Genomic DNA, 115,343 nt, shown 5'->3' with positions numbered 1-115,343 from the left:
CTAACAATTTCGCATAATGGATAACCTCTTCCTCACTCGGTAAGTCTGTTTGGATAATAAAGTTGGTCAGACGCTCATCAGCAGGTGTATACAATAAAGTGGCTACCGATTGACGACCATCTCTACCCGCCCTTCCCACTTCTTGTATGTAACCTGCAACTGTAGCTGGCAACTGATCATGAATGACTTGTCGTACATTTTCTTTATGTACACCCATACCAAAAGCATTTGTTGCACAAACCCAATCAATTTCACCGTTTAAAAACTGATCTTGGATGATTGACCTGTCATCTTGTTCCTTTCCGGCATGATAGGATTGGGCATGAACACCAATTGATTGTAGGGTGATCGCTAATTCATCCGCTCGTTTCCTTGAAGGAGCATATACGATCCCTGGACCTGTTGTGGAGAGGAGTCGCCGTTTAATCCATTCTGTTTTATCCGCGACCGATTCAAGCTGTACGACCGAATAGGCAATGTTCGGTCGATCCAAAGATTGACGTTCGATTATCGGATTTATCATTTGTAAATAAAAAGGAATATCTTCAAGCACTTTTTGATCCGCAGTTGCCGTCAATGCCAAAACGGCTGGCCTGTTAATGATGGAAAGAAATTCACGAATACGTAAATAGTCTGGCCTAAAATCAAATCCCCACTGTGAAATGCAATGCGCCTCATCAATCACAATTAATGCCAAGTTCATTTCTTTGAATACATCAACAATGAAAGATTGTGACAGCATTTCAGGAGAAGTGAAGATAAACTTATAGTCTGCGAGTCGCCGAAAGGCTTTTTGTCTTTGCTCATGCACCAAGGAAGAATTCAGTGCAATTACTCGTTTTTCTCCGTTTCTTTTCATTTGCATGACTTGGTCTTCCATTAATGAGACAAGAGGCGAAATGATCAGCACCGTTCCTTCCATCAAGTATCCAGGCAACTGATAGCAAAGAGATTTGCCCATTCCTGTTGGCAATAATCCAATTGTGTCCTGACCTCGCAAAACATTTTCGACAATCGCTTGTTGACCCGGTCTGAAGTGATCATAGCCAAAATGTTTTTTTAAAGCGTCATGCAAATTCATTCTTCATGCCTCTTTTCTGCACTGCTAATATAAGACGAAGTTGAAAATAGGACAACTCCTCAAACTCATCTTTTAATACTTTTAGCCTTTTCGTTCGCAATGCTTCTGATTTTTTTTGCACTGCCTCAATCGCTTCTTCGCCCACAAAGTGACGAATTGGGAATTTACTATCGTTCAGCGCCATTTCTACAAAGTGATCTTCAATGGTACTTTGCTTTAATTGACGCATTGTCGCAATATCCTTCATAGAATAACCGTTGTCGAACATTTTTTTCGTCCGATACGCAGAATCAGTCAAGTAGGTGTGCACTTTCACATCGGCTGTACACTGATGAAGTAATGGATAGTCTTCCTTGTTCTTTTCAACAAGAGGAAGCAACTTATGTAAACTTTCGATGAATAGTAAATATACTTCGTCAACACGCGACTCCATTGTTAAAGCTAGCTGCTCCCATGTTTTTGCAGACATCCCGCTCCCAGCTAGACGATAAGAAAACAGATATTTTTGTCTGTCCGTCATTCCACAATTATTAATGGCTAAAATCAGTTCTTCCCTTAGAGAAGCGCCTAATTGCTGTCTGGAGATCGATTGCTGAAGAATCAGCTTTTTAACGAACATTTGTATCTCCGTTTCACTTCGCATAGGCACAAACGTTCTAATTCCATCACGTAAATGCGACACCGTTTGCACTACTAACGCCACTCTACCAAAGAACACCATTTCTTTCCCTCGATAATCCCAACCTTTAAACTGATATGGGGCTACCGCTGAAATTGCCTGCCGACCCTTTTCTGTTACGTGTATAAATTCGTCTTGCGCGCAAATGAACCCCTCTTCAAATAGTTCTTCTATTGCATCGTTGAACAAATCTTGTCGAATTTTCGGCCAAATACCAAAGTAAGGCTTACTATTGAAATAGTCTACATCTTGGAGGGTTTGACCAGATTTCTTCCCACGAATAATGTGTAGGCTTGCATTCATTGAACGTTGCCCGGACATCTTTTCTATGATGAATAATAGGATTGTTGACAAGTTCAAGTCCAATTCCTCCTCATTGAGATGTTTTTAGGTTGAAAACTTACGAAAACAGCTTTAGAATAGTAAAGGAACTAAATAGATAGTGCGGAGAAAAGAGGAGAGAACGTCTATGTCTAAGAAATACACCATTGTTGACCAAGATACATGTATTGCATGCGGCGCTTGTGGAGCTGCTGCACCGGACATCTACGATTATGATGACGAAGGAATCGCTTACGTTATTTTAGATGATAACACGGGTAATACAGAAGTTCCAGAAGAACTGATGGAAGATATGGAAGATGCGTTTGATGGTTGCCCTACTGATTCAATTAAAGTCGCGGATGCTCCATTTGAAGGCGATCCGTTAAAATACGAAGATTAATTTTTTAGGGGCAATACGCCCCTTACATAACTGAGGTCGGCAGTCCAATTGTCACCACTACTTCAAATGAATAACCGCACATAGAAAAAAGCTGTCCAGATAGTGTTTTCACACTTTCTAGACAGCTTTTTTTATTGAAGCGTCAATTTCCGCTGTTGCTGATCAATCCATTTGCTCATACTTTTGTACAATAACAAAGAGATAACCATTAGCATGACGCCTTTAATTAGATTAAATGGTAGAATACCAAGCACAATTACGTTGAACAACGCTTCCCCTGTATAAGGTGGCATATTCAAGAAATAGACATACATCGGTAGGAATACTAAATAATTCAGTGCACTCATACCGACAGCCATCGACAGTGTTCCTACAATAAGGCCAACTGTCAAGCCTTTTGTCGATTGGACCTTTTTAAAGATCCAGTAAATTGGCATGATGAAAAGTACGCCCGTTACAAAGTTTGCAATTTCGCCAACCGGTACACCTGTCGGACTTCCCGATAAAAACCAATACAAGATATTTTTTAGCAGTTCAACTGCAATTCCTGCAACTGGTCCCATCGTTAAAATTGCAACCACGGCTGGCACTTCACTGAAATCGATTTTCAGGAATGGCGGCAATGCTGGCAATGGGAAGTTCAACTGCATAAGCACCGTTGAAATGCTCCCAAGCATAGCGATGAGAATCATCTTTCGTAGTTTCTTGTTATTCACTTGTTCCTCTCTCCTTTTGCGATTCACTTCAAAAGAGGAAAGGTTTGACCGTATAATGTGTGTCTATGAAAAAACCCTAAAGCAATTACATGCTTTAGGGAGAGTTTAAGGCGTCATTAAATAGAGGGTTGTAGATAGAGCCTGTGACTCTATTTTCACCCATACTTAAGAAAGCACCCTTTTTGTAGACAACACAAAAAGACGGCTGCACCTTCACCTTCTCCCATCCAGACTATACTGTCGGCTCTGGAATCTCACCAGAATCAGCTGTTAAGCTCGCGGGCTAAGAAAATTACTTTTCTATTTCCGCCGGTCGGGAATTACACCCTGCCCCGAAGATGAATCAATATTAACTTACTATTTCATTGTATAGAAAAAAGACTGATTTGTAAACGGTATTGTTTACAATTCAGTCTTCCTCTATTCACCAAACAATCGGATTGGCTGCAACGGGTTTCGGCAATGGTTTTGTAAGCGTATATCGCTCAAAATATTCTTGTTTTACGTTGTGCAATTGTATTTGTTTGTCAAAACTAGCTGCTGTTAACATGAACGCTTCCACCATTTCGAGTATTTCGTTAGGAGGGTAAGCATCTAAATCCAATAACTGTTTAAAAGAAACTGTTACAACATCATCTGTTTCTTGGATTGTATAGTCCACAGATGATGGGATAACGGAAGTCACAATATCATTTTCAGGATTTTTCATCGCCAATAATGCTTCCTGAATTTCATCGAGCTTCCTATTCTCATAAGGGATTAAGTACGATTGTTCCTCGTTGACAGTGTATTTGTAAAAAGCAGACGGCCTCTTAAGTGTTACCTCCATCGCTTCACCGATATAGTCAAAAACAACAGGCTCATTCTTGTCATCGACTACTTTCATCTCCTTAAAATCCGGAAACGATGCGATTGCAGAAAAAGTGTACGCACCAATTGTTGTCGGCGACATGTCATATTCATGCTCAGATGGCATTTGGTGAATAACCGTATTACCTTGGAAAGAAATCTTCCCCTTATAAGGATGGTAGTCTTCAAAACCAAGTCCTTCCTCATCAATCAACTTCGCATAATGATTGTAAAGCTCCACACTGTTGACGTTTTCGGAAGAGATATCTGATTGAATCAATTCGGTAGGAATTAAAAATGTTATCGGTACAACATCTACAACATGGACTAATCCTATTGTAAATAACTTCATTCCATCCGTATCGTTTTCAAGAACAACATGACTTTGCATTCCCTTTCCAGCCATAAAAGTAGTTGGTGAGTCCGCCTGAATCGCATTTCGCGTCGCAGGCTCCTCCATCGTTTCAGACTCTTCTGCGCTTTGTTTAAATTGAGCAGTATCGACTGATTCACCGTTTTGAGGTGCAGATTTTTCGCTCATTTCCATGCTGGTGTCCGATAATTCGAATCCACCCTTTAAAAACGATGGTACCAGTAATGTTAAGACAAGCATCGCAGCAACTGCAATGAAACCAGGCATCCATTTTTTCCGTCTCGGTTGACGAGCAGGGACAAGTCGCTCGTCTTTCTTCAAACGCGCTAATATGTCATCAGCAGATCGCTCATCTTTTGTTTTCGGCATTGAATGAAGAAGTTTTTCAAGTTTATCGTCATTCCATTCGTTCCCAGACATTTATCTTCCCCCTTCTTCCGAAAGAGCATTCAATTTCTTTTGAAGCACTTTTATCGCCCGGTGCTGAGTCGTTTTAACTTTTCCTTCCGACCAACCAAGCGTTTCCGCTGTTTCTGCAATTGATAGTTCTTGGAAATAGCGAAGAATTATTACCATCTTTTGATCGCCTGTGCAAGTATTTAACACACGCAATAATTGTTGCATATCTTCATTCAATGCAGCGACTTCATCAGGCAAACCAGTGGAGGAAACAAGTACACTTTCTTCCCAGTCAAACTGATCAAAATGGTGTTTTTGCCTTACCGCTTTCTTTCTGAAATGATCAATCGCTACGTTTTTAGCAATTGAAAAAAGCCATGTCTTTTCGGAACTCTTCCTTTCAAAACCGGCATACGCACGTAACACCCTAACATAAACTTCATGCATCAAATCTTCGGATTGGTGACGATCACCAGTCAAATAGATGAGGAAGTTAAATACGTCGTGATGATATTGCTCATATAACCGGTGGAACACGGAGTCATCCACGAAATCCCCCCGTTCATTACATTAGTCGTGTTTCAAGACATAAAGTTACACCATGTTTTAAGAAAATGGTGGCACTTAACGGTATTCTTCTTCACTACAATTATCTGTGAGCGGTAGTGTGCATGTGAAAACTGTTCCTACTGATTCACCCAGTCTGGCAGAGATGCGCCCTCCGTGTGAGTCAATAATATTTTTAGCGATTGCCAAACCTAATCCAGTGCCACCTTTACCTCTTGTTCTCGCTTTGTCAGCTTTGTAGAACCGCTCGAAAATAAACGGTAAATCGTCTTGAGGAATCCCACTTCCTGTATCGGCAACTGTAATTTCAATTGTCTCCCCTTTTCTTTCGACACCGACCGTCACTTTTCCTCCATCAGGGGTATGTCGAATAGCATTATCGATTAAATTCGTAAATACCTGTTCCAATCGATCTGCATCCGCACAAATGACGATTTCGGCATTTGACTCCATTTTCTCCACAGAAAGTATCACATTGGCATCAGTGCAATTTGCATGAATTTATTGAGTACCCTTTCAAGAAATGCATACAAATCCATTCGGTTTTTATACAAACGCATATGTCCCGATTCCATTCTCGCCAAATCTAACAGATCGGTAACAAGGCGACTCATTCTTTTGGATTCGTCATGGATAATTTGCGCCATTTCATTGCGCTCTTCAACTGAAGTAACGACATCATCAATCATCGCTTCACTATAACCTTGCAACAATGAAATCGGCGTTCGTAATTCATGCGAAACATTTGCAATAAAATCAGAACGCAGTTTTTCTAATTTATGTTGGTCCGTCATATCGCGCAATACTGCAACGGCTCCCCTAATACTATTTTCACTGTATAAAGGGCTTATAGATACATCGTAAAACTGACCACCCAACTCCAGTTCCTCTTCAATTTCTTCAGCAAATGAGATGACATGTTCTAACATATGAAAAATCTCTGGCGGCAAAACATTTTCGTCTGCCCCATTTGCAAAATACCATTTTTGCAGCAACCGTTCAGCTTGTGGGTTGCTTAACAAAATAGAGTAATCTCGATTGAACGTAATAACAGCATCGGTCATTGACGTTAATATGCTCGATAACTGCTCTTTCTCTTGTTTGATCAATTCCATTTGATGTTTTAATTGTCTACCCATCTGGTTAAAGGCTGTTGCCAACTGGCCGATCTCATCATTTTGTGTAGCTGGTAGTCGCATATCGAAATTTCCTTTTGATAAGTCAAACGCAGCTTGTTTCATACCCCGCAATGGAGAAGTGATTCTGGTCGATAAGAAAAAGGCAAATACAGTCGTCAGGATGAAAGCAATGAATGCAGAGAGAAAAACGATATGTGTTGTACTTTTAGTCGTCCTGTGTACAGCATCCAAGCTTTGGTACATGACAATTCCGTGCGTAATTCCATTATCAACATGATAGGGATACATTAAAACTAAATATTGTTCCATCACATCGTTATTTTTTAATGATGGAAGAATCATTTCTTTCACGACTTTTTCATTCATCTCAGGCGATAAGTTAAACTTTGGCTCAGCTAATATCTTTTCTTCAATTTTCTGTTTATTTAAACCGTCATGAAAAGAATAGTGGACCTGCTTAGTTGAATCAATAATCATCGCATTCGTTTCATCGTCTAAAATATCCTGGATGATTTGTCGCATGGAATCTTCATTTTTATGATCTACAACAATTTTCCCAATCGTCGTCGCTTCTCTTCGGAGGGAGTCCTCTGCTTGTTTTGTATGGAAGTTATCAAGGAACTCCAGTAATAATACCGTCACAATAAACAGAACAAATGAAACGAGAAGCAATATGGTTGCCCATAGCTTCCCGACGATTGAATGCCATATCTTATTCATGAGGAACCTCAAATTTGTAACCGACGCCCCAAACCGTAACAATCATTTTGGCTGCTCGCTCAGAGACCCGACTTAACTTCTCGCGAAGACGTTTGACATGTGTATCCACAGTCCGCAAATCTCCAAAAAATTCATAATGCCACACTTCTTTCAAAAGCTGCTCGCGGTCAAACACCTTGTCCGGTGCTTTAGCAAGAAAATAGAGTAATTCATACTCTTTTGGTGTCAAGTTGACTTCTTTCCCTTCAGCAGTAACACGATGTGCATCATGATCGATTGTCAATTGCGGAAAGACGACAAGATCTTTCGACGTATTACTTGATTGGGCATCCGGTAACGTGACTGATCTTCTTAATATCGCTTTGACGCGCAACACCACTTCACGCGGGCTGAAAGGTTTCACTATGTAATCATCTGCTCCAGTTTCAAAACCTACAACCCTGTCAGATTCTTCACCTTTTGCGGTCAATAAAATAACAGGTGTCATTTTCTTTTCATCGCGTAATTCCTTTAATGCTTCCAACCCGTCTTTCTCAGGCATCATCAAATCTAACAAAATGCAATCATAATGGTTCGTCATTGCTTTTTCAACCGCTTCCGCACCATTGACTGCTTCGTCAATCTCAAATCCTTCACGGGATAAATACATGTTCAACAAACGGCGAATACGATCTTCATCGTCAACGACTAATAACTTCACGCTTTCTTCCATCCGAAAAACCCCTTTCAAAATACGCTTGTCTTCATTGTACAAGTAGTTTCCTTAAAAAGAAAGACTGCACAATCCCTCAACGGTTGTGCAGTCTAATCGATTTACGCATAAGAGTGCAAACCTGCTATGATCAGGTTAACGGCAATCAAGTTAAACATAATGATAATGAATCCGATGACTGCAAGCCACGCTGATTTTTCGCCTTCCCATCCTTTTGACAGGCGCAAGTGTAAAAATGCAGCATAGAAGAGCCACGTAATGAGTGCCCATACTTCTTTTGGATCCCAGCCCCAGAACCTTGACCATGCTTCATGTGCCCAAATCATCGCAAAGATCAATGCACCTAGTGTAAACACTGGAAATCCAATTAAAACAGATCGATAACCGATTTCATCCATCAGCTGTGAATTTGCTTTCTTTGCAAATGGTTGCAGAAGGGTTGCTACCGGTCGTCGAATAATTAATCGCAAAAGTATGTAGAGGACAATACCAGTTGCGACGGACCATACAAACGTTGTTAACGTTTTTGCGTTTACAATTGCAGGCATTTCAAATACAGGTTCCATTACGCCTTCGGTTTGTGCTTCATAACCGTTCATACCAAATAGCGGAGGATAATTGTATTCAATCTTTGCAGGTTTTTCATTTTTATCAACATACGTAAAATGAGCTTCGTACCCCGTCAGTTTAAACGTTGTTGAAGACACAACAAATCCGACGACAAGAATAAGTGCTACCATGACCGCTTCAAGCCAAAAACGTTGTTTTGAAGGCTTTGTCAAGTCCACGTGTTTTAACAGATAGACAAGACCAGCAACCGCACTAATGACTAAAATTGCTTCTCCGATAACTGTCGTAATAACATGAATTGCTAGCCAATGACTTTTTAACGCAGGAATTAATGGTGTAATTTCTTTAGGGAACATACTTGCATATGAAATCATAATAATTGCGATTGGTAATGCAAATAATCCTAAAGACGGCGTCCGATACAGATAAAACAATAAAATGAAAGCCCCAACAAGCATCATCCCAAATGCAGCTGTGAACTCAAACATATTGCTCAACGGGATATGTCCTGATGCCATCCATCTTGTTATGAAATAACCAACATTCGTGAGGAATCCAATTACCGTAATGATAATTCCGATGAGTCCCCAATGACTTTTTTTATAAGTTGTTTCAGAGCTCGCCTTTTTGACTGCACCACCGAAAAACAATGTTGCAACCAAGTAGGCGATAAATGAAACTAATAGAAGATTGGCGCTTAACGACGCTAGTTCCATAGTTATTTTTCTCCTTCCTCTTGCTCACTCGTAGCATCCGTATCTTGACGATCTACATATGTCGGCAATCCGGAATAATCTTGTACTTTATCCAAGTCCTTCTTCAATGAGAACCAGTTTTTATTTGTATGGGCAGCCACAACCAACTGACCTTGCTCGTTCTTTTGGATCCAAATACGTCGATGGTTCCAATACGAGCCTTGAATGACACCAATCATAAAGATAATGCCACCGATTAATAAAATGTAGAGCGTTTTATCTTTACGGATAGTTAAACCGGAAATATCGCGAGTTTCGGCACTGACAAATTTCACTTGATAAGCATTTTCCTCAGTCTCAAGTGTCTGACGTATTGCGACAAAACTTTTTTCACCTTGTGGTTTTTCTGGTGTAATCATATCGAAGATGAACGCTGGGTTATTTGGAATTGGTGATTTAGAAACAGGTTCACCGTTTTCAACGCCATCGTAATCTGCATAATAACCAATTAAATTGACTCGAGCACCTTCATTTAAGTCATACACACCTTTTGGATCATCTAAGTCAATTGTAAATTCCCCGAACGACTTGCCTGATTCTTTTTCGATCAATTGCATCGTCATTGATTTCAATTCGTTCAGACGGTAATCCATTTGAAATACATTATAGCCATCAAATTTTAACGGTTTGTTTACAATAATCGAATAGTCTTTCACAAACTCCATATCGGTGGAACCCGGTAACACATCTTCTTTTTTCTTATACAAAGTAACATCGGTTTGGTAGTTTTTAACGATGGAACCAACTCGGTCGAGCGCCTCACCAAACACCTCATCCGCTTCTTCCTTTGTATACATTTCCATTATAAAATCATTGCTTTTCAAGTAATATTCAGGCGCACCGGGAATAGACCGTAATTCGCCTTCCCTAATCCACATCGTTTCATCAACGTAAAACCCTGGAATCCCTCTTAACAAGACACCGAATAAAAAAATGATGAGTCCAGTATGATTGACGTAAGGTCCCCATCTTGAGAACCGGTTTTTCTCCGCTAAAATCGCACCGTCTTCCTTCTTCACATTGTAGCGAAGTTTTCGAAGCTCTTCTTCCGCTTTAGCGAATGCTCCTTCAACATCTACATCTTGTTGGGGAACACCTTCTCCAAAAATCCGTTGTCGCTTCATGAAAGACATATGGCGCTTCGTCCGTTGCTTCTTTAAAGACTTGTACAAAGGAACGACACGGTCAATACTTGCAATAATAATCGATGTCCCGAGCATTCCAATTAATATCTTGAACCACCAACTATTATACATATCGTAGAAACCTAATTTGTAATACAACGTTCCAAAAATGCCGTATAACCGTTCATAATAAGCTAGGTATTCAGCTTCCGAATTAACTGGAACATAAAATTTTTGTGGAAACAATGTCCCGATTGCCGACGTTGCCAAAACAGCTACGATGATGGCAACACCTATTTTAACACTCGAAAAAAAGTTCCATATTTTATCGATCACCGAACGTTTATACGTTTGTGATCGTCGCGCGGAACCTTCATAACGCATATCGACGACTTCACTATTCTTTGCCTCTTCCGTCATCGGTCGGCCGCATGCTTCACACAGTACTGTTCCAAATGGATTTTCATGGCCGCATTGGCACTTAATTTTACTCATGTGAAAACTCCTTCTTACGGTTGAAGACTCTCCATGTAGGAGATGATTTCAGCCTCAGTCATTTCTGCCTTTAGTATTTTTCGAATGATCCCGTCTTTGTCAATAAGAAAAGTGGTCGGGAGGGGCTGGATGTTGTATAAATCCCTCACGTCCTTTGTCTTATCAATGACGATCGGGAATGTCAGACCATACTGTTGACGGAATGAATCCACTTTCAATTGAGACTCACCAATATTTACAGATAAGACATGGACACCTTTTTCTTCAAACTTCTTATACTGGTCTTCAATGTAAGGCATTTCCTTCTTACAAGGTGGACACCATGTTCCCCAGAAGTTCAGGAACACACCTTCCCCTTTAAAATCAGATAATCGATGCTTGTTTCCATCAAGGTCCACCAATTCAAAGTCCGGCGCTTTATCCCCTACTTCCAACACTTTCACTTTGTCTTTATTCGAAAAGACGGAAAAGATGATCGCGGCTGCCAGAAGGGCAAGAACAATCCCCCTAAAAATAAGGCGGGATCCCTTTTTTTTCGATTTGGACAAATAGATAGCCCCCTTACAGATATAAGATTCAACTTCCATTATAACAAAACAAAATTCGGATAATAGATGAAGTCGTGATAGGTTTGTGAACGTTTACTTACCCGAGCTTACCTGTTTCTGCAAGGACACGTAGCTGTTTCACTTCATGGGTTGTCAATTCACGAGCCTCACCAGCATTTAGTCCTGTTGTCGTCAACATCGCAAAGGATTCTCTTCTCAATTTCTGCACAGGCGTACCAATCGCGTCAAACATTCTACGGACTTGTCGGTTTCTACCTTCATGAATCGTAATTTCTACAAGCGCAGTTCCGGTCTTCTTATCAAAAGACTGCATTTTCACTTTCGCTGGAGCTGTCATACCATCTTCAAGTTCAATCCCTCGCTCAAGCTTTTTCAATGCTTCCCGTTGAGGGATCCCTTTTACTTTTGCGACATATTTTTTTTGGATACCGTATTTAGGATGTGTCATCAAATACGAAAAATCACCGTCATTTGTCAGAATGATGATACCGGATGTATCAAAATCTAAACGACCAACCGGAAAAATCCGCTCTTCCACCATTGGTAATAAGTCTAGGACCGTCTTTCTTCCTTTATCATCATGTACGGTTGAAATATAACCTCTAGGCTTGTACAACAAATAATAGACGAATTGCTCCTTTACGAGTTCAACCCCTTCAACTTCCACACGGTCTGCCCGTGTCACTTTTGTACCTAATTCAGTCACAATTTTTCCGTTCACTTTCACTTTTCCTTCAACAATGAGTGTTTCAGCTTTCCTTCGTGATGCAACACCTGCTTGAGCCAAAACTTTCTGTAATCTTTCCAACTCGTCACCCTCTTTCTACCTCAAAAAATTATGTCACATTTTCATGCAAATGAAAAGAAGACCGACCTCATACTCGTCAGTCTTCCCGAAATAGATTTGTCAAACACATCACATACAGAATGATGCGGTTATTTTTTTATTTGTATCGGAGCAGAAATGAGCATTTCATTGTTTAATGAAACAGTCCACGTCCCTTTACGCTTACCGTGCTGATCCCTTGGAATGTAGACAACATGTGACACTTGTTCAATTTCATCTTTTCGTAATAGCAAGCGAATAGGTTTATCGATCTCCCCAATAATGCCCGGCAGTATTTTGTATTTACCTTTTTTTGCAACAGTTACGAGTTTGTACTCCGCAAAAGTCTTGTTCGCGAGATGTTCATGCGTGTTCCAATCATTCCCATTATTCAGGGTGACAACGATGACTTTCTTACCATCTTTTTCAAAATAGGTTGCTAGCGTCCGGCCAGCCGCTTTCGTAAAGCCTGTCTTGCCCGCAATTACGTTTGGATTAGAATGAATGAGTCGGTGCTTATTTCTCCATCCTCTTACATCATCACCTTTGCGGTAAACAAAATTCTCAGCAGACGCAATCTTCTTGAATTCCTCATTTTGCATTGCGTAGTATAGCATGAGAGCTGTTTCATATGCCGTTGAAAGGTGTTCTTCATGGTGCAAACCAGAAGGATTTCTGAATGTCGTTTGCTCTAATCCATATAACTTCGCTTTCTCATTCATATGATCAATGAATCCTTCGGCAGAACCGCCAGCTGATTCAGCAAGCGCAAATGCTGCATCATTTCCAGACCGTAACATCAACCCGTACAGCAATGCTTCGCTGCTAATCGTACTGCCTTGTTCCAAATAGATCGATGATCCTTCAGCAGAAGCAGCCTCAGGTGAAATGGTGATTTCTTCTTCAACAGAACCACTTTCGATAAATGTTAACGCGGTCCAGATCTTTGTGAGACTCGCTATTGGTAATTGTAAATTTTCATTTGATCCGTCTAATAATCTACCCGTTTCAGCATCGATGACTGCCCATGCACTTCCACCTGCAAAAGCTTGTTTTGGTTGATGGATGAGCAGTATCGATAGGATGAGGACAAAACAGATTGTCCGTTTCACTCATTCGTTCCTCCTTCTCCTGTTAGTTCAAATGCTTCCTGGAATTTGGTCATAAATAAATCCGTATCACCGAACGACTCTTCATCGTCTTCAGCAAGTGGCGGTAACTTATCGATGGATTCTAATCCAAATCGATCTAAAAACAAATCGGTTGTTCCATACAAAATAGGACGACCACTACTTTCCAGTCTCCCTTTTTCCATTACAAAACCTTTAGCAACGAGCGTTTGAATGGGCCCATCTGACTTTACACCTCTTAAATCATCAATTTCCACTCGCGTTACTGGCTGTTTGTATGCAATAATGGCTAGCACTTCAAGAGAAGCTTGTGTAATGGAGTTGCGTGACGGATTTTCCAACATACGTACTATATCGTCTGCATATTCCGCTTTTGTGACAAGACGATACGAGCCACCATACATTCTGACGGTGATGCCAGCATCATATCTGTTTTCATAATTTTGACGTAATTGTTCTGCGGTTTGAGCTGCAATCTCTTTTTCTGTTTGTAAAAGGACTGCCAGTTGGTTTAACGTCAACCCCTCATCCCCAGCAATAAACAGAAAACTCTCAAGCATTCCTAACATGCGATCATTCAATGTTTCCATTGTCGTCCTCCGTTCCTACTTGAATCATCATTCTAGCAAAATTCCCTTCCTGCTTGACAACTATGTCCATTCGCTTCATCAGCTCCAAAAGTGACAGGAAAGTTACAACAAGATCTTCAATATCCCCATCGTCAAACAATGCTTCAAAATCACAACTTCCACCTAACCGTTCGAGTAAGGTCATGATTGAATCCATCTTTTCACTTACAGATCGTTCAGATTTCATAATACTTGCAGATAATGGTGCTCGAAGTTTTTTTCTTTCTAACATCTTTTGAAAAGCGCTAATCAAGTCAAAAACATTCAGTTTCTCATCAGATTCAACAACTGCCACTTCTCCATAACCAGACAAATCCTCAGGAAGTTTTGTGAAGTGGACCGCACGATCATCAGCAGATTCTTTTAAGGAATTCGCTGCTTCTTTATATTTCTTATACTCAATCAATCTTGCAACTAGTTCATCACGCGGGTCTTCTTCTAAATCGAATGTACCTGCTTCATCCAATGCTTCCTCCTCATGGATTGGCAATAACATCTTGCTCTTAATTTCGAGTAATGTAGCGGCCAACACTAAGTATTCACTAAGTTCGTCGAGCTCCAATACACGCATTGCATGTAGATGTTCTATGTATTGACTTGTCAATTCGGCCATTGGAATATCATAGATATCAATTTCAAGTCGGTTAATTAAATGTAATAATAGATCAAGAGGACCTTCAAAAGCCTCCAGCTTTACGCTATATGTCATAACAATTTCCTCCGCGCTTCAAAAATGAATTTAACATGGAAAGGAATGATTCGTTTGCATCCTTATCATCATCCACTATTTTGTAAGTTTATTGTTTATTTTAATTGCAATCAAGACTATTTTGAATGTCACGAAGTACTAGAAGAATATTGGAAGTCTATTACACCTTGTACAAAAGAGCATCCGCTTACAGGCTTCATTCAACTCTCTACGAGTCTGTATCATTGGAGGAGGGCGAATTTTTCAGGCGCCTATCGAACAATGGTGAAAGCAGAGCAAAAGTTAAGCCGTTTGTCGCAATATGATAACCGTTATACGGAAGAGATTGATGTCAATCATTTACTCGAGCATATACATTCAAGCCTAAAAAAAATCGAGAATGCCGGAACTTTCTCACCGTTCGTCATAAAGGTGACCTCGAGCAACTTGTCAACGTTACTTCAGACAACCGCAGATGGCATGCAGCTTCTTCCGATGAACAGTGATGCTGTCATTCATAAACATATGCTAAGAGACCGTTCAGATATTCTAGCAGAACGCGAAAAGAAAAAGGGCAGACCATGATGATCTGCTCCTTTTCCTATTCCGCATCATTTTCCTTGGGTAAACACTTGCTTAAAAAGGATTGTGTATATTCGTTGCTTTTGCACACCAAATCGGGAAAAAGTTCATTCAGTTTCAAAATCATTTCGCTCCCGACACCTTCTCCTCGAAACGAAGGGTTAACTGACAAGTGCATAACGGTATACGAGTCTTCGTCCAATGTGATCCCGACAAGACCGATAAAATCCTCACCTTTCTTCAGAAGATATAACTGCCAGTCTTCATCATTTTCGTATTGATGAACCATTTCCTGAAGTTTTTTTACAGCTTTTTCTCCCGGCATATAGGAAAGCAAGCCCATGGCAATTTTTTCATACGCCTTCTTGTATCGTAAAAGCATCATTGGAATCCCTTCTTTTCAAAAAATCCTACTATTCTTAGCTGATAACCACATCATGCTGTGAAGATTTGTAATTGCTGTCATTTCAAATCATCTACATATCGTAAAAATTATCGTACATGATTGCTGACGTTTTTTCAATGAGCGGGATAGGTTATTTATCTAACAAAGCAAAAGGGGCAATAAAGTACCAGTATACAGCTCCCCAAATTATGCCCGTTAGTACGATGAATGAAAACAACCAAATATTACGTTTTCTCATTTCACATTTTCCGATTCAATTTGTTGTAAAGGAATATCAAGCTTAACAAGGTCTTCATATGTTTCTCTCCGGACAACCAATTGGTGTTTACCATCTTCACAAAATACAATTGCCGGCTTGGCTAACCTGTTGTAATTGCTTGCCATTGCATATGTGTAGGCACCCGTACAGAAAATTGCTATTAAATCTCCTTCAACCGGTTCAGCAAGATACGTGTCTTCAATTAACTTGTCACCTGATTCACAACATTTCCCCGCAATTGTCACTTTATCCGAATGGGGGTCCATCATCCGATTAGCTGAGACAGCTGTGTATTTTGCACCATAGAGGGCTGGACGGATATTATCAGACATCCCTCCATCAACCGCCACATATGTCCTAAGTCCCGGAACCAGTTTTGTACTTCCGGTTGTATAAAGCGTCGTCCCCGCATCCCCCACTAATGATCGACCTGGCTCAATCCAAATCTCAGGTAATGGGTAGTTATGCTTCCGTGTCATTGACAGGACAACATTTTCCATTTCCTCCACGTAGGCAGCAGGTTGAAGAGGTTTATCTTCGGCAGTATAGCGTATGCCAAACCCCCCACCTAGGTTCAACACAGGACAGATAAATTTAAATTTCTCTCGCCATTCGACCATTTTTTCCATTAGTACTTCTGCAGCGAACCTGAATGCATCCGTTTCAAAAATTTGTGATCCAATATGACAATGCATACCGAGTACTGTCAAATAGGGGTGATTGTACAATTTTAAAAACGCATCATCTGCTTGGCCATTTTTCAAATCAAATCCAAACTTAGAATCTTCTTGTCCAGTCGTAATGTAATCGTGTGTGGATGCATGCACACCAGGAGTTACACGCAAGAGCACATTCATTTTTTCTTTACGTGATTCAGAAATTTGCTTCAACCATTCGATTTCCAAGAAATTATCAACAACGATACAACCGATTTTCTCGTCAAAAGCATACTGTAATTCGGAATAACTTTTGTTGTTTCCGTGAAAATGAATCCGTTCACGCGGAAAGTCTGCAGCAACTGCCGTATACAATTCTCCTCCAGAAACGACATCTAAAGAGAGGTCCAGTTGCTTTGCCACTTCATAAATCGCAATTGAAGAGAACGCCTTGCTTGCATAGGCAACTTGTGCCGTTATGCCCGCTTTTTTAAACGTCTCTTTAAAAGCTTTTGCTCGTTCTCTGAACAGTGCAATGTCGTACACAAGTAACGGGGTACCATATACATTTGCCAAATCGACAGTATCTACCCCACCAATCGTCAAATGTCCTAAATTATTTACAGATTGAGTACCGTAAAGATGCATATTCCATTCCTCCAAGTCATATAGATAAAACTTTATCATACCTGAAAGGTTGGAAGCAATCTTATGAAAGCCTATCCCGATTCGGCGACTTCGTGATGTAAGGTCGAGGTGCGTCATTCGTCATTGGGTAACGTATTAATACTCGCTTCATTGCCTCCGGGAAAAATGGTACAGCTGGCCATAAATAAGGTGTTCCTAACGGCTTTAATGACGCTAAATAATAAAACAGGACAACTATACTTAAGAAGAAGCCAGCCGCTCCAAAAAGGGCTGTACAAATCAAGATAAACAACCTAAAAATCTTTGTTGTAATACTTAATTCAAACGACGGGATTGCGAATGTGAAAATCGCGCTGACTGCCACGTACAAAATTACTTCTGCCGTAAACAATCCGACATCGATTGCAACTTGTCCAATTACGATCGCTGCAACAAGTCCCATTGCTGTCGACATAGGGGTTGGCGTATGGATAGCCGCCATTCTCAACACTTCAATCCCGACATCCGCTATGAATAATTGGAGAAAAAGAGGAACCGATCCTGGATCATTTGGACCAATGAAACTGATTGAAACTGGCAAATATTGTTGGTAGGTAGATAGTAAATACCATAATGGCAACAGAAATAAACTTAGCGATGCACCAAGTAGCCGAATCCACCTTACAAACGTTCCAATGAAAGGGGCTTGTCGGTATTCTTCAGCATGTTGCAGGTGGTGAAAGACTGTGGTAGGGACTAGAATGACCGACGGGGACGTATCAACGATAATTGCGATGTGACCTTCCAATAAATGCGCAGCACAAATATCGGGTCGCTCTGTAAACCGGACGAAGGGCATTGGATGAAACCTTTGTTTGAATAGGAATTCTTCTAACGATTTATCTGCCATCGTCAACCCATCCGTTTTAATTTCATCCAATCTCTCACGTATATAAGAAAGATGCTCTTCGTTAGCAGCACCTTTCATAAATGTGATCGCTACATCTGTCTTCCCGTTTAGCGAAGTCTGATGCATCTCAAATCGTAAATCCTCTGTCCTTAACCTTCTTCTAACAAGGGCAGTGTTTTGAATGATATTTTCTGTAAACCCATCTCGCGCACCGCGAATCACTTTTTCAGTATCCGGCTCTTCAGGGGATCTGCCCGGATAGCTTCGAACATCTGCTAAGAACGTATAGCCATCCGGTAAAATGAAACAAACTTGGCCGCTTAACAGATTGTTTAATAACTTTTCCTTGTCATCCACATCCGCTAATGCATGATAAGGGAAATAAGTGAGGAACGCCTCTGGATCATCACGATATTTCGTCTTATCGTTGTACGACTCTTGCATTTCTGTCAAAAGCGTCGTCAGTGTCAAACCGTCAATAAGACCATTGATATACAGTACGACGACCGGCATTCCCCATAAATGTACACTTTTCGCAGTAGCATCAAATGTTTCATTCGTACCGAACTTACTTTGAAACCATTCTTCGCCGTCTTTCATAGATGTAAATAACTTTGACATGTTTTAATCCGTCCTCACTTTACAGTCACTTTCTTCTGGTTGTGCACTCATCCATGTCTTTAACTGGGCTAAAATCTTCTTTTCTAATCGCGACACTTGCACTTGTGATATGCCAATCCGTTCCGCAATATCACTTTGTGTGTAATCTAAGTAATAACGCATATAAATAATCGTTTGATCCCTCTTACTCAGCTTAGATACAACATCGCGCAAAGGGATATGGTCAAAAAACCGCTCCGATCGATCATCTTTTAATTGATCCATCAATGTTAAGCTGTCCCCTTCACTCTCATACAATTGTTCATGAAGTGAAGCAGGATCTCGCAAAGCATCTGAAGCTAGAATGATTTCGTCGACTGTCACATCCAACACTTCTGCAATTTCTGTTACTGAAGGAGAACGGCCATGCTGTTTAATGTAATGATCTGTCGCATGACGGATTTTAAAACTCAACTCTCGAATCGAGCGACTCACTTTCACCATACCATCGTCTCTAAGGAAACGTTGGATTTCTCCGACAATCATCGGCACTGCGTAAGTTGAAAACTTGACATCGTAAGATAAATCAAACTTATCAATGGATTTCATGAGACCGATGCATCCGATTTGGAACAGATCTTCCAAGTCAGCGCCTCTAGATGCGAAACGTTGGACAATTGACCATACTAATCTTGTATTGCCTTCGACCATCATTCGTCTTGCTTCTTTGTCACCTTCCTGGGATTCTTTGATGAGTTCCCTCATCTTGTCTTGAGACAACAACGCATCTTGTCTTTCAACAGATGTATCCATCGGTCACCTCATTCTGCTTGCTTCCGTAACCGGAGAAAACGTTTTCTCAAAGCGCACAATTGTCCCACTGCCAACAGTAGATTCAACAGAAAGGTTTTCAGAGAAGCTTTCCATAATTGTAAAGCCCATTCCTGAACGTTCCATTAAAGGCTTTGTTGTAAACATTGGTTCCATTGCTTGTTCCACATCGAATATCCCTTCGCCTTTATCTTCAACTGTCATACGCACTTTTGAACCGTCTATTGTTGCGTGAATTGTGACAATACTTTCGCCGTCACAGTTATAGCCATGGATAATTGCATTTGTGACAGCTTCCGAAACAATCGTTTTGAATTCAGAAATCTCTTCAATTGTAGGATCGAGCGGTGTAATAAAACATGTCATCGCCATCCTAGCCAACGCTTCATTCTCTTCAATTGCGACAAATGATAATGTCATCTCATTTCTCATGTAAAACCCCTCCGATTTCACCAAGTACACTGTCCACCGAGCCATGTCGAATGCTTGAGCCTAAGCCGGAAAAATTAAAGATCTTCTCCATTGTGGAAGATGGATTCAAAATGATCGTCTCTCCTTTGTAGGGTGCTAAATCACGCATCCTTCCAAGAATGAGCCCAATTCCCGCGCTATCCATAAAACTGAGATTGCTCAAATCCCATACAATTCCTTTTATTGCTCCGGTAAAAATGGATGATGATATGGTCGATCGAATCCTATTTGCCTCTAAATTGTCCAGTTCTCCCATCAATGTTACGATTACAAACCCATCAATTTGAATAATATCAGCCATGCTGAATCCCTCCTTCTTGCGGAACATTCAACATGTAATCAGCAAAATCCTTCTAGTCGACATAACTAGTCATCCAATTCTTAAAACTACGCATTTTCGACATGATTTTTGTATCGCTATCAGCTTATCCATTTTAAGGACCGTTTACACATGAAAGGATAAAACATTCTCATTAGTTGGCAAAACTAGTGAGTACTTTTAGCAGGCGTCATGATCAACCAATTTGTAGGATATAATAATATACATTCTTTCTTGTAATCCTAGATAAACATCGGAATTCAGTTCCATGCGGACGCGTTATTTGTGGTATAGACAAAACAAAAGGCTGATGATTTCAACTAGCTGTTGCTTTCCGTTCCAGCGCTCGCTTTCCGCGGACATGGCTTGAGCCTCCTCGGTCGCGAAAAGCATGCGCCCTGTGGGGTTCAAGGCTCATGCTATTCCCGCAGGAGTCGAGCGCCTTCACTCCAAGCAACAGGTGACACCAGTTCAATTAAAGTATGTATGCCAAATAAACCTAACGAATAACTATTTTTTCCACAAGGTCATTTGTGCTATAGTAAAGTTGTCTTGTTACGAACCAACTTTTGCTAATTCGTAATCATAAAGGATGCCATGTTGAATATAGTGAAATGACACTTTCAGCGACTTATTCATGCATGCAACCACCGCAACCTTATGGGGCTTACCCAGGGGTTGCTTTTTTTATTGATCATAGTTTTTATGTTTTTATTTAACTGGAGTTCCGGTGAATGGAGTGGAGAGCGGCAACTCTATTGGGACTAGCGGGACAGGCGAGACCCCGCAGGAAAAGCCGTCACGTAGAACAACTTTTGCAAGCATAAGCGCAGCGTTGGGAGCAAGGATGCCTTAATTTCCGAAAAGTACGTAGAAACACGGCAACGTAAATCAACAGTTCTAGCATAAATCCCTTTAAGTGGACTTTTTCAGTGTCCCCATTTTTTTCAGATTATTTCTTTAAATAATAGCATCAAAAAAGCCTAGCTCCTATAAGTTTAGGAACTAGGCGTTTGCAAGATGAAGACTGGATGATTATCCAATTGTTTTTATGATTAATGCAGGTTTAGTTTGAACTTCCTCAGTAATATGAATATGATTTTGTAACATGCTAATCGTTTTCTCTACATTTTCATTGTTTGAATGGATGATTGCTAACGGTTCACCTTCAACAACAGCATCACCTATTTTCTTAGTCAGCACAATACCTACTGCCAAGTCAATTGTATCCTCTTTCGTCGCTCTTCCAGCACCAAGCATCATCGCAGCTACACCAATATCATCCGCATCCATTTGGGAAATCGTGCCTGACTTTGGTGCAGGTACTTCAATTTGAAAGTCCGCTTGGGCTAATAGCGAAGGATCATGGATGATTTTGCTGTCACCGCCTTGCTCCTCAATCATACGACCGAACAATTCGAGTGCAGACCCATCTTGTATGACCGCTTCAAGCATCTGACGTGCTTCTTCCTCAGACTCGGCTTTGCCACCAGCAACAATCATCTTACTCCCTAGCACATAGCAAAGTTCTGTTAAATCTTCAGGTCCTTCACCTTTTAATGTATCAATTGCCTCTTTTACTTCTAAGGCGTTACCGATCGCATAACCTAGGGGTTGACTCATATCCGAAATGACTGCCATTGTATGGCGGCCTACTTGTTCACCAATTGCTACCATGGAGTTTGCTAATGCTTCTGCGTCTTCAATCGTCTTCATGAATGCTCCATCCCCTGTCTTCACATCGAGGACAATTGCATTCGCGCCTGCAGCAATTTTCTTACTCATAATGGAGCTGGCAATTAACGGGATACTATTCACTGTCGCTGTTACATCGCGTAATGCGTACAATTTCTTATCCGCTGGTGTCAGATTGCCACTTTGCCCGATAACCGCAAGCTTTAACTCGTTTACTTGTTTAACGAACTGCTCTTCTGTCAACTCAATGTGGAAACCTTCAATTGCTTCTAGTTTGTCGAGCGTACCTCCAGTATGCCCTAGGCCCCTTCCGCTCATCTTTGCGACAGGTACACCACATGCAGCAACGAGTGGCGCTAAAATGAGTGTAGTTGTATCTCCTACACCACCCGTAGAGTGTTTGTCCACTTTAATCCCATTAATTGCAGAGAGATCTATTTGGTCACCGGATTGCACCATTGCTAATGTTAAATGACCTTGTTCTTCTGCTGTCATGCCATTGAAATAGATGGCCATTAGTAACGCACTTACTTGATAATCAGGGATTGTCTCGTTCGTGTATCCATCGATAAAGAATGCAATTTCTTCTTTGGACAGCTCTTCTCCATCCCGCTTTTTCTCGATAATATCTACCATTCTAAACAAAGCAATCACACCTTCTCTTGTAATAAATGTAAGAAGCTTTCGCCATATGCAGGTTTTTTCACATCAAAATTGTCAGCAATCGTTGCTCCAATATCAGCAAACGTTTTGCGCAATGGTAATTCCCCACCTTCTTTGAACAAAGGAGAATAAATGAGTAGCGGAACGAATTCTCTTGTATGATCCGTACCTTCGTGCGTCGGGTCATTTCCGTGATCTGCAGTAATAATGAGTAAGTCGTCCTCTTGCAACGCTTCCATTATTTCCGGTAATCTAGCGTCAAATTCTTGTAAGGCAACTCCATATCCGATTGGGTCTCGACGGTGTCCAAACAATGCATCGAAGTCCACGAGATTTGTAAAACTCATCCCGTTAAATTGTTGCTTCATCACATCAAGTAGTTTGTCGACCCCGTCCATATTACTCACTGTTCTCACTGCCGATGTCACACCTTCACCATTAAAAATATCTGCAATTTTACCAACGGCAATGACATCTTTACCGTCATCCTTCAATTCATTCATGACGGTTCTTTCAAAAGGTTTAAGGGCATAGTCATGTCGATTCGTCGTTCTTGTAAAGTTGCCAGGTTCACCAACGAATGGACGAGCTATGATTCGACCGACTAAGTATTCAGGTTGTAATGTGATTTCGCGAGCAATCTCACAAATCCGGTATTGTTCTTCTATCGGAATAATGTCTTCGTGTGCCGCAATTTGAAGAACAGGGTCAGCGGACGTATAGACAATAATTGCTCCCGTTTTCATATGTTCTTCACCGAGTTCGTCAATAATAGCAGTCCCACTCGCCGGTTTATTGCCAATAACTTTTCGTCCTGTTCGGTTTTCTAACTCCTCCACTAACGCCTGAGGAAATCCATCTGGGTAAACTTTAAACGGTTTGTCAATGTTAAGACCCATCATCTCCCAGTGGCCAGTCATCGTGTCTTTGCCGACAGAAGCTTCTTGCATTTTGCCATATAAGCCTATCGGATTCGTTTCAATGTTAATCCCTTTTACTTCTTTTATGTTTGATAGCCCTAAAAGACCTGCGTTCGGCATATGTAACCCATCCATTTTTTCAGCAATGTGGCCGAGCGTATCTGCACCTTTATCCCCAAACAAATGGGCATCAGGAGCTTCGCCGATACCTACAGAATCTAGTACAATTAAATGAACACGGTTGAATTGTTTTTTTTCCATTTTAAATACCTCCTGATTTTTTCAATGACCTCTACACAATCATGCGCGAGGATGAAATTTCACATACACATCTTTTAGTCTCGTCTTGCTTACGTGTGTATAAATTTGCGTTGTTGAGATATCTGCATGCCCAAGCATCTCTTGTACAGCTCGTATGTCTGCCCCATTTTCAATGAGGTGTGTCGCAAATGAATGACGCAATATATGCGGCGTCAGTTCTTGTTGTATACCCGCTTTTGCAGCATGTCCTTTAAGGATTTTCCAGCATCCTTGTCTTGTCAATCTCGTTCCTCGCATATTTACGAAATAAGCATCCGAATTTTTAGCTTTAGCGATCAATTGGGGTCGAACTTCATTTACATATATTGTACACGCTTTGATCGCACTCCCGCCAAGTGGGACAATCCGCTCTTTCCGTCCTTTACCGAACACACGTACAAACCCCATTGATAGATGAATATCTTCAAGGTTCAAATCAATTAATTCACTAACACGCATTCCTGTACCATATAACATCTCCAACAAAGCAAGGTCTCTTTTCCCTTGTGGCTTACTTGTGTCCGGCATGGAAATCAGCTTGTCTATTTCAGAGACAGACAGCATATTTGGTAGCTTTTGATCGAGTTTTGGCATCTCTAAATGTACTGTCGGATCTTCTGTTGCCACTTTTTCTCTCAATAGAAATTGATGAAAAGAACGGATGGAAGAAATATGACGAGCAATAGTTCTTGAAGATTTCCCTGCATCTTTTAAATGTTGTAAAAAGAGTATGATACTTGGGCGGTCAATACTATCGATTGAAGTGACACCGTTGCTTTCCAATGAATCCATATAGTCTGTTAAATCTCTCTTGTAAGAAGTGATTGTATTTTCAGTTAGTTGACGTTCTACTTTAAGAAAATGAATATAATCCTCTAAAGCGTATCTCCCATCCTTCATAGCAAGCAGGTATTGGTCAGCATACCTTTCCACCCTTTCATGTACAAATGACAAAAGGGACAGCAACAGGCCATCCCTCACTTCACTTTTGTGTCATTCCCACTGGTTTTGCAACTTTGACAAATCCCATGAAAAGTTAACCAGTGATCTTTAATATTGAAGCCATAGCGACTTTCGACAATTTTTTCGACATCACCAAGAAGGTCTTCTTGTATTTCCGCAACCTTCCCACACTCTATACAAATGAGGTGATGATGAAAACGCGATGCACCTTCCTGACGAAGATCGTAACGTGAAACGCCATCGCCAAAATTGATTTTATCTACAATTTTCAGCTCTGTTAATAATTCTAACGTACGATACACTGTCGCAAGTCCGATTTCAGGCGCTTTCTCTTTAACGAGTAAAAACACATCTTCAGCACTTAAATGATCTTCTTCGTTTTCAAGTAGAACCATGACCGTAGCTTCACGCTGAGGCGTCAACTTATAGCTGGCCCCGTGCAGTTGCTTCTTAATCCGTTCAATCCGGCTCTCCATATGACGCCCCCCTCAACACACTACAGACATTATAGCAAAAGGGTCATCAATGTGACAACAGAAAGGAAACATTTGACGTGTATGTCACTTAGCGTACAAAGAAATGATAGATTGTCATCTCTATAAGGATAATGACTAAATAGACACCGACAATGACCGGAATTGCTTGTACATTTCGCTGTTTCTTAGCAATCCGTTGAAAATAAGGCGGGCTTAATACAATACAATAGAGCAAAAACAGCATACAAATAAGCATCTGGAATGGAAACCACCAAATTGTATAAGTGACCAGTTTCATACCAGAGGCAAGTAAATAAGAGGAAGACAAACCGAACAACACACATTTCATCGCCCCGATCAATAAAACAACGTAGCGCGATTTTGCATTCATGGACAAAAGAAAGACGACTAGTAGAAATCCAACTAACGTAAATAGAGGTCTTGCCAAAGCTCCATCTGCTAACGCTACAACTCGAGGATCAAAAAATCCAATTAGTTTTTCTGATGCTGTTACCGGTACTTCACGAAACAATAATGCTCCACCGATATATCCAACTGCTAGTATGATAAATAGATGAATAAAAGATAAAGAACGGACCATAGGCTTCACCTCCGCATCGTTTATACAACGTATGCTTGTCCGTTCTAAAATAGTTCACTGTTTTAAAAGATTTTTTGCGAAAAGTACAGCAAATGCCGTTTTGGCGTCGTAGATACGCTCATCAACTAGCATTTGTTCTGCTTCTTCTATTGTACATTCGATCAAATGAATAAATTCATCCTCATCGCCCTCGGCAGGTTTTTCAACCTTCTCCAACCCTCGCGCAATATATAGATGAATGATTTCATTTGCAAAACCGGGAGATGTGGCAAATGACTGTAAATAGGTGAACTGGTCAGATCGATACCCTGTCTCTTCTTCCAACTCACGTATTGCCGTAATCTCCTTCGATTCCCCAGGCTCTATTTTGCCAGCAGGTATTTCAACGAGTGAACGATTTAGTGCTTTCCGATACTGCTCTACAAACACAATTTTACCGTCATTCGTTATCGGAAGAATGGCAACTGCCCCTGGATGATCGACAAGCTCTCTCTTCGCCCATTTCCCATCCGGCAACTCCACTTCTTCAACACGAAGAGAAATCACCTTTCCTTCATATAAAGTAGTTGACGTTAACGTCTTCTCCTCAAATCTATCCATTACAACCCCTCCAAAACAAGCAAGAATCTTTTACTTCTAACAAACACATTGTACCATGTAACAAAAGCGAAGGGCGCTTGTTCAGTGGAGGAACGCAGTCTTAGTTCGCCACCTCGTGTGGCAACGACTGCATGATCTGCATCCTGCAGACCTCAGGCATAAGACGGATTCGCGTATCGGCGTTCTTTGCCGTGCAGCGAAGCTAACTTATGACCCGAGGGGCTAGCGCCCGCAGCTGGATGAAACAAAAGCGGAGGTGTTCATATGAAGAAAAGAGAATTAGGAAAAAGCGGAATCTATGTGTCCGAGTTAAGCTTAGGGTGCATGTCGCTTCCTCATGATGAGCAAGAAGGAAAAAATATCATTGATGCTGCAATTCATGCCGGTATTAATTTTTTCGACACTGCCGATTTATATAGTAATGGTAGAAACGAGTCGGTTGTCGGCACAGCATTAAAAGGTCGAAGGGACGAGATTATTCTTTCGACAAAAGTAGGAAATCGAAGAATTCCCGGTGAGGAAGGTTGGCGGTGGGATCCTTCAAAGTCTTACATTATGGAAGCAGTAAAAGACAGCCTCTTGCGTTTAGGAACGGATTACATTGATTTGTATCAATTGCATGGTGGGAAAATGGAAGATGAGGTCGATGAAACAATTGACGCTTTTGAAACGTTGAAAAAGGAAGGGATCATCAGACAATACGGGATTTCTTCCATTCGTCCAACGGTCATTCAGCGTTTCTTATCCGATAGCTCTGCAGTCGCTGTCATGATGCAATACAGTATGCTTGATCGGCGTCCAGAAGAATACTTTTCACTTATAGCAAACTACGGTGCTTCCCTTCTTACACGTGGCACACTTGCAAAAGGATTATTGACTACCGAAGGACTGCAGCGCCTAAACGAAACAAAAGGTTTTGGAGCGTACGAGCTAGAAGCATTAAAAGAAACGGTTACCGCTATCCAATCCTTAACCGATGATATACACACAGCAGCCATCAAGTTTAACTTAGCACAACCGATTGTTGCTTCTACAGTAATTGGTGCAAGTACAACTGAACAATTGCTTGATTCCATAAACGCCTATGAGAAGGAAATTGACCCGTACACTTACAAATCCATTGAATCTTTACTAAAAGTTCATCAATATGATCATCATCGTTTAAACTGACATGCAATCTCTTCGTAACAAAATTGTAATGATTAGAGTATCGCTTAAAGGGTATCTAACTACTAAGCAAGAATAAAAATTACAAATTTCGGAGGAGATTTTAATGAAATTACTTACAGAGGATAAAAAATGGTTGAAACTTGGAGCAGCAGCATTTCTATCTGTCGGATTACTTGCAGCTTGTGGAGATGGCGAAGATGATACGGATGTAGATGTAAATACACCACCAGCAGATGGCGAAGTAGATGATGGTTCAGACACTGATGTTAATTTAGATATGGAAGATGGTACTGACTCAGAAACGGACACTGACACTGACACTGGAACGGATACTGAAACAGATACTGATTCAGAGACTGATGATAGTAAATAATGTACTAGCAGTTTATAAAAGAGAACTAATTAAGAAACCGAGTGATGCCATGGTACATGGCATCACTCGGTTTTATACGTTCTATAAAAAGTTGAACGAATGACTTACACTTCTTGCTCTGTTAATTGTACCGCTTCTTTCCGTTTCTTAGAAGGCAGCATATTAAAAATAATATTCAATGCGATTGCCGTTAAGCTTCCTGCAACAATTCCATTACTCGTTAGAATTTGAAAGTTTACAGGTAAATTTGCAAAAATATCTGGTACAACGGAAACACCTAATCCTAAACCGACAGAACAAGCAATAATCATTGCGTTTTCTTGAGATTCCACGACTACTTTACTCAACATTTTTATCCCTTGCGCTACAACCATTCCAAACATCGCTACCATCGCTCCACCGAGAACTGAAGTAGGAATGACTGTTGCTAATGCCGCAACTTTCGGCATGAATCCAAGTGCAATTAACATAATTGCAGTTACTAAAATAACTTTACGTGATTTCACACCAGACATTTGAGTAAGTCCAACGTTTTGAGAAAATGTCGTATAGGGAAATGCATTAAATAGCCCACCGATGAAAGATGCAAGCCCTTCAGAGCGGTAGCCTCTCTCCAAGTCCTTCTTTTTAATGTCTTTATCACAAATATCTCCTAAGGCAAAATACACACCTGTCGATTCAACGAGCGATACCATTGCCACCAGCGTCATCGTCAATATTGGATAAAAATGGAATGTCGGTGTACCTAGATAGAATGGTGTAACCATATGAAGCGTAGAAGCTTCATGCACAGCACTAAAATCGACGACGCCTAACACGATTGCAGTGATTGTTCCTGCTGCCATGCCTAGCAAGATTGAGATCGAGCGAATAAACCCTTCTGAAAACCTGTACAACAAGATAATACAGAGCAGCGTGCCGAATCCTAGCAAAATATTTGTGTTAGACCCAAAATCTGCTGCGCCTTGACCGCCACCCATATTTGTCAATGCGACCGGTATTAATGTAATCCCAATGATTGTCACGACAGAACCTGTAACGACAGGTGGAAAGAACTTAATGAGCTTTCCAAAAAATGTACTGATTATAACGATGATTATCCCTGATGCAATAACTGCACCATAAATGGCAGATATCCCAAACTTATCACCAATGGAAATCATTGGCCCTACCGCTGTAAACGTACAACCGAGAACTACCGGTAAACCAATACCGAAAAATCGATTACGCATGATTTGTAAAATTGTTGCAACCCCACACATTAAAATGTCAATTGATACGAGATATGTTAACTGCGTTGGAGTTAAACCAATTGCCTGCCCGACGATTAAAGGGACTAAAACAGCTCCAGCATACATTGCAAGTAAGTGTTGGAAACCTAAGACGACGGTTTTCATTCGTTAGACTCTCCGTTAGCAAATGTCACTTTCCCATCTTCTAGTGATTGGATAATTGCTAGAGACTCAACACGAATTCCTTTTTCACGAATCATTGCGCCACCTGGCTGGAACCCTTTTTCTATGACAATCCCTACACCGACTAACTCTGCTTCAGCTTGTTCTATTATATCTAGAAGACCTAACACTGCTTGTCCGTTCGCAAGAAAGTCATCCATTAACAATACTTTGTCACCTTTTTGAAGGAAATCCTTTGAAACTGATATTTCATTTGTCTCCTTTTTTGTAAAGGAATGAACACTGGATGTAAACAGATGATCACTCATTGTAAGGGACTTCTTTTTTCTAGCAAAAACAACCGGAGTTCCTATTATCAAACCCGTCATCATTGCAGGAGCAATTCCTGAAGATTCAATTGTAAGGATTTTTGTAATACCATCTTCTTTAAACCGTGCAGCAAATTCCTCTCCGATTGCCTGCATTAACGGGGGATCTATTTGATGATTTAAGAAAGCATCCACTTTTAACACATCATTTGATAAAACTTTTCCATCTTGTATAATTTTTTCATGTAATTCCTTCACTGTAACTCCTCCTCTGTTTTCATACATTAAAAACAAAAAATCCTCAACAACTTGCATCCAGTCAATTATGAGCGGAGCAATGTCATTCAGGATTAAAACAACGAATGATGAAGTGAAGAATCACTTGCTAGGGCAAGTATTCCACTTTCTTTGCTTCTCATAGTCAACCTGTTTACGGTAGGTCGGTAGATACTTGCAAGCCATATCCTTGCGATTATATGAGTATATTGAGTTGATTAGGTACTCATTATATCACGGTTTCGACAGGTTACAACATTTTTTTCAAAAGAAAAATAGTGACGGAATTTTCTTAGTCATCCACTTCTTTATCCTTTATATTTCAAACCGATGACATCTATTTCAAGGCAATTAATTTACGTAAATAACTGTTTATAAATGGATTCGAGTGGATATAGAAAGAATGAAACAATTTTATTTATATAGAAAGGAGATTACTTGTTATGGTTAATACATCAAACACGAACGAACGTAAAAAAATGTCTTTAGCTGAAGCAGGTCGCAAAGGAGGTCAAGCAACAGCCAAAAAGCATGATCGCACCTTTTATGAAAATATTGGTCGTAAAGGTGGCGAAGCGACTGCAAGAAAGCATGATAGTGGTTTTTACGAAAAAATTGGTCGCAAAGGCGGCGAAGCAACTGCCAAAAACCACGATAAAAACTTCTATGAAGAAATCGGTCGCAAAGGCGGAGAGGCTCGAGCCCAACAAAGAAACAACGACTGACGACCTCGTTGTAAGGATGATGAATACAAGTTAACAGTCGATATTTATAAAGCGGAGTGAATCTAACTTCACTCCGCTTTTATCTTTCATATTTAGTTCATAAACGCAACTGCAATTTGTGCGCCAATGACAGCATTATGTTTGACGAGCGCAATATTAGCATCTAAACTTTTGCCTTCTGTCATCTCTTTTACTTTTCCTAACATGAATGGCGTAACATCTTTTCCTGCGATTTTTAGTTCGTTTGCTTCTTTTAATGCATTTTGAATAATTGCATCAATAAATTCTTTTTGCAATGCATCCTTCTCAGGAATCGGGTTTGCAATAACAGCTCCACCACGAAGACCTAGATCCCACTTCACACGAAGCATCTCAGCAATCGTTTCAGGATTATCCGCTTTGAAATTGACGCCGAACTCACTCTCGCGCGTATAGAAAGCAGGTAGTACGTCCGTGCCATATCCAACGACTGGAACACCTTTTGTTTCTAAATATTCCAAAGTTAAGCCGATATCGAGAATAGATTTAGCACCTGCACAAATGACAGCGACATCCGTTTGTGCTAACTCTTCCAAATCCGCTGAAATATCCATTGTTGTTTCTGCCCCACGGTGGACACCACCGATTCCGCCCGTCACAAAAATACGGATACCAGCTAAGTCAGCACAAATCATTGTAGCCGCAACTGTTGTTGCTCCTAGTTGTTTCGTCGCGAGCAAATAACCTAAGTCTCTTCTCGAAGCTTTGGCAACCCCTTGACTATTCCCGAACATTTCTAATTCGTCATCTGACAAACCAATTTTAATCTCACCATCAATGAGGGCAATCGTTGCAGGTACTGCACCGTTGTCACGGATGATTTGCTCTACTTCCCTTGCAGTCTTTACATTTTGCGGGTAAGGCATACCGTGTGAAATAATCGTCGATTCCAATGCAACAATCGGCTTCCCTGTCGCCATAGCTTCTTGTACTTCTGCTGAATAAGATAGATAGTTTTTCATTTGTACTCCTCCAAGTCTGTTAGTAACTGCTGTTTAGTTAAGTCGGGTCTAACGGTAGTTGGGCATTCAAGTGTTTTTGATGCATTTATTAAACCCATTTGCACACTTTCTTCTAAAGTAGATTCAGTCAAATAGCCATGAATGAGACCAGATACAAATGCATCTCCTGCTCCAGTCACATCTTCTATCTGACTGCTTTCAAACGCTTTGTAATAAACCGGCTCGTCATTTATTGACCCTGCCATAACTCCTAATGAACCGCGTGTTACGACTACATTTTCTGCACCGTATTCAAGCAACTTAATGACAACGTTCCGCCAATCAGTATCACTTTGGATCGTTAAGCCTGTATACGCTTCAGCTTCATCTTTATTGCAAATGAACCAAGTTACACCTGTTAAATCTTCGGGCATACGATTCATCTTTGGCGAAGATACAGGTACGATTGTCAATGGAATCTGATTCATCTGTGCAATGTTTTTCACTGCTTTTACTGTGTCTTTTGGACAATTCAAATCAATGACGAGCATCGAAGCATTCGCAAATAACTTCATTTTGCTTTCTATATACTCGGGTGTTAGTTGGTCGTAAACGGCCATATTCGCCATCGCAATAACGAGTTCGCCTTCAGGATCGATGACAGCAGAATAGGAACCGGTAGAATGACCATAGAGTAGGCCAACATCTGTGACATCCATAAAGTTTCCACACTCTTGCATAATTTTTTCCCAATCATTATCATTACCTGCTACAGATAATAAACGAACTTGATGATCGAGACGACCTAGGTTTTCTGCAACATTCCGAGCAACCCCTCCGACTGACACGGTCATAGAAGCAGGGTTGGATGTCCCAAGTTGTGTCTGTCCGTCTAAATGGAATTTACGGTCAATATTCGCCCCCCCGATGCAAATCACTTCTTTTTCATCCGCAAGCACATAAGCCCTTCCGAAAATCTTACCTTTTCTTGTCAAAGAAGAAATGATATTGGCGATAGTCGGACGCGGAATTTGAAGGATATCAGCCATCTCTTGTTGTGATACATATGGATTTTTACGAATTAGATCGAGCACAGCAAGCTCTTTTTCATTCAATGCCATCACCCTTTAAACATTTGTTTGTAGTATAAACTTTTGTTACAAGAAAAGCAAGTATATTATTTACACGTCCACACCGAACGTCTCCTCTACACGATAATCCGCTAAATCGATAGCCAACTCTTCACCTAAGACGATTTGACTTAACTGTTTGCCGAGAAAAGGGCCAACCGTTAAACCTGAAGCACCTAACCCATTGGCAAATAAGATATTATCGTGCTTCGGTACATATCCGATAACGGGTAGGAAGCCTGGCGTGAAGGGTCTGTAGCCTACACGAACTTCTTCGAAAAACGCATCTCCAATTCCAGGTGCAATCGCCAGCGCTTTATCCATTATTTCATGCATCCCTGAAATTGTCGGACGAACTGAAAAATCGATTGCTTCTTCATGGGTCGAACCGACGACAATCTTACCTCCTTCAAAGGTGAGCATGTATTGATTGTTCGGTGGCATAACAACTGGCCAATTGTTCGTATCAGTTTGTTCTAGCCTCACATGAGCAATTTGTGCCTTTTGGCTTGTCACTTGGAGATTGAAGCCTAAAGGTGCTAAAAAAGTTGAAGCCCAAGCACCTGTCGCAACAATAATTGTTGAAGCTTCAAGACGTTCACCATTTACAAGTACTCCAACTGCCTTTCCGTCTTTCAGTATTACGTCTGCATGTCCTTTAACAAAGTGCGCGCCGTGTTTCTGCGCGCCTTTTAACAATGCAAGTCGCAGTGCTCGTCCATCCACACGCGCTGCACCTTCCACATGAACAGATGCAAATGTGTTTGCCAACGGTGGGAACAACTGATTTGTCTCCTCTTTTGTCAATTGGTGAATCGCTCCAATTTCGGGCGCTGCAACCTTGCGATCTCGTGCTCGTTTTTCCATTTTTTCCAGCTTATCCGTATCCGTATGTATACTCAATGCCCCAACTTTTCGGTAGCCCGTTTCAGTTTCACCATCTTCAGTCAATTGTGCAATCAACTCTCCATAATAAGCAGCTCCAGCTTTTGCAAGTGTATACCATGCTTTATTTCTTCGTTGGGATAACCAAGGACAAATGATTCCTGCCGCTGCATCAGTTGCTTGACCTTCATCCTCTCGATCAATTATACGTACGTCCACACCAGCTCTTGCTAAATGATAAGCAGCAGATGCGCCTAAAATACCGCCACCGATAACTAAAACTTCCTTCAATTTAAACACCTAATTCCTATTGTTTTCATCTATTGTACAAGGCATACGTTTCACAAACAAACGCTATCCGTGTAAGCGTTTTCAAAATGGTAATAATAATAAAATAATTTTATGTCTTTCTTTTTTCTAAAAAAGCAGTATAATTATTCTATTCGATAATATCGTTATACCGATTATTAACTAAGGAGATTTGATCAGTATGAAAAGCTTACCCATCCAGATTAAACTTACAGACAACCGAAAAGAAAAACCGAATCCTGAAACCCTCATCTTTGGTAGAAATTTCACTGATCATATGTTTGTCGCTGACTATGACGAAGGAAAAGGCTGGCATAGCCATCGCATCGTGCCGTATGCTCCCGTTTCCCTAGATCCAGCTTCAATCGTTTTCCACTATGGTCAAACAGTATTTGAAGGTTTAAAAGCGTACAAATCCCCAAATGGGACTGTCCGTCTATTCCGTCCGGAAGAGAACATGAAACGCATGAATCTGTCGTTGGATCGTTTATGTATGCCTCGAATTGATGAAGACTTGGCATTGAATGCATTAACACAACTTATCCAAATTGAGAAAGATTGGATTCCAACAGTAGAAGGAACCTCTTTGTATATCCGGCCATTCGTCATTGCAAACGAAGCTTTCCTTGGTGTTTCCCCCGCTAAGAAATACCAGTTCTACATTATCCTATCTCCAGTGGGCTCTTACTATAAAGAAGGGATACATCCTGTAAAAATCTTAGTTGAAAATGAATTTGTCAGAGCCGTTAAAGGGGGAACAGGCGGAGCAAAAACAGCTGGAAATTATGCAGCTGGTTTGAAAGCGCAAGAAGTTGCCGATCAAAAAGGCTACGCTCAAGTACTATGGTTAGATGGCGTTGAGAAGAAATATGTTGAAGAAGTCGGTAGCATGAACATTTTCTTTAAGATCAACGGTGAAGTCGTAACACCTGCGATTAACGGAAGTATTCTGGAAGGCATTACGCGAAAGTCGATTTTACACCTTCTCCGCCATTGGAACATCCCAGTTGCTGAAAGGCAAATTTCCATGGATGAAATACGAGATGCGTATGATAACGGCACATTGGAAGAAGTGTTTGGTACCGGTACGGCAGCTGTCATATCACCAGTCGGCGAGCTGAATTGGGATGGTTATAAAATGGTCGTCAATCACAATGAAACAGGTCCATTAGCTCGACAACTGTTTAATACGCTGACAAATATCCAGACAGGCAAAGAAGAAGATCCGTTTGGATGGATACTTCAACTGAATAACGAATTAGCCAAACTTGCTTAAAACAAACAACATCGAAAAGCATGAAAAAAGACATACCATAACAGGTATGTCTTTTTTCATGCTATATTTTGATATCGATTTAGTAAAGTGTCTAGTTGTTGGCTATATGCGATTGTCTCTGGATGTGTGAATCCTTGATCTTGTGCTTTTTTAATCATCTTGGACCGCTTAATATAAATTTGTAGGGACAACAACTGTTTGCTAACCAATTTCATCTTTACCTATTCCTCCATCAATTTTTTTATCACAAATCTTACGCTTTTTTTCACCTTTCCCTATCTTACTCGTTGTTTCGTGAAAAAAATGTCGTATTTTGGTTCATTTTCACTTTGTTAACTAAATGTCATAACTTTGTCACAAATAAAGAGAATGGGGATACATAATTTATATACCCCATTCCATCTATTTATAAACCACATCTTTTAAAAATAATGTGGGGAATACTATTTTGCATCTGGGAACATTCTTTCAATGCTGTCTGTAAATTCATCAAAGAACCCTTCAACAGGATCACCTGCTCGGACACGATCACCATAGTCGGTCAATTGTTTCGCATAATCTGGATTAAAAGAAATATAGACGTTTTTAAACTCTGCATTGGCACTGCGGGCGGCATCTGCAATTTTCCCCTCTAATGCCTCATTATCTGTTGTACCTTCTTTAAGAACGACACCAATATAAGCATTTTCATTCGTCACTAATACATTAGCCGTATCCACTTCGTCCAACTCTGAAATCTTATCCGCTGCATCATCAGCAACTTCAATTTTTTTGTCTGAAGCGACAGAGTCACCGTTTTCTACTGCAGACTCATCTGTACCGTTTTGGTCATCCATATTGCCGTCCATATTGTTTGTTGTATCTGTTGTGTTTCCGTCATTCGTATTGTCCGTTCCCCCACCACAAGCAGCTAAACTGAAAAGCATGAACAATGTAAGTGGCAACATCAGTAATTTTTTCATAAATCCTACACTCCTTATCATTTTTTTCATGAGTAGGATGTGCAGATCATCTTGGTCTATACACTAAAAAAAGTACCAATACAAGGAGGTTTTATAGTATATGCGGAAAAGGAAAATACGCGCAAAAAATCGGATAGGTTTCCCCATCCGATTGATGTAGCCATTTAATATTTAGATCCACTATCGCCATACTCATCCAATAATTCAGCAAAGCTTTTGTTCTTTTCCCGTTCCTTGCGTTCTCTCGTTCGCTGTGCTTGTAGCTCAAGTTCTTTCGCTTCTTGTTCAGCTACGAGTTCTTTTTTCGTAGCTTTTAACCGCTTTACCAATGTCTCATCAAGAGCATCCATCAGAGTTGCTTGGTCTGACTCTTGTGGTCGTGCTTTGACTTTTGGAGTTGTTTTTCGTTTCGCCATATCGTTATCCTCTTTCTTTAAGGTTGTCGGACGATTGTCGCAACACCTTGCCCTCCACCTATGCATAATGTTGCTAATCCAGTTTTTGCATTTCGGCGATGCATCTCATGAATCAATGTCACCAGAATTCTTGCTCCACTTGCACCTATTGGATGACCTAATGCAATTGCTCCGCCGTTTACGTTCAACTTAGATTGATCGAACTGTAATTCCTTATCGACAGCAAGTGACTGTGCAGCAAAAGCTTCATTTGCTTCAATTAAATCAATCTCTTGAAGCGACAAGTTCGCTTTTACTAAGACATTTTTGACAGCTTGTACCGGTCCAATGCCCATAACAGAGGGATCGACCCCTGCATTTGCATTTGCTGCAATGACAGCAAGTGGTTGTAGCCCTAATTCATCCGCTTTGCTTTTTGACATGATTACGAACGCAGCAGCACCGTCATTAATACCCGAAGCATTCCCGGCTGTTACACTGCCATCTTTTTTAAAGGCAGGACGTAGTTTACCTAATTTTTCGGTTGTCGTATTTCCTTTTACATATTCATCTGTATCAAAAATGATTGGTTCGCCTTTACGTTGGGGAATTTCAACAGGTACGATTTCCTCTTTAAAAATGCCATTTTCAATCGCCGCTGCAGCTTTCTGTTGTGATTGAGCAGCAAACGCATCCTGCTCTTCTCGTGTTAAAGAATATCGGTCACAAAGATTCTCAGCTGTAATCCCCATATGATAATCATTAAATGCACACCACAATCCATCGGAAATCATACTGTCAACAATCTTTTGGTCCCCCATCTTAAATCCTTCACGAGCATGTTGCATTAAAAAGGGTGCTTGGCTCATATTCTCCATACCGCCAGCAACGATAATATCCGCATCACCTGCTAGGATTGCTTGACGAGCTAAATGAACTGCTTTGAGGCCAGACCCACATACTTTATTAATGGTCATTGCCGGAACTGTTTCCGGTAATCCTGCTTGAATGGCTGATTGACGAGCTGGATTTTGTCCGAGCCCAGCTTGTAAAACATTCCCCATGATCACTTCATCAACATCTTCACCTTGCACACCGGCACGGTTCAGCGCTTCTTTAATCACTATACTCCCTAACTCGACTGCTGACACATTTTTTAATGAACCTAAAAACGAACCGATCGCTGTTCGGACAGCGCTTACAATTACGACATCGTTTGACATTAAACTCTCCCCCATATCATTTTTTCATTCTTACTCTACCAATACTTTCTACATTATTTCCCTTTATCTCTCCCCTTCAGTACAATAGTAGTAGGAGGGGATGACATGTTTATTTTACCAAAGTCCGTGACAATTATCGAGGTAGGACCTCGAGATGGATTGCAAAACAATCATAATCTTGTAGCTGAGAATGATAAAATTGAATTTATCCATTTACTGCAAGAGGCAGGCATTAAAGAAATGGAGATCACTTCCTTTGTATCCCCGAAATGGGTGCCACAAATGGCAGATGCCGCTCAAATTGTAGCGAAAACGAGGAAGATAGGTCGTCAATTTGTATTAGCACCGAACGAAAAAGGGGCAACGTTAGCAAGAGAGGCTCATGTAGACAGTATTGCAGTGTTTGTAGGTGTCAGTAATTCATTTAACAAAAAAAATATTAATCGCTCGACGAAAGAAAGTATGGATTCCTTAGAACCGGTCATTGCTAAATTAAAGCGTGAACAAATATTTGTAAGGGCTTGCATTTCAACTGCTTTCTATTGTCCATACGAAGGGAAAATGGATCAAGATGATGTGTTGGCAGTATGTGAGCAATTTGTCAAAATGGGTGTTGATGAGCTGAGCGTAGCAGATACAATCGGCATGGCCAATCCACTTGAGAGCTATACTTTGTTTACTACACTCAAAGAGCAATTCCCCACTACATTGCTGACCGCTCACTTCCATGACACACGAAAAATGGCTTTAGCGAATATTTTTGCTGCATTGCAAGCTGGAATTGACCGATTCGATACTTCAGCCGGCGGACTCGGTGGTTGTCCATTTGCGCCTGGAGCAACTGGAAATGTAGCAACTGAAGACGTTGTTAATATGTTGGACAGATTAGGCATCCAAACGGGTGTAGACATTGAGAAAATTTGTGAAGCAGTGGAATGTATTGAAAAACATGTTTCACAACCAATTGAAACAGGAATGTACAAATTGTACAAGAACAAGAAATGTCAAAGGAGTTGAAGTGGATTGAAACGCCGCTTCCTATATATTACTGGAATCATTGGAAGCATTTATACGGCACTATTGACAATCATTGCATTCATTGCAACGAGCCGCCTCATGTTTATGAAAATTAAAGATCCAGATGTTATTCTCAAAAGAGAAATTGGTGCAAAACGCTTTGATGAACATTGGTATGAAACTGTCCGTAAAGAAGATTTTTGGGTCGATTCGCCAAATGGTTATCCGTTACGTGCCGTCTTTTTACAGCCGCTTGAAACGACTAGAACTGTAATCATATGCCATGGTGTAACGGAAAATAAAATTAACTCCATTAAGTATGCACGGTTGTTTGAAAGACTTGGCTTTAACTCGGTTGTATATGACCATAGGCGACATGGGGACTCAGGAGGAAAGACGACAAGCTTCGGCTTCTATGAAAAAATCGATTTGCATGCTGTCGTCGCAGCAATTCGAGAAAGAATCGGTAAACGTGCATTGCTTGGTATCCACGGGGAATCCATGGGAGCTGCAACGACAATCCTTTATGGTGGAACGTATGGAGACGAAGCTGATTTTTACATTGTCGATTGCCCGTTCTCCGATTTTACTGAGCAGATTCTTCACATTTTACGAACAAGTACCCCACTACGTTCATCAATGACGTTACGAATAGCAAACTTATTTTTACGAATCAGGGATGGCTATACGACAAGTTTAGTATCCCCTCGAGAAGCGATCGGAAATATCTCAAAACCGATGTTATTCATCCATAGTTTGGAGGATGATTTCATATTACCTGAAATGACGAAGGAATTATACTCGTTGAAAAAGGATAACAAAATGATGAAACTATTTCCAAAAGGCGTTCATGCCAAATCTTTCAATGAGAATCCAGATGAATATGAACTAGAAATTTCACGATTTTTACACAAATTCGGATTTACTTCGACATAATACACGCAAAAAGACCTCTTTTTCAATGAACGGCAAGGAAAAAGGTCTTTTTTGCTTTATTGCTTAGTGTACATAAACGATTCCATTTGAAATCGTCATTCTGTTTACGATTCCATTGTCTTCTAACATCTTCAAATTCCAACAAAAAACCACCTCTCCGGTTTATCTTCACCAGGAAAAGTGGTTAGTTTGTATGCATAAAGAAAGATTAAGCACAAAATGTGATTTTCGGAAGAATGATTGACCTGTACACCATTGTGACAGGAAATAATGTATACGAACAATTAGTGAGCATTTTGTTGTAACGCTCACAAACTGCGTTAACTCAACCTTTGCTACTTGTCCAATTACTTCTTTTTATCCGGCTTATCTTGCATTTTGTTCATTTGTGCCATCATTTGGTTAATCTTCTTTTGTGAAGGTTTTTGTCCCATTTGCATCATCATCATACGTAACATTTGCTCATTAATTGGCGGGTTATCTTTCAAATATTTCATCATGTATTGACGTGCGATGAAAAATCCGAGGGCCACACCAGCTATTAATGCGACGACTGCAATAAGGATTACCCAAGTCGTGCTTAACATCCGCTATTACCTCCTTCACTTCCCTAAATCAGGTTTACTCTACCATGATGGATTATACAACAAAGGAGTGGTACATAGCAATGTCTGGCAACAATTTTCTTACTAAAGCTTGAATCTTTTAAAAAAGCAATGCCTTCTCGTTTCCGACATGCTGTTCGTATTTAATTGGCTTGAGCCATCCCCATTCCCCATGCTCGTCCATCACAGCAAAGAATCGATCATCCGTCCCTGATAATGCGACGAACAAATCCAAGTCCAACATTCTCGAACCGTTACAATACGCTTGTAGGGAGTAGGGTGTAAGAGAAATATGGATGGATCCTTTCATTGGATGCGATAGTCGATATTCCCCATCGTCACTTTCAACTGTCGTAAAGCTTTTACCAAGATTCCTGAGGATCGCTTGGTCAATCGCTGCTTCTTCGATTTCATCACACAAGTATTGCACTTCTTGTAGAGGTTCCTTTGGAGCATAATCTTTTAACAAGTCATAAAGAAGACCTTCTCTTCCTAAAATGAATGATTGGTATCTCTTCTTTACTTTATAGATATCATACGTTCTCATGACCGTCCCCTCCTTTTTTACTTAGTGTACCGCAGGATTTGTAAAAAGTTTGTCAGATTACGCTAAAGAATAGCACTATTATTGTCGGAACATTTATAACAATATTTACAATTGTAAAAAGCACGCTGGTTAACGTAAGTAACCAACGTGCTCTACATTTAGTTGAACAAAGCTTTTACTTTTGCGACAACATTTTCTTCTGTGAATCCGTACTCTGCAATGACTTTATTACCCGGTGCACTTGCACCAAATGTGTCGATTGCTAGGACATCGCCTTCATCACCCACGTATTTGTGCCATCCAAGAGAAGCTCCCATCTCAATGGACAACCGTTTTTTAACAGCTTTCGGAAGGACAGCTTCCTTATACGCACTGTCTTGTTGTTCAAACAAATCCCATGAAGGCATTGAGACGACTGCAACGTCAATTCCTTCAGAACGTAATTGTTGCTGTGCTGCAACCGCTAGATTCACTTCAGAACCAGTTGCAATTAAAATTGCATCCGCTACTGCTTTCTCTGCAGGTGAAACAGTATACGCTCCACGTTTGACGCCTTCCTTAGCTTGCTCCTTTGTCGCAGGGAGAATGTCCAAGTTTTGACGTGATAGCACGAGAACAGTCGGACGATTTTTTGACGTAACTGCGTGATGCCAAGCTGCTGACGTTTCATTTCCATCTGCTGGACGAATAACTGTCAACCCTGGCATAGATCGTAACGAAGAAAGGTGCTCAACCGGTTCATGTGTTGGCCCATCTTCTCCTACTGCAACACTATCATGTGTAAATACATACGTTACAGGCAAGCCCATCAATGCAGACAGTCTAATTGCTGGTCTCACGTAATCACTAAATACAAAGAACGTACCGCCGAATACATGTAAACCACCGTGTAACGCCATACCGTTTAGTGCAGTTCCCATTGCAAATTCGCGTACACCGAACCAAATATTACGCCCGCTGTAATCGTTTGCCAAGAAGTCGCCTGCGCCTTTAATCGTTGTCTTGTTAGAGCCAGCCAAGTCCGCACTTCCACCAAAGAATGAAGGAACGACTTTTGCAATTGCATTAATTGCATCTCCTGAAGCAGAACGTGTCGCATGGGATGTTCCTTCTTCATACACAGGCATTGCTTCTAAAAGCGAAGCAGGCATGTCACCGGAAATCGCTGTTTTTAATTGTTCTGCAAGATCCGCATGTTCGCTTTCATATTTCGCAAACAGCTCGTTCCATTGTTGTTCTTTTTTAACACCTAATTCATCTGTCGCTTGTTTAAATGTTTCATATACGCCTTCAGGAACTGAAAAATCTTCCTCATACGTCCACTTGTAATATTCTTTTGTAAGCTTCATTTCATCTTCACCAAGTGGCGCACCATGAACATCCGCTTTGCCTGACTTGTTCGGCGAACCATAGCCAATAACCGTTTTCACTTCAATTAACGTTGGGCCACCTGTATTTCCTTTGGCCGCTTCTATTGCTTTTGAGACGCTGTCGATAGCATTGCCATCTTCTACACGAATATAATTCCAGTCGTAAGATTCAAAGCGCTTTTTAATATTTTCAGTGAAGGACATTTCTAAGTCGCCGTCAAGCGAAATATCATTACTGTCATATAAGACAATTAGTTTATTCAGTTGGAGGTGACCAGCTAACGAAATTGCTTCAGCAGCTACACCTTCCATTAAATCACCATCGCCACATAGTGCATATGTGTAATGGTCAACAACGTTGAAGCCAGGTCGATTGTAGACAGCTGACAGATGCTTTTCTGCCATTGCCATTCCTACAGCCATTCCAATACCTTGCCCAAGTGGACCGGTCGTCGCTTCTACACCTACTGTATGGCCATATTCAGGGTGGCCAGGCGTTTTGGAATCCCATTGTCTGAAGTTCTTCAACTCCTCCATTGGCAATCCATATCCGCTTAAATGCAATAAGCTATAAAGCAACATGGAACCATGACCTGCAGATAAGACAAAGCGATCACGGTTGAACCAATCCGGATTTGAAGGGTTATGGTGCATATGTTTTGTCCATAGCGTGTAAGCCATCGGAGCAGCACCCATCGGTAATCCAGGGTGGCCAGAATTCGCTTTCTCGATTGCATCAATGGAGAGTGTTCGAATCGTGTTAATAGCAAGTTGATCGATAGTTTCGGTCATTCAAAAACATCCTTTCCCGTACTGTATCTTTTGTTAGAAGCCTGTTTCTATTTCCTACTATAGTGTAGTCAATTTAGAAGTGAATTACAATCCGTCATCGTCATCTGCTCACTGCAGATATTTAGGATTACGGGCTTCTTTCACTTTTTCAGGTGTAACATCATTACCTTCTGGATCAATAACTTTCACATTTTCGATTGTTTCTCGCATTGAAGTACGAAACGTTTCCAAGTATTCTTTCCGAAGTTGTGTTTGTTCTTTCGCTTCTTCCAATGTCAATCCAACTGTTTTTGACTTTTTGGACAACTCGTTAATTCGTTGAATCTTATCTGGTGATAACATTGAATTCCTCCTATCCTTTATCTTATGTGTACCTACAGCTAATTGCAGGTTAACAATGACCATGTTCTTTATTTTTCTCCACCGTTTCTTATTTTAGCACTACTATGCACACTTTTAGAAGCAGAACACTCTTCATTGTTTAGTAATCAAAATAAGCAGGAAGTGCATTTTATCAGCCTTCCTGCTCAACTTCATATTCTTTATATCGTCTATGTACAGTCGCTTTGCTCACGTTGTGGCCAAGTCCTCGTAATACACCAGCAATCTCTTCAAAAGTGAGTCCTTTCTTGCGTAAGGACACAATTTCTGTCAAAGGAACGTCAATTCGCTCTCGCCCTTCTACATTCCCTTTGTTTTTTAAATTATCTTCTGGCCGATAACCATCACGCACAGCACGTTTCATGCCTCTACGTATTTTAGCGTTATGAAGCTTTCGTTGGTATTCTTCAACAATCGCTAAAATCTCAAGTAGCATGTGATCCATCTCGTTTAATTTCATTGGACCACTATCATGGTTTGTAATGACAGTCGTATTCATTTTCATAAGAAGATGTAAAATTGCAACTCTTGCATTTCCCCTACCAAGCCTTGTTTCATCTTGTACTAAAAGCGTATCGATAGCCTCATTTCGGATACAGTCTAGTAAATCCAATAATCCTTCACGATCCATATCAAAACCACTATGCTTTTCTTTAAAAACATGGACTACTTGTAGGTTCATCTTCTTAGCAAGTTGTTGAAGTTCCTCTTCTTGTCTAGCCAATGAAGCTTCTTGTGAATCTTTTTCAGTACTTACTCTGCAATAAAGGACACAAGTCTTCAATTGAGATGTCAACATTATTCACCTGCCAACTCCGTTAGATTGTCGTCCGTAGACTGTATCGTTCCTGGTAATTTTAGCGTATCTCCGCTTTTTATCAAAGTAGAATGCATATTATTTAAATTCATCACTTCTTTAATCCACTTGTCTGGCTTTTCGTTCGGTCTATGTTTTTGTGCCAATCCCCATAGCGTGTCCCCTTGCACAACTTCTACTTCAACAATTGTACTCTCTTGTGTTTCTTTTAAAACAAAGAATAAAGTGAATGTCGAACTTAGTAAGATAATTGAAAGTATGTAGCCGTATTTTTTAACTAGCGTCACATTTAACCCCTCCAAGAATGTTTGTTCGGAATACTTGTTCCCATTATAGGACAGGTTTTTTCGCATGTCAACAAATCTTTCGAACCTTTGTTTGCTAAACATCCGAACACCTGTTATACTTATGATAAGAAATAACATTGGTTACGAATTTCTGTTCGTACAAGAGTACATTCTTTTTTACGTAAAAATGGAGGGGTGGAAAGATGAAAAAAATGTCGAAAAGGCAACAGGATATTTTGGATTTCATTAAAGATGAAGTGAAATCGAAAGGATATCCTCCTTCCGTGCGGGAGATCGGAGAGGCTGTCGGATTAGCTTCTAGTTCAACTGTCCATGGACATTTAGCAAGATTGGAAAGCAAAGGCTATATTCGTAGAGACCCTACAAAACCGCGAGCAATTGAAATATTGGATCCTGAGGGACTTGATTCGATGAAAGGCGGAGTCCTACATGTTCCACTTGTCGGAAAAGTTACTGCCGGTCTTCCCATCACTGCGATTGAAAATATTGAAGAATATTTCCCTTTACCTGATACATATGGTGCCTCTGATGATAATTTGTTCATGCTTGAAATTGTTGGAGACAGTATGATTGAAGCTGGGATCTTAAATGGAGACTACGTTGTTGTAAAACAGCAACATACTGCAACGAATGGTGAAATTGTCGTCGCTATGACAGAAGAAGATGAAGCGACAGTCAAACGGTTTTTTAAAGAAAAGGATTACTTCCGCTTACAGCCTGAAAATGAATCGATGGAACCAATCATCGTCAATCACGTTTCCATACTCGGAAAAGTTGTGGGCGTCTATCGTCAAATTCATTAATAAAAAGAGGATGTCCGAGTCGCTACCGACAGTGGACATCCTCTTTTCTATTATTTTGGTTGAATCATCTGATCGAGTAGTAATTTTTGCATGGAAGACATAACTGCCGCTTTTACATGTTCATATGTTAAACCACCTTGAATATAAGCTGTATAAGGCGGTCGAATCGGGCCATCAGCCGTCAGTTCGATGCTGGATCCTTGTATAAACGTCCCAGCAGCCATAATGACATCATCTCTATAGCCAGGCATGTATGAAGGTTCTGGCGAATAATGCGCATTGATCGGCGAGTTTTCTTGAATCGTTTTACAAAAAGCGATCATTTGTTCAGCGGTTGCGAAATTGACAGATTGAATGAGGTCTGTTCGCGGATTGGAGACATGTGGTGTCGTATCAAATCCATAACTTTCTAGAAAAGCTGCTGTAAATAACGCACCTTTCACCGACTGACTCACGACATGAGGTGCTAAGAAGAAACCTTGATACATTTCTAATAAAGTATCAAGTGACGCACCCGCTTCCGCACCAATTCCAGGAGAAGTCATCCGGTACGCACATTTCTTCACTAAGTCTGCCCGACCTGCAATATAACCACCAGTTCTCGCAAGCCCTCCGCCAGGGTTTTTTATCAGTGAACCAGCCATCAAATCGGCTCCTACTTCAACCGGTTCCTGCTTCTCCACAAATTCCCCATAACAATTATCAACGAAAACGATTAAATCTTCGCGAATTCCTTTTACAAAAGCAATCATTTCCTTAATTTCAGCAATGCTGAACGATGGACGGTCTGCATAGCCTTTTGATCGTTGAATGCCAATCATTTTTGTAGATGCATGAATCGCTTTTTTCACTTCTTCAAAATTAACGGAACCATTTTCAGTCAATGGTACATGTTGATAAGTAATGCCGTAATCGGAAAGAGAACCTGTATCTTCATCTCCCCCTGACACGATAGAGTCTAATGTGTCATAAGGCTTGCCTGTGATATAGAGTAATTCATCACCTGGGCGAAGTACTCCAAATAGGCTTAATGAAATTGCATGTGTACCAGAAATAATTTGATTTCGAACAAGGCATGCCGCTGCGCCAAAGACATCTGCATACACCTGTTCCAGCACATCCCGTCCATCGTCATCATACCCGTATCCGGTCGAACCCGTTAAATGAAAGTCACTGACGCGATTTTTTCTAAATGCCGCTAACACTTTACGTTGGTTATGGAAAGCCACTTTCTCGGCAGCTTTAAAATAGATTTGGATGTTCTCTTCAGTCTTCTCCGCTCGGTCTTCGATTTCTTCAGTAAATTGCTCAATTAACATAATTGATTTCCTCTTTCCTACGTGTAGTCCCCTCATTATCTTATCAGTCTGAGGAAATAGTTCAAGAATGAATCGCCATTAGAAAATTACGTAGGAATCGTATATACTATGAGAGGTTTTAGTTTAGGGAGGGAATTCATTGGCTTGGGAAGTATTTAGCTTTATTGGTACGGTTGCTTTTGCGATTTCAGGAGCATTCGTTGCGTTAGAAGAAGATTACGATATTTTTGGTGTTTACATATTAGGGATGGTCACCGCTTTTGGTGGTGGTGCATTACGGAATGTCGTAATAGGTGTTCCCGTATCTGTGTTATGGGATCAGAATTTCCTTTTCGGCGTCGCAACGTTGTCCATTTTGTTAATTTTTTATTTCTCCAAATCTGTCATTAGCCATTGGAATCGATGGGGCACTTATTTCGATGCAATTGGTTTAGCAGCCTTTGCGATTCAAGGAGCGATGCTCGCTGTAAAGATGGACCTTTCTATTGCGGCTGTAATGGTTGCAGCAGTTTTGACGGGAGCAGGAGGCGGTGTCATCCGAGATGTTCTTGCGGGGCGTAAACCATTAATCTTTAAAGATGATATTTACGCAGTGTGGGCTGCAGCTGCTGGTTTCATTGTTGCAATCGGGTTTTACCAAAATGATCTTGCCTTGTATGCTTTACTTGTAGCAACCGCCACGTTACGTATCCTCTCTTTTTTATTCCACTGGAAGCTTCCACATGGAAAGGTTACGAATGAACAATAGCAAACATCTTGAAGATCCACATAAGTGTATAGTTCTTCAAACTCAGTGGCGATCAAATACCAGCTCAATACAATATATAGTTGCTTACTGATTCTATAAAAAGAACGAAGAGGCTGGGACATAACATAAAAAAACTGCATTATGGCTAATTCGCCGTCATGCAGTTTTTTTATATTTTTCCAATTTTTCTTTCCAAATTCTTGAGTGAGTCGGAGCGGAAAAAGGCCGACTCCTGCGGGATTGTAGCGCGAATGTTGAGACCCCGCAGGAAGCGCAGCGGACGAGGAGGCTCAAGCGCGCCCCGCGGAAAGCGTGCCTTTTGGAGCGCAGAGGAACGGTCTATTTAGTTTTGTCCCAGCCTCTTTTCCTCGTGTCAGATGTTGATTATTCCTGGTCTTTTAGTTGAACAGGTTTAATTGGAACATATGTTGAGATCGCATGTTTGTAAATTAATTGCTGTTTTCCCTCAGATTCTAGCAGAACGGTATAATTATCATACGATTTGATGAGTCCTTTTAATTGAAAACCGTTCAAAAGAAAAACCGTTACAAACGTATTGTTTTTCCGTAAAGCATTCAAAAATGTTTCTTGCATGTTTCCTTGTGCCATACACCCCAGCCTCCAGTACATTCTATATTTCTAGTGCTTACTCTCACTATTCGATTTTGAGTGTTCAAAATCCTTCATAATCGCAAAAATTTCATCTATACATTTTTGCTGATCGGCTAATGCATCAAACCAATGAATGGTCATTTTGTTTCTAAAATAGGTCATTTGCCGTTTTGCATAGTTTCGTGTATGTTTTTTTATGGCATCGATCGATTCTTCAAGTGTCATCTTGCCTTCGAAGTAATCGTACAACTCCTTGTAACCAATTGCTTGGACAGACTGCACATTACGGACGTTCGTATTCCATAATCCCCTTGCTTCATCTACTAAACCTTGTCGAATCATTTCATCGACACGGTCATCGATTCGCTCGTACAACGTTTCCCGTTCAATGTCCAAACCGATGAGAAGATGATCGTAAACAACCGATTGTCCTTTACCTTGCTCTTGTGACTCTTTCGTTTTGCCGGTCACCTCGATTATCTCTAACGCTCGTATGATTCGACGGTGATTGTTCGGATGAATCTTTTTTGCACTTACTGGGTCTAGTTTGACGAGGTGTTCATAAAGTAGTGCTGCCCCACCATCCTTCTCCAATTCTTTTTCTAACTTCTCCCGTACAACAGGATCAGACCCTTCCTCCGTAAAACGAAAGTCGAAAAGCACAGATTGGATGTACAGGCCCGTACCTCCTACAATGATCGGTTGCTTCCCTCGACCTTGGATGTCATCAATACAATTGCGTACAACAGACTGATATTCAGCGACTGAAAATGATTGAGTCGGTTCTTTCAGATTAAATAAATGATGAGGGATTCCTTCCATCTCCTCTGGACGGATTTTCGCCGTACCAATGTCCAAACCTTTATAAACTTGCATCGCATCTCCGTTGATGATTTCCCCATCAAGCGACTTCGCCAGTTTTACACTTAAAGAAGTTTTGCCTGAAGCAGTGGGCCCAACGATTGCAATGACCAACGATGATTCATTCATGTTCTTGTAATCCATTCCTTTATGAAGTTAAATACATCCAAACGATTGTCTTCTTGCAAAATTTCATGTCTCTTTCCTTCGTATAGCATGACGGTTACATCGGTTACACCCTGTTGTACGAATTGCTGGCCAACTTGCAACACGGCTTTGCTGTTCGAACCTACAGGATCATCTGAACCGGATACTAATAAGATTGGTAAGTCAGAAGGAACCTGTTTTACAAATTCAGGTTGATGTATTTTCTTTAATCCATCAAATAGACAGTTGAAAAATCCAGTAGTCGGTACAAATCCACAATATGGATCATTAATGTACGATTCGACATTTTGTTCATTTGCTGAAAGCCAATCGAAGGAAGTTTTCGGATTTTTGATCAATTGATTGTATCGACCAAATACTAATCGATTAATGACGTAATCTGTTTGAGCGAATGATCTTAGGCGACCTCTCATTTTTGCAAGAGCAACGCCCGCAATACGACTTACACCAGGGTCTCCAGCCGTCCCAACGCAAATCAATTTGTCAAGATGACTTCCATGCAGTTGAGCATACCTTCTTGCAATAAAGGAACCCATGCTATGTCCGAGTAAACTGAAAGGCAGATCAGAAAATTTTAATCGATACAACTGAATGACTTCGAATGCATCTTTCACAATTCGATCAAAGTCCACTTGGTCCCCGAAGTGGCCAAGTTTACCGTTTAAGTCGGCTGTCTTACCATGTCCTCGATGATCGTGGCCCGTTACAACATAACCACTGGATACGAGATCAGCGATAAAGCCTTCATATCTACCTATATGCTCTGCCATACCATGCAAAATATGGATGTGCCCAATTGGTGTTTTGTTCGGACGGCTTTCAATTGTATGGAGCTTAACGTTATCAGACGTTGAGATTGTCATTTCATTCAACTATTTCTCCACCTTTGCCTACAGCTTCTATAATGCGTTCATCAAGTTCAGTGAGCAGTTTTTCATATACTGCTGCTTCATACGTTAACAATTCGGCCATATAAGAAGCGACCTCTTCACGATACTGTTTCACTTGCCTGATATTAAAATACAGATCACCTGTACGACGAACAAAAAAGTCAGCTGGGGTCATCGCCATTTCATAATGGATCGCGTAAAGGATTTCGGCTTTCCAACGTGCCGGTAATTGATGAGGATCATTTTTCGTTGCGGTGACGTAATTGAAAACGACATCGACATTCGTTCCATACAATGATGCGAGCTGCCTTCCTTCTTCTTTCGTTAATCCATACAATTGTGCTTCATTCGATTTACTTTCAATAAAAGATTGATAGTGCTCTTCGTTATCAAATTCACCTCCTGATAGAGGTAGATATTCTGTCACGCATGGACCGAAAGATGTGTTCGGAAATCGTTTGACGACTTGATCCACAACGGTTTCCGCCATTTTCCGGTAACCTGTCAGCTTGCCGCCTGCGATCGTCAATAAACCTGTAGAAGCCTCCCAAATTTCATCTTTTCGAGAAATTTCAGTTGCATCTTTGCCATCTTCATAAATAAGTGGTCGAACACCCGCCCACGTGGATTCCACATCTTCTCTCTTCACTCCTACAGATGGGAACATGTATAGCAGGGCTTCTAACAAATAATTAATTTCTTCTTCTGTCGCAGAAGGGTTTCCACGGTCACCATCAAAAAATGTGTCTGTCGTACCCACATATACTTTATTTCCACGAGGAATCGCAAAAATCATTCGTTCGTCAGGTGAATCAAAATAGACGGCTTGCCGTAACGGAAAGATGGATTGATCGAGCACGATATGAATTCCTTTAGACAATTTAAGCCGTTTGCGATTTGAAACTTCATCCTTCGCCCGCACTTCATCCACCCATGGACCCGTAGCATTGACGATAACAGATGCATGTACATCCATTGATTCGCCTGTTAACGTATCAACGATTTCAGCACCCATCACTTTGCCTTTATGATAGAGGAACCGTTGCACTTTCATATAATTCAGGCACAATGCACCTTTTTGAGACGCTTTTTTCAACACTTCGATTGTTAGTCTTGCATCATCCGTCCGATACTCCACATAATGCCCTCCACCTAGGAGGCCATCTTCCCTTATTAACGGTTCCATTTCAAGTGCCTGCTCTGCCGTTAACATTTCACGGCGTTCGTCTTTTTTTACACCCGCTAACTTGTCATATACGAGCAAACCTGCCGATGTCGTCAGTTTGCCGAATGTGCCTCCTTTATGAAAAGGAAGAAGCATGCGTTGAGGGGTAGTGACATGGAGTGCATTGCGGTACACCGTTTCACGTTCCCGCCCTGTTTCAGCAACGATTTTTAACTCCATTTGCTTTAAATACCGTAATCCACCATGCACTAGTTTTGTAGATCGACTGGACGTACCTGCAGCAAAATCCTGCATATCCACAAGAGCGACTGATAACCCTCTTGTCACAGCGTCTAGTGCGATTCCTGCACCGGTTATTCCTCCTCCGATGACGAGTAAATCAAATTGATAGTTGCCCATGAATTGTTTCACTTTAGGTCTTGTAATCGCTGATAACATTTTTGTTCTCCTCCTCTTCAAAGCTTGAACAAACGTGTCGCTTCTACTGCTTTCTTCCAACCTTCATAATACTCGTCACGTGTAGATGTATCCATTTTTGGTGAATAGGTCTTCTCTTTTTCCCACAATGCCTCAACCTTTTCACTCGATTCAAAAAATCCAGTCGCTAATCCGGCGAGATAGGCAGCGCCTAAAGCCGTAGTTTCCAAATATGCCGATCGCTCTACATCAATTTGTAATAGATCGCTTTGAAATTGCATGAGAAACTCGTTCGCCACAGCCCCTCCGTCTACACGCAAAATGTCAATGGATCGTTGTGCATCTTTTTCCATCGTCAGTAGCACATCTTTTGTTTGGTAAGCCAATGCTTCAACGGTTGCACGTATGAAATGCTCTTTTTCTGTCCCTCGTGTTAACCCAAATATTGCACCTCTCGCATCCGAATCCCAATACGGCGTACCGAGTCCAACAAAAGCAGGGACGACATATACACCATCTGTAGATGCCACTTTGTTTGCATACCGCTCTGAATCCTCTGCTTTTTGAATCATTCGCAAACCATCCCGTAGCCACTGGATGGCTGAACCTGCAACAAACACGCTCCCTTCAAGTGCATACGTCACGTTGCCATCGATTCCCCATGCGATCGTTGTCAGCAAGCCGTTATCCGATTGAACAGGTTCAGCACCAGTGTTCAGAAGCATGAAACAACCTGTTCCATATGTGTTTTTTGCCATCCCTTCATGAAAGCACGCTTGCCCAAACAGCGCACATTGTTGATCGCCTGCTGCACCTGCAATTGGCACTTCAGCACCGAAAAAAATGGATGCATCTGTGTGTGCATAAATTTCCGAAGACATCCGTACTTCAGGAAGCATAGCCATTGGTATATCCAGCATTTCACAAAGCTCCTGATCCCATTGTAGTTCGTGAATATTGAAGAGCATCGTTCGTGAAGCATTGGAGTAATCTGTTACATGAGCTTTGCCATTAGATAATTTCCAAATAAGAAATGAATCGATTGTTCCGAAAAGCAATTCGCCTTTATCAGCTTGCGCTCTCGCTCCGTCCACATGGTCGAGAATCCATTTTACTTTCGTTCCAGAAAAATAAGGATCGAGTTGCAAACCTGTCTTACGTCGAATTAGATCTTCACAGTCGTCATTGCGTAATTGATCTACAATCTGTTGGGTTTGCCTTGATTGCCAAACAATTGCATTGTAAATCGGCTGCCCGGTATGTTTGTTCCATATGACTGTCGTTTCGCGTTGGTTGGTGATACCGATCCCGTCAATTGATTCGGGTTGGTTACCACTCTCTGTTAAGACAGCTGCGATGACCGATAATACAGAGCCCCATATTTCGCTTGCATTATGTTCCACCCAGCCAGGCTGTGGAAAAATTTGCTTGAACTCTCGCTGTGCAGTATGAACAATTTTGCCTTGCCGATCAAATAATATCGCTCGTGTACTCGTTGTCCCTTGGTCAATCGATAAGATGAACTCTCCCATTTTACCTTCACTCCTCTTCAATCAATGATGGAACGTATACGCCTTACATTACCCGTTTAAACATCTTCTCAATTTCATAAGTTGTAAAGTGGATCAGTACAGGTCTTCCGTGCGGACATGTATAGGGATTTTCGGCTAATGAAAGATCATGTAATAGCCTCTCCATATCTGCAAACGTCAAATAATGATTTGCTTTAATTGATTTTTTGCAACTCATCATAATTGCTGTCTCTTCTCGCAACTTACCGATGTCTGTTCGTTGCGTTTCAAGTACTTGTTCAATCAACTCTTCGATAAGGGTCGTTGCTTCGTTCGCAGGGAACCAAGCAGGATATTCTTTTACGGTATAAGATGAAGGGCCAAACTCTTCAAGAAAGACGCCTACATCATGTAATGCTTGGATATTTTCTTCTATTTTCACACGCTCATCCCCAGAATAATGAAAAATGAGCGGCATTAATAACATTTGACGTTCGTCTTCTTGCGGTCTACTTAATTTATCCCTAAAAAACTCATATTTAATGCGCTCTTGGGCAGCATGTTGGTCAATTAAATAAAAACCATCTTCGTTTTGTGCGACGATATATGTTCCATGAACTTGCCCTACCGGAACAAGAGATGGAAATCGTTTGTCCATCTTTACATCCGTTTGTTGAGGTGGCTCGATTTGCTCTTCCAACTGTCTAGTATGAATCGTTTCTTCAACAGTAGACTCTTTCATCGGGAATGGTTGCTCAAATATTGTCTGAGCTTGCTGCACTGAATCAGCTTGTTCAACCTCTTTTATACTTTGTACGTCTTTTTCAAGAGGTAGCTCTGGAGAAACGGGAACTGTCGAACTCTCCTTCTTCTCTTCTCTGTCGACTTGATGATGCATTTCTTTCATAGTTGTTTGAGTAGGCTTCATGTCGTTCCACATCGTCACTTGTTCTGAAGAAGGTTGTTGAATGACCTGTCGTTTAATTGCTTCAGGGACGATGATTGCTTTTTTCACTGCTTCATGGACAGCAGTTTTAATGAGAGCAAACAAGTCTGCTTCTTTACTCAATCGAATATGTTGCTTGGATGGATGTACATTGACGTCGGTCAGAAAAGGATCCGTTTCAACATTTACAACACTGATTGGAAACCGTCCAATTGGTAAATACGTATGTAAACCGTCCAATACCGCTTGGTTTGCTGCGTAACTTTTGACCCATCGACCATTCACAATGAGCGTCATATAATTTTTCGAAGCCCTCGTCATTTCGGGAAGTGTGACGAATCCACTTACTTTAAAATCGGCATTTTCCCCGTGGAAAGGGACCATCTTTTTAGCTACCGCAGTTCCGTAAATATCATGGAGCACTCTTCTTTGATCGCCTTTGCCGGCTGTTTGTAGTAGAACTTGGCTATGATGCATTAACTTAAAAGATATATGCGGATGGCTAATGGCAAGTCGGTTCACAAGATCGATTGTATGACCAAGTTCTGTTTGTATTGTTTTCATATATTTAAGACGTGCAGGCGTATTATAAAACAGTTGGGCAACCGTCATATCGGTCCCTTTCCGGTAGGCGGCATTGGATTGTTTAACGACCGTCCCCGCTTCTATTTGCACTTCCGTCCCTTCCGTTTCGCCATCAGACGTCCATAAACTCACTTTTGAGACGGATGCGATACTGGCGAGTGCTTCTCCTCTAAAACCGAGTGTCCGAATTCTGAACAAATCATGCTCATTTGAAATTTTGCTCGTTGCATGGCGTTCAAAAGCGACCACAGCATCCCGTGCAGACATACCCTTACCATTGTCTGTTACACGGATTGATGTAAGTCCTGCTTCTTCTAAAGCAATTTCGATGACAGTACTCTCAGCGTCAATTGAATTCTCTGCAAGTTCTTTGACAATGGAGGCAGGACGTTCGACTACTTCACCTGCAGCAATTTTATTGGACAACGTATCGTCCATCACTGATATGACATCCACTTTATCCCTCCTTTTCAATTTGATCATTTACTCCTATGACTGAAGGAGGCTTGCACTTAGTAAATTTATTTATCAATCGACATTTATCACTGGCTGTTTTTTTCAGTCAATGATCAAACTTATCTTATTTCATTTTTAATTTCTGTTGCCAATCTAGAATCATTTGCATCGCTTGCATCGGCGTCAAGTTCATCAAATCAGCTTGTTTCACTTCTTCGAGGACTGAGTGCGTCTCTTTTGCCGACTCAGCCAAAGGGGACGTTTCTTCCTTTAAATCAAAAAATGAAAGTTGAGCTGAATCATCGTTTTCAACTTTTGGCTGCTCTGTACTCTCAAATACTGTTAACAGTTTTTTCGCACGGTCAATGATTGAATCCGGTAAACCTGCTAGTTGTGCAACATGAATTCCGTAACTTTTATCTGCCGCTCCTGCCATCACTTTATGCAAGAATACGACACGACCTTCTTGTTCCATTGCCGCCACATGTACATTTACTAGTCGATTTAATTCTACATCCAACTTCGTCAATTCATGATAGTGTGTCGAAAAGAGCGTATTTGCACCAATTTCATGGTGGATGTATTCCATCATCGCTTGCGCCAGCGACATGCCATCATATGTGGATGTACCCCTACCAATTTCGTCAAACAACAATAAACTCTGTTCTGTTGCATTTGCGATGGCATATCTCGATTCCATCATTTCCATCATAAACGTACTTTGACCTGAAGCAAGATCATCCGCTGCGCCAATTCTCGTAAAGATTTGATCGGTAATTGGCAGCTTGGCAGATTCGCACGGAACAAAGCAACCAATCTGTGCCATGATGACGGTCAATGCAACTTGTCGCATAAATGTACTTTTCCCCGACATGTTTGGTCCGGTAATGAGTAGCATGTTCTCCGTCTCCGTCAACATGCAGTTATTCGGCACGTATAATGACTGATCCATCATTTTTTCTACGACAGGATGACGACCATTTTTTATTTCCAATGCGCGACCGCTATGAAATTGTGGTTTAACAAATCGGTATTTTTCAGATACTGTCGCGAATGCTACTAACACATCCAATTCGGACAATACGCTTGCGAGCAATTGCACTCTTCGGATGTGTGTTTTCATTTCTTCTCGTACTTCACAAAATAATGTGTATTCCAACTCTTGGCCATCTGCTTCAGCATTCAGAATTAGCTCTTCTTTTTCTTTTAACTCTGCTGTAATATATCGTTCAGCGTTGGCAAGCGTTTGTTTACGCTCATAGCGACTCAAGTCTGCCAAATGAATATTAGACTTGGTAATTTCAATAAAATAGCCGAATATTCGATTGTACCCGATTTTCAAGTTTTTGATGCCTGTCCGATCTCTTTCCTCTCTTTCCAACCGAGCGAGCCATTCTTTACCATTTTTTGATGCATCTCGATATTTGTCTAACTGTGCATGAAAGCCATCTTTAATCATTCCGCCTTCCTTCACAGAGAGTGGAGGGTTTTCTGCAATTGAAGCTTCCAAGATCGTAAGAACTTCCTCGCATACATCAATTTGTTGTGCATATTGCTGAAGATTTGTTTCATTTGCATGAGCTAGTACTTGCTTGAGCAACGGAATTTTACGTAAAGAATTTCTCAATTGAGCAAGATCTCTTCCGCTAGCATTCCCCATAGCAATTCGTCCTGCCAATCGTTCGAGGTCATATACTTCTTTTAAGGCAGTCTTTAACTCATCTCTTAAAAAATAATCTTCTAGCAAGCTACTGACAAGGGACAACCTGTTTTCAATAAGTTCCTTGTCTGCTAGTGGCTGATGAATCCAACTTCGCAATTTCCTAGCACCCATTGCAGTGGATGTATCGTCCAACAACCAGAATAGCGTCCCCTCTTTTGTCCCGTTTCGAATCGATTGAACAAGTTCTAAGTTACGCATTGAGTTTGCATCGATGGATAGTTTTGCTGACTTTTGTATGTATGCAAAAGGTCGTAAATGTTCCAAAGCGGATTTTTGCGTACGCTGTAAATACGAAATGAGCGTTTCACACGCTTCCGTTAAATTACTTGGAATCGATTGAAACAAATGTTTTACATCCGTATCCGTTTCACCGTTATCCATGGAAAGGACAATATTCCGCTTGGAGATGTGTTCATTTAACGATAAATGAAGCCGTTCTCTCACGACAATCTCTTTCATTCCAAGTGCTTCAATTTCGCTAATCAATGTTCTTTCATCGCCTGTTATGAGTTCAACGTTCCCTTCTCCCGTTGCCAAATCCAAGTAGGCAAGAGAAAATTGGTTTTCGGCCAATTGATCGGCTGCTCCGATATAGTGATTTGAATTTGCATCGATTGACTTTCCTTCGATGATTGTTCCAGGTGTGATGACTTTCACGACTTCCCTTTTTACAATTCCTTTAACCGCTTTAGGATCTTCTGTCTGTTCACATATAGCGACCTTATGACCTTTCTGTACCAGTGTTTCAATGTATCCTTGGGCAGAGTGGAAAGGCACCCCGCACATCGGTATTTTATCTTTACTACCCCCGTCTCGGCTCGTTAACGTAATTTCGAGGATGGTAGATGCTTCAAGTGCATCATTAAAGAACATTTCATAAAAGTCGCCTAGACGAAAAAACAGAAATGCATCTTCGTATTCCGCTTTCACTTGTAAATATTGTTGGATCATTGGTGTATATGTTGTCATTCTGTAACCTCACTGCTCTTGTATTTCCTCTTATTATAACAAAACATGTTCCTACACAGAAACAAAGCGGATAATTTCATGCTGGCAATGCTTCCTAACAAAGAATTCTTCGGAAGCGTATCGTTGAACGAATAAATATCTTATATAATCCACTTCCCGCAAATTTCGTTTACGTGCTTTGCTCAATAAAAAAAAAGCCGGATTAATCCCCCGGCTTAAAATGGTGAGTCTTTGCCCTTTTTCTCTTGCTGAATGTTTTCTGGCTCATGCGAAGAGGATTCTTCTTTAAATGACCACTCTTCTTCAAACTGATGAGGATGTACCGTGATGCAAACTTTTGTTTCCCCGACAATTTCAGCAACCAATTCTCTTTCGACTTTAATAATGAACTTCTCGCCACATTCTGAGATGAGTGCTTCTGTACAATTCGGATGCTGCACAACACTTACGATAATCTCTTCTTGCCCTGACGTCGGCTCGTCACGATAGTGCAGTTTAATACGGTCCTTATACGGCACGGATTCCGAGTAGACGGAAGTCTTTGAGTGGTCATGATGTGAGTACCAGACGTTGACATCAAACTTACCGTTGATTTCAATGTAGCCGCCTACTTTTTTCGCTTGATGCGTGTGGTTGATGACCCAACACCCTAAAATACTGGAAGGGTTGTTAGGCGGCTTTAATGAAACATTCGATTCCGTCCGTTTCTTCCCTTTTGCGATAACTGCCTTCGTTACAATCTGTCGTAAATTCTTCAGTTCATTTCCTCCTTCATTGACTTCTATTTATCCTATGCAACAAGAGCCCAGAAAGTGAAAAAAATCGGCAAGGAATTTATCCTCACCGATTTTTCAGCTTTATGCTAATGGTTTATGTTGTTTACTTTTTACGTAAGAACCTGTTTCTCCTTTTAAAACATCTCCGCCTGTAGATTCAATAATTTCATTTGTGACATTGTTGGCAATCGTATTTGTCACCAACTGAAGAAGTCCGTTCACTTCCACTTGTGACTGTTTAAATTCCTGCACAATTGGTACACCATCAATTTCTTCTTGAATCTTTTCAATTTTACTCTCTATGATGCCGAGCGCTCTTTCTTTTTCATACATTTGGAAATTGACTGCTTGTGTTTGCAATGATTTTAAACTAGCAATTTTTTCACGGATCTTTTGGTTTTCATTAATTTGTTCTTCTGCTCTCTTGAAAAACTCAACTTCTTCCGTATTGGCAATCATATGTGCAATTTCTTTTGCCTTTTCAATAATCTCTTCTTTTGTATACATCTTTTCCATTATGACATCACCTTATCCTCTTCTACGACACCAATGAATTCGCCGTCTAGCGACCACGTTTTGGCTTCCGTAATTTTTACATTGACAATTTGTCCAATCACATCGCGGGGAGCTTTAAAATTAACGAGTTTATTTTTTTCAGTATAACCAGCCAAAACGTCCGGATTTTTTTTACTTTCCCCTTCGACGAGCACTTTGACGACTTTACCTGCATATGATTTCATCGCTTCTGCAGACATTTCATTCACGAGTTTATTTAATCGCTGTAAACGTTCCTTCTTCACTTCCATTGGAATGTTGTCAACCATCTTGGCTGCAGGTGTCCCTTCGCGAGGCGAGTAAATGTATGTGTACGCCATTTCAAAGCCCACTTCTTTATATAAAGAAAGCGTTTCTTCAAATTGTTCTTCTGTTTCGTTCGGGAAACCTACAATAATATCGGTTGTTAGAGTAACAGTTGGAATAGCAGCTTTGATTTTCTTAACGAGCTCTAAGAAATGTTCGCGCGAATATTTACGTGCCATAATTTTCAGGATATCACTCGAACCGGATTGTACCGGCAAATGGATATGATCTAGTAAGTTACCGCCTTTTGCGAGCACTTCAATGAGATGATCATCAAAATCTCTTGGGTGACTTGTTGTAAATCGAATCCGCGGAATATCAATGGTCCGTAAATCATCCATTAGATCACCAAGTCGATAGTCAATATCTTCGAAGTCTTTTCCATAAGCATTGACATTTTGGCCAAGGAGCATGATTTCTTTGTATCCTTGCGCAGCAAGGTGTCGTACTTCCTGGATAATGTCTTGAGGGCGTCTGCTTCGTTCTTTTCCACGTGTATAAGGGACGATGCAATACGTACAGAATTTATCACAGCCATACATAATATTGACCCACGCTTTAATATTTCCGTGACGGACTTTTGGAAGGTTTTCAATGATATCCCCTTCCTTCGACCATACTTCGATGACCATTTCTTTGGACATATACGCTTCGTGTAAAATATTTGGCAGTCGATGGATGTTATGCGTCCCAAAAATCATATCTACTTGGTCATAGGTTTTAAGAATTTTATTCACAACAGATTCTTCTTGGGACATACAACCACACACACCGATGAGTAAGTCAGGTCTTTCCAATTTCAAAGGCTTCAGATGCCCTAATTCACCGAACACTTTATTCTCGGCATTTTCACGGATTGCACAAGTATTCAATAAAATAACGTCTGCATCTTGTACGGTATTTGTCGGTTCGTATCCTAAACTTGTAAAAATACCTGCCATTACTTCCGTGTCGTGTTCATTCATCTGACAGCCGTATGTACGGATGTAAAATTTACGTCCTTTCCCCATACCAGCAAAGCGTTCATCAATTTTAAAATCGTCATGGTATTTGATTTCCTCTTTACCACGTTTCTTTGCTTCTTTTAAGGACGGTGGGGTATAAACCGTTTCAAAGTATTTACTATAATCTTTTTCTCCAGTCTCCTGTGTAGATCCTGTAAGTGGTTTTAGTTTGCCTGATTGTAGGCGTTGTTCTTCATTCATGACTTCCTTCCCCTTTCTTCAAACCTCGTGGGAATTGAACAGACTTGACTTCCATTATACATGAACTTCTGCACACTTTGTAGTGAAGGCGTCCATTCGTTTAAATTGATTACGACAACTATGTGACAGTTCAATCAATCTTTTACATCCAACTGTTTTCTCAATAAAAACCACGGACTTGTTGCGTCCGTGGTCAGTACAAATTGTATTCGCATTTCGGTCAATTGCTCGCTCAATCAAACTGTTTAACGGTTCTTTCGTTTTTCGACTAACAGTTTCAAAGCTGTCCGTCCCTCGCCATTAATTTCAATATCTGTGAATGCAGGAGCACATACAAGATCGCTTCCGCTTGGTGCAACAAACCCCCTTGCAATTGCTACTGCTTTAATCGCTTGGTTCAATGCACCAGCACCGACCGCTTGCATTTCTGCATACCCTTGATCTCGAATAACCGCTACAAGTGCTCCTGCGACGGAATTGGGATTAGAGCGGGATGATACTTTTAATGGACTCACCATGTTTCCTCCTTGTTTTCACGATGTCTATGGAATGTATTAATCCATACATCATCTTATGAACGCAAGGAGATAATTAGACGCAACTTCCTCATTCGAATGGATGGTCTTCGTTAAGCATAATTCGTTCGACCGATAACGCCTTACCGGATTGGTTGTCAATTTCAACATACAAGCCATTTAATTGGCCACGACCTTTTTTAGGCACTTCAAAACGAACTGGAAGATTCGTTTTAAAACGGTAAATGACATCCTCTTTTTTCATGCCAAGAATTTCATCGTAAGGTCCCGTCATGCCTGCATCTGTCAAATAAGCTGTTCCTCCGGGTAAAATGCGTTCATCTGCAGTTTGTACGTGTGTATGTGTCCCAACAACTACAGATGCCTTGCCGTCCAAGTGCCAACCCATTGCAATCTTTTCACTCGTCGCTTCTGCATGAAAATCGACAAATACTAAAGGAGAAATAGCATGTGCTTCTTCCAATAGCTTTTCGGCTTTCTCAAACGGATCAGCATGAGGCGGGAGGAAAGTACGTCCGTGTAGATTAATAACGGATAGCGTTACGCCATTTTTCGATATCGTAGTCATTCCTTTTCCTGGTGCTTCGTCAGAAAAATTCGCAGGACGTATTAAATAATCCGTGTCGTCAATAAAGTCATAAATCTCTTTCTGATCCCACGTATGATTGCCCATTGTCACAACATCTACACCCGCTCGGAGTAGATCATCAAAAATCGCTTTTGTGATGCCTCTTCCAGAAGCAGCATTTTCTCCATTCGCAATAACGACATCTGCATTGTATTTTCTGCGAAGACGTGCAATATGATCAAAAACCATGTCTCTTCCAATCGATCCTACTATATCACCAATAAACACTACTTTCATTTTACTACCTCTTCCTATTTGTCTTTAAATTGACAGATTCACACAAAAAGAAAAGACTCCTGCACCGTGCTGGACAGGAGTCATTGGATCATTTTGCATATTCGACTGCGCGAGTTTCCCGAATGACAGTCACTTTTATGTGTCCTGGATAATCGAGTTCTTCCTCAATCCGCTTTCGAATATCACGTGCCAAACGATGCGCTGTAATATCATCAATTTGGTCTGGGCGAACAATAATGCGAACTTCGCGCCCTGCTTGGATGGCAAATGATTTCTCTACGCCATCATAAGACTCGGAAATTTCTTCGAGTTTCTGCAATCGACGAATGTAGTTCTCAAGCGTTTCACTTCTCGCACCTGGTCTAGCTGCTGATAGGGCATCTGCAGCTGCTACCAATACTGCAATGACAGAAGTCGCTTCTTCATCTCCATGATGTGACGCGATGCTATTGATCACGACAGGGTGTTCTTTGTACTTCATGGCCAATTCGACACCAATTTGTACGTGACTCCCTTCCACTTCATGGTCAATCGCCTTACCAATGTCATGTAACAATCCTGCACGTCTTGCAAGGGTTACATCTTCTCCAAGCTCAGCTGCTAGGAGTCCTGACAAATAGGCGACTTCGACTGAATGTTTCAAGACGTTTTGACCGTAGCTTGTCCGGAAATGAAGTCTACCGAGTATCTTGATAAGGTCTGGATGGAGATTATGCACACCGACATCGAATGTCGTTTGCTCTCCTTTTTCACGTATCAATTCATCGACTTCCCGACGCGCTTTATCGACCATTTCCTCAATCCGAGCCGGATGGATTCTTCCGTCTTGAACAAGCTTCTCTAGTGCAAGTCTCGCTGTTTCCCGACGGACAGGGTCAAAGCCTGAAAGAATGACTGCTTCTGGCGTATCATCAATGATTAAGTCGATACCCGTTAAGGTTTCCAACGTTCTGATGTTCCGACCTTCTCTACCGATAATACGACCTTTCATTTCATCGTTCGGTAAATTCACCACAGACACGGTTGTCTCTGCAACATGATCCGCCGCAAAACGTTGTAATGCAAGGGAAAGGATTTCTCGAGCTTTCTTTTCGGATTCCTCTTTTGCACGTTGCTCTGATTCTTTCGTCATGACCGCAATGTCTGTAGAAAGTTCGTTTTCAACTTCATCCAAGATGACGCGCTTCGCCTCTTCTCTTGTCAAAGCTGAAATTCTTTCAAGTTCGGTCTGTTGTGTAGCAACAAGTTCTTCCGCCTTGCGTTCCATCTGTTCAATATGCTGTTGTCTACTGGTAAGCGCATCATCTTTGCGCTCCAGTCCCGCTTCTCGTTTATTGAGAGCATCATCCTTGCGGTCAAGATTTTCTTCCCGTTGCAAAAGACGGTTTTCCTGTTTTTGCAGTTCCGCCCTTCTTTCACGGATTTCCGATTCCGCTTCAATTCTCAGTTTGTGATTTTCATCTTTCGCTTCAAGCAATGCCTCTTTTTTCATCGCATCCGCTTCACGTTTCGCCTCTTCAACGATTTGTTCAGCTGAATTTTTGGCACCCGTCACTTTTGATTCATTCACCTTTTTGATAACTAAATAGATAACAACTGCACCGACGAACAGACCAAACAAGGCGGAGATGATGTTCATGATGAGATCTGGCATCAGCTCACCTCCTCCTGCTTTTCTTATTCGTTTTCAGTCGGCCCGTATATCAACAATCAACATACTGCCATAATGATTTCAATGATGTGAAATAGTACAATTCTAATTGTATCTATGAAAAATTGCCATGTCAAGGATTCGAAAGCGTATTCGGAGTTTTCCGCTCTTTTTGACGAACAAGTCCGATAAATCACATTAATCATGCTGGACGTTGTATTATCGTCTTGACGGAATCGCTTTTTGTTAGGATTAAAAAACAGGGACATAACATTAAACAGTCCGTTTCTCTGCGCTTCAAAAGACTCGCTTTCCGCAAGGCGCGTTTGAGCCAATCGAACAACGAATAGTTCGGTCCACTCATGAATATGAAAATATAAATTGTAAAAGCAAAAAAATGCATGACGTCAAATCCATCATGCATTTTTCTCTGGTTCTGTCCCAGTCACATTGATTAAATTATTTATCTTCAGCAAATAACTCTAATTCTTCTTCGTCGTCTTCATCATGACCAGCAATTACGTAATTTGCACTTGCTAAACCATAAGAACTTCTGATTTTATCGGCAATTTCTGCACGAATATCTTTATTTTCTTTTAAGAACTGTTTCGCATTTTCACGACCTTGGCCAAGTCGTTCACCTTCGTACGAATACCATGCTCCACTTTTTTGGACAATTTCTAACTCTGCACCGAGGTCGACGATTTCCCCTTCTTTAGAAATCCCTTCTCCATACATAATATCCACTTCAGCCGTACGGAACGGAGGAGCAACTTTGTTTTTCACTACACGAATCCGGGTCTTGTTCCCCATAATGTCGTTGCCTTGTTTAATCGCTTCGCCGCGACGTACTTCCAAACGGACAGAAGAGTAGAATTTAAGTGCTCGTCCACCAGGCGTGACTTCTGGGTTTCCGAACATGACGCCTACTTTTTCACGGATTTGGTTAATGAAAACAGCGATTGTTTTCGATTTGTTGATTGCACCGGAAAGTTTACGAAGTGCTTGGGACATTAGACGCGCTTGTAAACCTACGTGTGAATCTCCCATCTCCCCTTCAATTTCAGCTTTTGGAACAAGTGCAGCGACAGAGTCAATAATTACAATATCAATCGCTCCACTACGGACGAGCGCTTCTGCTATTTCCAATGCTTGCTCTCCTGTATCCGGTTGAGATAAGAGCAATTCATCAATATTAACGCCTAGTTTTTGTGCATATACGGGATCCAACGCGTGTTCAGCATCGATGAAAGCAGCTTGTCCTCCTGCTGCTTGTACTTCTGCGATCGCATGTAATGCCACCGTTGTTTTACCTGAACTTTCAGGACCATAAATTTCGATGACACGACCTCGTGGATAACCACCCACACCTAATGCCGCATCCAGTGCAAGTGAACCAGATGATGAAGTGGCGATTTCACGATCTGTCTGTTCCCCTAACTTCATGATGGAGCCTTTTCCAAATTGTTTTTCTATTTGTTTTAACGCTTGATCCAAAGCTGCTTTACGATCGCTCAACAACAATTCCTCCCTTAACAGGTGTTTTCTTTTTAATACATGTCTCTACTATACTCCTTTTCTGAGAAATACACAAACAAAAAACGAACGCTTATTCGATATTTTTTCGCAAAATCCAAATTTAATTGAGAAAACCCTCGTTATTTCACGTTTTAATTGAGAATATTGCCCAAAATTACATTTTGGCATTTTTACTTTGTAAGTACTTGATGAGGTAATAAAGCGCAAATCGTGCCGTTCGTAATCGATTTGTATTCCGGGACCCTGATAATTGTAATCGGTACGTTTCAACCTTTTCATCGGGCAACGCTAACCCTATCCAAACTGTCCCCGCTTCCTCCCCGCCGTGTGCACCTGGACCGGCAACTCCTGTTAATCCGACACCGATTGAAGACTGGAATTTTTGTTTCACATGTACTGCAAGCGCAGTCGCACATTCAGCACTCACGACACCGTATTGTCGTAACAATGAAGCAGGAATAGCAAGCTGTTCAATTTTCGCCTTCTCATCATAGACGATGACGCCCCCTTTTAGAGCTGTACTAATGCCCGGCTCACTTGCCAGTTCTGAAGTGAAAAGGCCAGCAGTAAGACTTTCTGCAGCAGCAATTGTGAGGTTCTGTTCGTGTAACAGCTTAGCTGTTTTTGAAGACAACGTATCGTCATTAATCCCAAAAAGGTATTCCCCTACGTGCGCTCGAATTTCTGCTTCCACTGGAACGATAAGTCGTTGTGCTTCTTCTCGCGTTTCTGCTTTTGCTGTCAAACGAAGAGTGACTGCATCAGCGGATGCTAATGGGGCAATCGTCGGGTTAGATTGTTTATCGACTATTGATTGGAGCCTAAACTCCAAGTCGGCTTCGCCAATTCCGTAAAAATTTAATATGCGAGAGACAATCACTTCCTTTTTACCTAACATGCGTAAAAGGTACGGAAGCGCCTCATGCTCAAACATTGGTTGCATTTCATGTGGAGGGCCTGGTAATAGGATATAGTGACGACCTGACTTCTCAATCGCCATTCCTGGTGCCATACCATGATGATTTTCTAAAACGGTTGAATTATGTAAGACGAGCGCTTGTTTTTTATTGTTTTCCGTCATTTTCCTACCTGTTCGAGTGAAATAGGCTTCTATGGAAACCAAAGCTGCATCATGGCTAACAAGCGGCGTATCTAGCAAATTAGCGATTGTCTCTTTCGTCAAATCATCTTTTGTTGGACCTAGACCACCTGTGAAGATGATCATATCTGCACGTTCGTTGGCAATTTCAATTGTTTGCTTTAACCGATGTGGATTATCTCCGACAACCGTTTGATAGTGTACATCAATGCCAATATCGGCAAGTCGTGCGGAGATGAATTTAGCATTTGTGTTTGTAATTTGACCTAATAATAATTCAGATCCTACAGCGATAATCTCTGCCTTCACGCCTACATCCCCTTACATTGAATCGAGTAGCACTCGTCGATTTTTATAGAAATAATCAGCACCAGACCAGATTGTAAAAATCAAAGCAATATAAAGTATGATTGTCGCAAACGGAAAATGGATAGCTTCGAAAAAGATATTATTTAATAAGAGGAATGAAATCGCAACGAGCTGAGTAGCTGTCTTGATTTTCCCTAGTTGGTTGGCCGCAACGACTTCTCCACCTCCTGCAAGCACAAGTCGTAAACCGGTAACCGCAAACTCACGGCTAATGATAATAATAACGATCCATGAAGCTGCAGATCCAAGTTCAACAAGAATGACCAATGCGGCGGAAACTAGTAGTTTGTCTGCTAACGGGTCAAGAAACTTCCCCATATTTGTCACTAAGTTATATTTTCTTGCTAAGTGCCCATCAAACCAATCGGTCGTAGCAGCAATAATAAATAGCAATGCCCCAATAATATGTTCAAATGAAAGCTCAGTCCCACCAATGTATATAGTACCCATCCCAAAATCAACAACCATGAACAAAATAAATATGGGGATAAGAACAATTCGAGCGACTGTAATTTTGTTTGGTAAATTCAACAAACTCACCTATCCTTTTTAATTTTTCAACTAACAATTATGTATGAGCAAGAAAATAGTCATCCTGTAGATGACTATTCTCCTTTTTTGTATTCAATAATGATATTTTGTGTTATTTTGTCAGAGCCATACGTCAACTTTTCATCATTTACATAGATCTCTGCATTTGATGTTCTGCCGACTCGAATTCTAATGTAGTCTTTATCGGACACGTCCAATTCCACCGTCTCACCAGCGTTCATGACTCTAGCCCTGTCTGTAAGCTCTTCTTTGTTTTTATCTCTTACACCAATCCATGTTTCACCAGTAACAACAATTTTCAGCTTGAATGTATCCGTATCCGTCAACGTATACGTAGAATCCTCACGGACTGTATTTTGATACGTAAGCACTTGCTCCTTCACTTCTTCAACAGGCTCAGGATTTTCTTTCGGTTTCTCTTTTTCAGGCTGCTCCGTTGCAGGATCTTTCGTGCCGACTGGTGGTGGATTTTTATCCAATGTTACCGGTTGCTCGGTTTCATGGTTCTCTTCAGGTTTATTGGATGAACCGCTTTGCCATAAAACCCAAACAACAACGATGATCACGATTATAAAGAGCGCAACAATAATTTTAGGTATCGTCTCATTTAGTTTACTGCTGCTACTTATGCCTCGTTTCCTCGACATCGGTTGTGCAATTTGTGGTGTTTCTTTTTCAATTACATCCTTTGGTGCTGAATCCTTGTATAAGGACAACATTTCATCTGCATCAAGTCCAACCGCTTCCGCATATTGCTTAATGAATGCTCGAACGTAAAAAGATCCAGGCATCATACTGTAATCTTCGTTCTCAATACCGGAAAGGTACCTTTTTTGTATTTTTGTTATGGATTGCAAGTCATCCAATGAATAGCCTTTACTTGTTCTCGCCTCTCGCAGACGATCACCTAATCCGGTCATATTTCAACACCTACCTCTTTCTATTTCGCCTCGACATTTTAGTTTGTATGCCCTTTACCGTAAACACTTACACTTCACAATAGCGTTACCTTACCAAAGGAAAGTAAGCGTATTCGTTAAAAAGAAAAGCCAAAACCACCCATTTGTCCAGTATCGGACATCATATGGTTTTTTTCCATCATTTCATATGTAATTTCTTGGTCTGGATCCGTCCGAAGCTCAATGATATAATCAAAATCCTCCATATCATATTCCGAATGTTGAACGAACATATCCGGATGCTCAACGACTTTAATGGTTGGCATACGCATCATTTCCCTTACTAACTGCATGTGACGTTCGTCTCCTGATTTCCTTGTGACAATGCCATCTAAGATGAAAATATTGTCGGAAGAAAACTCGTCACCGGCAAGATTACTTCTGACAGTCTGTTTAATCATTGTCGAGGAGAGAAATATCCATTTTTTGTTCGCACAGACACTTGCCGCTACAACCGATTCGGTTTTACCAACACGCGGCATCCCACGGATTCCAATCAACTTATGGCCATCTTGTTTGAATAACTCTGCCATGAAATCGACAAGAACACCTAAATCACTTCGAAGGAATCTAAATGTCTTCCGATCATCGACATCCCTTTGGATATATCGACCATGTCGAACAGCTAGAATATCGCGTAATTTCGGTTCTCTGATTTTTTTCACTTGAATCGTTTCCATCGTGGAAGCAATTAGTTCAAAGCGTTTAATTTGATCATCGTTTTCCGTTCGAACAAGCATGCCGCGATGGCCACCATCAACACCATTAATTGTTACAATGTTGACACGCAACATGCCTAAGAGAGAGGCGATATCCCCTAGCAATCCAGGTCGGTTGATTTGCACCTCATATTCGACATACCATTCACCCATTCGACACCCTCCGATCCATTATCCAAGCAATGTACAATAGAAAAAAGAATGTTCAGCGACAATGAGCAAGCATGTTGTCTACATTCTTTTTCTACTTTGGAAATGCTTATACGTATAGGACGTACAAAACGTAACTTAGTTCTATCATAGCGGATTCAACTGTCGATGAAAAGGAAAAAAGGTGAAGGGAGAAAATTGTCTCCCTTTTTGCATTTAGATATACCATCCGCCATTCAACTTGACAACTTCTCCTGTCATATAATCGGCTTTTCCACTCACTAGAAAACTTGTTAGTGCACCCACTTGACTTGGGTTCCCCGTAGATTGTAATGGAATTTCTTCCATGACAAGTTGTTTATCTTCTACTGTCAATTGTTCAGTCATTTCCGTATCAATCCAGCCTGGTGCAATTGCGTTTACACGAATCCCTGAGTACGCCGCCTCTTTCGCATAAGCTTTGACGAAAGCATGCTGAGCGCCTTTGACAGCGGAGTACATCACTTCTCCCGCTGCGCCAGTGTCCCCCCAAATCGACCCGATAAATACGACATACGAAACAGGAAAGCTGCGCAGTTGGGGAGAGATATCACGAATAAAGGCAGCAGGATTTCGCACATGAACATGCCACAATTCGTCCATCTGTTCGGCTGTCGTATCCGACACTAATTGGTAAAGGGATTGACCTAATGCAACGATGACTGCTTGAACATGACCGACGTTAGCAGTTACATGATCGGCAGCATTTCCTGTGGAAAAATCCGCATGAACGATGTTGAATTCCCCTGCTTCATATTGTTGCGCAAGTTCTTGTTGTAATTGAAGGATCTTTTGTTCATGACGGTTGTAGTGCATGTATAATGACCAACCATCCTTAGCAAGTTCTCGGCAAATGGCTTGCCCGATTCCTCCCGATGCTCCGAGAACAACTGCATATCGTCTCATTCGTTACTTCCCTTTCGATCCTGGCACGATCGTCATTACTGAATGACCTGCTTCATCGTTAATCGTGGCAAATGCATCTTGCAAATCTTGTAACGTCATCTTTTCTAAAGCTGGAACAACATCAAACAAATTCATCTGATTAAAGTTGTATTGCGTAAATTGATTAGCGATAAACTCGATTGAATTCAACGAGCGCATAAATTGGCCAATTCTCCGTTTACGAGAGCGATGTAAGTCTTCTTCAGTAATCGACCATTCATCTTTTTGCGCGCGTAATGTCGAGCGGATTAATGCTTCCAACGCTTCAGGATGTTCAGTATCAGAATCGACCATAGCAAACCCGAAACCTTTTTCAAACGTAAAATCATAACTATATGTTTCATCAATCAAGTTCTCTGCATACGCTTTAGTGTAAAAGTCAGATGTTCTTCCGAAAAGAATATCCAATACTACGTTAATTGCTAAATCTTGGCGCAACATTTCGTCGCCTTCAATGGCAGTGTTACTACATTTCATCCCGAAATTGAATTTTGGTCTTTGTACATCCATCTCAAGCACAGTTTTAGGCGCTTTTACATCCATCGGCTCTTCAGGGTACTTCCGTTCAATTTCTAAAGGCTCTGAAAAGCGCTTGCTCTTTTGGTCTTCTCGAATAAACGTCATCATCTCTTCTGGATCGACTGCCCCTATTACGAAAACTGCCATGTTGGAAGGGTGGTAAAAGGTTTCATAACACATATACAAATGTTCAGCCGTAATCTCTTGGATCGTATCAACCGTTCCAGCAATATCAATGTTGATAGGATAGTTTTGATACATACTTTGAATTGTTCCAAAATAGCTACGCCAATCTGGATTGTCATCATACATCGTAATTTCTTGTGCAATGATTCCCTTTTCCTTGTCTGTCTTTTCTTTTGTAAAATACGGTTCTTGCACAAAATCCAATAAAACTTTCGTGCTTTCATACAAATTCTCAGTCGTTGAGAACAAATAAGAAGTGCGGGTAAAAGAAGTAAATGCATTTGCCGAAGCACCTAATACACCAAACTTCTGAAAGACATCACCATCTTCTTTATCAAACATCTTATGCTCCAAAAAATGCGCGATCCCATCAGGAACCGTAACGAACTCATTTTTCCCTCGAGGAATAAATGTCCTGTCAATCGAACCGTATTTCGTTGTAAATGTAACATACGTCTTCGAGAAGCCACGTTTAGGTAATATATATACATGTAGGCCATTGTCTAGCTGTTCGTGATATAACGTTTCCTGCAAACGATCAAAATAGAGTTTTTCCATTCGTTACGCCTCTCTTCCTGATAGCAAGTAAATAAGTTCTAATTGAATGTCGGATGCCATATCCTGGATATCTTGTACGGTCACCGCTTGCCATTTTTGAATTAATTTATCCGCCGTGAAATGCTCATCGACTTGTTTGTATTGATCGTACACTTCAATTTGACCTCGGGCTGAATCGAACGCGCTCCGAATGCTATTTGACAGCAATGCGACCGTTTGTTCTAATTCAAGGGACGTCACATCACCTTTCTTTAAGGCTGCTAGCTGCTCTTCAATCATTGTAACCGCTTTTTCCTCCAAGTTCGCATCGATACCGGCCATTACGTACAAAATGCCATAGTATGCTCCGTATATACTATTGATCGTGTAAGCCATACTTTCCTTCTCACGAACATTCATAAATAATTTACTATGTGCAAAGCCCCCTAACACACCATTGGTTACTTGCATCTTCGGATAATCATCATGATGGAACAACACTGGAGTATGATATCCAACTTGGAGTTTACCTTGCTTCATGTCTTGTTTTTCAAATACTTTTTGAGGCTCTTTCTCTTCAAGGGTCACTTCGAACGGTTTGCGAACATCCTCTCTTGCGGTAAAGGAGAACATGTTTTTAATTTTTTCAACAAGTGCCTGCTCATCCACATCACCGACAACATAGATGTCTATAACATCTTCATTAATCATTTTGTCATAAGCCTCTACTAGGGAAGCACTTGTGATTTGCGAAACGTGTTGCTCAGTGCCGCTTGAAGAAATACTGGCAGGATGATTAGGTCGCATGATCTCTAACATTCTCTTTTGTGCATATCGAGTTTTATCATCATAAACGGATTTAATTCGTTCGATTACAGACCGTTTTTCACGATTTACAATGGACTCATCAAATTGCCCATTCGATAAATTCGGTTTAAAAATAACCGCATGTACCATTTCGAGTACGTCATCGAATAACCCAGTCGTCGATAGATATTCATCGTTTACGCACTCCATATTTAATGAGACGATATGTGCACTTCCTCGTTTACCCGCATCCATATAGAAGACTGATCCATACAATTCATCCATCGCTTTTCGTAAATCACTTTGCTTTGGATACATTGCATTTGAATCTTGCAAAACGTTCGATAATACAGCTCGATGAGCAGCCTTTTTTTCCTCTAATGTACTTGTCCATTTAAAGGACATTGTAATTGTTTTAAATTGGTTTGTCTTACGAATGTATAAGTGAACACCTTGTTGCAATTCAAATTTCGTAAACATATGAAAGCACCTCGTTTTTCCTTATTATACGAATACCTTACTTCACTATACATTTCGGAACAGATACATGGCAAAATAAACGCATTTTACCATCTGTCTAAACAATAAAAACCACTTAGACGCAACAATGACATCTAAGTGGTTTTTCAGAAACTTATCTGCTCCCTTTAATATAAGGTTGCCCATTCGCTTTTGGCGCGTTTGCTTTTCCGATAAATCCTGCAAGTGCAAGAATTGTCAATGCGTACGGTAAAATGTGGAAGTAAACGGTTGGTATCTTTTGAATGAAATCAATATCAATTGATCCGGCACTGATTGCCAGTGTCTGTGCAAATCCAAAAAATAATGCTGCACCCATCGCACCGATTGGATGCCACTTACCAAAAATCATAGCAGCTAGCGCCATGAAACCTTGTCCGTTTATCGTTGCATGACCGAAATCCCCCGTCATTGTTTGGGAATAGATCGCTCCACCGATTCCGGCTAAGCCACCGGAAATGATGACTGCCGTATAACGGACTTTCGTTACATTGATACCCATTGTATCGGCTGCCATCGGATGTTCCCCAACAGAACGAAGCCTCAATCCGAATGGCGTTTTATAAATGACGAACCAAGCAATTATTGCAACAGTAATGGCTAAAACAGACGTCCCATAAACCGACTTAAAGAACATTGGACCAATAATCGGAAGATCTTGTAAGATCGGGATGTTCACCCGCGGTATTTTATGTTGGATAAAATCTGTTTGACCTTTATCAAACATCATTTTCACAGAGAATAGTGCAATCGCAATTCCTAGCATATTGATCGCTACACCAGATACAACTTGGTCGGCCCTGAAAGAGACTGAAGCGACAGCATGCATCAAAGAGAAGATAGCAGATACAAACATTGCTACGAGTAATGCAATCCATGGCGTCCAACTACCGAAAACGTCAGCATACGCCAAATTGAATATGATACCGACAAACGCCCCCATAACCATCAAGCCTTCAAGTCCGATATTGACGACACCAGATCGTTCCGAGAAAACGCCGCCAATTGCAGTAAGGATTAGAGGGGCTGCATAAGCGATTGAAGTAGGGATGATAAAATAGAGAACTTCCAAAAAGCTCATGTCACTTCGCCTCCTTTTTCTTATTCAGCCGTTGCAAACCTACACGGATGATGTATCCTGAGGCAACAAAGAAAATAATAAGAGCAATTACGATGGAGACAATTTCTAAAGGTATATTTGCAGCATTTGGCATATTGTTCGCACCATATTTTAAAGAACCGAACAATGATGCACCGAAAATAACACCTAATGGAGAGTTCGCACCTAATAGGGCAACGGCAATTCCGTCAAAACCGATGCCTGTGAATCCACCACGAGAAGACATATTACCAAAAGTCCCTAAAGCTTCCATCGCTCCACCAAGTCCAGCAAATGCTCCTGAGATGAGCATTGCTAAAACGATATTTTTATTCACATTCATACCGGCATATTGCGAAGCGTTTTCGTTGAAACCGACAGATTTCAATTCAAAACCTGTTTTCGTTTTTTCTAATATGAACCACATGACGATTACCATCGCCAGCGCAACGAATATCCCATAATGCAACGTGGAATAATCCGTTAAATTAGATAGAAATTCCGAACGAAGCGAAGCGGTTGGTTGAATTTTTTCTGTTTTGAAGCCGCCGTCAGAAACCGTTTTGATGAGCGCATTTACAACATGTAGGGCAATGTAGTTCATCATAATGGTTACGATTACTTCATGCACTCTAAGTGTTGCTTTTAGCAAGCCTGGGATAAGCCCCCAAAACGCTCCTGCCAACGCTGCCGCCAATAGGGCAAACGGCAAATGAATGTACATAGGCAATTCAAATGCATAGCCTACATATGCTGCTGCAAACCAACCGACCATCAATTGCCCTTCCACACCGATGTTGAAAAGACCGGTCCTAAATGCAAAAGCTACTGCAAGACCTGCTAATATATATGGACTGATTTGACGAATTGTTTCACCAATAGCATACGAATCTCCAAAAATCCCGTTCCATAGTGCAATATACCCTTGAACAGGGTCATACCCACTGAATAACATGACAAGTGCTCCAACCAATAAACCAAGAATAATTGAAACAACAGGTACAAGTACATTAATGAGTCGATTAGACATCGTGACCACCACCTATTTCATTACCCTCAATGTGATTACTTGCTTGGTCACTTTTAGAATGACCAGCCATTAAAAGGCCGAGTTCCTGTTCAGACGTTTCAGCAGGAATGACCGTATCAACAATTTTACCATCATGGATAACGGCAATTCGATCTGAAACATTCATAATTTCATCCAGTTCGAAAGAAATTAGAAAAACCGCTTTTCCATTATCTCTTTGTTCAATTAGTCGCTTATGAATAAACTCAATCGCTCCTACATCCAATCCGCGGGTTGGAAGTGCAGCAATCAGTAAATCCGGATCACGTGAAACTTCGCGACCTATGATGAGCTTTTGTTGATTTCCTCCCGACAATGCACGTACAGGTTCGGATTCACCTTGCGTTCGCACATCATATTCCGCAATGATTTTTTTTGCATATTCGGAAATAGAACTATAGTTCATAACACCATTTTTAGAAAACGGTTCATGATAATATTCTTGCAAAGCCGCATTGTAACCAACAGAGAACTCCAATACAAGACCGTGCTTGTGACGATCTTGAGGGATATGGCCAAGACCTGCTTCGGTAATTTTTCGAGGTTTCATTCCCGTAATGTTTTGATCGTTAATCGAGATATGTCCGCTTTTTGTTTTACGCAATCCTGTAATCGCTTCTATCAATTCTGATTGGCCATTGCCATCAATTCCTGCTAATCCGACAATTTCACCTTTACGAACTGAAAGATTCAAACCTTTTACTCGCTCAATTCCACGATTATCTGTCACTACAAGATTTTCAACTTTTAAAACTTCTCCCTGAGGATTTGGAGGGATTTTCTCCGTTTTAAATGTCACTTGTCGACCGACCATTAACGTTGCCAGTTCTTCTGGATTTGTTTCAGCAGTAATGACGGTTCCGATGCCTTGGCCTTTTCGAATGACAGTCACACGATCCGTTACATCCATAATTTCTTGTAACTTATGTGTGATTAGAATAATGGATTTACCTTCTGTAATCAGTTTTTTCATAATCGCGATCAATTCATGGATTTCCTGAGGTGTCAATGATGCTGTCGGTTCATCAAAAATGAGGATGTCTGCCCCACGGTAAAGCGTTTTTAAAATCTCTACTCGTTGTTGCATACCAACAGAAATATCTTCGATTTTTGCATATGGATCGACATTTAACCCATATAGCTTTGAAATCTCTTCAATATCTTTAGCAGCTTTTTTAATGTTGACAACACCCATTTTTTTCGGTTCATTGCCTAAGATAATATTTTCAGTTACAGTCAAATTCTCGACAAGCATAAAATGCTGGTGCACCATACCGATTCCCAGGTCATTTGCAACATTTGGATTCGTCACGTTTACCTTTTTTCCATTGACACGTATTTCACCTTCTTCAGGCTGATATAGCCCAAACAGGACATTCATCAATGTTGACTTACCTGCGCCATTCTCACCTAATAACGCATGTATTTCCCCTTTTTCTAATTGAAGGGTAATATTGTCATTCGCACGAAAATTCCCGAATTTCTTCGTAATGTTCAACATCTCAATGACATATTCCAATGGATTCACTTCCTTGCCCAATAATATTATTTAGGTTGCATAGCATTAAAATTAACACAATAAAAGGTTTGTCTTTAATAAACCTTTTACTCTATTAATTTGTCGTGGATTTCAACTCGTAAACAACAAAAGCCGGCATCAACCGGCCTTCGTTGTTCAGTTCATTATTTCGTTGTTTCAGGGACTTCAATTTCCCCGTCAGCAATTTTCTTTTTATACTCTTCGATTTGATCCAATACATCTTGTGGGATCGCACCACGAGAGTCTGCTAGCGCAACACCATCATCATGTAGCCCATAAACTTTTGTCTCTCCACCTGGGAATTTTCCTTCTTGAGCAAGTTTAGAGATATCTTGTACAGCAACGTCTACACGCTTCAACATTGAAGTCAATGTAATATTTTCATCGCCCACTTGACCTTCATCGTATTGGTCGGAGTCAACACCGATTACCCAAACGTTTGCATTCTTATCAGCTTCTTTACGTTCTTTCGCCTCTGCGAATACACCATTACCTGTTCCACCAGCTGCATGGAAAATGATATCGATGCCTGAAGAGTACATACGACCAGCAGCCGCTTTACCTAATTCCGCTTTGTCGAATGAACCTGTATACTTCACGTCTACCTTAATATCAGGTTTAACTGCTGCTACACCAGCAACAAACCCTGCTTCGAAACGCTCAATTACCGGAATCTCCATTCCGCCGATAAAACCAATTTTGTCTTCTTTTGTCATAAGTGCTGCTGCTACTCCAGCAAGGAATGCTCCTTCTTGCTCTTTGAACAAAATGCTAGCAACGTTATCTTGTTCAACGACACCGTCAATGATTGCATAATGAGTGTCTGGTTGTTGACTTGCAATTGTCCCGATTGCATCTTCCATCAAGAAACCTACACCGAAAATCAGATTGAAGTCACGACGCGTAAGCGCATTCAAATTTGGTGTGTAATCAGAATCGTCTTTAGATTGAAGGTATGCGTAACCGCCATCTCCTTCAGCTAAACCGTTATCTTCACCAAACTTCTTAATACCTTCCCATGCTGATTGGTTGAACGATTTGTCGTCAATACCACCGACGTCCGTTACCATGGCGATTGAGAAATCAGATTCGTTACCGCCAGTTGAAGATGAAGTATTTTTGTCTTTGTCTTTGTCCGTACCGCATGCACCAAGTAACGTACCTGCCGCTAAAACCAATGATAATGCAAGACCGTATTTACGTTTGCTCACTGATTGGACCCTCCCTGTTTTTTATATTTTGGTATATAAATATGACGTTTGCACGTCGTTAAAGAACAGACTGGAAGCAGGAAATGCCTGGCTCCTTCTTGACGGAACTCACCACTTAGGAAGACTCCCATTAAGTTGGATGACGTTTCCTAGCATTCCATTCTGTTTCTTATACCCTTTTCCGGACTACATGGAAGCTGAATTTATCAGCTCTAAAGTAATTTTTTGAGTACAGGACCATTTCGCCTTCCTCACTGTAATGATACTGGATGAGCGCTAGAAGTGGAATATCTACACCACATCTTAAAATGTTCGATGCCTCCTCATCATACCCAATTGGTTCGATATTGGCGATGGCTTGGACAATTCGTATGCGTCCTGATTTTTCTATTGAATCGAATATGGATTCGTTCTGTAACACTTCTGTACCTAATTCAAGATTTTTTGACAGTACGTGATCCACACAATACACAACAGGCTCATTGTCAGCTGTTCGTACTCTTTTAATTGTAACAAGCTTATCCTCTTTTTCGCAATCAAATTTCCGTATCAATTCCTCTGACGGAATGCTTTCTTGCACATCCAACATTATCGTACCTGGACTCATTCCTGCGTCCCGAATCATAGAGGATATACTGGATAATTGTTCGATACCTGAAGAAAAAATTGGACGAGGGTTTACAAATGTACCGACCCCATGTTTACGAATAATAATTTTCTCTTCTTCCAAGACGCGCAATGCCTCTCGAAGCGTCGCCCTACTAACACCAAGATTACGTGCAAGTTCAAATTCGGAGGGGAATTTTTCATTTTCTCGAAAAACGCCAGAAGCAATGTCTTCTTTCAACCGTTCAATTACTTGTACATATAAATGTCTTTGATCTGTCTTCACCAGCATGTAAATCCCCCCTGAAGAGGTCAGACCTCTGATGTATAACGACTATACCAATCTTTCATACTATATCATTTCCATGCTACAAAATAAACAGCTGATTTCATATATTTTCATCTTCAGCTAAAATTTCTTGAAAAAGTACTTCTTTTGTCATGATTACCATACCTTCTTTTTACTGAAGAATGCAACGCAATAATCCTTCTATAGCCTGACGTATGCAAGACGTTCATAGAGGGGTCCCTACCTGAAGATCATAAATTCAATTTCGTGTATCAGACATGGGAATGTATGAAGATTTTATACATGACTGTCTGTTTCATTTCTTGTCGCAAGAACTTGTCTCGGTTTACTCCCCTCAGGTGGACCGACAATTCCTCTCATCTCCATTTGATCGACAATTCTTGCAGCGCGTGAATAACCGATTCTGAACCGTCTTTGCAACATGGAAACGGAAGCAGTTTGCATTTCGATAACAAGTTGCACAGCGTCATCGTACAATTCGTCAGTTTCCTCAAATGCTTGAACCTCTTCCACTTCACCTGGAATCATTTCTTCTTGATATTGTGCTTTTTGCTGTTCAATGACAAAGTCGACAACCGCTTCGACTTCCTGATCGGACACAAATGCACCTTGCACTCTGACAGGTTTCGAAGCACCAGCTGGTAAAAAGAGCATATCTCCTCTTCCTAGGAGTTTTTCTGCACCGGCTCCATCTAATATCGTTCTCGAATCGACTGCTGATGATACCGCAAAAGCGATTCGTGAAGGAATATTCGCTTTAATGATTCCCGTAATGACGTCCACACTAGGTCGCTGTGTCGCAATAATCAAATGGATTCCTGCGGCACGTGCCATTTGGGCCAATCTTGTAATGGAATCTTCCACATCACTCGATGCCACCATCATGAGATCCGCCAATTCATCGACGATCACAACAATATAGGGCATGCGTGGATGTTTTTCTTCGTTTTCAAGATTCCATTGTTCAATATGTTCATTATATCCCTCAATGTTCCGTGTTCCCGTATGTGAAAACAACTCGTACCTTCGTTCCATTTCGGATACGACTTTCTTTAACGCAACGGAAGCTTTTCGAGGGTCTGTCACAACCGGTGCTAACAAATGCGGAACACCGTTGTAGACATTCAATTCAACCATCTTCGGATCAATCATCATCAATTTTACTTCATGTGGTTTAGCCCTAAGCAAAATACTAATGATAATACCATTTATGCAAACACTTTTTCCGCTTCCCGTGGAGCCTGCTACGAGCACGTGAGGCATTTTATTCAACTCTGTCATCATTGCTTGACCAGTGACATCACGACCGAGAGCAATCATCAATTTAGCATTCGGTCGGTTGTTTTCTTTTGCTTCAATAACTTCACGTAAGCTGACGATGGCTACTGCATGATTGGGCACTTCAATTCCAACTGCAGACTTCCCAGGGATTGGCGCCTCAATACGAATGTCGCTTGCAGCTAATGCTAATGCAATATCATCAGCCAAACTTACAATTCTACTCACTTTTACACCTGTATCAGGCAGCACTTCATATTTTGTGACTGCTGGTCCTAAATGAACCTGTGTAACAGTAGCTTTAACACCAAAACTTAAAAACGTTCTTTCAAGTTTTTGTGCATTTGCATGAATGGAATCGTATTCAGCAGATTGATCATTCGATGGTGTTTGTCGCAACAATGAAGGTGGTGGTAAGATGTACGATTCATTTTCTTCCTCCCCTTCAACACCTGAATAAGTTGAAATGTCAGCAGGTTCTTTTTGTTCAACTTTCGTGTCTTTCGAATCGCTGCTGTTATGACGAGTAGTTTGAGCTTGCTCGACTGACGGCTCCGCGTGAACTCTCTCGTTAAATGCTGAAATAATGGGCTTTGAGACCACTTCTACCGCCTCAACGCTTGCAGAAACTTGTTCTACATGCTCGTCATCATCTTGTTGCTTCTTCTTTTTACGTTGAGTTCTACTCAATTGCTCTGCATTCGTTTTGTTTGCTGTTTTAGTCGGTGTAGACTTTCTCTTCATTTTCTTTTGAACGACTTCTTTTACCTTCGGATAGTTTTCAGCAATATAAGGAACCAATGCTTTACCTGTCAGTAAAATCAGGCCGATAATGAGTAAGAGCACACCTGCTACCGTCGCACCTGCGGAATCAAATAGCGCATGAAAAAGCGCAAACAACATCGCTCCGGCAAGTCCTCCACCTAATGCACCACTACGAGAACTGATTCCACCATTGGTAATGAGCACTTTCCATGTTTCTTTAATCGCAGAATTCGACATCAACACTTTGCTTTCATATAACTCTTTAAATAAATGGATGTGACTGAAAAGCAACAGACTAGCAAGCACAAAAAGACTGCCACCTACAATTCGATTCTTCCACCCAACTGACTTCCTTTTCACCATGAACAATAATGCTTGAACAACTAATAAGAATGGAACTGCGCTATGCCAATTCCCAAATAGGAGTCTAGAAAAAGAAGATAGACCCCTTCCTACAATTCCGAATTCAAATATGATAATAATAGCGAGTCCAATCATCGTCAGTCCCGCCACTTCAAATACTAATGGATGTGGTCCATCTTTTTTCTTTTTAGCAGCGGCGGCCTTTTTTTTCTTCTTCGATTTTTTAGACATGTTCCTCCTCCTTTCAGAAAAAGGATTTCCCGCCGTACGGTCGGCTTGGAAATCCTTTTGTTGTATATCATGTGGTTAGGTTATCATTTGCTCATGCAAGTTAATTAATTTTCTAGGTCTGTTGATTAACCACTTATTTACAAGTAGACTTCTTAGAACCCTTTGGCTTGCGTTACAGCGCACGATTTCCGCGGGGCATGGGTGAGCCAATCGAACAACGAAGAGATCGATTGACCGTATCTCAGAGTTCTTTCCAGAAATTAAGGATCCTTGCTCTCAACGCTTCGCTTTTGTTCGAAAAGCCGTTCTGCGTGACGGCTTTCCCCTCGGGGTCTCACCAATCGTGCTATACCCCGTCTGGACATTGAATAGGCTTCCTCGAAAAATCACAGCACGAAGGAAATGTGCATCATTTTCGAGGAGTCGACACCTGCACTCCAGCCATCTAGTATGTGTTGACAACTTATTTGCCTCTATACTTTAAAACGCTCTTCAGGATTGGAGCGGAAGGCGGCGAAATGCAAAGATGTGCTCTCAACGCTTCGCTTTTGTTCGCAAAAGTCGTTCTTCGTTACGACTTTTCCTGCGGGAACAGCGCGAGCTGAAGACCCTGGACTGAGCGAAGCGAGGGAAGCGGCTGAAGCCGTGCCCGCGGAAAGCGTCCGCCTGCAGCGGAAATCCGGTGTTTATCGATGATATTAAGGATTATTTTTTTGGTCTTACAACCTATAAATTGGTTAATCAACACACTGTTAATACTCCATAATAATTGGTATGATCATCGGTCTTCTCTTCGTCTGTTGGAACAAATAAGAACTTAATGTATCACGGATTTCTTGTTTTATGTTTGTCCATTCGAACGTATCTTTATTCACATATTTCTCAACTATTTTACGAACTAAGTTTCTAGACTCTTCAAGAAGCTCCTCAGATTCACGCACATAAACAAAACCTCTCGAAACAATTTCCGGTCCTGCAGCAATTTTTTTCTGTCTACGGCTTAACGTAACGACAACCGTGAAGATACCGTCTTGCGATAGAAGTTTGCGATCCCTTAATACGATATTGCCAACATCTCCGACTCCAATGCCATCAATAAGGATGTTTCCAGCTTGAACTCGACCGCTCATTCGCATCTTTTCATTTTTATACTCAACAATATCCCCTTTGTCAGCTATGAAGATTTGCGATTTTTGCAATCCAAGTTGTTGTGCCAGCTTTGAGTGGGCTATGAGCATTTTATATTCCCCTTGAATCGGGATGAAATATTTTGGCTTCATAAGGTTCAACATTAACTTTAAGTCTTCTTGACTACCGTGACCCGACACATGGACTTTTTTCGACGCTGTTAAGACGTTAGCGCCAGCCTTAGACAACTCGTTTGCCATTTGGTACATGGCAACTTCCATACCTGGAGATGGAGTGAACGTAATAAGGATTGTATCTGTATCTTTGATTTTTATATCTTTGTGATGTTTCCGAACAATCTTCTCCAACGCATCGAGTGGTTCACCTTTGTTCCCTGTTACAATGATGACGACTTCGTTATCTGGATATTTACCAATATCCTTAACTGAAATAACCATCTCTTCATCGATTTGTAAGTACCCAAGTCGCATACCCACTTCAAAATAACTTTCTAGACTTTTTCCGACAACAGCTACTTTTTTCCCTGTTTCCAAAGCTTTGTCAAACACTTGTTGAATGCGAATGAAATTGGATGCATACAAAGCAACAAGCAATCGTCCTTCTGCTCCATAAAATGTTGTCGATAATTGCTCTTCAATGACCGATTCTGAAGTCGTATAACCTGGTCTTTCAGCTTCATTTGAATCAGACATTAGGATGAATACACCTTCATCGCCTAGAGCAGCCATTTTTGAAATATCCGGTCTATATTTTCCTTTCGCAGACTGGTCAAATTTGAATTCACCAGTATGGACAATAGCTCCTTCACTCGTATGGAAGACAATTCCTAGGGAATCAGGAATGCTATGTGTCGTATGGAAAAATGTTACATGCGTCTTTTTGAAATTCATGCGGCTTTTATTGGAAACCTCAAAAAATTTCACGCCTGCTGGTGCTGGCATTGATTTTAAATGCTCTTTTGCCAGCGCTAGTGTTAGTTTTGATCCGTAAACAGGAGCTTGCACTTTTTGGAGAAGATAAGCGATGGATCCGATCGCATCCTCGTGTCCGTGTGTTAAAAAGATTCCTTTAACCCGCTCTTTATTCTCCTCAATATACGTTAAATCGGGAATGACGATATCGATGCCAAGCATTTCTCCCTCTGGGAACATGAGACCAGCATCTACAATGAAAAGCTCGTCATCAATTTCTACTACATACATCGCTTTGCCAATTTCCCCTACTCCTCCAAGGGGTATTACTTTAATAACTTCATTTTTCGTTTTTGTCACATTGTTTCCTCCTATACATTGTTTAAAAAGACTGGTGATGGATAATAAACCGTCTATGTATGCTATCAATTGAACAACTTGCATAATTGTACAAGCTGTCAACCTGCGAACATGTATCGCGTGTGCAAATATGTTGAATACCCGTCCAGAACGACTAATTTCCATTATACGTGACAATACCCTCAGTACACAAACAAAAAAAGCCGGACACTGCTTCCGGCTTCACTTTATGGTAATAACATTTCGTGTTTTTTAAATGCATTCCAAACCGCATCAAATGTTTCGGATTCCTTCCCGAAATCCGTTAAAGGCATGCGTACACCACCCGTTTCAATACCAAGTTTGTTCAAAGCATACTTGACTGGAACAGGATTTGGAGCCGAAAAAATTGCATTAAATACCGGTAAGAGAATTCTGTGCATTTTTGCTGCTTCCGTAATATCGCCGGCTTGGAACGCTTTGATCATTTGTTGCATTTCCAATCCGACCACATGGGAAGCAACAGAAATCACTCCATCTCCCCCTACGGCCATTAACGGCAATGTGAGCGCATCATCCCCACTGTAAACTTTAAATCCAGCATCTGTCCCGTTGATAATAGCAGCCATTTGATCCAGACTGCCACTCGCTTCTTTGACAGCACGGATGTTATGAATCTTTGAAAGTTCAATGACTGTTTCGGCCTGCATATTTACTGCTGATCTACCAGGTATATTGTAAAGAAGGATTGGTAGCTTTGTTTCACTCGCAATATGTGCAAAGTGAGCGACCATCCCTCTTTGGTCTGGCTTGTTATAGTATGGCGTGACGAGCATGACGCCGTCTGCCCCTAACTGTTCAGCTTGTTTCGTTAATTTCACTGACTCAGCTGTGTTGAACGTTCCTGTACCCGCTATAACTGGGATTCTCTTGCGGACAATTTCAACTGCATATTTTACAATCGCCGACTTTTCAACATGATTCAAAGTCGGCGATTCCCCCGTTGTCCCACAAACAATTAACGAGTCTGTACCGGTAGCAATTAAATGTTCAATGAGCTTTTCTGTCAAATCAAAATCAATGGCACCGTTCTTCGCAAATGGCGTTACCATTGCTGTGCCTATTTGTCCTAGTTCCATACTTACCCTTCCTTTACGTCGCTTTTTCTAGATGCATCCGCTAAGGAATCACTTGAAAGCACTAGTGTGAAATGTGGTCGAGTATAAAAGTATGGAGGTTGTGTCAAATTATGATTTTATTAATTCCTCGGCAATTTGGACTGAATTTAACGCAGCACCTTTTAACAGATTATCTGCTACAATCCATAAATGGAACCCTCTTGGGTGTGAAGGGTCTTTACGAATCCGGCCTACAAACACTGCATCTTTCCCTTCAGCATATAACGGCATCGGATATGTCTGTGAAGCCGGATCATCTTGTAATACAACACCAGGTGCCTCATTAATAGCTGATTGGAGCACATCAACCGTCACATCATCTTGATCAATTTCAATATATACCGATTCAGAATGGCCTGTAACAACAGGTAGTCTTACACATGTTGCAGAAACAGCAATTGTCGAATCGCCAAAGATTTTCTTCGTTTCGTTCATCATTTTCCATTCTTCAAGTGTGTATCCTGCATCACCAAACAAATCGATCTGCGGAATTGCGTTAAAAGCAATGGGATAATGTTTTTCTGCAGAAGCCGATGGGAGAAGTTGCGCTTCGATTTCCACACGGTCTTCAAATTGCTTGCTCTGCTCGTTTAACTCATCAATTGCTTCTGCACCAGCTCCTGAAACGGCTTGATACGTCGAAACGATAATTTTACTAATCCCGAATTTCTCTTTGACAGGTTGTAAAGCCGCTACCATTTGAATGGTGGAACAGTTCGGATTCGCAATTATTCCTGCATGTTGATTGAGTGCATGTGCATTTACTTCCGGAACGACTAAAGGTATCCCTTCATCCATTCTGAAAGCACTTGTATTATCAATCACAACCGCCCCACGCTTAACAGCTTCAGGGGCAAACTTTTGGGAAATCGATCCACCTGCACTAAAAAAGGCAATATCAATTCCATCAAAGGATTCAGGAACTGTTTCTTCCACGATATAAGAACGACCACCTGCGACGATTTCCTGACCTGCAGAGCGTTTGGAAGCTAGCATTTTTATTGAGGAGGCAGGGAAATCCCGCTCCAATAATTTTTCTAAAATTTTTGTTCCTACTGCACCTGTTGCTCCTACAACCGCTACATTCAACTTATCTTTTTTCATCATCGTCTTCCTTTCCCCATCTGTTAATACTGTGGATATACATGCAATAGAAAGAGTAATAATACATTCAAGTAATTTAATATAACGATCTCTTTCCTTATAACCACAAAGTTCATTGGAGGAATTATATCATACTCCTACTGAATGCGCTTCGTATTTTTTTAATATTGATGAATAATTAATAACGGTTGAAGTTGTCTATTTTCAAGGGCAGCAGCTGCAGCTGGTACCATTAACGTAAAATCAGCAATGAGTGAGTTCGGTTTCTTGTGCGGATCATCTTGACCAAACGGAATAAAATAGACATTTTTCATGTTCAGTAGTTTCATGATGTTTGGACCGTTTAGACCTAATGCATCGTTTGTTGAAATTCCGAGCAATACTGGACTTCCATTTCTTAACGTTGCTTTTGCAGCCATCAGAACAGGTGAGTCTGTCGCTGCATTCGCAAATTTACTAATGGAATTACCGGTCATTGGAGCAATAATCATACAATCCACAGGTGAACTCGGCCCAAACGGTTCAGCGCCTACAATGGTTGAAATTACTTTCTCTCCTGTTGCGGCTTCAATCTTTTGAATCCACTCTTCACCTGTTCCGAATCGTGTTGCGGCCGTTAAAACGGAATGTGTGATTACAGGCACAACAGTAGCACCATGATCTTGTAACTCTTGAATGACAGGCAAGATCTGATCATATGTGCAATGTGAGGCTGTAATACCCAGGCCGATTCTCTTTCCTTGTAGCATCTTTTTCCCCTTTCAGCGACTATTCATCCTTAGTAGCGCCGCTGCCAACGCTTTTGCAGCATCGACCGGAAAATGTTTCCCCGGCAAACCAAGGTGTATTGTATAGTATTCATCAGGGGAATTGGCCTTTAGGCAACCTGGTGCCGAAGCGAGATCGAATATACGAAACTGATCGTTTTCTTTCACACGCAACCATTTAGCCGGTATGGTGTTTATAAGGGTTCCGTCCATTGTAAGTGTGTCAGTTTCTAATCGTTCTGTTTGATAGCCTAATGCCGAAGCTTCACCGATTTGGTCAGCAGACCTCGCCAATATTGTGACAGATGCCCCAAGTTTCGATAGTACATCCGCCGTCGCCTTCGCTACTTTACCAAAACCGGCGATTGTAAACTCTTCACCAAAGACCAACCGTTTAGTCGATGCATAATATTCTAGTAAGAAGCCTTCAGCTGTCAGCCGTGCATTCTCCCACACATACTCCACTTCATGGAGGTATGAATGTACAGGATTGCCCGCAACTTCATACGGAAGCAACCAATCTTTTGAGGCAACGCCTGTAAATAACTTCATGTGAGGTTTTAATTTCTCAACAGGTATTGAATGAGACATTTGTAGAATTGGAAAAACAACATGCGTAGGTGAATAGTGATCGACAATTGACGCCAACTCTTCCGAATACTCATTTCCATCGTAATGGAAAGTGTTGTTGCCCCACTCCTCCATAAGACGACTACATGCTAGCATTCTTTGATCCGTTCCAATGAATAACCATTTTTCATCAGTCTTCTTCAATGTCAAAGTCCCCCATACTATGTGTTTTTCCAAAAAGAATCCGATGTTCCCCAACTAATACAATTTCACTCCATGGAATGAATTCCACCGTATCGTGCTCTTTATTACGGAAAGGAAAACGGCTAAATTTCTTTCGAATTTCAAATCCGATAATTGCACCTGTTTTCCGATTGAAAATTAAATCCGTATCAGCTAAAAAACCATACCGAACGCCATCCTCCACTTGTATCAACTCTTTTTGAGCCATTTCGGATAAAAGCATTCCTACTTCCCCCTTTCATATCCCCTTATCAGCATATGTCAAGGAAGCAGTAAAACTGACTATTTTTTATGGAACACTACCTATTAGGACTGATAACGGAAGTGGCACGGTCCTGTACGAAAATTTCGCGGGCTAGGCGGTTTACATGCGTCACTTGTACTTGTTCAATCAATGCAACGACCTCATCTATCGATCGATGCTCACCCAAAATGAGCTCGTTGTTAGCATTCCGGTGCATTCTTGCTTCCGCACTATCCAGTCCTATAAGAAAACTGCCTTTTAATTGTTCTTTAGCATTATGCAATTCTTCATCAGTTACGCCGTTTTGCGCAACGTCCAGAATGATTTCATCCATACATCTCACCATCGTGTCCATTTGTTCCGGAGCTGTTCCCCCATAAATGACAAAGGCACCCGTGGAGGTAAATGATGAATAGTAGGAAAAGACGGAATAGGCAATCCCCAGTTCTTCACGAATTTGCTGAAATAAACGTGAAGACATTGTTCCTCCGATAATACTATCTAGTAAAATTAGATCGTGTAATCGCTCATCTTTTAACGGTAAGCCTGGATATCCTAAACAGACATGAGTCTGTTCAATCGCTTTTTCCTTCATTGTTTGTCCACTTGAAAAGCGTGGTGGCTGTATGACTGGATTATCAATTGTATTTTTCTTTGTTTTGAATGCAGAAAAATGTTGTTCAATCGCATGAATCAGCGTTTCATCATAATTGCCAGCTACCGATATTACGGTATTTTCAGGTGTATAATACGTCGCCATATACTGTTCAATCATTTCTAGGTTAAAGGATTGAATCGTTTCCTTACTGCCGCCAATCGATCGGCCAATCGCATCATTCGGGTACATGACTCCCCAAAGCCTTTCATCCACATCATCATCTGGTGTGTCTTCGACAGAAGCGATTTCATCCAAAATGACGGCTTTCTCCTTCTCCATCTCTTTCGGATCGAACGTGGAGTTGAAAAACATGTCAGCAAGAATACTGATCGCTTGGTGTGCATAACGGTCTAAAACGATTGCCGAATAACAAGTCACTTCTTTTGATGTATACGCATTTACATCTCCACCAATTCGATCGAATTGTTCCGCAATCTGTTTCGCACTTCGAGTAGGTGTCCCTTTAAACAACATATGTTCTATGAAGTGTGACAGTCCCCATTGGGAAGCCATTTCATTCGCAGATCCCACTTTCACACAAATGCCAATAACAACTGAGCGAACATGTGGCATTTTTTCATGGACGATTGTTACACCATTAAGACATCTTCTTTTTTGCAGCATTGCGAATCCCCTCTTCCTGTTTGAAAGAATAAAAAGCCACCAACTTCACACGATGCAAAGTGGGGCTTTTTCTTTTATTTTATTCAGCTCATATTATGCGTTATTCTCTTTTTCAGCAGCTTCTTTTTGTTCTTTCAACACAATTTTACGAGACAAGTTCACGCGTCCTTGGTTGTCGATTTCAATGACTTTGACGAGCAGTTCATCACCCATCTTCAATACATCTTCCACTGCTTTTGTACGTTCTTCTTGAATTTCAGAAATGTGAAGGAGGCCGTCTTTGCCTGAGAAGATTTCAAGGAATGCACCGAATTTTTCAATTCGTTTCACTTTCCCTAAATAATATTCGCCTACTTTTGCTTCACGGACAATGTTTTCAATCATCGTCTTCGCTTTTTCGTTCATCTCTGAGTTCGGTGAAGAAATATAAATTGTTCCATCTTGTTCTGTGTCAATCTTCACGTTTGTCTCTTCAATAATTTTATTGATCACTTTTCCGCCAGGTCCAATGACATCACGGATTTTATCCGGATTGATTTTTATCATAATAATTTTTGGAGCGTAAGCAGACAGCTGCTCTCTCGGTGCGGAAATACTTGTTAACATATGGTCAAGGATTTTCATGCGACCGATTTTCGCTTGTGCTAATGACTCTTCAAGAATTTGACGCGACAATCCTTCAATTTTAATATCCATTTGTAATGCAGTTATGCCTTTAGCTGTCCCTGCCACTTTAAAGTCCATATCACCCAAGTGATCTTCCATCCCTTGGATATCGGAAAGTACGGAATAGTTGTCCCCTTTTTTCACGAGACCCATTGCAATACCAGCTACAGGTGCTTTAATTGGAATACCTGCATCCATCATCGCCATTGTGGACGCACAGATCGATGCTTGTGATGAAGAACCATTCGACTCTAGAACTTCAGCAACAAGACGGATTGTGTACGGGAAGTCTTTTTCATCAGGGATGATTGCTTCAAGTGCACGCTCACCTAACGCACCGTGTCCAATTTCACGACGGCCTGGTCCACGGATTGGACCTGTTTCCCCAACACTAAAATTCGGGAAGTTATAATGATGCATGAAACGCTTGGACTCTTCAAGTCCTAAGCCATCTATAATTTGTACTTCTCCAAGTGCCCCTAATGTACAAACACTCAATGCTTGTGTCTGTCCACGTGTGAACAAACCGGAACCATGCGTACGTTGTAAAATGCCCACTTCGGAAGATAATGGACGGATTTCATCTAATCCTCGACCATCCGGACGAACTTTTTCATCGGTAATTAATCGACGGACTTCTTCTTTCACGAGGTGGTCTAAAATGTTTTTCACTTGTTTTAATGTCTCTTCATCAGCTTCTGCTTCCGTATAACTTTCCATTACGGCATTTTTCACAGCAGAGATTGCTTCCTCACGTGCATGCTTCTCTTCTGTTTGAATGGCACTGATCAATTCAGCTTCACATTTTTCTTTCACGTCAGCCATCAATGTTTCGTCCAACTCGAATAGCGTAATTTCCATCTTTTCTTTTCCGACTTCAGCAACGATCATTTCTTGGAATTCAATCAGTTTAATGATTTGCTCATGGCCAAACATGATCGCTTCTAAAATGACATCTTCCGCCACTTCTTTCGCGCCAGCTTCAACCATGTTGATAGCATCTTTTGTTCCTGCTACCACTAAGTCCAGTTCACTTTTCTCCAATTGCTCTGGTGTAGGGTTAATGATGAATTCGCCATCGATACGGCCAATTTGCACACCAGCAATTGGTCCTTCAAACGGAATGTCGGAAATGGATAGAGCGAGTGAAGAACCAAGCATTGCAGCCATTTCAGACGTGCAATTTTGGTCGACTGACATGACAAGTGAAATTATTTGGACGTCATTACGAAATCCATCCGCAAATAACGGTCGAATCGGGCGGTCAATTAACCGGCTCGTCAATACGGCTTTTTCGGAAGGACGACCCTCACGTTTAATGAAGCCTCCTGGAATTTTCCCTGCAGCATAAAGCCGCTCTTCATAGTTCACAGTCAAAGGGAAGAAATCGAGAGCTTTCGGATTTTTTGAAGCAGTCGCTGTTGACAATACGGATGTATCGCCATAACGGACAAGTACTGCACCGTTTGCCTGTTTCGCGAGTTGACCTGTCTCAATCGTCAATGGTCTCCCGGCCCACTCATATGTGTACACTTTTTTCTGTTCTGTCATTATGGTACTCCTCTCTTTTTTCAAACGTAAGCAACCATACGTAGTATGTATTTAGTCATAGTGTATCAAAAATGATTCGCTTATGCGAAATATAACATAAATATTTGTTATTGACAGTTCGTTCGCATCAATTCAATAAAAAAAAGCGGGCAAGGCCCGCTTTCCATATCCATCTTATTAACGGCGAAGGCCGAGTTTTGCAATAAGATCACGGTAACGTTGAACATCAGTTTCACGCAAGTACTTAAGAAGTCTTTTACGTGTACCAACCATCTTAAGAAGACCTCTACGTGAGTGGTGGTCTTTGTTGTGTACTTGAAGATGCGTGTTCAAGTTGTTGATCTCTTCTGTAAGGATAGCGATCTGTACTTCTGCAGATCCAGTATCGTTTTCATGAATTTTGAATTCAGTGATCAATTCATTTTTACGCTCTTGTGTAATTGCCATCCTTTTCACCTCCTAATCCATAAAATATCCCCGAATCCCGAGCAATCGTTGGTGATTCGACTTGCCAAGGAAAGGTTCATGCGATTGCACTGATTTATCATATCATGCATAGCTGTGGTATGCAATAAAGATGCACAAAGAATTCAGTTCCTACGCAATTACCTATGTAATAATTGTTTGGCAGTATGCTTGTCTTTTCCTATTTGTTCGATTAACTCTTCGATTGACTGAAACTTTTTCTCAGAACGGATATGGGCGATCCACTCGAGAGAGAGTTCTTGATCATACAAACTTCCTTCAAAATCCATAATGTGTACTTCAACCGTCGGAGTTTTTCTGTTCGGATCATGGAATGTCGGTTTAACGCCAACATTACATACGCCATCATACCAAGTAGTTCCTACTAAAACACGGACAGCATATACACCGTTTGAAGGAATAAGGGATTCAGGTTCAGATGCGATATTAGCAGTCGGAAACCCGAGTTGACGCCCTCTTTTATCACCATGAATCACTGTTCCTACAGTTCTAAACGGTCTACCAAGCAATCTTGCTGTATGTTCAACATCACCTTGAGCAAGCAATTCACGGATTCTAGTCGAGGAGATTTTATGTGCATCTGCTTCCACTTTTGGAATGATCGTCGTCTCATAAACTCCGTCCGCTAATGCAGCCATCTGTTCCATCGTGCCTGAACCTTTGGAACCATATGTAAAGTCGAAACCAGCTGTGACATGTTTGACGCCTAATCCTTTCATGAACAATTCAACAAACGCTTCTGGTGATAAAGATGCGAGCTCCCAATTGAATGTGACGATGAATAATGTATCAATTCCCATGTCTTGAAGAAGTCTAATCTTCTCTCGATAAGGGGTTATATACCCTACTTTATCCGTTCCACTTTTGAATAGATGGGACGGGTGAGGATCGAACGTCATGACCGCTGATTGGATCCCCAATTCTTCCGCTTTCCTTTTCGCCGCCTCAATGACTGTCTGATGACCTATATGCAAACCGTCAAAAAAACCGATTGCTAAGGAGAACGGTCCAGCGGTAGGTGTTTGAAAATTGTCTGGATAGTGTAAACGATGAATTTCCATGAATTTCTCCCTTACCGATTGACCGGAAACATTTTTTCCGGTTTCATCAATCCTTCTTTAGTCGGATGGTTGCGATAAATCGCAACCGCTTTGTCCTTGTGAGTAAATACAATCACATCATTTTGCAAAAGCAACTTATGTTGAGGCAATACTTGCCCATTCATTATTTTATCATACAAATCTTCTTCGAGTGGCACAAAAGTAAAGTCGATGAGCGCATCTTCCAATGGTCGAATGAAATTGTTCAATTGGCCATTTTCTTTTCGTTCCACCACTTCCGCTAACGTCATACAATCCTGTTGAACAAAGTTGCCAGATGCGGTCCGCACTAAGTTCTTCATGTGAGCAGGATAACCGAGTTGTTCGCCAATTTGGACCGATAACGTTCGAATATATGTCCCTTTACCACACGCTATACGAATGGAAAATTGCAACTCTTCGCCTTCGAAAAATTCAGCATCATCTAAAAGCTCAATTTCATAAATGTGCACTTTTCTTGAGGGTCGCTCCACTTCAATTCCTTTTCTCGCGTACTCATATAATCTTTTACCATTCACTTTTACTGCAGAGTACATAGGAGGAATTTGTGTGATTTCTCCAGTTAATCGCTGTAGAACTGTAAGCAACTCTTTGCGTGTGACTCGTTTAAACGTTTCGTCCGACTCGACGACTGCTCCATCCGCGTCTTCCGTCTCTGTAGACGCGCCTATTGAAACAGTAGCAATATACTCTTTGCCTGCGTCTGTAACGTATTCAGCGACCTTTGTCGCTTGTCCTAGACAGATGGGGAGTACACCTTCTACACTCGGATCTAACGTACCCGTATGCCCAATCCTTTTCATGCCGAGTATTTTTCGTAATTTGAAGACACAATCATGTGATGTCATTCCTTTTTCTTTCCACAACGGCAGAATCCCTTCCATTCCATCCCTCCTATCTTCTTAAGGCAAAAGGAGGAAATCGGATAAGTCCTTTTGGACACCGACTCCCTCCAATTTTCATTCTTCAGTGTTTACTTGACGAAGTAATGATTCGATGCGATTACCGTATTCAACGGAATCATCAAATGCGAACTCGATTTCAGGTGTTTTACGAAGTCTGATTCGTTGTCCAATTTCAGAACGAATGAATCCTTTTGCTTTCATTAGACCTGCCAAAGTAGCTTCTTTTTGCGCATCATTTCCAAGTACAGAAATAAAAATCGTCGCTTGTTGTAAATCTCCAGTCACTTCAACATCAGTGACTGTGACAAAGCCAATCCGAGGATCTTTTAACTTTTGGCCAATGATGCCGCCAAGTTCTTTCTTCATCTGTTCAGCGACCCGATTTGCACGCATAGACATGAATGGTCACCCCTATTTCTTATCAATAATAATCTAGCAGTAAATCAGTCATTTCCCACTCAGGATTCGATTCCAGGAAGCGGATAGCCCTTCTCGTCTCTCCTTCCGCTGCCTCTTTTGAAGAAGCGACGGATACGAGAGCGATTGTTGTACGCTGCCACAAATCCTGGTAATCGATTTCCGCAACGGAAACATTAAAATCATTTTTTACGCGATCGGTCATCTTTTTTAGGACCGACCGCTTTTCTTTCAGCGAATGGACATCTGGAATGAAGAATATGCATTCGGCATACACAATCATGACCGTTTGACTTCCTCCATGACAAAGGCTTCAAAGATGTCGCCTTCCTTGATGTCATTGAAGTTCTTCACAGTAATACCACATTCGTATCCTTTAGATACTTCTTTTACATCATCTTTAAAGCGTTTCAACGTATCAAGCTCACCTTCGAAAATGACGATGTTATCTCGAAGTACTCTGACGCCAGCATCTCTTGTCAATTTACCTTCAGTGACATAACTTCCAGCAATTGTACCGATTTTAGAAACCTTGAATGTCTCACGAACTTCAGCTTGCCCAATTACTTTCTCCTCAAATTCAGGATCCAGTAACCCTTTCATCGCAAATTCGATTTCCTCGATTACTTTATAAATGACGCGGTGTAAACGAATGTCGACACCTTCTTCTTCAGCAGCACGTTTTGCATTGACATCAGGTCGAACGTTGAAACCAATTACAATTGCATTAGATGCAGCCGCAAGGGAAATATCAGATTCATTGATAGCACCTGCACCGGTATGAATGATTTTGACGTTAACACCTTCCACTTCAATTTTCATAAGGGAAGCCGCCATTGCCTCAACTGTACCTTGAACGTCAGCTTTAACTATCAAATTCAGTTCTTTCATTTCACCTTGTTTCATTTGATCGAACAAGTTATCAAGCGTAACACGTGTTTTCTCTACACGTTGTTCTTGCAATGCATCGCCTGCTCTTGACTCACCGATTTGACGAGCGGTCTTTTCATCTTCAAACACAACAAAGCGATCGCCAGCTTGAGGTACTTCATTCAATCCTGTTATTTCGACAGGTGTTGATGGACCCGCTTCTTTCACACGACGGCCTAAGTCATTGATCATCGCACGCACTTTACCAAATGTCGTACCAACAACAATCGGGTCACCTACACGTAATGTTCCATCTTGCACGAGCAACGTTGCGACAGATCCACGTCCGCGATCGAGCTGTGCTTCGATCACAGTTCCTTTCGCACGGATGTTTTTGCTTGCTTTCAATTCTGCAACTTCTGAAACGAGTAACACCATTTCAAGAAGATGGTCAATTCCTTCACCTTTCAATGCAGAAATTGGTACAAAAATCGTATCTCCTCCCCACGCTTCAGAAAGAAGTCCATGCTCTGTCAGCTCTTGCATGACACGGTCAGGATTTGCGGAAGGTTTATCCATTTTGTTCACCGCAACAATAATTGGTACTTCAGCCGCTTTTGCATGGTTTATCGCTTCGATTGTTTGCGGCATGACGCCATCATCGGCAGCTACTACTAAAATTGTAATGTCAGTAACTTTGGCACCTCGTGCACGCATTGTCGTAAAGGCAGCATGCCCAGGCGTATCAAGGAAAGTAATTCTCTTTCCTTCCACTTCGATTTGATAGGCACCAATATGTTGAGTGATTCCGCCAGCTTCACCTTGTGTCACTTTTGTATCACGAATAGAGTCAAGTAGTGTCGTTTTACCATGGTCAACATGCCCCATAATTGTTACGACAGGTGGACGTTCAGTTAGATCCGCTTCAACTTCTTCTGAATCTTCAAAGTAAATTTCAAGATCGGTGACATCAATGCGGATTTCCTCTTCCACTTCCACTTCATAATCTGCGCAAATTAGTTCAATTGCATCCTTATCCAGTTCTTGGTTAATCGTTGCCATAACACCAAGCATAAAGAGCTTTTTGATGATTTCAGACGGTTCGCGTCCTAATTTGTTTGCAAGCTCTCCGACAGATAAGGACTCATAAAATGTAATTTTTTCCGGCAATGGTTTTTCCACTTTCGGCATTGGTGCTGGACGATGTCTTCTGCGCCCTTGGTTAATGCCGCGAGCAGGAGGTCTGCCACCGCGCCCAGCAGGACGATTACCACCTTGCGCTCCTTGTCCTTGACGTGGTTGGCCTTGTGCAGAACGGTTGCCTTGCGTGCCGCCTTGCCCTTGGCGCTGTTGGCCTTGCGTAGAACGGTTACCTTGCGCGCCGCCTTGCCCTTGACGTTGTTGACCTTGTGCAGAACGGTTGCCTTGCGCGCCGCCTTGCCCTTGACGTTGTTGGCCTTGTGCAGAACGGTTGCCTTGCGATCCTTGCCCTTGGCGCTGTTGGCCTTGAGCAGAACGGTTACCTTGCGTGCCGCCTTGCCCTTGACGTTGTTGACCTTGTGCGGAACGGTTACCTTGCGCGCCGCCTTGCCCTTGGCGCTGTTGGCCTTGTCTTGGTCGATCGTCTTGCTTGTTTCTCTCTTGTGATGGACGTGCGCCATTTGAAGATGGCTTTTGCCCTTGCTTTGCTGTATTCGGAGGAGTTGAACCACCTTTGCTGAAATGCTTATCCAATTTATCTTTCGCATCCTTATCTAGCATTGACATATGATTCGACACCTTTACATTCATCTTTCCAAGCTCATCTATGACTTCCTTACTCGTCCGATTCACTTGTTTCGCGTATTCGTGTACACGTATCTTCGTCATTAGCCCACCCCCGGTTATATTCGTTGAGGAGCCCGGATATTTTACCGGCAAAACCGGCATCCGTTAACGCGAGTACGACCCGCGACTCTTTTCCGATTGCATGGCCAAGAGCTTCCCGGCTCCCAAACACATGCTTCTCAACGTTGTAAAAACTACATTTATCATGAACTTTTTTGTGTGTATTTTTTGAAGCATCTTCAGAAATGATGACAAGTCGAGCATTTCCAGCACGAATGTCTTTTACGACCAATTCTTCACCGGTAATCAATTTCCGAGCTCTGGCTGCCATTCCTAGCAACTGAAAAATTTTCTGTGGATGATTCATTTCAATGCCTCTCGACGGATTGCATGAAGAAGGTCCTCATACACTTCCTCGGGCACAGAAGTTCCCAATTGACTTTCAATGGCCCGATTGCGTTTTGCAGTTTCGACAGCTGCTTCAGTTTTTGATACATATGTACCTCGTCCTGACTTCTTCCCAGTCAAGTCGACTGAAACTTCGCCTTCTTTCGTGCGTACAATCCGGATCATTTCTTTTTTAGGGTACATGTCACCTGTAGCAGCGCATTTCCGCAAAGGGACTTTTTTCTTACTAGTCATGGGCACTCATCCTTTCATTTCATTTGTCATCAGTTTCCGAATAAAGATCAATCGTTTCTAAGTCAGTTTCATCATCCGATTCCACATCAAAATACGGATCATCTTTAAACGTATCGTCTCCATTATTCGCACCTGTATATACATCATTTTCATGCTCATCTACAGTATTGTATGGAGTATTCGCAGAAGGATAAATTCCTAATTCACGAGCATCCGTTTCGCTTTTTATATCAATTTTCCATCCTGTCAACTTCGCTGCAAGTCTTGCGTTCTGTCCTCGTTTCCCAATTGCCAAGGAAAGTTGGTAATCAGGTACAACGACTGTTGTCGACCGTTCTTCTTCGTTCACTTGTACGTCAAGCACTTTTGAAGGGCTTAAAGCATTTGCTACAAAGACGATTGGATCTTCTGACCATTCGACAATGTCGACTTTCTCCCCGTTCAACTCATTTGAGATGGACTGGACACGCGCTCCACGTGCTCCAACACAAGAACCGACTGGATCGACTTCTTCATTGTTTGTATGCACAGAAATCTTTGAGCGATCGCCGGCTTCACGGGCAATGGACTTGATTTCAACAATACCATCGTAAATCTCAGGCACTTCCATTTCAAACAACCTGCGCAAAAGACCAGGATGCGTACGGGACACAAAAACTTGAGGTCCACGGGAAGTTCTTTCGACTTTAGTAATGTACACTTTAATGCGATCGTGTGGTTTATATGATTCAGTCGGGATTTGTTCTCCAGCAGGCAAAACAGCTTCAACTTTTCCAAGACCGACATACAAATTACGTGCATCGAGACGTTCTACGATTCCATTGACAATATCATCTTCGCGGTCAACGTATTCGTCATAAATTAACCCACGCTCCGCTTCACGCACCCGTTGTGTAACGACTTGTTTAGCTGTTTGAGCTGCGATACGGCCAAAATCTCGTGGTGTGACTTCCTCTTCCACGACATCTCCTATTTCGTAAGCGGGATTGACAAGCAGTGCATCTTCCAACGCCATTTGTAACCGCTCATCATCAACTTCATCGACAACGTCTTTTCGCGAATAGACTTTCATCGTACCTTTTTCAAGGTTTAAATCAACGCGGACATTTTGCGCCTGATTGAAATTTCGTTTGTAGGCGGTCACGAGTGCCGCTTCAATCGCTTCAACAATAACATCCCTAGAAATTCCTTTTTGTTTTTCAAGGGCTGTCAATGCATCGAGTAGATCACTACTCATAATTAATCACTCCTCTATTCAATTATGCCGAAAAGTCAATCGCCAACCGTGCAAAAGCAATTTTCGCCTTTTCAATTTCTACTTGCAATTTGCGTGTCTTAATTCGAATCTCAACTTCTGCAATTTCAGGACCGTATGAAAGCAAATAGCCTTCAAATTCTTTCATGCCATTGATCGGTTCATATGTTTTGATGAATACATATTGACCGATTGCTTTTAAGAAGTCTTCTTCTTTTTTCAATGGCCGCTCTGCACCTGGTGAAGAGACTTCGAGGAAGTAATTTTGCGAAATCGGATCAACTCGATCCAATTCCTCACTCAGCCTTTCACTAACTTGTGCACATTGCTCAATATCGATATTGCCTTCCGGCGTATCAACATATATGCGCAAAAACCAGTCTTTACCTTCTTTTAGAAATTCGATGTCAACCAATTCCAACTCGAGGTCTTTCACAATCGGACTGACGAGTTTTTCGACTTGTTCTGTAATTTTACTCATCATAACCCTCCCGAAAATTCATTTAACTTATCCAATCCGCAAAGAACAACAGAAAAGAGCGGGAGACCCCACTCTTTTCGCGTAAGACTTATAGCAAAAGTTGCTACAATTATACCATCTACTGGGCATCTATGCAAACAATGTGCCAATGCTTTCCGAAGTTGACAGCATTTTTATCAAAACAACGAGAGCTGGTTCGAGTCTGGCATACCTTCCAAACACCCTAATGTATCCATGAATTCAATGACTGTCTTCGATACTCGACCGCGTTGTTGCAAGTCTTCTTTAGAGAGGAAGATCCCATCTTTACGCGCTTCAACAATCGTTTTGGCAACGTTCGTTCCGAGCGAAGGAATCGAGTCGAATGGCGGAATGAGTTTGTTTCCATCTATTAAGAAGACCGATGCATCCGATTTATACAGGTCAGGTTTCGCAAACGTGAATCCGCGTTCTCCCATCTCTAAAGCAATTTCAAGTACAGTTAACAAGTTCTTTTCCTTCGGGGAAGCTTCCAAACCTTTATCGTTTATTTCTTTGATTTTGGCACGCATTGAAGCAGTCCCTTTTGTCATCGTAAGCAAATCATAATCGGTCGCCCGCACTGTAAAGTACGCTGCATAGTACATAATCGGATGATGTACTTTAAAATATGCAATTCGCAGTGCCATCATAACGTATGCAGCAGCATGGGCTTTAGGGAACATGTATTTTATTTTCTTACAAGAATCGATATACCATGCAGGTACATTATTTGCTTTCATTTCCGCTTCGAATTCTGGAGTCAGCCCTTTCCCTTTCCGAACAGATTCCATAATCTTAAATGCCATGGATGGTTCTAGACCTTGATAAATCAAGTACACCATAATATCATCACGACATCCAATCACGTCGGATAATTGACAAATTTTATTTTGAATCAATTCTTGCGCATTCCCTAACCACACGTCAGTCCCATGAGATAGTCCGGAAATTTGAATGAGTTCGGAGAAGGTAGACGGCTTCGTTTCTTCCAACATCTGCCGTACGAAGCGTGTACCGAATTCCGGCACCCCTAACGTTCCTGTCTTGCAATCAATTTGCTCCTCAGTTACCCCCAATGAAGTCGTCCCGCTGAACAATGCCATGACCCCTTCATCGTCGGGTGGTATCGTTTTCGGATCTATACCCGATAAATCTTCCAACATTTTAATCATTGTCGGATCATCGTGGCCTAGAATATCCAATTTCAGCAAGTTATTATCAATGGAATGGAAGTCAAAATGCGTCGTCCGCCAACTTGAACCTGTATCATCTGCAGGATATTGGATTGGCGTAAAGTCAAATATATCCATGGTATCAGGTACAACAATGATGCCGCCTGGATGTTGTCCGGTATTCCGTTTAACACCCGTACAGCCTTGTACGAGCCTGTCGATTTCCGCTCCACGCAAATTAATATTATTGTCGTTCATATACCCTCGGACATAACCGTATGCTGTCTTTTCAGCAACCGTTCCAATTGTTCCAGCACGGTACACATAATCTTCCCCAAAAAGGACTTTCGTATAATTGTGTGCATGCGCTTGGTATTCACCGCTGAAATTCAAATCGATATCCGGAACTTTATCCCCATTAAAACCTAGGAATGTTTCGAACGGAATGTCGTGTCCATCTTTTTTAAACATCGTTCCACAAGAAGGACAAGCCTTATCGGGCAAATCGAACCCAGAACCAACGGAACCGTCGTTAAAGAACTCGGACAGTTTACATGAAGGACAGACGTAATGTGGCGGCATCGGGTTCACTTCCGTAATCTCCATCATCGTCGCAACAAGTGAGGAACCAACAGAACCACGGGACCCGACCAAATAGCCATCATCCAATGATTTTTTAACGAGCTTATGGGAAATTAAATAAATGACGGCAAATCCGTTATCAATAATGGATTTTAACTCTTTCTCGATACGCGCTTCCAAGATGTCAGGTAAGTTCTCTCCATAAATGCTATGAGCCATCGTATAGGTCAAATTCCGAACTTCCTCATCGGCACCTTCGATTGTCGGCGTATACAAATCGTCTTTAATGACTTTAACATTGCCAATCCTTTCGGCAATTGCATTTGGATTATCAATGACAATTTGTTCTGCTGTCTCTTTGCCTAGAAACGAAAAGTGTTCCAACATTTCGTCAGTCGTTCGGAAATGCACTTCAGGGAGCGCGTGTCTATTCATTGGATTTGCCCCACCTTGCGAACGGACAAGTACTTGGCGATACATCGCATCTGTTTCATGAATGTAGTGGACATTCCCAGTGGCACAAACAGGCAATCCCGTCTTCTTTCCAAGTTTGATCATTTTACGCATAATATCTTCAAGATTCCATTCGTCCCGTATTAATTCTAATTCCAATAAATGCGAGTAGACCGGCTTAGGATGCAGTTCCAAATAGTCGTAAAACCTTGCAATCTCTTCAACTTCCTCCATAGACTTTTGCATGAGACCTTCAAAAACTTCACCTTTATCACAACCTGAACCAACCAATAGTCCTTTTCGGTATTTCGTTAGTAACGACCTTGGAATACGAGGTACGCGATAAAAATAGTTCATATGGGAAATTGAAACGAGTTGGAACAGATTTTTCAGTCCTTCATCATCTACCGCTAACAGTGTACAATGCGATGGACGCGAGCGTTTATAAGCATCTCCTTCACCGATGTTCTTATTAAAATCATCTAAGAATGCAATGCCCTTCTCTGCAGCATCTTTCATCAATCGGATGAACAAATACGCTGTCGCTTCTGTATCGTAAATTGCACGGTGATGTTGCGTCAGTTCAATATCAAACTTTTTTGCTAACGTATTCAAACGGTGATTCCTTAGTTCAGGATATAAAAACCTCGCGAGCTCGAGTGTGTCGATAACCGGATAGGATTTGTCATGCAATTCGGCTCGTTTACTCGCTTCATAAAAGAATCCCATATCAAACGATGCATTGTGTGCAACAAGAATAGAGTCGCCTATAAATTCTTTGAAATCTCTAATGACTTCAGATACTTCTGGAGCATCCTTCACCATGTCATCTGTAATACCTGTCAATTCCGTCGTCGTTGAAGACAATGGATGATGCGGGTTCGCAAATCGTTCAAAACGTTCTTTTATTTCCCCATTTACGACTTTCACTGCCGCTAACTCAATAATTGTATCGTAAACAGCAGAGAGTCCCGTTGTTTCGACGTCAAAGACAACATATGTATCATCTTCCAGTTTACGGTGTTGCTCATCATAAACAATCGGTACGCCGTCGTCGACTAAGTTTGCTTCAAGTCCGAACAATACTTTGATGCCGTGTTTTTTTCCAGCAGAAAATGCTTCGGGAAATGATTGGACATTCGCATGATCCGTTATTGCTACAGCAGGATGACCCCATTTAGCAGCTTGCTCAACAAGTGCAGATGCAGTCGTAACAGCATCCATCTGACTCATTGTCGTGTGAGCATGTAATTCCACTCGCTTACGGTCATCAGGTGCTAAATCTTTGCGAATGACAGGAGCAACTTCCATAATATCTTGTGCCATCATAATTAGATCACGGACAAATGTATCGTTTTGAATACTGCCACGCGCACGTACCCAGGAACCTTTCTTCAACGTTTTCATCAATTCCGCATCTTCATTGTCCCGCGAAAACATTTTCACTAATATCGAGTCCGTATAGTCAGTCACTTTCATCGTTAATAAAGAACGACCACTACGCAATTCTCGTACTTCCGTATCAAAAACGAAGCCTTCAATCGTCACTCTACGTTCTTCGTCTTGAATCGATTGAATGCTCATTAACGGTTCGTCAGGCTTAATCGGTGTCCCTAATATGAACGGTCGATTGCCCTGATCACCGTTTTCCTTCTTCAACGCTTCTACTTTTTGAAGATTTGCTAACGCGGTTTTTGCATACGCTTCTTCTTCAGCTTCTTTTTGTGCAATGAAGGCAAGTCTCTCCGCTTCTAGTTGAGCTTCATCCTCCACGACGGTGAATTCGATTGCCATGGAAGAAAAACCGAATGAAGCATAAACATCAGCTAGTAGTGGTCCGTATTTCGTTTTCAACGTTTGTTGTTCAAACTCGCTTGTACAAACTAACGTCATCTTCTCACCTACTAGAACAGGCGTCTGTCCTAACAACCTTTCTCTTATGGGTGGAGACATATCTCTTAATTCTTCAATAACGATTGGCCAATAACCAACCACTTGCTCAGCGTTCTTTTCGGTTGTACGACAATTCACCTGTAAACGTACTGTTGCAATTGAATTGAATGCATCGAGCAAACGCTGTTGAAACAATTGAAATACGTGTACTGGCAATGTCCGCTCCAATTGCACGTTGAATTGCCACACTCTTGACTTCCGATGAATATCGACACGTTCCAATGTTCCACCTTCAAAACACGCAATTACTTGGTCATCTGTCATACCAATTTGCTGAAGCAATGTCAGTAGTTTCATTCTCGCATCCATGCTGCTAACCCCTCCACTTCAAACGTCAAAAGAAGGGAAGAACCGATTGAACGCACGGCCTTCCCCTTTTTTAACGAGTTGTTAAGAGAAAAACGACTGAAGTTTTTCCGTCACTTCTTCTCTCTGCCACTCGACTGTTTCACCAGTCTCTCTAAATTTGACCTCTACAATTCCTTCTTGTGCCCTTTTTCCGATTGTTAAACGGATCGGCAAACCAATCAAGTCGGCATCAGCAAACTTCACACCTGCCCGTTCATGGCGATCATCATGCAAAATTTCATACCGATAAGATTTCAATAAATGATACAGTTCCTCGGATAATTGCCTCTGCACTTCGTCCTCCATATTAATCGTCACAAGATGGACATCATAAGGAGCAAGGTGTTTTGGCCATTTCAACCCACTTGCGTCATTGTATTGATCCGCAATGGCTGCAAGAATCCTAGAGACACCGATTCCATAGCAACCCATAATATATGGATTGTTTTTTCCATTCTCATCTACATACGTTGCGCGCATCGGTTCACTATAAGCAGTGCCTAACTTGAAGACATGCCCTAATTCAATTCCTTTTGCAAATCGGATTGTTCCTGAGCCGTCAGGAGAAGGATCTCCTTCTTGGATAAAGCGCAAGTCAATAAATTGATCGATCGCGAAATCCCTTTCAGGGTTGACGTTGATTAAATGATAACCTTCTTCATTTGCACCACAGACAACATTCACTAAATTCGCTACCGAATAGTCAGCGTACACTTTCATATCTATCGGTAGTTTGACAGGACCAATAAACCCTACTTTGCACCCAATTAAAGACTCTATTTCCTGTGCCGTAGCAAATGAAAGATCCCCTGCATGTAATGCTTTCTTTAACTTCAGTTCATTGACATCGTGATCACCACGTGCAATAACCGCAAGGAATTCACCATCCGCCTTATAGATGAGTGTTTTAAGAACTTTGTCGACTCCAACTTGTAAATACTTCGCAACATCGCTGACTGTCTTTTGAGTAGGTGTTTCAACCTTTTCAATCGCTTTTTGCGTTTGATTCGGCTTTTCTTTATTTGCACTCACTTCAGCTGTCTCAATGTTTGCCGCGTATGGAGATGCATCGCTATAAGCAATTGTATCTTCACCAATATCGGATAATGCCATGAATTCATGTGTATCCGTTCCACCTATCGAACCGCCATCAGCAAGTACTGCGCGAAAGTTTAAACCAATCTTTGTAAAAATGTTTGAATAAGCTTGCATCATAGCTGAATACGTTTCATCCAAACTATCTGCTGTCGCATGGAATGAATAGGCGTCTTTCATAATAAACTCACGTGCACGAAGTAAACCAAACCGAGGGCGCTTTTCATCACGGAACTTCGTTTGGATTTGATAGAAAGTTAACGGCAATTTTTTGTAAGATTTCACTTCATCGCGTACAAGCGAAGTAATGACTTCTTCATGTGTAGGTCCTAATGCCATTTCTCGGTCGTGACGATCACTAATCCGGAATAATTCAGATCCATAAGCATCCCATCGCCCTGTTTCCTGCCATAGTTCAGCTTGTTGCAACGTCGGCATAAATAGTTCGGCTGCATTCAGTGCATCCATTTCTTCACGGATAATTTTTTCGATTTTCGACAACACTTTTTTAGCAAGCGGCATATATGTATAAACGCCGCTCATATGTTGTCGGACAAATCCTGCTCTTACTAATAACTGATGGGATACTGTGTCAGCATCTGTAGGGACTTCACGCATCGTTGGGATGAATGTACGTGATTGTTTCATTTGCTTTCACCTCGAATTCCAGTAGTTAGATTGTCATGCTCCATTAGAAGAAGAAGCGTTGAATGTCATTCCAGGTGACAACAACCATGAGAACCATGAGTAACATGATCCCAACAAAGTGAACCATGCCTTCTTTTTGTTTGTCTACAGGTTTGCCTCTTACAGCTTCGTATAGGAAAAAGAGTAACCTTCCTCCGTCTAGTGCTGGCAATGGCAACAAGTTCATGATTCCTAAATTGATACTCAGTATAGCCGCCCAATTCATTAATGTAAAGATGCCGAACCGAGCCATTTCTTCTGTCGCCTTATAAATACCGACTGGTCCACTCAGTGCATCAATTGTAAATTTACCTGTAACGAGCATCCCTAACAGTTCAAAGATCCGTGTAATCCAGTTCACTGTTTCAGTAGCACCATATTGCAATGCTTTTAGAGGACTCTTCTCGTACTCAGGTGCATACTTAACACCAATTTGTCCGAATTCTTGGCCGGAATCCACGATAGTCGATGGCGTCATCGTCATCGTTAACAGTTCTCCTGCTCTTTCTACTTTCACCTGAATCTTTTCACCAGGTTTTTCTTGAATGATTCCAGTAAATTGAGACCATTTGTCCACTACGTTCCCGTCCACTTCTTTAATACGGTCACCAGCTTCCATCCCAGCAGCATATGCAGGCGTATCCTTTACGACTTCCGCGATGATCGGTTCGTCTTTAGGTACACCATTTAATAACCCGATGGCTAAGAAAATAAAGAACGAAAGAATGAAGTTAAAGAGTGGCCCTGCAAAAATTGCCATTGCTCGACTACCTAATGGCTTTGAATCAAATTGACGATCATAGGGTGCAATCAGTGTTTCTTGCCCTTTTTCATAGATGATCGCTTCTCTCGAAACATTGTATCGGACGAGTTGGCCATCTTCATCATATCCTTCGATATATAATTCTTTACTAAGATCGGCAGACTCGGTCTCTAAAAAAAGTACATTCGGATTTGCAATTTCACGATTCAAATAGATTTTTTCTACTTCGTCCGAATCATTGAGCACAACTCCAACTCGATAGCCAGGTAATAGTTCGACAGAGTCAAAGTCCTCTCCCGCCATTCGCACATAGCCACCAAACGGTAGGATTCGGATTGTGTACAACGTTTCTTTCTTCCGGATTGCAAGAATCTTCGGACCAAAACCGATTGCAAATTCCCGCACCATGATCCCTGCTTTTTTCGCAAATAAGAAATGCCCTAATTCATGAAAAAAAACAAGTGAACCAAATATGATAATAAACGCAATAACGGTTTCCATTTAAAACCACCTTAACTGGCCAAACCGGCCTTTTTTCAATTCAGTCATCATACCAATGCATGGACCAATTTACGCGTATTGGAGTCAATTTCTAAAATCTCATCCAAACTAGGATGTGAAATGGTTACATGCTCGTTCATCATTTGCTCCACAATTTCTTCAATCTGTAAAAATGGGATTTTATTCATCATGAACAACTGAACTGCAATTTCGTTAGCTGCATTCATTACGGTCGGCATGGAACCGCCAGTACGACCTGCTTCGTAAGCGAGTGCTAATGCTTTGAATCGCTCAAAATCCATTCTCTCAAAGTGTAGCGCTCCAATTTCCTCCAGCCGCAATGGCTTCGCATTCTGCATCGGCATACGGTCTGGGTAAGTCATGGCATATTGGATTGGCACGCGCATATCTGGTGAACCAAGTTGAGCGATGACGCTCGTATCTTCAAATTCGACCATAGAATGGATAATACTCTCTTTATGAAGCAAACAATCAATCTGGTCGTACGGTAAATTGAATAAATGATGGGCTTCAATAACTTCTAATCCTTTATTCATCATTGTTGCAGAGTCAATTGTCAGCTTATTCCCCATCGACCAGTTCGGATGAGCTAACGCTTGTTCAACTGTAACCTGTTTTAACTGATCACGTGACAAGTCCCGGAAACTTCCGCCTGAAGCCGTTAAAATAAGACGGGTGACTCTCTTTGGATTTTCACCATTGAGTGCTTGAAACAGTGCGGAATGCTCGCTATCGACGGGGAGAAGTGCTACGTTTCGCTTTTGAGCTTCAGCAATGACAATATCCCCTGCAGCAACTAATGTTTCCTTATTGGAAATCGCAATCGTTATCCCTTCTCTTATCGCATGCAATGTCGGTTCAAGTCCGACACTCCCGATGACAGCGTTGACGAGCATATCTGCCCCTGAATGTGCAGCGACGAGGATGAGTCCTTCTTTCCCATATACAAAACGAGTCGAAGGAAAATCAACAGCTAGCGTTTCGGCATCTTCCTTACGCATAACGGATACAAGAGATGGCTGGAACTTTAAAGTGATTTCTCTTACTTTTTCAATATTCTTGCCTGCTGAAAAAGATACAAGTTGAAAATGTTCAGGGTTCGACTGCACAATATCAAGTGTTTGTGTACCAATCGATCCAGTAGCACCTAAAAGACTGATCTTTTTTTTCATTGATTGAACAACTTCCTTTCCATTAACCGACGAATTGTAAAAAGTGAATGAGCGGTAGCACGAAAAGGAGACTATCAAAACGATCAAGAATACCTCCGTGACCAGGTAACAAATTTCCAGAGTCTTTCACATTAAAATGCCTTTTCAATGCTGATTCGACCAAGTCCCCTAATTGTCCAACAATAGAAGCGACGATTGTCACAATGATTAAAATTCCGAATGTCGATGCAATTGGGTAGAAGTACTGGATAATACATGTAAACAATACAGCAAAAATAATTCCTCCGACAAAACCTTCCACTGTCTTGTTTGGTGAAATATCTGGCCACAACTTTCGTTTACCCAGCTTCCTTCCGATAAAATAAGCACCAGAATCTGTCATCCATATAATTAAGAGCGCATAAAACACATATTCAAATCCAAAAAATCTCGTTTCAATTAAATAATAAAATCCAATACCGACATAAAGTGCACTAAAAGCTGAAAAGGCGGCATTTTCAAATGTAAAGCGATTTTTAGAAGTCACTGTATAAATGAGCATAATAAGTATAATTGCTGAGAGGATTTCCAATTTGCTCGTGTGGATGGCTTCTTGTACGTTGGCTGTCCATTCAGAAGGCATGAGCAACGTTGCAAGCAAAAGCCATGTGAGTAAGCCATGAATTGAAAAAATAGACATCTGATTCATTCGTAGTAATTCAAAAAGTCCGATTGAAGCGATTAGATAAATTGCAATTGTAAATGGCAATCCACCAATTAGTACGAGTGGAAAAAATATCGCTAGCGCAATCAATGCTGTAAGTATTCTCTGTTTCAACTGCCTTTGTCCCCTTCCACATTGCCAAAACGACGATTACGCATTTGGTATTCTTCAATTGCATTAAGCATACAAGCTTCATCAAAATCAGGCCATAGAACTTCTGTAAACGAAAATTCGGAGTAAGCGAGTTGCCAAAGCATAAAATTCGATAGTCGTACTTCTCCGCTTGTACGGATCAGTAGATCGGGTTCTGGTAAATGTGCCGTCATTAAGTGTGCATCAATGAGGGCATCGTCAATATCCTCAATTGCTATCTCATTTGCAATTGCAAGCCGAGCAATTTCTTTTACCGTCTCGACAATTTCAAGTCGACTCCCATAATTCATGGCGAAGTTTAAGATAAGTCCATCGTTTTGCGCTGTTTCATGCATAGCTCTACTAATGGCTTCCTTTGTGTGAACAGGCAATCCATCTGTATTGCCAATCATTTCGACTTTGACATTTTGTTCAATTAACTCGGGTAAATATGTAGTTAAGAATTCTCCAGGTAATTTCATCAAAAAGTCAATTTCCATCTTAGGGCGCTTCCAATTTTCAGTTGAAAATGCATAAAGTGTCAAGACGCTAATACCGATATCGTTTGCAATTCTCGTGATTTTACGGACAGTCTTCATCCCTTCATGATGACCTGCAAAACGAGGTAAGCTCCGCTGCTTCGCCCAGCGGCCATTTCCATCCATGATGATGGCGACGTGTGAAGGGATATCTCCATTTTTGACTTTAGTAAGCCGATCAGAAATCGAGCTATCCATTTCCAATGTTTTTTTTCTCAACAGTTTTTCTAACATTCAATTTCCTCCACTCGCCTGCTATTTGAGCAAGTATCTAGTCTATCGTATCAAATAAGCAAACAAATTTCATTTAAAAAATCCATCTATCGCATGGAAATTATTTAAGGCGTCCCTTCAACGTATGCCGCGTAGAAGCTGTTCATCAATAAAACTCTTCATAATCGTCAATTCATTCAAAAAAGACGCCCTTCTAGTAGGACGTCTTTGTGTATGGAAAGTTCACAATCAGATTTCTAAGATTTCTTTTTCTTTATCTTTAGCGACCTCATCAATTTTAACAATGTACGAATCCGTAAGTTTCTGAATATCCTCACCGCTACGACGTAATTCGTCCTCAGTGATTTCGCCGTTCTTCTCTAATTTTTTCAACTCGTCATTTGCATCCCGACGGATGTTACGAACTGCAATTTTGGAATCTTCGGCTTCTTTTTTCACTTCTTTTACAAGCTCTTTACGTCTTTCTTCTGTTAGTGCAGGGACTGCCAAACGGATGACTGAGCCGTCATTAGATGGAGTAATACCGATATCCGACTTCAGGATTGCCTTTTCAATATCACCTAATGTCGTTTTATCGTATGGTTGAATGACCATCAACCGCGCTTCAGGCACTGAGATACCAGCCATTTGGTTTAATGGTGTTGGTGCTCCATAATACAAAACTGAAATTCGATCTAGCAAAGATGCATTCGCACGACCTGCACGGATGGAAGCAAGTTGTCTCGTCAATGCAGATATCGCTTTTTCCATTTTTTCTTTTGTTTGATCTAATACTACTTTTGACATTTACCCATTCCTCCTCACAACCGTACCGATTGGTTCACCCAGTACAGCTTTTTTAATGTTACCGTTCTCCATAACCGAGAATACTACGAGCGGGATATCGTTGTCCATACATAGGGTCGATGCAGTAGAGTCCATCACTTCAAGCCCTTGACTAATGACTTCCAAATACGTAAGGTCTGTATACTTCACGGCATTCGTATCTTTTAATGGGTCCGCAGAATAGACACCATCTACATTGTTCTTAGCCATCAGGATGACGTCTGCTTCAATTTCTGCCGCTCGTAACGCAGCTGTCGTATCTGTTGAGAAATACGGATTACCCGTTCCTGCTGCAAAAATGACGACGCGTTTTTTCTCTAAATGACGGATTGCTTTGCGGCGAATATATGGTTCTGCGACTTGTCGCATGTCGATTGATGACGATACACGTGTTTCAACGCCTAATTTTTCAAGAGCATCTTGAAGTGCCAGTGAATTCATTACGGTAGCGAGCATACCCATATAATCAGCAGTTGTGCGGTCCATGCCCATTTCACTTCCGATTTTCCCTCGCCAAATATTTCCTCCACCAACTACGACTGCCACTTCAACATCAAGATCCACCACATCTTTTACTTGTGCTGCGACCGACTTGATGATTGCAGGTGATAATCCAAAGCCTTTGTCACCCGCTAGTGCTTCACCGCTAAGTTTCAAGACAATTCTTTTATATTTTGGGACGCTCATATGTACCCTCCGTCTACTAAGTTTTCTCGAAAAATAGGGAACACAGTGGTGTGTCCCCTAATTTTTTCATACTATCTACAACTGCAATCAGTTGCCCTTTACTTGACTCATTACTTCATCAGCAAAGTTATCTTCACGTTTTTCGATTCCTTCACCAACTGCATAACGAACGAAGCCTTTTAACGTTCCGCCTGTTGATTTTACGAAGTCACGAACTTTTTGATCAGAATTCTTAACGAAAGCTTGGTCTAATAAGCAGATTTCTTCGAAGTATTTACCAAGGCGACCTTCAACCATTTTCGCAACGATATTTTCAGGCTTGCCTTCATTCAAAGCTTGCTCTGTAAGGATTTTGCGCTCATGCTCGACTTCTTCTTGAGAAACTTCGTCACGAGAGATATATTTTGGATTCAAAGCAGCGATGTGCATCGCAACATCTTTCGCAGCCTCAGCATCTGTAGAACCTTCTAGAATTGTTAGCACCGCAATACGTCCACCCATGTGTAAGTATGGTCCAAATGCGTCATTATCAGACTTTGTTTTCACTTCGAAACGACGAAGTGTGATTTTTTCACCGATTTTAGCAACTGCATTTGAGATGTGGTCAGCAACTGAAAGACCGTTGGACATTTTTGTCTCCATTGCTTCTTCTACGGAAGCCGGTTTTGTTGCAAGTAAATGCTCACCAAGTTCTTTAACAAGGATTTGGAATGCTTCGTTTTTCGCTACGAAATCTGTTTCAGCATTCACTTCAAGAATGATCGCTTCGTTTCCGCTTACTAGGATATCAGTTGTCCCTTCTGCAGCAATACGATCAGCTTTTTTCGCCGCACTTGACAAGCCTTTTTCACGAAGGAAGTCGATTGCCGCTTCCATATCACCATTCACTTCAGTAAGTGCTTTTTTGCAGTCCATCATACCCGCACCTGTTTTTTCACGCAATTCTTTAACCATTTGTGCTGTAATAGCCATTCGTAGTTCCTCCCATATTGTGTAATCTACTTTCATACTCTTTAAAAAAGACGATAAGGGGGTTGGCCACTTATCGTCTTTTCATTTATACTCGCTACTTACTCTGCAGTTACTGCTTCTGCTTGCTCTTCAGCAACTTCTTCGTCAGCACCTTGTCTTGATTCGATCAAAGCGTCAGCCATTTTGCTCGTCAAAAGACGTACTGCGCGGATTGCATCGTCATTCGCAGGAATGACATAATCGATTTCATCCGGATCACAGTTTGTATCAACAATACCAACAAGTGGAATGTTCAATTTAATCGCTTCAGCAACCGCGATGCGCTCTTTACGTGGGTCTACCACGAAAATAACATCTGGTAGTGATTTCATATCACGGATACCGCCAAGGAATTTCACAAGACGTTCGTGTTCTTTTCTAAGTTCAGATACTTCTTTTTTAGGAAGTACAGCAAATGTACCGTCCTCTTCCATCGTTTCGATCTTCTTCATGCGTGCAACACGCTTTTGGATCGTTCCGAAGTTTGTAAGTGTACCACCAAGCCAACGTTGGTTGATGTAATACATGCCAGCACGTTCAGCTTCTTCTTTAATAGCATCTTGTGCTTGCTTTTTAGTACCTACGAATAGCACTTTACCACCATCAGCACCCACTTGGCGCATGAAGTCGTAAGCTTCTTCTAATTTTTTCACCGTCTTTTGAAGATCGATGATGTAGATTCCGTTACGCTCTACAAAAATATACTTTTTCATTTTCGGGTTCCAACGACGTGTTTGGTGACCGAAATGTACACCTGCTTCAAGCAGTTGTTTCATTGAGATTACTGACATTTACTATTCCTCCTGTTTGGTTAAATTCCTCCGCATCCTTCATTCATCGAAATGACCTTTCGGCACCCTTTCCGACATCCACATGCGTGTGTAGTAACACCATTTGATAATATACCACATGGATAATCCTATTGCAACAATCTTTATCTGAATTTCAGTAGTAGCTCCACTTCAGTTTTACCTTTACCGAGCGTCTTAGCGATTTCTTCAATACTTTTTCCCTCATCATGCAGTGCAATTGCTTTCGTCCGCTCGTCCATTTCGCCAGGCTTTTTTTGTGTGGATGCCTGTTCCTCTGGTATATTTTTGGAATATGATTGATAAGATTGAACTGCAAGTTTCATTGGGATCTTCGGTTGAGGAAAATGTAAATCTGCGTTCTCATTTTTATTCACTTCTTTTTTACTTGACGTCATCGAATTTGATGGCTCTGGACCGCTTGCGTGGTGCCGTTTTTCAATAATTGCTATCAAGCGTTCGTTCTCTTCCTTCAATTCAGCTAAATAAGCTGCGATTGAGTCATCCATCTCCGCCATAAGCTTTTGCTGTTTCTTTTCCAAATCATTGAACCTGGAGACTTTTGTATACAACAGTAATATTACATAAAAGCCAACCATCTGCATGATAAATAATAGTATTAGGAATATCGTTTGCATGTCCATTAACCTATAAAGTCTACGAATGATCCTTTATAAGGATGCTTCGTTTTCTTTTCCTCTTCTTTATGTCCTTGCCCTTGTTCATTTTGACCATTTGGATGCTGCTCTTTGTTTGCATCTTTGTTTACTTTGGCGTAGTTAGTTGCTTCAACGACCGTCTCACGCTGTTTGGCCAATTCCTTTTCGTTCGCCGCTTGTGCATGGGTTTGACTTACATAGGTTTGATTTTGTTTTTGCTCCTGAAGCTTCCCTGCTTCTACGGTTTTAGGAATGGCAATTTGAAGTTCGATGCCTTTTAAACTCACAGTATCCCTCCATCTACAATTTCCGGTAGAAGTAGTTTCCGTAATTTAAATAAAGCTTTTGAGTGGATTTGAGAAATTCTAGACGTTGACAAACTGAGAATTTCCCCGATTTCGGTTAACGTCATTTCATCTGTATAGAAAAGATTTAAAACGAGTTGCTCGTTGTCATTCAATTCCTGGATCTTCCCGGATAATTCTTCAATTAACTCGCCCATCATGACATGATGTTCAGGTGAACGCTCCGATTCATTTTTTAAGATGAAAGATTTTTGACCTTCTTCGTCGTCATCACTCATCCGCTCATCCATTGACAAGATATTGGAAAAGTATTGTTCATGAACAGTCTGATAAACGTCTTCTACAGAAATACCGAGGTGACGGGCAATTTCTTCAGGTGTAGCATGCCGTAACAAGCTTTGTTCTAATTTATGGATTTCTTCTTCAAGTTTTTTCGTTCTCTCCCTTGAAGATCGTGGTAACCAGTCCTCTTTACGAAGTCCATCGATTATCGATCCTCTTATCCTAAAAGAGGCATATGTATCAAATTTCAAGTCCCTGCTCGGTTCAAATTTTGTTAAAGCATCGAATAGACCTTGTAAACCTAAACTCATAATATCATCTCTCGCTACATTGCGAGGAAGTCCTGAACTAATTCGTTGTACGTGATAGTTGACGAGCGGCATATATGTACGGACGAGCCAGTCACCCGCATCTGTATCCCGATTTTCCATCCAAAGTTTCCAACATGCTTCTTCTGTCAAATCCTGTTTGGACATTGATGCTTTCACCTCCATACCGTTTCAGTTTAACAAACTTACTGTCGTTCATCTATTTATGATTATAGCAAATGGTTATTTAAAAAAGCGACTGAATCGATCAGCCGCTTTTCTAACAGTATCAAAGTCTTATAGACTTTTTCAGAGCGTGCAGACGGCAATTATTCGCATTACACTTCGCTCATTCGTAATCAACTTCATGATAAATTCTATAACTTTTTTAATATGTGTACGTGGATGATTAAATGTCCTTGGTCCCTGCATTGACGGTTCGAATACTTAATGTACTTGTAGATGGATCAAATTCAATCGTTCTCCCACTCGATCCCCCGGTATCTTCTGCTACAATCGGGATGGACAGACGATTGAGCTCACTTTTTACAGCTTCAATATTTCTTGGACCTATCCGAATTGTATCACTTGTCCCAAATTGAAACATTTGCGCTCCACCAGCAATTTTAGCCTTTAAAGATAACGGCCTAACTCCTTCAGCTTTTAAACGCTCCATTAGCGCATAAATTCCTGTATCTGCAAATTTCGCCACATTCAGATTTTCTGCTTTTCCGAGAGTAGAGTCCGGTAGCATGACGTGTAATAGACCAG

At 41.2% G+C, this 115,343-nt stretch carries 110 protein-coding genes, 1 pseudogene and 2 riboswitches (2 of these 113 only partly in view); of the genes and pseudogenes, 10 read left to right on the top strand and 101 right to left on the bottom strand.

Annotation, left to right across the window (positions count from 1 at the left end; all coding sequences use genetic code 11):
- A protein-coding gene (locus NRI27_RS06515) for a RecQ family ATP-dependent DNA helicase (protein WP_371389988.1) crosses the window boundary here: on the bottom strand, positions 1–1,081 show its 5' portion. The gene continues 356 nt to the left of window position 1, outside the view; 1,081 of the gene's 1,437 nt are visible here — the first part of the coding sequence; it begins with the start codon at positions 1,079–1,081; its stop codon lies beyond the left edge, outside the window.
- Positions 1,068–2,120, bottom strand: a complete 1,053-nt coding sequence (locus NRI27_RS06510) for a YpbB family protein (protein WP_371389987.1) — start codon at positions 2,118–2,120, stop codon at positions 1,068–1,070. The genes NRI27_RS06515 and NRI27_RS06510 overlap by 14 nt, the downstream gene beginning before the upstream one ends.
- A 109-nt stretch (positions 2,121–2,229) precedes the next feature.
- On the opposite strand from NRI27_RS06510, the gene NRI27_RS06505 reads away from it, so the two are divergent.
- A complete protein-coding gene (locus tag NRI27_RS06505) occupies positions 2,230–2,484 on the top strand; it encodes a ferredoxin (RefSeq protein WP_317941539.1) in 255 nt (84 codons plus the stop codon).
- A 131-nt stretch (positions 2,485–2,615) separates the two neighbouring features.
- Here the strand turns inward: NRI27_RS06505 and NRI27_RS06500 are convergent, their stop codons facing one another.
- The 12 genes and pseudogenes from NRI27_RS06500 to NRI27_RS06445 form a co-directional block, all read right to left on the bottom strand.
- Positions 2,616–3,200: an ECF transporter S component gene (locus tag NRI27_RS06500; RefSeq protein WP_317941540.1), complete on the bottom strand. Its 585-nt coding sequence runs from the start codon at positions 3,198–3,200 to the stop codon at positions 2,616–2,618.
- Between the two features lie 211 nt (positions 3,201–3,411).
- Positions 3,412–3,544, bottom strand: a riboswitch (FMN riboswitch).
- Positions 3,545–3,624: 80 nt separating this feature from the next.
- Positions 3,625–4,842: a hypothetical protein gene (locus tag NRI27_RS06495; protein WP_371389986.1), complete on the bottom strand. Its 1,218-nt coding sequence runs from the start codon at positions 4,840–4,842 to the stop codon at positions 3,625–3,627.
- A complete protein-coding gene (locus tag NRI27_RS06490) occupies positions 4,843–5,370 on the bottom strand; it encodes an RNA polymerase sigma factor SigX (protein WP_371389985.1) in 528 nt (175 codons plus the stop codon).
- Between the two features lie 75 nt (positions 5,371–5,445).
- Positions 5,446–7,247, bottom strand: a pseudogene (locus NRI27_RS06485) (ATP-binding protein).
- Entirely contained in the window at positions 7,240–7,959 is a 720-nt protein-coding gene (locus tag NRI27_RS06480) for a response regulator transcription factor (RefSeq protein ID WP_317941544.1), read from the bottom strand. Before NRI27_RS06480 ends, NRI27_RS06485 begins: the two are co-directional and overlap by 8 nt.
- 101 nt (positions 7,960–8,060) lie before the next feature.
- Positions 8,061–9,245: a c-type cytochrome biogenesis protein CcsB gene (gene ccsB / locus NRI27_RS06475; RefSeq protein ID WP_371389984.1), complete on the bottom strand. Its 1,185-nt coding sequence runs from the start codon at positions 9,243–9,245 to the stop codon at positions 8,061–8,063.
- 2 nt (positions 9,246–9,247) lie between these two features.
- Positions 9,248–10,903 carry a cytochrome c biogenesis protein ResB gene (gene resB, locus NRI27_RS06470; protein ID WP_371389983.1) on the bottom strand — a complete coding sequence of 552 codons (1,656 nt, stop codon included), beginning with the start codon at positions 10,901–10,903 and terminating at the stop codon, positions 9,248–9,250.
- Between the two features lie 14 nt (positions 10,904–10,917).
- The gene (resA, locus tag NRI27_RS06465) at positions 10,918–11,490 is read right to left on the bottom strand and encodes a thiol-disulfide oxidoreductase ResA (RefSeq protein WP_371389982.1); all 573 of its coding nucleotides are present in this window, start codon (positions 11,488–11,490) and stop codon (positions 10,918–10,920) included.
- A 58-nt stretch (positions 11,491–11,548) separates the two neighbouring features.
- Positions 11,549–12,280, bottom strand: a complete 732-nt coding sequence (locus tag NRI27_RS06460) for a pseudouridine synthase (protein ID WP_371389980.1) — start codon at positions 12,278–12,280, stop codon at positions 11,549–11,551.
- Between the two features lie 128 nt (positions 12,281–12,408).
- Complete coding sequence (locus NRI27_RS06455) at positions 12,409–13,410, bottom strand: D-alanyl-D-alanine carboxypeptidase family protein (RefSeq protein ID WP_317941549.1); 1,002 nt, start codon at positions 13,408–13,410, stop codon at positions 12,409–12,411.
- Positions 13,407–14,018, bottom strand: coding sequence for an SMC-Scp complex subunit ScpB (gene scpB / locus NRI27_RS06450; protein ID WP_371389979.1), 612 nt, complete (start codon positions 14,016–14,018; stop codon positions 13,407–13,409). Before scpB ends, NRI27_RS06455 begins: the two co-directional genes overlap by 4 nt.
- Positions 14,002–14,766 carry a segregation/condensation protein A gene (locus NRI27_RS06445; RefSeq protein WP_371389978.1) on the bottom strand — a complete coding sequence of 255 codons (765 nt, stop codon included), beginning with the start codon at positions 14,764–14,766 and terminating at the stop codon, positions 14,002–14,004. Before NRI27_RS06445 ends, scpB begins: the two co-directional genes overlap by 17 nt.
- 24 nt (positions 14,767–14,790) lie before the next feature.
- Here NRI27_RS06445 and NRI27_RS06440 point away from each other — a divergent pair, with 24 nt between their 5' ends.
- Complete coding sequence (locus NRI27_RS06440) at positions 14,791–15,330, top strand: DUF309 domain-containing protein (RefSeq protein ID WP_371389977.1); 540 nt, start codon at positions 14,791–14,793, stop codon at positions 15,328–15,330.
- Between the two features lie 16 nt (positions 15,331–15,346).
- On the opposite strand, the gene NRI27_RS06435 is transcribed toward NRI27_RS06440, so the two are convergent.
- The 12 genes from NRI27_RS06435 to NRI27_RS06380 form a co-directional block, all read right to left on the bottom strand.
- A complete protein-coding gene (locus NRI27_RS06435) occupies positions 15,347–15,712 on the bottom strand; it encodes a GNAT family N-acetyltransferase (RefSeq protein ID WP_371389976.1) in 366 nt (121 codons plus the stop codon).
- A 255-nt stretch (positions 15,713–15,967) separates the two neighbouring features.
- Positions 15,968–17,296: a diaminopimelate decarboxylase gene (lysA, locus tag NRI27_RS06430; protein WP_483316075.1), complete on the bottom strand. Its 1,329-nt coding sequence runs from the start codon at positions 17,294–17,296 to the stop codon at positions 15,968–15,970.
- Positions 17,297–17,357: 61 nt separating this feature from the next.
- Positions 17,358–18,806: a spore germination protein gene (locus tag NRI27_RS06425; protein ID WP_371389974.1), complete on the bottom strand. Its 1,449-nt coding sequence runs from the start codon at positions 18,804–18,806 to the stop codon at positions 17,358–17,360.
- A 3-nt stretch (positions 18,807–18,809) separates the two neighbouring features.
- Positions 18,810–19,598, bottom strand: a complete 789-nt coding sequence (locus tag NRI27_RS06420) for a SigF/SigG family RNA polymerase sporulation sigma factor (protein WP_317941556.1) — start codon at positions 19,596–19,598, stop codon at positions 18,810–18,812.
- 3 nt (positions 19,599–19,601) lie between these two features.
- Positions 19,602–20,048, bottom strand: coding sequence for an anti-sigma F factor (gene spoIIAB, locus NRI27_RS06415; protein WP_317941557.1), 447 nt, complete (start codon positions 20,046–20,048; stop codon positions 19,602–19,604).
- Complete coding sequence (locus NRI27_RS06410; RefSeq protein ID WP_317941558.1) at positions 20,038–20,388, bottom strand: anti-sigma factor antagonist; 351 nt, start codon at positions 20,386–20,388, stop codon at positions 20,038–20,040. The genes spoIIAB and NRI27_RS06410 overlap by 11 nt, the downstream gene beginning before the upstream one ends.
- A 1,053-nt stretch (positions 20,389–21,441) precedes the next feature.
- Complete coding sequence (locus tag NRI27_RS06405) at positions 21,442–22,737, bottom strand: pyrimidine-nucleoside phosphorylase (RefSeq protein ID WP_371390065.1); 1,296 nt, start codon at positions 22,735–22,737, stop codon at positions 21,442–21,444.
- Between the two features lie 14 nt (positions 22,738–22,751).
- Positions 22,752–23,945 (bottom strand): phosphopentomutase, encoded by a 1,194-nt coding sequence (deoB, locus tag NRI27_RS06400; protein ID WP_371389973.1) that lies wholly within the window; start codon positions 23,943–23,945, stop codon positions 22,752–22,754.
- A 39-nt stretch (positions 23,946–23,984) separates the two neighbouring features.
- Complete coding sequence (gene xerD / locus NRI27_RS06395) at positions 23,985–24,884, bottom strand: site-specific tyrosine recombinase XerD (protein ID WP_371390064.1); 900 nt, start codon at positions 24,882–24,884, stop codon at positions 23,985–23,987.
- Between the two features lie 77 nt (positions 24,885–24,961).
- Positions 24,962–25,423, bottom strand: a complete 462-nt coding sequence (fur, locus tag NRI27_RS06390) for a ferric iron uptake transcriptional regulator (protein ID WP_371389972.1) — start codon at positions 25,421–25,423, stop codon at positions 24,962–24,964.
- An 88-nt stretch (positions 25,424–25,511) separates the two neighbouring features.
- Positions 25,512–26,024, bottom strand: a complete 513-nt coding sequence (locus tag NRI27_RS06385) for a hypothetical protein (RefSeq protein ID WP_371389971.1) — start codon at positions 26,022–26,024, stop codon at positions 25,512–25,514.
- Positions 26,025–26,078: 54 nt separating this feature from the next.
- Positions 26,079–26,624: an NUDIX hydrolase gene (locus tag NRI27_RS06380; protein WP_317941562.1), complete on the bottom strand. Its 546-nt coding sequence runs from the start codon at positions 26,622–26,624 to the stop codon at positions 26,079–26,081.
- Positions 26,625–26,888: 264 nt separating this feature from the next.
- On the opposite strand from NRI27_RS06380, the gene NRI27_RS06375 reads away from it, so the two are divergent.
- Together NRI27_RS06375 and NRI27_RS06370 are read left to right on the top strand one after the other, a co-directional pair.
- Positions 26,889–27,794: an aldo/keto reductase gene (locus tag NRI27_RS06375; protein WP_371389970.1), complete on the top strand. Its 906-nt coding sequence runs from the start codon at positions 26,889–26,891 to the stop codon at positions 27,792–27,794.
- Between the two features lie 103 nt (positions 27,795–27,897).
- Complete coding sequence (locus NRI27_RS06370) at positions 27,898–28,167, top strand: hypothetical protein (RefSeq protein ID WP_371389969.1); 270 nt, start codon at positions 27,898–27,900, stop codon at positions 28,165–28,167.
- Between the two features lie 104 nt (positions 28,168–28,271).
- Here NRI27_RS06370 and NRI27_RS06365 read toward each other — a convergent pair whose 3' ends face one another.
- Together NRI27_RS06365 and NRI27_RS06360 are read right to left on the bottom strand one after the other, a co-directional pair.
- Positions 28,272–29,564 carry a nucleobase:cation symporter-2 family protein gene (locus NRI27_RS06365; RefSeq protein WP_371389968.1) on the bottom strand — a complete coding sequence of 431 codons (1,293 nt, stop codon included), beginning with the start codon at positions 29,562–29,564 and terminating at the stop codon, positions 28,272–28,274.
- Entirely contained in the window at positions 29,561–30,148 is a 588-nt protein-coding gene (locus NRI27_RS06360) for a xanthine phosphoribosyltransferase (RefSeq protein ID WP_317941566.1), read from the bottom strand. Before NRI27_RS06360 ends, NRI27_RS06365 begins: the two co-directional genes overlap by 4 nt.
- Positions 30,149–30,288: 140 nt before the next feature.
- Positions 30,289–30,390: riboswitch (purine riboswitch) on the bottom strand.
- 219 nt (positions 30,391–30,609) lie between these two features.
- Here NRI27_RS06360 and NRI27_RS06355 point away from each other — a divergent pair.
- Positions 30,610–30,891 (top strand): general stress protein, encoded by a 282-nt coding sequence (locus NRI27_RS06355; protein ID WP_317941567.1) that lies wholly within the window; start codon positions 30,610–30,612, stop codon positions 30,889–30,891.
- Positions 30,892–30,983: 92 nt separating this feature from the next.
- On the opposite strand, the gene NRI27_RS06350 is transcribed toward NRI27_RS06355, so the two are convergent.
- The 3 genes from NRI27_RS06350 to NRI27_RS06340 all read right to left on the bottom strand — a co-directional run bounded on the left by NRI27_RS06350 (position 30,984) and on the right by NRI27_RS06340 (position 34,186).
- On the bottom strand, positions 30,984–31,892 hold the full coding sequence (locus NRI27_RS06350; protein ID WP_371389967.1) for a pseudouridine-5'-phosphate glycosidase: 909 nt from the start codon (positions 31,890–31,892) through the stop codon (positions 30,984–30,986).
- The gene (locus NRI27_RS06345) at positions 31,889–32,986 is read right to left on the bottom strand and encodes a PfkB family carbohydrate kinase (protein ID WP_371389966.1); all 1,098 of its coding nucleotides are present in this window, start codon (positions 32,984–32,986) and stop codon (positions 31,889–31,891) included. The genes NRI27_RS06350 and NRI27_RS06345 overlap by 4 nt, the downstream gene beginning before the upstream one ends.
- A gap of 66 nt (positions 32,987–33,052) precedes the next feature.
- Positions 33,053–34,186, bottom strand: coding sequence for an NAD(P)/FAD-dependent oxidoreductase (locus NRI27_RS06340; protein ID WP_371389965.1), 1,134 nt, complete (start codon positions 34,184–34,186; stop codon positions 33,053–33,055).
- Between the two features lie 190 nt (positions 34,187–34,376).
- Here NRI27_RS06340 and NRI27_RS06335 point away from each other — a divergent pair, with 190 nt between their 5' ends.
- Positions 34,377–35,471 carry a branched-chain amino acid aminotransferase gene (locus tag NRI27_RS06335; RefSeq protein ID WP_371389964.1) on the top strand — a complete coding sequence of 365 codons (1,095 nt, stop codon included), beginning with the start codon at positions 34,377–34,379 and terminating at the stop codon, positions 35,469–35,471.
- A 56-nt stretch (positions 35,472–35,527) separates the two neighbouring features.
- Here NRI27_RS06335 and NRI27_RS06330 read toward each other — a convergent pair whose 3' ends face one another.
- From NRI27_RS06330 to NRI27_RS06315, 4 genes are all read right to left on the bottom strand, one after another.
- On the bottom strand, positions 35,528–35,686 hold the full coding sequence (locus tag NRI27_RS06330) for an aspartyl-phosphate phosphatase Spo0E family protein (RefSeq protein WP_317941572.1): 159 nt from the start codon (positions 35,684–35,686) through the stop codon (positions 35,528–35,530).
- 228 nt (positions 35,687–35,914) lie between these two features.
- Positions 35,915–36,433: a YhcN/YlaJ family sporulation lipoprotein gene (locus NRI27_RS06325; protein ID WP_371389963.1), complete on the bottom strand. Its 519-nt coding sequence runs from the start codon at positions 36,431–36,433 to the stop codon at positions 35,915–35,917.
- A gap of 164 nt (positions 36,434–36,597) precedes the next feature.
- On the bottom strand, positions 36,598–36,849 hold the full coding sequence (locus NRI27_RS06320) for a YqkE family protein (protein ID WP_371389962.1): 252 nt from the start codon (positions 36,847–36,849) through the stop codon (positions 36,598–36,600).
- A gap of 17 nt (positions 36,850–36,866) precedes the next feature.
- The gene (locus tag NRI27_RS06315; protein WP_371389961.1) at positions 36,867–38,051 is read right to left on the bottom strand and encodes an acetyl-CoA C-acetyltransferase; all 1,185 of its coding nucleotides are present in this window, start codon (positions 38,049–38,051) and stop codon (positions 36,867–36,869) included.
- A gap of 105 nt (positions 38,052–38,156) precedes the next feature.
- Here NRI27_RS06315 and NRI27_RS06310 point away from each other — a divergent pair, with 105 nt between their 5' ends.
- Positions 38,157–39,068 carry a hydroxymethylglutaryl-CoA lyase gene (locus tag NRI27_RS06310; protein ID WP_371389960.1) on the top strand — a complete coding sequence of 304 codons (912 nt, stop codon included), beginning with the start codon at positions 38,157–38,159 and terminating at the stop codon, positions 39,066–39,068.
- A 6-nt stretch (positions 39,069–39,074) separates the two neighbouring features.
- Complete coding sequence (locus NRI27_RS06305) at positions 39,075–40,004, top strand: alpha/beta hydrolase (protein WP_317941577.1); 930 nt, start codon at positions 39,075–39,077, stop codon at positions 40,002–40,004.
- A 347-nt stretch (positions 40,005–40,351) separates the two neighbouring features.
- On the opposite strand, the gene NRI27_RS06300 is transcribed toward NRI27_RS06305, so the two are convergent.
- From NRI27_RS06300 to yneA, 6 genes are all read right to left on the bottom strand, one after another.
- Entirely contained in the window at positions 40,352–40,591 is a 240-nt protein-coding gene (locus NRI27_RS06300) for a YneF family protein (RefSeq protein ID WP_317941578.1), read from the bottom strand.
- A 118-nt stretch (positions 40,592–40,709) separates the two neighbouring features.
- A complete protein-coding gene (gene sirA, locus NRI27_RS06295; protein ID WP_317941579.1) occupies positions 40,710–41,156 on the bottom strand; it encodes a sporulation inhibitor of replication protein SirA in 447 nt (148 codons plus the stop codon).
- Positions 41,157–41,314: 158 nt separating this feature from the next.
- On the bottom strand, positions 41,315–43,318 hold the full coding sequence (gene tkt / locus NRI27_RS06290) for a transketolase (protein ID WP_371389959.1): 2,004 nt from the start codon (positions 43,316–43,318) through the stop codon (positions 41,315–41,317).
- Positions 43,319–43,426: 108 nt separating this feature from the next.
- Positions 43,427–43,660 (bottom strand): DUF896 domain-containing protein, encoded by a 234-nt coding sequence (locus NRI27_RS06285; protein ID WP_317941581.1) that lies wholly within the window; start codon positions 43,658–43,660, stop codon positions 43,427–43,429.
- A gap of 172 nt (positions 43,661–43,832) precedes the next feature.
- On the bottom strand, positions 43,833–44,498 hold the full coding sequence (locus NRI27_RS06280; RefSeq protein ID WP_371389958.1) for a YneB family resolvase-like protein: 666 nt from the start codon (positions 44,496–44,498) through the stop codon (positions 43,833–43,835).
- Positions 44,498–44,803, bottom strand: a complete 306-nt coding sequence (yneA, locus tag NRI27_RS06275) for a cell division suppressor protein YneA (RefSeq protein WP_371389957.1) — start codon at positions 44,801–44,803, stop codon at positions 44,498–44,500. Before yneA ends, NRI27_RS06280 begins: the two co-directional genes overlap by 1 nt.
- Positions 44,804–45,006: 203 nt before the next feature.
- Here yneA and lexA point away from each other — a divergent pair, with 203 nt between their 5' ends.
- Positions 45,007–45,627, top strand: coding sequence for a transcriptional repressor LexA (gene lexA / locus NRI27_RS06270; RefSeq protein ID WP_317941584.1), 621 nt, complete (start codon positions 45,007–45,009; stop codon positions 45,625–45,627).
- 50 nt (positions 45,628–45,677) lie between these two features.
- On the opposite strand, the gene NRI27_RS06265 is transcribed toward lexA, so the two are convergent.
- On the bottom strand, positions 45,678–46,946 hold the full coding sequence (locus NRI27_RS06265) for a methionine gamma-lyase family protein (RefSeq protein WP_371389956.1): 1,269 nt from the start codon (positions 46,944–46,946) through the stop codon (positions 45,678–45,680).
- Between the two features lie 139 nt (positions 46,947–47,085).
- On the opposite strand from NRI27_RS06265, the gene NRI27_RS06260 reads away from it, so the two are divergent.
- Complete coding sequence (locus NRI27_RS06260) at positions 47,086–47,694, top strand: trimeric intracellular cation channel family protein (RefSeq protein WP_371389955.1); 609 nt, start codon at positions 47,086–47,088, stop codon at positions 47,692–47,694.
- A 384-nt stretch (positions 47,695–48,078) separates the two neighbouring features.
- On the opposite strand, the gene hfq is transcribed toward NRI27_RS06260, so the two are convergent.
- The 59 genes from hfq to NRI27_RS05965 all read right to left on the bottom strand — a co-directional run.
- Complete coding sequence (gene hfq, locus NRI27_RS06255) at positions 48,079–48,303, bottom strand: RNA chaperone Hfq (protein WP_317941587.1); 225 nt, start codon at positions 48,301–48,303, stop codon at positions 48,079–48,081.
- A gap of 30 nt (positions 48,304–48,333) precedes the next feature.
- The gene (gene miaA, locus NRI27_RS06250; RefSeq protein WP_371389954.1) at positions 48,334–49,296 is read right to left on the bottom strand and encodes a tRNA (adenosine(37)-N6)-dimethylallyltransferase MiaA; all 963 of its coding nucleotides are present in this window, start codon (positions 49,294–49,296) and stop codon (positions 48,334–48,336) included.
- Positions 49,293–50,198 (bottom strand): alpha/beta fold hydrolase, encoded by a 906-nt coding sequence (locus NRI27_RS06245; RefSeq protein ID WP_371390063.1) that lies wholly within the window; start codon positions 50,196–50,198, stop codon positions 49,293–49,295. Before NRI27_RS06245 ends, miaA begins: the two co-directional genes overlap by 4 nt.
- A gap of 1 nt (position 50,199) precedes the next feature.
- A complete protein-coding gene (locus NRI27_RS06240) occupies positions 50,200–51,849 on the bottom strand; it encodes a glycerol-3-phosphate dehydrogenase/oxidase (RefSeq protein WP_371389953.1) in 1,650 nt (549 codons plus the stop codon).
- Positions 51,850–51,866: 17 nt separating this feature from the next.
- The gene (gene glpK / locus NRI27_RS06235) at positions 51,867–53,360 is read right to left on the bottom strand and encodes a glycerol kinase GlpK (RefSeq protein WP_371389952.1); all 1,494 of its coding nucleotides are present in this window, start codon (positions 53,358–53,360) and stop codon (positions 51,867–51,869) included.
- A 43-nt stretch (positions 53,361–53,403) separates the two neighbouring features.
- Positions 53,404–55,326: a DNA mismatch repair endonuclease MutL gene (gene mutL / locus NRI27_RS06230; protein ID WP_371389951.1), complete on the bottom strand. Its 1,923-nt coding sequence runs from the start codon at positions 55,324–55,326 to the stop codon at positions 53,404–53,406.
- 124 nt (positions 55,327–55,450) lie between these two features.
- Positions 55,451–58,018, bottom strand: a complete 2,568-nt coding sequence (gene mutS, locus NRI27_RS06225; protein ID WP_371389950.1) for a DNA mismatch repair protein MutS — start codon at positions 58,016–58,018, stop codon at positions 55,451–55,453.
- A 215-nt stretch (positions 58,019–58,233) separates the two neighbouring features.
- Positions 58,234–58,758, bottom strand: coding sequence for an outer spore coat protein CotE (gene cotE, locus NRI27_RS06220; protein ID WP_371390062.1), 525 nt, complete (start codon positions 58,756–58,758; stop codon positions 58,234–58,236).
- 117 nt (positions 58,759–58,875) lie between these two features.
- On the bottom strand, positions 58,876–59,310 hold the full coding sequence (locus tag NRI27_RS06215; protein WP_317941592.1) for a YlbF/YmcA family competence regulator: 435 nt from the start codon (positions 59,308–59,310) through the stop codon (positions 58,876–58,878).
- A complete protein-coding gene (miaB, locus tag NRI27_RS06210) occupies positions 59,310–60,860 on the bottom strand; it encodes a tRNA (N6-isopentenyl adenosine(37)-C2)-methylthiotransferase MiaB (protein WP_317941593.1) in 1,551 nt (516 codons plus the stop codon). Before miaB ends, NRI27_RS06215 begins: the two co-directional genes overlap by 1 nt.
- Before the next feature lie 245 nt (positions 60,861–61,105).
- Positions 61,106–61,375: a stage V sporulation protein S gene (locus tag NRI27_RS06205; RefSeq protein ID WP_317941594.1), complete on the bottom strand. Its 270-nt coding sequence runs from the start codon at positions 61,373–61,375 to the stop codon at positions 61,106–61,108.
- Between the two features lie 91 nt (positions 61,376–61,466).
- On the bottom strand, positions 61,467–62,261 hold the full coding sequence (locus NRI27_RS06200) for a TIGR00282 family metallophosphoesterase (RefSeq protein ID WP_371389948.1): 795 nt from the start codon (positions 62,259–62,261) through the stop codon (positions 61,467–61,469).
- A gap of 88 nt (positions 62,262–62,349) precedes the next feature.
- Entirely contained in the window at positions 62,350–63,915 is a 1,566-nt protein-coding gene (rny, locus tag NRI27_RS06195) for a ribonuclease Y (protein ID WP_371389947.1), read from the bottom strand.
- Positions 63,916–64,371: 456 nt separating this feature from the next.
- On the bottom strand, positions 64,372–65,430 hold the full coding sequence (recA, locus tag NRI27_RS06190; RefSeq protein ID WP_317941596.1) for a recombinase RecA: 1,059 nt from the start codon (positions 65,428–65,430) through the stop codon (positions 64,372–64,374).
- A 175-nt stretch (positions 65,431–65,605) separates the two neighbouring features.
- The gene (locus tag NRI27_RS06185) at positions 65,606–66,859 is read right to left on the bottom strand and encodes a competence/damage-inducible protein A (RefSeq protein ID WP_371389946.1); all 1,254 of its coding nucleotides are present in this window, start codon (positions 66,857–66,859) and stop codon (positions 65,606–65,608) included.
- 12 nt (positions 66,860–66,871) lie between these two features.
- Positions 66,872–67,450 carry a CDP-diacylglycerol--glycerol-3-phosphate 3-phosphatidyltransferase gene (gene pgsA / locus NRI27_RS06180; RefSeq protein WP_371390061.1) on the bottom strand — a complete coding sequence of 193 codons (579 nt, stop codon included), beginning with the start codon at positions 67,448–67,450 and terminating at the stop codon, positions 66,872–66,874.
- A gap of 74 nt (positions 67,451–67,524) precedes the next feature.
- Positions 67,525–68,391 (bottom strand): helix-turn-helix domain-containing protein, encoded by an 867-nt coding sequence (locus tag NRI27_RS06175; protein ID WP_371389944.1) that lies wholly within the window; start codon positions 68,389–68,391, stop codon positions 67,525–67,527.
- A 116-nt stretch (positions 68,392–68,507) separates the two neighbouring features.
- Entirely contained in the window at positions 68,508–69,302 is a 795-nt protein-coding gene (locus NRI27_RS06170; protein ID WP_371389942.1) for a YmfK family protein, read from the bottom strand.
- A gap of 213 nt (positions 69,303–69,515) precedes the next feature.
- Entirely contained in the window at positions 69,516–70,244 is a 729-nt protein-coding gene (gene ymfI, locus NRI27_RS06165; protein ID WP_317941600.1) for an elongation factor P 5-aminopentanone reductase, read from the bottom strand.
- Between the two features lie 3 nt (positions 70,245–70,247).
- Positions 70,248–71,546, bottom strand: a complete 1,299-nt coding sequence (gene yfmH, locus NRI27_RS06160; protein ID WP_371389941.1) for an EF-P 5-aminopentanol modification-associated protein YfmH — start codon at positions 71,544–71,546, stop codon at positions 70,248–70,250.
- A gap of 3 nt (positions 71,547–71,549) precedes the next feature.
- Positions 71,550–72,812 carry an EF-P 5-aminopentanol modification-associated protein YfmF gene (yfmF, locus tag NRI27_RS06155; RefSeq protein WP_371389940.1) on the bottom strand — a complete coding sequence of 421 codons (1,263 nt, stop codon included), beginning with the start codon at positions 72,810–72,812 and terminating at the stop codon, positions 71,550–71,552.
- Positions 72,813–72,966: 154 nt separating this feature from the next.
- A complete protein-coding gene (locus NRI27_RS06150; protein ID WP_371389939.1) occupies positions 72,967–73,932 on the bottom strand; it encodes an ABC transporter permease in 966 nt (321 codons plus the stop codon).
- A gap of 1 nt (position 73,933) precedes the next feature.
- Positions 73,934–74,980 carry an ABC transporter permease gene (locus NRI27_RS06145; protein WP_317941604.1) on the bottom strand — a complete coding sequence of 349 codons (1,047 nt, stop codon included), beginning with the start codon at positions 74,978–74,980 and terminating at the stop codon, positions 73,934–73,936.
- A complete protein-coding gene (locus NRI27_RS06140) occupies positions 74,973–76,538 on the bottom strand; it encodes an ABC transporter ATP-binding protein (RefSeq protein ID WP_371389938.1) in 1,566 nt (521 codons plus the stop codon). Before NRI27_RS06140 ends, NRI27_RS06145 begins: the two co-directional genes overlap by 8 nt.
- Before the next feature lie 164 nt (positions 76,539–76,702).
- On the bottom strand, positions 76,703–77,770 hold the full coding sequence (locus NRI27_RS06135; RefSeq protein WP_317941606.1) for a BMP family lipoprotein: 1,068 nt from the start codon (positions 77,768–77,770) through the stop codon (positions 76,703–76,705).
- Positions 77,771–77,939: 169 nt separating this feature from the next.
- Positions 77,940–78,668 (bottom strand): GntR family transcriptional regulator, encoded by a 729-nt coding sequence (locus NRI27_RS06130; protein ID WP_371389937.1) that lies wholly within the window; start codon positions 78,666–78,668, stop codon positions 77,940–77,942.
- A 294-nt stretch (positions 78,669–78,962) separates the two neighbouring features.
- Positions 78,963–81,323, bottom strand: a complete 2,361-nt coding sequence (locus tag NRI27_RS06125; RefSeq protein ID WP_371389936.1) for a DNA translocase FtsK — start codon at positions 81,321–81,323, stop codon at positions 78,963–78,965.
- A 752-nt stretch (positions 81,324–82,075) separates the two neighbouring features.
- The gene (locus NRI27_RS06120) at positions 82,076–83,743 is read right to left on the bottom strand and encodes a ribonuclease J (RefSeq protein WP_317941609.1); all 1,668 of its coding nucleotides are present in this window, start codon (positions 83,741–83,743) and stop codon (positions 82,076–82,078) included.
- Positions 83,744–83,970: 227 nt separating this feature from the next.
- Entirely contained in the window at positions 83,971–84,861 is an 891-nt protein-coding gene (gene dapA, locus NRI27_RS06115) for a 4-hydroxy-tetrahydrodipicolinate synthase (protein ID WP_371389935.1), read from the bottom strand.
- A 108-nt stretch (positions 84,862–84,969) separates the two neighbouring features.
- On the bottom strand, positions 84,970–86,007 hold the full coding sequence (locus NRI27_RS06110; RefSeq protein ID WP_371389934.1) for an aspartate-semialdehyde dehydrogenase: 1,038 nt from the start codon (positions 86,005–86,007) through the stop codon (positions 84,970–84,972).
- A 158-nt stretch (positions 86,008–86,165) separates the two neighbouring features.
- Positions 86,166–86,753, bottom strand: a complete 588-nt coding sequence (locus tag NRI27_RS06105; protein ID WP_317941612.1) for a dipicolinate synthase subunit B — start codon at positions 86,751–86,753, stop codon at positions 86,166–86,168.
- 12 nt (positions 86,754–86,765) lie between these two features.
- A complete protein-coding gene (locus NRI27_RS06100; RefSeq protein WP_371389933.1) occupies positions 86,766–87,545 on the bottom strand; it encodes a hypothetical protein in 780 nt (259 codons plus the stop codon).
- Entirely contained in the window at positions 87,532–87,807 is a 276-nt protein-coding gene (locus NRI27_RS06095) for a YlmC/YmxH family sporulation protein (RefSeq protein WP_317941614.1), read from the bottom strand. The genes NRI27_RS06100 and NRI27_RS06095 overlap by 14 nt, the downstream gene beginning before the upstream one ends.
- Positions 87,808–87,883: 76 nt before the next feature.
- Positions 87,884–89,110, bottom strand: a complete 1,227-nt coding sequence (locus NRI27_RS06090) for a M16 family metallopeptidase (protein WP_371389932.1) — start codon at positions 89,108–89,110, stop codon at positions 87,884–87,886.
- A gap of 93 nt (positions 89,111–89,203) precedes the next feature.
- On the bottom strand, positions 89,204–91,327 hold the full coding sequence (pnp, locus tag NRI27_RS06085) for a polyribonucleotide nucleotidyltransferase (RefSeq protein ID WP_371389931.1): 2,124 nt from the start codon (positions 91,325–91,327) through the stop codon (positions 89,204–89,206).
- Between the two features lie 177 nt (positions 91,328–91,504).
- Positions 91,505–91,774: a 30S ribosomal protein S15 gene (rpsO, locus tag NRI27_RS06080; RefSeq protein WP_317941617.1), complete on the bottom strand. Its 270-nt coding sequence runs from the start codon at positions 91,772–91,774 to the stop codon at positions 91,505–91,507.
- Positions 91,775–91,932: 158 nt separating this feature from the next.
- Positions 91,933–92,874 carry a bifunctional riboflavin kinase/FAD synthetase gene (locus tag NRI27_RS06075; protein ID WP_371389930.1) on the bottom strand — a complete coding sequence of 314 codons (942 nt, stop codon included), beginning with the start codon at positions 92,872–92,874 and terminating at the stop codon, positions 91,933–91,935.
- A gap of 11 nt (positions 92,875–92,885) precedes the next feature.
- The gene (truB, locus tag NRI27_RS06070; protein WP_371389929.1) at positions 92,886–93,797 is read right to left on the bottom strand and encodes a tRNA pseudouridine(55) synthase TruB; all 912 of its coding nucleotides are present in this window, start codon (positions 93,795–93,797) and stop codon (positions 92,886–92,888) included.
- Positions 93,798–93,872: 75 nt separating this feature from the next.
- The gene (rbfA, locus tag NRI27_RS06065) at positions 93,873–94,217 is read right to left on the bottom strand and encodes a 30S ribosome-binding factor RbfA (RefSeq protein WP_317941620.1); all 345 of its coding nucleotides are present in this window, start codon (positions 94,215–94,217) and stop codon (positions 93,873–93,875) included.
- Between the two features lie 22 nt (positions 94,218–94,239).
- Entirely contained in the window at positions 94,240–94,518 is a 279-nt protein-coding gene (locus tag NRI27_RS06060; protein WP_371389928.1) for a DUF503 domain-containing protein, read from the bottom strand.
- On the bottom strand, positions 94,515–96,974 hold the full coding sequence (gene infB / locus NRI27_RS06055; RefSeq protein ID WP_371389927.1) for a translation initiation factor IF-2: 2,460 nt from the start codon (positions 96,972–96,974) through the stop codon (positions 94,515–94,517). Before infB ends, NRI27_RS06060 begins: the two co-directional genes overlap by 4 nt.
- Positions 96,922–97,299, bottom strand: coding sequence for a YlxQ family RNA-binding protein (locus NRI27_RS06050; RefSeq protein WP_371389925.1), 378 nt, complete (start codon positions 97,297–97,299; stop codon positions 96,922–96,924). Before NRI27_RS06050 ends, infB begins: the two co-directional genes overlap by 53 nt.
- Positions 97,296–97,574 carry an RNase P modulator RnpM gene (gene rnpM / locus NRI27_RS06045; protein WP_317941624.1) on the bottom strand — a complete coding sequence of 93 codons (279 nt, stop codon included), beginning with the start codon at positions 97,572–97,574 and terminating at the stop codon, positions 97,296–97,298. The genes NRI27_RS06050 and rnpM overlap by 4 nt, the downstream gene beginning before the upstream one ends.
- A 19-nt stretch (positions 97,575–97,593) precedes the next feature.
- Complete coding sequence (gene nusA / locus NRI27_RS06040) at positions 97,594–98,811, bottom strand: transcription termination factor NusA (RefSeq protein WP_317941625.1); 1,218 nt, start codon at positions 98,809–98,811, stop codon at positions 97,594–97,596.
- A 22-nt stretch (positions 98,812–98,833) separates the two neighbouring features.
- Positions 98,834–99,310 carry a ribosome maturation factor RimP gene (gene rimP / locus NRI27_RS06035; protein ID WP_317941626.1) on the bottom strand — a complete coding sequence of 159 codons (477 nt, stop codon included), beginning with the start codon at positions 99,308–99,310 and terminating at the stop codon, positions 98,834–98,836.
- Positions 99,311–99,486: 176 nt separating this feature from the next.
- A complete protein-coding gene (locus NRI27_RS06030; RefSeq protein ID WP_317941627.1) occupies positions 99,487–103,800 on the bottom strand; it encodes a PolC-type DNA polymerase III in 4,314 nt (1,437 codons plus the stop codon).
- 81 nt (positions 103,801–103,881) lie between these two features.
- Positions 103,882–105,582: a proline--tRNA ligase gene (locus tag NRI27_RS06025; RefSeq protein WP_371389923.1), complete on the bottom strand. Its 1,701-nt coding sequence runs from the start codon at positions 105,580–105,582 to the stop codon at positions 103,882–103,884.
- A 43-nt stretch (positions 105,583–105,625) separates the two neighbouring features.
- Positions 105,626–106,885, bottom strand: coding sequence for an RIP metalloprotease RseP (rseP, locus tag NRI27_RS06020; protein WP_371389922.1), 1,260 nt, complete (start codon positions 106,883–106,885; stop codon positions 105,626–105,628).
- A 47-nt stretch (positions 106,886–106,932) separates the two neighbouring features.
- Positions 106,933–108,078, bottom strand: a complete 1,146-nt coding sequence (locus NRI27_RS06015; protein ID WP_371389921.1) for a 1-deoxy-D-xylulose-5-phosphate reductoisomerase — start codon at positions 108,076–108,078, stop codon at positions 106,933–106,935.
- 22 nt (positions 108,079–108,100) lie between these two features.
- On the bottom strand, positions 108,101–108,895 hold the full coding sequence (locus NRI27_RS06010; RefSeq protein WP_371389920.1) for a phosphatidate cytidylyltransferase: 795 nt from the start codon (positions 108,893–108,895) through the stop codon (positions 108,101–108,103).
- Complete coding sequence (locus NRI27_RS06005; RefSeq protein WP_317941632.1) at positions 108,892–109,686, bottom strand: undecaprenyl pyrophosphate synthase; 795 nt, start codon at positions 109,684–109,686, stop codon at positions 108,892–108,894. Before NRI27_RS06005 ends, NRI27_RS06010 begins: the two co-directional genes overlap by 4 nt.
- Positions 109,687–109,914: 228 nt before the next feature.
- A complete protein-coding gene (gene frr / locus NRI27_RS06000) occupies positions 109,915–110,472 on the bottom strand; it encodes a ribosome recycling factor (RefSeq protein WP_317941633.1) in 558 nt (185 codons plus the stop codon).
- Entirely contained in the window at positions 110,473–111,198 is a 726-nt protein-coding gene (pyrH, locus tag NRI27_RS05995; protein WP_317941634.1) for a UMP kinase, read from the bottom strand.
- Positions 111,199–111,285: 87 nt separating this feature from the next.
- Positions 111,286–112,170 carry a translation elongation factor Ts gene (tsf, locus tag NRI27_RS05990; protein WP_371389919.1) on the bottom strand — a complete coding sequence of 295 codons (885 nt, stop codon included), beginning with the start codon at positions 112,168–112,170 and terminating at the stop codon, positions 111,286–111,288.
- A gap of 98 nt (positions 112,171–112,268) precedes the next feature.
- Entirely contained in the window at positions 112,269–113,000 is a 732-nt protein-coding gene (rpsB, locus tag NRI27_RS05985; protein ID WP_371389918.1) for a 30S ribosomal protein S2, read from the bottom strand.
- A 143-nt stretch (positions 113,001–113,143) separates the two neighbouring features.
- Positions 113,144–113,656, bottom strand: coding sequence for a hypothetical protein (locus NRI27_RS05980; RefSeq protein ID WP_371389917.1), 513 nt, complete (start codon positions 113,654–113,656; stop codon positions 113,144–113,146).
- 5 nt (positions 113,657–113,661) lie between these two features.
- The gene (locus tag NRI27_RS05975) at positions 113,662–113,964 is read right to left on the bottom strand and encodes an RNA polymerase subunit sigma (RefSeq protein ID WP_371389916.1); all 303 of its coding nucleotides are present in this window, start codon (positions 113,962–113,964) and stop codon (positions 113,662–113,664) included.
- Positions 113,961–114,740: a FliA/WhiG family RNA polymerase sigma factor gene (locus NRI27_RS05970; RefSeq protein WP_371389915.1), complete on the bottom strand. Its 780-nt coding sequence runs from the start codon at positions 114,738–114,740 to the stop codon at positions 113,961–113,963. Before NRI27_RS05970 ends, NRI27_RS05975 begins: the two co-directional genes overlap by 4 nt.
- Before the next feature lie 241 nt (positions 114,741–114,981).
- Positions 114,982–115,343, bottom strand: the 3' portion of a protein-coding gene (locus tag NRI27_RS05965) for a chemotaxis protein CheD (RefSeq protein ID WP_371389914.1). It continues 133 nt past the right edge of the window; 362 of the gene's 495 nt are visible here — the last part of the coding sequence; the start codon falls outside the window, past its right edge; it ends in the stop codon at positions 114,982–114,984.

Origin of the sequence: Sporosarcina sp. OR05 (assembly GCF_041414805.1) — a bacterium.
Lineage (GTDB): Bacteria > Bacillota > Bacilli > Bacillales_A > Planococcaceae > Sporosarcina > Sporosarcina saromensis.
Note: the sequence above shows the minus strand (reverse complement) of the source record. Positions and strands in the feature narration are given on the sequence as shown.

Bases quoted from the DNA above. Each gene is read 5' to 3' on its own strand.
- glpK (WP_371389952.1), bottom strand. From the start codon at position 53,360: ATGGGAGAGTTCATCTTATCGATTGACCAAGGGACAACGAGTACACGA.
- NRI27_RS06365 (WP_371389968.1), bottom strand. From the start codon at position 29,564: ATGAAAACCGTCGTCTTAGGTTTCCAACACTTACTTGCAATGTATGCT.
- NRI27_RS06170 (WP_371389942.1), bottom strand. From the start codon at position 69,302: ATGGGTGAATGGTATGTCGAATATGAGGTGCAAATCAACCGACCTGGA.
- NRI27_RS06105 (WP_317941612.1), bottom strand. From the start codon at position 86,753: ATGCTACAAGGAAAGAGAATCGGCCTGGGTATTACAGCCTCACATTGC.
- ccsB (WP_371389984.1), bottom strand. From the start codon at position 9,245: ATGGAACTAGCGTCGTTAAGCGCCAATCTTCTATTAGTTTCATTTATC.
- NRI27_RS06200 (WP_371389948.1), bottom strand. From the start codon at position 62,261: ATGAAAGTAGTGTTTATTGGTGATATAGTAGGATCGATTGGAAGAGAC.
- NRI27_RS06030 (WP_317941627.1), bottom strand. From the start codon at position 103,800: ATGGATGCGAGAATGAAACTACTGACATTGCTTCAGCAAATTGGTATG.
- NRI27_RS06315 (WP_371389961.1), bottom strand. From the start codon at position 38,051: ATGTCAAACGATGTCGTAATTGTAAGCGCTGTCCGAACAGCGATCGGT.
- frr (WP_317941633.1), bottom strand. From the start codon at position 110,472: ATGTCAAAAGTAGTATTAGATCAAACAAAAGAAAAAATGGAAAAAGCG.
- rimP (WP_317941626.1), bottom strand. From the start codon at position 99,310: ATGAGTAAAATTACAGAACAAGTCGAAAAACTCGTCAGTCCGATTGTG.
- NRI27_RS06355 (WP_317941567.1), top strand. From the start codon at position 30,610: ATGGTTAATACATCAAACACGAACGAACGTAAAAAAATGTCTTTAGCT.
- NRI27_RS06405 (WP_371390065.1), bottom strand. From the start codon at position 22,737: ATGGTAGATATTATCGAGAAAAAGCGGGATGGAGAAGAGCTGTCCAAA.
- NRI27_RS06240 (WP_371389953.1), bottom strand. From the start codon at position 51,849: ATGTTATCAGCGATTACAAGACCTAAAGTGAAACAATTCATGGGCAAC.
- NRI27_RS06385 (WP_371389971.1), bottom strand. From the start codon at position 26,024: ATGGTCCGTTCTTTATCTTTTATTCATCTATTTATCATACTAGCAGTT.
- NRI27_RS06410 (WP_317941558.1), bottom strand. From the start codon at position 20,388: ATGGCTGATATTATTCAAATTGATGGGTTTGTAATCGTAACATTGATG.
- NRI27_RS06325 (WP_371389963.1), bottom strand. From the start codon at position 36,433: ATGAAAAAATTACTGATGTTGCCACTTACATTGTTCATGCTTTTCAGT.
- NRI27_RS06130 (WP_371389937.1), bottom strand. From the start codon at position 78,668: ATGCTGGTGAAGACAGATCAAAGACATTTATATGTACAAGTAATTGAA.
- NRI27_RS06370 (WP_371389969.1), top strand. From the start codon at position 27,898: ATGAAATTACTTACAGAGGATAAAAAATGGTTGAAACTTGGAGCAGCA.
- NRI27_RS06060 (WP_371389928.1), bottom strand. From the start codon at position 94,518: ATGATTGTGTATGCCGAATGCATATTCTTCATTCCAGATGTCCATTCG.
- pnp (WP_371389931.1), bottom strand. From the start codon at position 91,327: ATGACAGAACAGAAAAAAGTGTACACATATGAGTGGGCCGGGAGACCA.
- scpB (WP_371389979.1), bottom strand. From the start codon at position 14,018: ATGGAAACATTGAATGATCGCATGTTAGGAATGCTTGAGAGTTTTCTG.
- NRI27_RS06300 (WP_317941578.1), bottom strand. From the start codon at position 40,591: ATGTTAAGCACGACTTGGGTAATCCTTATTGCAGTCGTCGCATTAATA.
- NRI27_RS06245 (WP_371390063.1), bottom strand. From the start codon at position 50,198: ATGACAATCTCAACGTCTGATAACGTTAAGCTCCATACAATTGAAAGC.
- resA (WP_371389982.1), bottom strand. From the start codon at position 11,490: ATGGAAGTTGAATCTTATATCTGTAAGGGGGCTATCTATTTGTCCAAA.
- sirA (WP_317941579.1), bottom strand. From the start codon at position 41,156: ATGAGAACGTATGATATCTATAAAGTAAAGAAGAGATACCAATCATTC.
- lysA (WP_483316075.1), bottom strand. From the start codon at position 17,296: ATGCATCTTTACGGTACTCAATCTGTAAATAATTTAGGACATTTGACG.
- rnpM (WP_317941624.1), bottom strand. From the start codon at position 97,574: ATGACTAGTAAGAAAAAAGTCCCTTTGCGGAAATGCGCTGCTACAGGT.
- NRI27_RS06285 (WP_317941581.1), bottom strand. From the start codon at position 43,660: ATGTTATCACCAGATAAGATTCAACGAATTAACGAGTTGTCCAAAAAG.
- NRI27_RS06445 (WP_371389978.1), bottom strand. From the start codon at position 14,766: ATGACATATAGCGTAAAGCTGGAGGCTTTTGAAGGTCCTCTTGATCTA.
- spoIIAB (WP_317941557.1), bottom strand. From the start codon at position 20,048: ATGAGAAATGAGATGACATTATCATTTGTCGCAATTGAAGAGAATGAA.
- yfmF (WP_371389940.1), bottom strand. From the start codon at position 72,812: ATGTTTACGAAATTTGAATTGCAACAAGGTGTTCACTTATACATTCGT.
- NRI27_RS06005 (WP_317941632.1), bottom strand. From the start codon at position 109,686: ATGTTAGAAAAACTGTTGAGAAAAAAAACATTGGAAATGGATAGCTCG.
- NRI27_RS06090 (WP_371389932.1), bottom strand. From the start codon at position 89,110: ATGCTGCAAAAAAGAAGATGTCTTAATGGTGTAACAATCGTCCATGAA.
- deoB (WP_371389973.1), bottom strand. From the start codon at position 23,945: ATGGAAAAAAAACAATTCAACCGTGTTCATTTAATTGTACTAGATTCT.
- miaB (WP_317941593.1), bottom strand. From the start codon at position 60,860: ATGAATGAAGAACAACGCCTACAATCAGGCAAACTAAAACCACTTACA.
- NRI27_RS06425 (WP_371389974.1), bottom strand. From the start codon at position 18,806: ATGTCAAAGTTATTTACATCTATGAAAGACGGCGAAGAATGGTTTCAA.
- tsf (WP_371389919.1), bottom strand. From the start codon at position 112,170: ATGGCTATTACAGCACAAATGGTTAAAGAATTGCGTGAAAAAACAGGT.
- nusA (WP_317941625.1), bottom strand. From the start codon at position 98,811: ATGAGTAGTGATCTACTCGATGCATTGACAGCCCTTGAAAAACAAAAA.
- resB (WP_371389983.1), bottom strand. From the start codon at position 10,903: ATGAGTAAAATTAAGTGCCAATGCGGCCATGAAAATCCATTTGGAACA.
- NRI27_RS06050 (WP_371389925.1), bottom strand. From the start codon at position 97,299: ATGAATCATCCACAGAAAATTTTTCAGTTGCTAGGAATGGCAGCCAGA.
- truB (WP_371389929.1), bottom strand. From the start codon at position 93,797: ATGGAAGGGATTCTGCCGTTGTGGAAAGAAAAAGGAATGACATCACAT.
- NRI27_RS06440 (WP_371389977.1), top strand. From the start codon at position 14,791: ATGAATTTAACATGGAAAGGAATGATTCGTTTGCATCCTTATCATCAT.
- NRI27_RS06015 (WP_371389921.1), bottom strand. From the start codon at position 108,078: ATGAAAAAAAAGATCAGTCTTTTAGGTGCTACTGGATCGATTGGTACA.
- NRI27_RS06265 (WP_371389956.1), bottom strand. From the start codon at position 46,946: ATGTTAATTGAGCAATTTACTGAAGAAATCGAAGACCGAGCGGAGAAG.
- lexA (WP_317941584.1), top strand. From the start codon at position 45,007: ATGAAAAAAATGTCGAAAAGGCAACAGGATATTTTGGATTTCATTAAA.
- rny (WP_371389947.1), bottom strand. From the start codon at position 63,915: ATGCCAGATCTCATCATGAACATCATCTCCGCCTTGTTTGGTCTGTTC.
- NRI27_RS06150 (WP_371389939.1), bottom strand. From the start codon at position 73,932: ATGAGCTTTTTGGAAGTTCTCTATTTTATCATCCCTACTTCAATCGCT.
- NRI27_RS06075 (WP_371389930.1), bottom strand. From the start codon at position 92,874: ATGGAAATTCATCGTTTACACTATCCAGACAATTTTCAAACACCTACC.
- xerD (WP_371390064.1), bottom strand. From the start codon at position 24,884: ATGAAGGATGGGAGATACGCTTTAGAGGATTATATTCATTTTCTTAAA.
- NRI27_RS06480 (WP_317941544.1), bottom strand. From the start codon at position 7,959: ATGGAAGAAAGCGTGAAGTTATTAGTCGTTGACGATGAAGATCGTATT.
- NRI27_RS05980 (WP_371389917.1), bottom strand. From the start codon at position 113,656: ATGCAAACGATATTCCTAATACTATTATTTATCATGCAGATGGTTGGC.
- yfmH (WP_371389941.1), bottom strand. From the start codon at position 71,546: ATGGAAAAACTCTATTTTGATCGTTTGCAGGAAACGTTATATCACGAA.
- mutS (WP_371389950.1), bottom strand. From the start codon at position 58,018: ATGACAACATATACACCAATGATCCAACAATATTTACAAGTGAAAGCG.
- infB (WP_371389927.1), bottom strand. From the start codon at position 96,974: ATGACGAAGATACGTGTACACGAATACGCGAAACAAGTGAATCGGACG.
- NRI27_RS06145 (WP_317941604.1), bottom strand. From the start codon at position 74,980: ATGTCTAATCGACTCATTAATGTACTTGTACCTGTTGTTTCAATTATT.
- NRI27_RS06420 (WP_317941556.1), bottom strand. From the start codon at position 19,598: ATGGATACATCTGTTGAAAGACAAGATGCGTTGTTGTCTCAAGACAAG.
- pyrH (WP_317941634.1), bottom strand. From the start codon at position 111,198: ATGAGCGTCCCAAAATATAAAAGAATTGTCTTGAAACTTAGCGGTGAA.
- NRI27_RS06095 (WP_317941614.1), bottom strand. From the start codon at position 87,807: ATGCTTTTATCCGAAATGGCTCAAAAAGAGTTGATACAAGTGGAGGAT.
- rpsO (WP_317941617.1), bottom strand. From the start codon at position 91,774: ATGGCAATTACACAAGAGCGTAAAAATGAATTGATCACTGAATTCAAA.
- rbfA (WP_317941620.1), bottom strand. From the start codon at position 94,217: ATGTCTATGCGTGCAAATCGGGTCGCTGAACAGATGAAGAAAGAACTT.
- fur (WP_371389972.1), bottom strand. From the start codon at position 25,423: ATGGAGAGCCGGATTGAACGGATTAAGAAGCAACTGCACGGGGCCAGC.
- NRI27_RS06380 (WP_317941562.1), bottom strand. From the start codon at position 26,624: ATGGATAGATTTGAGGAGAAGACGTTAACGTCAACTACTTTATATGAA.
- NRI27_RS06320 (WP_371389962.1), bottom strand. From the start codon at position 36,849: ATGGCGAAACGAAAAACAACTCCAAAAGTCAAAGCACGACCACAAGAG.
- NRI27_RS06505 (WP_317941539.1), top strand. From the start codon at position 2,230: ATGTCTAAGAAATACACCATTGTTGACCAAGATACATGTATTGCATGC.
- NRI27_RS06435 (WP_371389976.1), bottom strand. From the start codon at position 15,712: ATGATGCTTTTACGATACAAGAAGGCGTATGAAAAAATTGCCATGGGC.
- tkt (WP_371389959.1), bottom strand. From the start codon at position 43,318: ATGACCGAAACTATCGATCAACTTGCTATTAACACGATTCGAACACTC.
- NRI27_RS06375 (WP_371389970.1), top strand. From the start codon at position 26,889: ATGAAGAAAAGAGAATTAGGAAAAAGCGGAATCTATGTGTCCGAGTTA.
- NRI27_RS06110 (WP_371389934.1), bottom strand. From the start codon at position 86,007: ATGATGAAAAAAGATAAGTTGAATGTAGCGGTTGTAGGAGCAACAGGT.
- rpsB (WP_371389918.1), bottom strand. From the start codon at position 113,000: ATGTCAGTAATCTCAATGAAACAACTGCTTGAAGCAGGTGTACATTTC.
- NRI27_RS06350 (WP_371389967.1), bottom strand. From the start codon at position 31,892: ATGAAAAACTATCTATCTTATTCAGCAGAAGTACAAGAAGCTATGGCG.
- NRI27_RS06335 (WP_371389964.1), top strand. From the start codon at position 34,377: ATGAAAAGCTTACCCATCCAGATTAAACTTACAGACAACCGAAAAGAA.
- NRI27_RS06310 (WP_371389960.1), top strand. From the start codon at position 38,157: ATGTTTATTTTACCAAAGTCCGTGACAATTATCGAGGTAGGACCTCGA.
- NRI27_RS05970 (WP_371389915.1), bottom strand. From the start codon at position 114,740: ATGTCCAAACAGGATTTGACAGAAGAAGCATGTTGGAAACTTTGGATG.
- NRI27_RS06330 (WP_317941572.1), bottom strand. From the start codon at position 35,686: ATGAAATTGGTTAGCAAACAGTTGTTGTCCCTACAAATTTATATTAAG.
- rseP (WP_371389922.1), bottom strand. From the start codon at position 106,885: ATGGAAACCGTTATTGCGTTTATTATCATATTTGGTTCACTTGTTTTT.
- miaA (WP_371389954.1), bottom strand. From the start codon at position 49,296: ATGAATGAATCATCGTTGGTCATTGCAATCGTTGGGCCCACTGCTTCA.
- NRI27_RS06125 (WP_371389936.1), bottom strand. From the start codon at position 81,323: ATGTCTAAAAAATCGAAGAAGAAAAAAAAGGCCGCCGCTGCTAAAAAG.
- NRI27_RS06175 (WP_371389944.1), bottom strand. From the start codon at position 68,391: ATGACCGGATTAGGTGATCGTCTGCGAGAGGCGAGAACAAGTAAAGGC.
- NRI27_RS06025 (WP_371389923.1), bottom strand. From the start codon at position 105,582: ATGAAACAATCACGTACATTCATCCCAACGATGCGTGAAGTCCCTACA.
- hfq (WP_317941587.1), bottom strand. From the start codon at position 48,303: ATGGCACAAGGAAACATGCAAGAAACATTTTTGAATGCTTTACGGAAA.
- NRI27_RS06215 (WP_317941592.1), bottom strand. From the start codon at position 59,310: ATGGAAAAGATGTATACAAAAGAAGAGATTATTGAAAAGGCAAAAGAA.
- NRI27_RS06280 (WP_371389958.1), bottom strand. From the start codon at position 44,498: ATGTTGACATCTCAATTGAAGACTTGTGTCCTTTATTGCAGAGTAAGT.
- NRI27_RS06495 (WP_371389986.1), bottom strand. From the start codon at position 4,842: ATGTCTGGGAACGAATGGAATGACGATAAACTTGAAAAACTTCTTCAT.
- ymfI (WP_317941600.1), bottom strand. From the start codon at position 70,244: ATGAGACGATATGCAGTTGTTCTCGGAGCATCGGGAGGAATCGGGCAA.
- dapA (WP_371389935.1), bottom strand. From the start codon at position 84,861: ATGGAACTAGGACAAATAGGCACAGCAATGGTAACGCCATTTGCGAAG.